This window comes from Bradyrhizobium sp. USDA 3315 (assembly GCF_054056795.1).
Genome location: NZ_JBSRYP010000001.1, coordinates 4,311,823 through 4,424,413, shown reverse-complemented (window position 1 = coordinate 4,424,413; position 112,591 = coordinate 4,311,823). Strand labels below are relative to the sequence as shown.

The window sequence follows — 112,591 nt, the reverse complement described above, 5'->3', positions numbered from 1 at the left end:
AACTGGCGCGCAGGGCGCAAACAACAGGGGTCGACAATGTTCAATTCCATCAAGCTGAACTCACGTCTCGCTGCCGCCGCCTTCGGTGCGCTGGCGATTGGCACCGTCGCTTTTTCGAATTCCGCCGCGGCCGCTCCGCTGCCGATGTTCCCCTTCATCCTGACGCCGCCGACCGAGGCCGTGCAGCCGCCGGTGCAGTCGATGCCGCAGGCGCAGGAGGAAGACCGTTCGGTTGAGTTGCCCGCCCGCCTGCGCCGCCAGGTCGTCGCCTATCCGACGCGCGAGGCGCCCGGCACCATCATCATCGACACCCCGCACACCTATCTCTATCTCGTGCTCGGCAACGGCCAGGCCATGCGCTACGGCATCGGCATCGGCCGCGACGGCTTCACCTGGTCGGGCACCCAGACCATCACCAAGAAGGCAGAGTGGCCGGATTGGACGCCCCCGCCGGAAATGATCGCCCGCCAGCCCTATCTGCCGCGCCACATGGCCGGCGGCCCCGGCAATCCGCTCGGCGCCCGCGCCATGTATCTCGGCGGCACCATCTACCGCATCCACGGCACCAACGCGCCGGAGACGATCGGCACCCGCGTGTCCTCCGGTTGCCTGCGCCTGACCAACGCAGATGTCTCCGACCTCTATTCGCGGGTCAGCGTCGGCACCAAGGTGATCGTGCTGCCGATGACCGACCGCCGCGCCGATCTCGGCTCGGCCGTCCGCTAAGCCCCTCCCCTCCAAGGCGTCCTTAATAAAGGCGTCCTCGACCACGGCTCCGGCATTCTCGTGCCGGGGCCGTTGTCGCGTTCATCAACCTTAACGCCTTCCGCCCCTGAAGCAGCTTGATCCTGCCACACTGGCGCCCTCGTCGGGGGGCCTGTACAAGCCGTCAAGTTGATTTTCATCCGGGGGAATGATGCGTCTACCGATGCATCCAAGGACGATAGCGCTCGGGATCGCGGTGGTGCTGGTCTCGTTCGTGATCAGCCTCAAGGCAATGGACTGGCTCGCGCCGAGCGTCACCGTGCAGCAGCCGAAGCTCGCAGAGCTGCCGCCGCTGCCGCAGGCGCCGCGTTCTTCGACGATCGTGGCGCAGGTCTCGGTCGCGCTGTCGGCGATCCGCGACGCCGCCGAACGCGGCGCGCCGAAGACGTTCGGCGGCAAGGCCGACAACCCGGTCCAGCAAATCCTGCAAAATGCCGACATCGGCTGGACCGCATCGCGCGGGCCGATCGCCGCCACCGGCGCGCAGGACGTGCTGACGCTGACCACCCCGATCAACGGCACGCTCAAGGTCACCGGCGCGTTGTCCGCCAAGGCAACCGGCGCGGTCAACGACGCGCTCGGCAGCCTGCTCGGCGGCAATGTCGCCAAGCAGATCGGCGCCGTGAACATCAAGAACATCAACGCCAACGCCGAGATCAAGGGCAACGTCACCCTCACCGCGCGCCCGAAGCTCGGTGCATCCTGGCGGATCGAGCCGAACCTGCAGGCACAGGTCAATCTCGGCGACACCAGCCTGTCGACGGCCGGCGTCCGCATCAGCGTGCCGGCCCAGGTCAAGCCTGTCATCGACAAGGCGGTCGCCGACCAGATTTCCGTGGTCGAGGCCCGATTGCACAACGACCCGGTGTTCCAGAACAACGCCCGCACGCAATGGGCCAAGGCCTGCCGCTCGATCCCGCTGCAAGGTACCGGCGGCACCACCTCGATGCCGCCGATGTGGCTCGAACTGCGACCGACCCGCGCGATCGCCGCGCAGCCGAAGGTCGATGCGTCCTCGCTGATCCTGACGATGGGGATCGAGGCCGAAACGCGGATCACGGAGGCGCAGACCACCCCGAACTGCCCGTTCCCCGAAAAACTCTCGATCGTGCCGCCGATGCCGAGCCAGGTCGCGATCGGCCTGCCGGTCGACCTGTCCTTCACCACGCTGAGCCAGCTGGTCGAGGCACAGCTCAAGGGCAAGACCTTCCCCGAGGACGGCTCCGGTCCGGTCGACGTAACCGTCAAAAGCGCGAGCATCGCCGCCTCCGGCGACCGGCTTCTGATCTCGCTCCTGGTGCACGCCAAGGAAAAGGCCAGCTGGTTCGGGCTGGGCGCCGAGGCAACCGTGCACATCTGGGGCCGGCCGCGGCTCGACCAGCCGTCGCAGACGCTGCGGCTGACCGACGTCGAGCTGGCGGTGGAATCCGAGGCCGCGTTCGGCCTGCTCGGCGCCGCCGCACGCGCGGCGATCCCGCACATGCAGCAGACCCTCAACGATCGGCTGGTGGTCGACCTGAAGCCATTCGCGACCAACGCGCAGCGCAAGGTCGCCGCCGCCATCGCCGACCTGCAGAAGAACGAGGAGGGCATCCGCGTCGACGCCGAGGTCAACAGCATCCGGCTGGCCGGGATCGACTTCGATTCCAAGACGTTGCGGGTGATCGTGGAAACCGACGGCAGCATCAAGGCCGCCGTCACCGCGTTACCGGCGCTGTAGGACACTGCCCGAGCGGATTGCTCTCTTACCTCGCCCCGCTTGCGGGGAGAGGTCGGATTGCGAAGCAATCCGGGTGAGGGGGTACAGGTCTCACGACAATCGCCACCCGTGGATAAGGCCCCTCATCCCAACCCTCTCCCCGCGAAGAGCGGGGAGAGGGGGAACACTTGCCGCGCGCATGCTCAAAAAGTCGTCTTTGCGACAGCTTGTCGCAGCGGCTAGAACGCCCCGGTGGAAGCAACCCTCAACGAAAAAGTCAGGGAGAAAAACACGATGAAAACACTCTTGGCCGCAGCGGCGGCCGGCCTCGCGCTCGCGGCCTCAGGGACCGCGGCGAACGCCCAGATCTCCGACGATGTCGTCAAGATCGGCGTGCTCACCGACATGTCGAGCCTCTATGCGGACGCCACCGGCAAGGGCTCGGTCGCCGCCGTCGAGATGGCGGTCGCCGATTACGGCGGCAAGGTGAAAGGCAAGCCGGTGCAGGTGATCGCAGCCGATCACCAGAACAAGCCCGACGTCGGCGTCAACATCGCACGCAACTGGTACGACAACGACAAGGTCGACGCGATCCTCGACGTGCCGACCTCGTCGGTCGCATTGCCGATCTCGGCGCTGACGCGCGAGAAGAACAAGATCCACATCAATTCCGGCGGCGGCTCCTCCGATATCACCGGCACCGCCTGCTCGCCCAACACGGTGCACTGGACCTACGACACCTATGCGCTATCGAACGTCGCCGGCAAGGCGATGGTCAAGCGCGGCGAGGACACCTGGTTCTTCGTCACCGCCGACTACGCCTTCGGCATGGCGCTGGAACGCGATGCCGCCAATGTCGTCAAGGAGAGTGGCGGCAAGGTGCTGGGCGACGTGCGTCATCCGCTCAACTCGTCGGACTTCTCGTCCTTCCTGCTGCAGGCGCAGGCCTCCAAGGCCAAGGTCGTGGCACTGGCGAACGCCGGCGGCGACACCACCAACGCGCTGAAGCAGGCTTCCGAGTTCGGCCTGACCCAAGGCGGCCAGAAGATGATCGCGCTGCTGCAGGAGATCACCGACACGCATTCGCTCGGCATCAAGGCGACCCAGGGCCTGATCGTCACCGACGCCTTCTACTGGGACATGAACGACGAGACCCGCGCCTTCTCGAAGCGCTTCAACGAGAAGGTCGGCCACATGCCGACCATGATCCAGGCCGGCCTCTATTCGGCGACCATGCATTACCTGAAGGCGATCGAGGCCATCGGCACCGACGAGGCGCCGAAGGTGATGGCCCAGATGCGCGCCACGCCGGTCAACGACTTCTTCGCCAAGAACGGCCATATCCGGATCGACGGCCGCATGGTGCACGACATGTATCTGTTCGAGGTCAAGAAGCCCGAGGAATCCAAGGGCGAGTGGGACCTCTACAAGCTGATCGCCACCGTGCCCGGCGACGAGGCGTTCCGCCCGCTCGACAAGGGCGGCTGTCCGCTGGTGAAGTCGAACTGACGGCTACGCCACACCGGATCGCATCTGGCGATGCGATCCGGTCTCTCCGCGCAAGCCGGGGCGAAAGTCACTGCAATCACTACGCCTGGCAGACCCGCAGCGTTGCGATCTGGAATGGACGCAGCGCCAGGCGGCATCCCCGATCCTCGGTCGGCAGGGTCTCGATGCGGTCTTCCAGGGTGTTGCTCATCCACACCGACGCGATGTCGACGCCGAAATCGAGAGTCACGGCGGTGCGGATGCCTGCGCTCTCGTACAGCCGCACCACCCAGCCGTCTCCATCCTCGGCGGGCTTGATCGTATCGACGATCACGTTGGCCGGGGACGCGGTCAGGAGCGAGTGTCGCAACGGCGCGTGCGGTTTTCCCTTCGTCCACAGCACCGGACGCTCGAACCGCAAGGCGCGCCCGACCGTGTCCGCGCTGCGCCAGTCGCCGTGGTGGGGATAGATCGCATAGCGCATCCGGTGCCGCCCGATATCGGCCTGCGGATCAGGCAATTCGGAGCCGCGCAGCAGCGTCAACGCGAGCTGATTGCCGAACGCCGAATAGCCGTGACGGCGGTCGCTGAACAGCGACACGCCGAAATCCGGCTCGGCGAGATCGGCCCAGCGATGCCCGGGCACCTCGTACTTGGCCGCGTCGGCATCCGTGTTGGCATGCGTCGGCCGCTCGGTTGCGCCGAACATGGTTTCATAGGTTGCGTTCGATGCACGGCAGGCGACGGGGAACATGACCTTCAGCGCCGTCTTGCGCTCCTGCCAATCGACCGTGGTTTCGAATTCGAGATGATCGGCGCCGGCATCGAGGCGGATCACCTGCGTGAGCCGGCTTGCGCGTCCGAGCCCGCGCTCGAAACGGACCTCGCCGCGCAGTCCGCCATCCGACAGCACGGCGCAGCTCACCTCCTCTGTCACCTCGCGCGCGGTCTCCAGCGCGAACGGATCGATATCCCATGCCTCGAAATCGAGCGGCCGGTCATCGAGCAGCAGCAGCCGGGCTGCCGGTGATGCGAAGGTCTCGCGGCCGGTCGCAACATGCAGCAGCGACCAAACGAGCCCGCTGCGATCAATGCGCGCTTCGAGCCGCGCGTTCGACAGCACGAAGCCGTCCAGATCGGCGGCGACCACAACGCGATCGTCGGTCGTCGTCGTTTCACCCGCCGCAAACGGCGCGGCGACGATGTGACGAAGCTCGCCGTCGGGGTCGGACGCGACCTCGGCACGCGCGCAGCCCAGCGTGTTGACGGGTGTCCAATTGCCGTCTTCGGGATCGCACAGCGTCGCCAGCACGGCTTGCGTGCGACGCCCGGCCTCCTCCGCCACGCCAGCGAGTTCGACCTCCGCACGTTCATAGACCTCGCGGATGCTGCTGCCGGGAATGATGTCGTGAAACTGGTTGACCAGCAGCGTGCGCCACAGCGCTTCGATCTCCTGTGCTGACGGTGCCGGTTGCCGGCAGGCAGCCGCGACAGTGGTCACGAATTCGAGTGCCTGAAGGCCGGCCTCGCAAGCGCGGTTGAGGCGCTTGGTCTCGGCCTGCGTGGTGTAGGTGCCGCGATGATATTCGAGATAGAGCTCGCCCTCGATCGTCGCCAGATCCGGCGCTGATATCGCCAGGCGGTCGAAGAACTCGTCGACGGAGCGAATCTGGATTCGCGGCAGCCCCTGCAAGTCCCTTGCGCGCTGCAACGTCTCCAGCATCGTCTCGTCGGCACCGCCGCCGCCGTCGCCATAGCCGAACAGATAGAGTGCGTCGGACGAACGGTCGGCGTCCTTGTAATTGGCGGCGTGATAGCGGAGCTCCGCGACCTGCGCCGATCCGTTGTAGGTGTCCGCCGGGGGGAAATGCGCCAGCACCGTGCTGCCGTCCAGTCCGCGCCAATGGAAGCTGTGATGCGGCGGTGAGGTGAACTTGTTCCACGACAGCTTCTGGGTCAGGAAGCGCGACATCCCCGCCGACTGCATCAGCTGCGGCAGCTGGGCGTCGTAGCCGAACACGTCGGGATTCCAGAACACGCTGGAGCGCGCGCCGAACGTTCGCTCGAAATAGCGCTGACCGTAGAGGAACTGACGGCAGATCGACTCGCCCCACGGCAGATTGCAGTCCGGCTCGATCCAGCTGCCGCCGACCGGAATCCATTGGCCGGCGGCGGCCTTGGCGCGAATTCGGGCGAACAGGTCAGGGTCATTCTGCTCGATGACGGCATACTGATAGGCCTGCGAGCAGGCGAACTTGAAATGGGGATAGCGCTCCATCAGCGCCACCGCCGTGGAAAAGCTGCGTTGCGCCTTGCGCCGGGTTTCCGCCAGCGGCCACAGCCATGCCGTGTCGAGATGGGCGTGGCCGATCGCCGACATCTCGTGGGTGATGCTGCCATTTCGTGCCGCGAGCAGGCCATCGAGGATCGCTCGCGCCGCCGGCCAGGTCGCGCGATCGTCGGGATCGGTGATGTTGCAGATGCGGTTGAGATCGTGCAGCAGGCGCCCCGCCCAGGTCCGATCCAGCGCCGGCTGCGCCGTCTCTCCGACAGCTCCGTATGACCTCGACTTTGTCGTGGGGTCGCGGTCAGCCTCGAGCTGGCGCAGCACCTCGTAGTCGAAATAGAATGCCGTAGCTTCGGGATCGAAGCGGCGCAGCTCGCAGGCGACCAGCGCGTAGGCCTGCGGATCGCTCCAGAACGCACCGAACAGGCCGTTGCAGGCCACCTCCACATGGATGCTGATCGTCTCCCCGCCGCTCGCCGACTGAACGAGCGGCGCTATGTGGCGGCCGGGATTGAGACCCTGCGAGGAACGTCCGTTGAGCCAAAGCAGCGCTTCCGAGCGGCTGTCCCAATACAGATCCACGCGCGAGCCGGCCCAGGCCTGCGGCACCTCGGCCACGACCTGCACCCAATAAGTCGCCCATAGCGGTCCCAGCGTCTCGCCCAATGGGACCGGCCGATAATCGAGCTTGAGCGCGTCCTCGAGGCTGATCCGCTCGGTGGGACCGGCAAGCGCGAGCGAGGTGACCGGCACGCGGCCGGCATGAACCTTCTGTTGCAGCCGCTCCGCAAAGCCTGCCAACCGGCGCCGCGTGTATTGCGGGTAGCGGCCGCGAATCCGGGCTACCGCGGGATCGCCGCCATCGCGCTCCTTGTCATTCATCAGGTTCTTCAGCCATTTGACGAATGATCACGTAAGGGTTGATGATGATTGCAACGCGCTGTCCGAATTGGATCGCCTGACCTACTCCCTACACTCTTCCCAAATTTTATCCATCCGGCCAGAAAAAAAGCGCGCCCGGCAGCAACCGGACGCGCTCTTCTCTTGCAGGTGACGCGATGCGTTAGTCGATCGAATACTTGAATTCCGGCATCGCCTTCAGCTCATCCTTGCTCGCATTGAACACGGCATGATCCGGATACCAGGGATTCGGCTTCGGCGTCGCCGCCGCAGGCGCCGCGCCCGTGGTGGTGGTCGTCGACTTGCTTGTGCTGCCGGTGTTCGAGGCGCCGGTATAGGCGATCGGCTCGTTCACGAACTTCACCTTGTCGATCGGGACCGCGACCAGGTGCTCGCCGACGCCAAGGAAGCCGCCGACGCCGATCACGACCGCCTTCATGGCGCCGCCCTTCTCCATCAGCAGATCATTGATCGAGCCGACGCTTTCATTGGCATCGTTGTACACGCTGAGGCCGACGACCTTCGACGCGCGCCAGTTGCCCTTGAACGAATCCGGCGACGTGGCTGACGTGGCTGACGTCGACGCCGCAGGAGACATCTTGTCGCCCTTATCGGTTGGCGTCTGCGCAACGGCGACGGTTGCAAGCAGCGCGGTGCCGGCGAGGCCGGCGATGATGGATTTGACCAACATTGATGGCTCTCCTCTCGCAAAATCGATGCTGGGAAAACCCGTCATCTTCGCAACCGTTCCTAACGGACCTGCGCTCAAAAGCCGCTTAAATGCCGAGGAACTGGGTGAGGACCTTTCAGCGCACGGAAACGCTGCGCCGCTTGACGAAAGGTATCGTGATCTCTCAACCAAGCTTGCGGTTGAGCCTCACGACTGCGCCGGACGCGCAGTCCATGATGTGACGATGTTTGGCTCACTAAGTCGTCCCGGCGAACCGCGCTGCACAAGCCGCGCGCTCGTCCCGGCGACCGCATCATCGATCGGCGAGCGTCGTCATGCGCACATGTTGCCGCGCGATCAGAAGCCGCCCCAATAGGGCGGCACGCCGTAGAAGCGATGCAGCTCGACTTCCTGCGAGCGATCGCCCCAATCGAAATCCTTGTCGGCACGGAACGACGGCGCGCGCTTCAGCTCCTCGTCCTCGATGTCGAGCTCATAGGCCTCGAACTTCGGGTTGTAGTGCAGCCGGCCCCAGGGCAGCGGGATCAAATTGGTTCCAATGCCCAGGAAGCCACCGAAGCTCAACACCGCGTACGATACCTTGCCGGAGATCTTGTCGATCATCAGCCGCTCGATATGGCCGATCATGTCGCCATTGGCCCGGCGCACCGCCGTCCCCTCGACCCGGTCGCTTGCAATGAGCTGATGCGGCCTGGTCTCGACCTCGACAGCCATCTCACCCTCCTTGACCCGAAAGGGAAATAACGCGTCGCCGGGGTAACGGGTTCCGCCCCCGGATATGACAGCCGCCCTTCCCTTTCTCCGGCCGCCATAACGACGACCAGGGGCCGATGCGCTGTCCCGAGAGGGTTCTGCCCGCATTTCAGGGCATAGGATTGATGACAGAACGATAACTTTTCTCCCTGCGGCCGACCTGTTAACCCGAATAGCCGGGCAAGATTTCAGACACATACTGAAACAAAATTCCTGAGCCGCTTTCCCCGAATCACGGACAAAAGATCGGTATGACCCAGGCTGCGCCCAATATCCTTGTCGTCGAGGACGACCGCGAGACGCGGTCCCTTATCGCAAAATATCTCCGTACCAATTCTTGTCATGTCACGACCGCCTCCGACGGCCGCGAGATGGCCAAGGCGATGACCGACCACCGCGTGGATCTCTTGGTGCTCGACGTCATGCTGCCCGGCGAGGACGGCCTCAGCCTGTGCCGCAAGGTGCGGGCGGAATCGCAGACGCCGATCATCATGCTGACCGCGCGCGGCGAGGACGTCGACCGCATCCTCGGCCTCGAGATGGGCGCCGACGATTACCTGGCAAAGCCGTTCAACCCGCGCGAGCTGCTGGCGCGGATCAACGCAGTGCTGCGCCGGCAGGCCGCCGCGCGCAACGCCAGCGCGATCGAGGGCGCGACCACGCTGACCTTCCTCGGCTGGCGTATCGACATCCGCCTGCGTGAGCTGCGCAACCCCGAAGGCGCACGCGTCGCCATGACCAGCGCCGAGTTCGACCTGCTGCGCACCTTCTGCGAGCGGCCCGGCCGCGTGCTGTCGCGCGACAGCCTGCTCGACCTGACCCAGGGCCGCAGCGCCGGCTCGTTCGAACGTTCGATCGACGTGCTGGTCAGCCGCATCCGCCGCAAGATCGAGCCCGATCCGCAGGAAGCCACCATGATCAAGACGGTGCGTTCCGGCGGCTATGTGTTCACGCCGAGGGTGGAGGCGGTTGCCGCCACGAACAATTGACCATGAAGCTGCTGCGCGTGCTGAGTCTGCGGGGGATCGGCGCCCAGATGGCGGCGCTGGTCGTCGTTTCGATCGTCGCGCTGCATTTGATCATCACCGCCACCTTCCTGATCCATCGCCCTGATCGGGTGGAGCCTTCGGACCGCTGGCACACCCAGCTCGCCGCCGCCGCGCAGCTGCTCGGGCATGCCCCGGCGTCGGAGCGGCCGCGGCTCGTGGCCGACGTCGCCCGTGCCTTCCCGCAACTTGCGATCGGCGACCTGCCGGCCGATGCCGGCGCGCTCACCGAAACCGACACGCCGAGCCTGCACGCGCTGCGCCGGCTCGGCGCCGGCTATCGCATCTTCCTGCTGCCGCGCGAGGCTGGCGGCACGCCGCATGACGGCGAAATTCGCCGCGTCGCGATCCGCCTGCCCGACGGCGCCATGTTCGCCGCCAACCTGACGCCGGATCAGCACATGCGGCCGTTCTGGGGTGGACCGTGGATGATGACGGTGCTGTTCGCCGTCATCAGCGTCACCCTGCTCGGCCTGTGGGCGGCATGGGCGCTGACCGCGCCGCTGTCGTCCTTCGTCAAGGCCGCCGAGACCTTCAGCCTGAACGGCGCCGCCGCGCCGCTGCCCGAGCGCGGTCCGGAGGAGATTCGTTCGCTGGCCCGGGCGCTGAACCGGATGCGCGAGCGCATCACCGCATTGATCGACGATCGCACCAAGATGCTGGCCGCGATCAGCCATGACCTGCGCACGCCGATCACGCGGATGCGGCTGCGCGCCGAATTCATCGAGGACGAGACCCACCGCCACCGCATGCTGCGCGACCTCGACCAGATGCGCTCGATGCTGGAATCGGTGCTGTCGTTCCTGCGCAACGACCGCAAGCTCGAGGAGATGACGCTGGTCGACATCGCGAGCACGCTGCACCTCGTCACCGATCAGTTCGCCGACATGGGACACAAGGTCAGTTACACGGGCCCGCAGCACGCGATGGCGACCGCGCGGCCGGCCGACCTGCATCGCTGCATCACCAATCTGGTGGAGAATGCCGTGCGGTTCGGCGGCGAAGTTGCCGTCCGCCTCGACGTCAAGCCCGACCGCCTCGTCGTCGATATCGAGGATGACGGGCCCGGCATCTCGGATGCGCACAAGGCGAGCGTGCTGGAGCCGTTCGTGCGCGGCGACCAGGCGCGCAACATGGATGAGGCCGAAGGCTTCGGCCTTGGTCTGTCGATCGCCAACGCCATCGTGCTCGCGCATGCCGGCACGCTGTCGCTGCACGATCGCAAGCCGCACGGACTCGTGGTCCGGATCGAATTGCCGGCGCGGCAACAGCAATTGCAGCGGCAGAAATCCGCGGCCTGATCAGGCGAAGCTGATGCGATGAGGAGACGTCAGGCGGCGAGCGGCGTAATGAGCTCCGCTTCCTCGTAGATCGCGATGGCCTCGAAGCGGTAATTGCAGGCGCGGCAATTCCACAGGAACGAGGAGCGGCCTTCGCTGTGCTCCACCCAATCAGGGCGGGCGATCGGCTTGCCGCATTGCGCGCAGGGATTTTCGCGAGGCATATAGCCGGTGTCCTGACGGACCATGGCGCATCTCCCGAATGTTGTTTCTTGCGTGCTTGGACAGAGCTGCTGACTGAACGATCGCGCACTCTGTCGTGGATGAAGTCTAGACCTTCATTGATTCGTTTGCACGACAAACTGCTGTGGAGCGTGCGGCAAAATTAGTCAGAAAAATTAGAAGGAAATTGCAGGCCAAGACAATTTTTGGCTGAGACGATTGAAGCAAACAATTTGAAGCATCCGTCTTGCAATCGCGTCGTCCCTTCACCCCATGACCGGACAATCACGGATGCATTAACGTTCGCTGATGCGAAGGTTTTGCCACATTCCTGCCCGCTCGCCGTACCAATGAGACCGCAGAACCGACGCGCATCTGAAAGCCCGAGCGATTGAGATGAAGACCGTACAAGCCCTTGGCTGCCTTGCCGCAATCGCGGTGCTGGCGTCCTGCGCGAGCGCGCAGGCGCAATCGCGCGCGCAATATGAGGCGATGGTGGCGGCCGAGGCCCAGGCCAACCTCGTACCGGAAGAGCTGGTGCATCGCGTCATCGTGCGCGAGAGCAAGTACCATCCGCAGCTGATCGGACGCGGCGGCGCGATCGGGCTGATGCAAATCAAGCTCGGCACTGCACGCGGCCTCGGCTACACCGGTACCGCCGAGGGTCTGCGCGATCCCCAGACCAACCTCAAATACGGCATCAAGTACCTCGCCGGCGCCTATCGCGCCGCCGATGGCAATCACGATCGAGCCGTGCGTTATTTCGCGGGCGGGTATTACTACGTCGCAAAGCGCCAGCGCGGGGATCACCTGAAGGAAGCGAAGCATGGCGGCGCGGGTGCACCGCCGAAGGAATTCGCCAAGTCGGAGCAAATGACGGCCGATACCGCCGAGCCGAAGCCGGAACAGGCCGAAAAATAGCACCGATCGCGTCCGCGCAGCCCCACGACGCGTGCCGGCCATCCTCGACACCGCCTGTCAAACGTGTCTGGCATACAAGTTGACACACGAGCCCATCCGCCTACATTAGGGGCGTTCCGAGGGGTGCTCCGAAGGAGGAGCTGAGATACCGCAAGCTTGGACTAGCCATTAGGCGAATAGTCCGGGACCGCGGTGACCCTTTGAACCTGATCCGGGTCATGCCGGCGAAGGGACAGGGATGTATCAGACGTCAAGACCGCGGGGGGATTCCCCCGTTTCCATCATCGGCGCAGGCATAGCTGGCGCCTGGCATGCGCTCTTGCTCGCAGAGGCCGGACGTGCCGTCACCCTGCATGAGCGCAGTGACGCCGCGATGACGGAATCCACAAGCCACTGGGCCGGCGGGATGCTGGCGCCCTGGTGCGAGGCGGAGGCCTCCGAGCCGGTGATCTCCCGGCTCGGCATCCGCTCGCTCGAGCTGTGGCGGCAGCATGTTCCGGAAACCCCGTTCAACGGCTCGCTGGTGGTGGCGCATCCGCGCGACCGCGCCGATTTCGAGCGCTTTGCCCGCCTCACCACCGGCCATCGCCGGATCGACGCCGAGGGCGTTCGCGCGCTCGAGCCGTCGCTCGAGGGCCGTTTCCGTGACGCCCTGTTCTATCCCGACGAGGGCCATGTCGAGCCGCGCCGCGTGCTGCCGCGGCTGCATGCCGCGATCGCCAAGGCCGGCGGCGCCATCAAGTTCGGCAGCGACGCCGAGGCAACCGATCTCGACGGCGTCGTGATCGACTGCCGCGGCCTTGCCGCGCGCGACCGCGAGGCGAGCTTGCGCGGCGTCAAGGGCGAGATGATCATCATCGAGACCTCCGAGATCGAGCTGGCGCGCCCGGTGCGGCTGATCCATCCGCGCTGGCCGCTTTACGTGATCCCGCGCGGCGACGGCCGCTTCATGCTGGGCGCGACCTCGATCGAGGCCGAGGACAACGGCGTCAGCGTGCGCTCGGCGCTGGAGGTGTTAGGGGCCGCCTATGTCGTGCATCCGGCATTCGCCGAGGCGCGCATCGTCGAATTCGGCGCCGGCCTGCGCCCTGCATTTCCCGACAATCTCCCGAAAATCAGGATCGAGCAGGAACGCATCACGGTGAACGGACTCTACCGTCATGGCTTTCTGCTGGCGCCGGCGCTGGCCGAGCTGACGCTCGCCTACCTCGCGCGCGGCGAAATCGACAATGAGGTGATGCAATGCGCGTGATCGTCAACGGCGAGCAGCGGGAGATCGCGGCCTCCAGCGTCGATGCGCTGCTGGCCGAGCTCGACTACGAGGGCACGCATTTCGCGATCGCGCTGAACTACGACGTGGTGCCGAAGAGCCGCTGGGCCGACACCGCGCTGAAAGCCGGCGACGAGATCGAGATCATCACGCCGCGGCAGGGAGGGTGATGTGAGCTTATCCGCAAGCTCCCTCCCCACGTCGTCCCGGCGAAAGCCGGGACCCATACTCAGCGGCCCTTCAGTGAAGCACGCGGGGAGACGTCCCATCCGACAATTTCCGGTCGTGGTTATGGGTCCCGGCTTTCGCCGGGACGACGGCATAGTTTGAGGAGACACATGGTCACCTTCTACGGCAAATCCTTCCCGTCACGCCTGCTGATCGGCACGGCGCTGTATCCCTCGCCTGCGATCATGCAGAACGCGATCCGCGCCTCCGGCGCCAGCATCGTTACGGTGTCGCTGCGGCGCGAAGCGGCGGGCGGCAAGACGGGCGATGCGTTCTGGTCGCTGATCCGCGAGCTCGGCGTCACCGTGCTGCCGAACACCGCGGGCTGCCGCAGCGTGAGGGAAGCGGTGACCACCGCCAAGCTCGCGCGCGAATTGTTCGGCACGCCGTGGATCAAGCTCGAGGTGATCGCCGACAACGACACGCTGCAGCCCGACGTGGTCGGCCTGGTCGAGGCGGCCGGCATCCTGATCAAGGACGGTTTTGAAGTCTTCCCATATTGCACCGAGGATTTCTCGGTCGCCTCGCGGCTGGTCGACGCCGGCTGCAAGGTGGTGATGCCGTGGGCAGCACCGATCGGCAGCGCCAAGGGCATCACCAACCGCGACGCGCTGAAGCTGTTGCGCGACCGCCTGCCCGACATCACGCTGGTGATCGACGCCGGGCTCGGCGCGCCGTCGCATGCCGCCGAGGCGCTCGAGCTCGGCTATGACGCCGTTCTGCTCAACACCGCCGTGGCCAAAGCCGCCGATCCCGTTGCGATGGCCAATGCCTTCCGCCTCGGCGTCGAGGCCGGCCGCACCGCTTACGAAGCCGGGCTGATGGAAGCCCGCGACTTCGCCTCCCCGTCCACCCCTGTCGTTGGGACCCCGTTCTGGCATGCCGTATCCTGATCCCTTCTATCCCGTCGTCGACAGCATCAAATGGGTCGAGCGACTGACAAAACTCGGCGTCGGCACCATCCAGCTGCGCGCCAAGGAGCTCGACGATGCCGGGGCGCTGCAGATCGTCAGCGATGCGCTCGCAGTGACCAAGGGCACGCCGACCAAGCTCGTGGTCAACGACTATTGGCGCGCGGCGATCGTCGCCGGCGCCGAGCATTTGCATCTCGGGCAGGAAGACCTCGCCGAGGCCGACCTCGGCGAGATCCGCAAAGCGAACTTGACGCTCGGCATCTCCACCCATGACGACGCCGAGCTCGCCACCGCGCTCGCCGCCAAGCCCGACTATGTCGCGCTCGGCCCGATCTTCTTCACCACGCTCAAATCGATGCGGTTCGAGCCGCAGGGCATTCCGAAGATCACCGAGTGGAAGAAGCGGATCGGCGGGATCCCCCTTGTCGCGATCGGCGGCATCAAGTTCGAGCATGCGGCCGAGATCTTCGCCGCCGGCGCCGATTCGATCGCCGTCGTCAGTGACGTCACCCAGAACCCCGACCCAGACGCGCGGGTCAGACAATGGCTCGGCCTCAGCGCGGAGGCCGCGTGATGCACGTAACTCTCACCAGCGTCATTCCGGGGCACGCGAAGCGTGAACCCGGAATCTCGCGCCACCACCTCGAGATTCCGGATCGGTCCTAACGGACCGTCCGGAATGACGACAAGATTAAGGAGGATCCCTCATGAACATCCGCTCCAATCCCGACACCACCCGTCCCGCCGTCACCACCGGCGCGCTGCCCGCCTCACGCAAGATCTTTGCGACGCCGGAGGCCGCGTCCGATCTGCGCGTGCCGCTGCGCGAGATCATGCTGTCGGAGGGCGCCGGCGAGCCGAATCTGCCGGTCTACGACACCTCGGGCCCTTACACCGACCCGAACGTGACGATCGACGTCAACGCCGGCCTGCCGCGCAATCGCCTCGCCTGGGTCAAGGAGCGCGGCGGCGTCGAGGAATATGAGGGCCGCACCATCAAGCCGGAGGACAACGGCAATGTCGGCGCCTCGCACGCCGCCAAGGCGTTCACCGCGCACCACAGGCCGCTGCGCGGCCTCGACGGCCACAAGATCACGCAGCTCGAGTTCGCCCGCGCCGGCATCATCACCAAGGAGATGATCTACGTCGCCGAGCGCGAGAATCTCGGCCGCAAGCGACAGCTCGAGCGCGCCGAGGCCGCGCTCGCCGACGGCGAGAGCTTCGGCGCTGCGGTACCCGCCTTCATCACGCCGGAATTCGTCCGCGACGAGATCGCACGCGGTCGCGCCATCATTCCCTCCAACATCAACCATGCCGAGCTCGAGCCGATGATCATCGGCCGCAACTTCCTGACCAAGATCAACGCCAATATCGGCAATTCGGCGGTGACCTCATCAGTGGAAGAAGAGGTCGACAAGATGGTGTGGGCGATCCGCTGGGGCGCCGACACCGTGATGGACCTCTCGACGGGGCGCAACATCCACACCACCCGCGAATGGATCCTGCGCAACTCGCCGGTGCCGATCGGCACCGTGCCGATCTACCAGGCGCTGGAGAAGTGCGACGGCGATCCCGTCAAGCTGACCTGGGAGCTCTACAAGGACACACTGATCGAGCAGTGCGAACAGGGCGTCGACTATTTCACGATCCACGCCGGCGTGCGCCTCCCTTACATCCACCTCACCGCCAACCGCGTCACCGGCATCGTGTCGCGCGGCGGCTCGATCATGGCGAAGTGGTGCCTCGCGCATCACAAGGAGAGTTTTCTGTACACGCATTTCGACGAGATCTGCGATCTGATGCGCAAGTATGACGTCTCGTTCTCGCTCGGCGACGGTCTGCGCCCGGGTTCGATCGCCGACGCCAACGACCGCGCGCAGTTCGCGGAGCTCGAGACGCTCGGCGAGTTGACGAAGATCGCGTGGGACAAGGGCTGCCAGGTCATGATCGAGGGCCCCGGCCACGTGCCGATGCACAAGATCAAGATCAACATGGACAAGCAGCTCAAGGAATGCGGCGAGGCGCCGTTCTACACCCTCGGGCCGCTGACGACCGACATCGCGCCGGGCTACGACCACATCACCTCGGGCATTGGCGCGGCGATGATCGGCTGGTTCGGCTGCGCGATGCTATGCTACGTCACGCCGAAGGAGCATCTCGGCCTGCCCGACCGCAACGACGTCAAGACCGGCGTCATCACCTACAAGATCGCGGCCCACGCCTCTGATCTGGCCAAGGGCCACCCCGCCGCGCAGCTGCGCGACGATGCGCTCAGCCGTGCCCGGTTCGATTTCCGCTGGGAGGACCAGTTCAACCTCGGCCTCGATCCCGACACCGCGAAGAACTTCCACGACGAGACCCTGCCGAAGGAAGCCCACAAGGTCGCGCATTTCTGCTCGATGTGCGGCCCGAAATTCTGCTCGATGAAGATCACCCAGGACGTCCGCGACTACGCCGCGACGCTCAACGACAAGGAGCAGGGCATGGCGCAGATGAGCGCCAAGTTCAAGGAGATGGGTGAGAACGTGTATCTCGACGCGGACAAGGTAAAGGAGAGCAACAGGGTCTTTTAACCCTCGCGCTCGTCATGCCCAGGCAAAACCTGGGCATCCATCGAAAACGAAAGGCCGGGTGAAAGCCCGGCCTTTTGCTTCTGGAGCACTCACTCAATCCATCGCGCGTGTCCAGATGGCCCGATCACGACAGCGACCGGCCCAAGAGCCCCGGAGAACCATTGACCTGGATCAACGAAAACCCTTCATCTCATCGTATGCTACGATGCTCAAAAAGCGATGAAAGCCGCGCCGGACATGTTATCATGGCTCTTCTCAAATAGACGATTGAGCGCCATTCCACGTTCGTTTCGCAGAGAGTCCAGTAGCCCAATGACAATTTGATTGGAGAGTTTCATGAGAACCTTCAACGCCGTGCTATTCGTGCTTCTCGTTGCGCAAGCGGCCTCGACACAGGCTGCGGATTTGAGCGGAGCCTGGACGATCGACGCCTCGGCCTGCAACCAGGTCTTCACCAAGGAGAACAACAAGCTCGCGTTCAAGAAAGATGCCGATCTCAACGCGGGAGGCTTGATCGTCCAGGGCAAGCAAATCACCGGCACGTTTCAAAAATGCACCGTCAAATCGCTGCATGATGACGGGCAGAATGTTCGCGTGATTGCGGCGTGCTCGGACGGCGTCGCGGTTTCGGACGTGTCATTCGACATAACACTCTCCGGAGAGAACAAGATCATACTCAGCTCCAAGGCACCGGTGCCCATCGAGACGCCGTATGTTCGCTGCTCGATGTGACATTCGGCGGCGACGGCTTGAGCAAGTAGCCCGGATGAGCGAAGCGATATCCGGGGTTTACCTGTCCCGCATATCGCTACGCTCATGCGGGCTACCGGACTATTCCTGAATCCTACGCCGTCGCCCCGACAGCTGCTTGCACACCGCCCCGCGCCCCCGCACCAAACGCAATCTCCTGATACCCTTTCTCCGCAACCCCGTTGATGATCCCCAAAAACTTCGGCGTGCCGCCGTTGTAGACGAAGTAGCGGACCGTCCCCTCCTCGTGGCCGGCGACGTTGGAGTTGTAGCCGGTGAACCACGACTTGGCTTTGCGCATCAGCATGATCTCGTACATCTTGACGACATGCGCGGTCCAGCGCTGCTGCGCTTCCAGGGTCGCGTCGGCGCGGGTCAGGCCGCGGTCCCACATGTATTGCAGCAGGTTGGTGCACCAGTTGACGCCGTTCTCGATGCCGCGCGGGAAGTTGGTCGACGCGGAGGCGCTTTGCGGGCCGGTCGGCATCAACAGGTTCGGGAAGCCGTGCACGAGCATGCCGAGGAAGGTCGACGGCGCGTGCTTCCACTTGTCGGCAAGGCTCTCGCCGCCGATGCCCCTGATATCGATCAGGTCGTAGGCGCCGGTGATGGCGTCGAAGCCGGTGGCGTAGACGATGATGTCGAAATCGTAGTCGCGCGCCGCGGTGCGGAGGCCTTTTTCGGTGACGCGCACCAGCGGCGTTTCGGAGAGATCGACGAGCTGCACATTGTCGCGATTGTACGCCTCGAAATATCGGGTCTCCAGCGGCAGGCGCTGCACGCCGAAGCCGTGATCCCGCGGGATCAGCTTCTCGGCGACATCAGGATCGTTCACGCGCTGGCGGATGCGGCCCGCGATATATTCCGAGAGCTCCGCATTGGCGGCTTCGTCCATGAAGATCTCGCGGAAGTTCGCGAGCCAGATGCCGAAGCCGGGCTCGTCGTAGAGCTTGTCCCACAGCTTGAGCCGCTCCTCGCGGCTCACCTCGTAGAAGCCGCGCTTGTCGGGGCCATGGACAAAACTGCCCGGCGTCAACGCGCAGGCAGCAAAAATCTCGTCATAGCGGCCGCGGATCTCGGCCATCTCGTCAACGGAGATCGCAGAGTTGTTGAGCGGCGCGCTCCAGTTCGGCCGGCGCTGGAACACCGTGAGCTCGCCGACCTTGTCGGCGATCTCGCCGATCAGCTGGATGCCGGTCGCGCCGGTGCCGATCACCGCGACCTTCTTGCCGGCGAGATCGACGGGCTCGTGCGGCCAGTAATAGGTGTGGAACGAGCGGCCCTTGAAGTCATCGATGCCAGGCACGCGCGGCATGGTCGGCGCCGACAACAGCCCGATCGCGAGCACCACGAAGCGGCAGGTCAGTTCGCGGCCGTCACTGATCCTCAATTGCCAGAGGTCGCGCGTCTCGTCGAACTGCATGATATCGACCTTGCAATTGAACTGCATGTACTTGCGCAGGTCGAACTTGTCGGCGACGTAGTTGAGGTAACGCAGATTCTCGGGCTGGCCGGAGAAGCGCTCCTTCCAGTGCCACTCGTCGAGCAGCTCGCGCGAGAATGAGAAGCCATAGGTGTAGCTCTCGGAATCGAAGCGGCAGCCCGGATAGCGGTTCCAGTACCAGGTGCCGCCGAGATCGGGCGCGGCTTCGAGCACGGTGGCGTCGATGCTGAGATCGGCCAGCCGCTTGATCTGGTAGATGCCCGCGACGCCGGCGCCGACCACGATCACCTCAAAGTGGGTTTTCGCCTCTCCTGTCATGTCCGCTCCCGAATTCTTCTTGATCTGTTTGAGCGGATTACAGACCCTTTTGCACCTGCAAGCAACCGCGCGATCGGGCACGACTTGCGTTGAGGCGCTGCATGCACCACATCGATCACTGCAATTTCACCGAGCGCAATCCGGGCAAGCGACATGACCGACAATCTCACCGGCGTCTGGGACGGCAGCTATGTTCAGCCGAGCGGCATGGTCACGTTCCTGGCGACGCTGATCGACGCCGGCGGCGCGCTCGGCGGCAGCGTGACCGAACCCTGCGTGATGCCGGGCTGTCCGATCAGCACGCACAATGCCTCGCTTGCGGGCCAGCGCTCCGGCAGCGCTGTTACGTTCGTCAAACGCTACGAGCCGCCGGGCTACGGCTACAACACCGTCCACTATGAAGGTGCGGTCAATGCCGATGCGACCGAAATCGACGGCCGCTGGAGCATTCGCGGCACAAGGTTCTCGGGGACGTTCCTGATGGTGCGCGCAACAGGGCCGTCGCAAGCGGTCACGACGGAAGAAGAGATCAAGGAGCCGGTACGCTAGTTGCGTGGGGCTCTCTCCACGATATCGCTCGCGGAGCGAACCCTCACGCCAGCCCTCTCCCGCGAGCGGGAGAGGGAGCGCAGTGCCGACGCCGCTGATACCCGCGCCGCTCACCTGCCCTGAAGCAGCAGGCCAAGCGGCTTGAGCGGGCCGACCGGAATCATCTCGAAGGCGAGAATGCCGCCGGCCGCGAGCGGCAGCGCGTTGATGGTCGACTTGGCCTGATCGACCGAGTCGACGTTCATCAGAAACACCACGCCGGGCTTGTCGTCGCGAAACCAGAATTGCTCGATCTTGCCGTCGAGGTAGAGCCGCAGCGTGTCGGGGACTTCCTTCGGCATGATCTCCTTCCGCTGCTCGTCGGTGATGGGCTTGGTGGCCGATCCGATCGCGAAGACGTTCATGACTGTTCTCCTGTTTGGTCGAGGGTTGGTGCGAACGAACCGACGCCGCAATCCGCGCCGAGCCAGGCGGAAACGACAATTTTGATGCCGTTTACGCCAAGCCAGATGGAAGCCGATCATTGACGGAAATCGCGTTCTGTCAGTAATTTAGGCCGGCTTCTCCGGTCACGTGCGGCGTCGTCCAGAGCGTTCGCGGAAAGAGGCTTAGCTCGGCAGCGGCCGGACGACGATTGTCGCAAGCGACAACTTTGAAGGCATTTACGCCAATGAATATCGCGATCCTCGCGCTCGAGGGACTTTGGGACACCGGGCTTACGGCCATGCTCGACGCCCTGTCCCTCGCCGACAAGTTTTCCAGGCAGCAGATGGGCGGCACGGTTCGCTTTGACGTTTCGGTCTATGGCATGCGCAAGAAGGTGCGGTCTGGCCAAGGCCTCGGGATTCCGGTCAAGGCCGTCACGGCGGACGTCAAACCGGATTGGGTGGTCGTCCCCGCACTCAACACGGGACTGCCGGAGCAATTGGTGCCCGCGCTCGAACGGCGCGACGTGAAGCAAGCCACGAAGCAACTCGTGCAGTGGCACGAACGCGGCGCACGGATCGCCGCCTCCTGCATCGGTTCATTCATCGTGGCGGAGACCGGGCTGCTCGATCATCAGGACGCGACGACGACATGGTGGCTCGCGCCGCTCTTCCGGCAGCGTTACCCGCATGTCCGGCTCGATGAAGCGCGCATGCTCGTTCCTTCCGGCATCGGCGTCACCGCAGGTGCCGCGATGGGCCATCTCGATCTCGCGCTCTGGCTGATCCGGCAGGTGAGCCCCGAATTGGCGTCCGTCGTCTCGCGCTATCTGCTGGCGGACCTGCGCTCGTCGCAATCGCTCTTCATCATCCCGAACCATCTGGCGCAGGCCGATCCGCTGATCCAGCGCTTCGAGCGCTGGGCCCGCGAGCATCTCAGACAGGGCTTCTCGCTGCAGGACGCGGCCGATGCGCTCGCGACCAGCCCGCGCACGTTGCAGCGCCGCTGCGAAGCGGTGCTCGGCAAATCACCACTGTCCTACTTCCAGGATCTTCGCGTCGAGCGCGCGCAATCGCTGCTGCATGGCAGCGGCCTCGACATCGAAGCGATCGCCGCCGAAGTTGGCTATGAAGACGGAGCCACGCTGCGAACGCTGCTGCGCGAGCGCTTGGGGAGAGGCGTCCGCGAACTTCGCGCCAATTTGCGATGAAGGTTTTGCGGGCGGCGTGATGCAATCGTCCAATGCAAGGGCGATGGCCTGTAGCCCGGATGAGCGAAGCGACATCCGGTTTGTTTCCGTCCCGCATATCGCTACGCTCATGCGGGCTACACCTCCCACTAACGCTCCATCCTGTTTTTTTGAATGCCCGCGAACAATTCCCACCGCCTCCCCGACCAGCTCCGCGCCAATCTGCGCCTGGTGTTCGTCGGCACCGCGGCCAGCACGCGGTCAGCCGCCGTCGGGCATTATTACGCGCATCCCGGCAACCGGTTCTGGCGTGCGCTGCATGAGGCCGGCATCACGCCGCGGCGCTATCGGCCGGACGAGTTCGCGGCGCTGCTCGCGCTCGGCATCGGCTTCACCGATCTCTCCAAGACCGGCGCCGGGATGGATCACGAAATCAACAGGCAGTCGTTCGACGTGGCGGGCTTCCGGACGAAGATCGAGACCTATCGGCCGAACACCGTCGCCTTCACTAGCAGGAAGGCGGCGAGCCTGTTCTACAACAGGCCGACCAACGCGCTCGTGCTCGGTCGGCAGCCATCGGTGAATGGCTTTCCCGAAGTGTTCGTGCTGCCGTCGCCATCCGGCGCGGCCTCGGGTCATTGGACCTTACAGCCGTGGCGCGAACTCGCCGAGTGGATCACGGAATCGTAGGATCGTAGGATCGGTAGAGCCAACGGGTCCGCGCAAAGCGCGGCCCGATGATAAACTCCGCGAAACCCATCATCTCTCCCGGCGCACCGAAGTCGATGGGTTTCGCTTGGCTCTACCCATCCTACGAGATCGCTACGAGACCGAACGCTTATTCCTTCAACGTGATCGCAAGCCCGCTGAGATCGACATTGGCCATCAGGCCGACCTGCTTGCCGCTCAATTCGAGCACCGCGCCGTTCTGGTTGGTCAAGAGGATGCCGCGCACGCCGGCGCCGAGCGCAACGCCCATGCCCGCCGCGGCATAGACGCCGTTGATATCCTGCGGACGGCGGATATTGCGCACCCGCCCCTGCAGCGTGGTCTGCGAGCCGCCGAACACGAGCCCATAGTCCAGCCCGCCGGCCGTGAGCCCATAGGTCTGGCCGTGGAAGGTCATGACGCCCTTGCCGGCGGAGCCGCCGAACACCCAGCCGCCCTTGAAGATCACGAGCGTCACCGCGCCCTCGTCAGCCAGGGCGGCGGACGTTCCGGTGAGCATCGCCAGCGCGAGCAGCGCGGCGCGGGCGACGGATGGCAATTTCATGGGGGATTCTCCGGACGAAGTGAGAGCGAATCGCGGCAATCCAGCCGACCGGCGGCATCGCTGAAATGCCGCGAAACATGCGGGATTGCGCTTGTTCCTGATGGTGCGGAGTCTATCATCGCCTCTGCAGCCGCGCGACCACTGGCGCATGCGCGCCCACCGCTTTGCCGGATCGCTGAGGAGTTTGCGCAACAGGATCTGCATCGATGCACGATTTCACCCCACTTTCCGGCCTTGCCGGCGGCGCGCTGATCGGGCTTGCCGCCGCGCTCTTGATGCTGTTGATCGGGCGAATCGCCGGGGTCACCGGCATCGTCGGCGGCGCGCTGCAGGCCGATACCGCCGACCGCAGCGCCGACCGCAGCGCCGATCGTTCCTGGCGCATCGCGTTCATCGCGGGACTGATCGGAGCGCCCCTGATTGCGGCGCTGTTCGGCGCGCCGCTGCCGCGGCCGGCGATGAATGAGAGCCTTGTGGTGGTCGCGATCGCGGGACTGCTGGTCGGATTCGGCACAAGGATGGGCAATGGCTGCACCTCGGGCCACGGCGTCTGCGGCTTCGCGCGGCTGTCCGGCCGTTCGATCGTGGCAACATGCATCTTCATGCTGACGGCGATCGCGACGGTCGCAATCGTCAGGCACGGGATCGGAGGCTAGCGATGGCACCTCTCGCAAGCTTTGTCTGCGGCCTGATCTTCGGCGCAGGGCTTCTGATCTCCGGCATGACCGATCCGCAGAAGGTGCTCGGCTTCCTCGATCTGTTCGGCGCGTGGGACGCGACGCTCGCCTTCGTGATGGCGGGCGCAGTTGCGGTCGCAGCAACCGGCTTTGCGATCGCGCGGCGGCGCGTCGCGCCCGCCTTCTCGGCGCGCTTCCTCTGGCCCGACCGCCGTGACATCGATGCGCCGCTGGTTGCCGGCGCGGTGCTGTTCGGCATCGGCTGGGGCCTCGTCGGCATCTGCCCCGGGCCGGCACTGGTCAATCTCGCCGGCCTCTCGCTGCCGATCGTGGTCTTCGTCGTCGCGATGCTCGCCGGCATGATCGGCCAGAATCTCTTCGGCAGGAATCTTTGGCGCCGGCGTGCCGCGGCGCCGCGCGCCATCGAAACTTCTCCCCTTCCATCTCGCGCAGACGGGTGACCCAATGACTGAAAAGACAACAATCAAGCACTTCCCCCCTCCGCCCGGCGTCCAGGCGCCGCCACTCTCGTTCGGCGCCCGCGTCGGCGATTTGTTGTTCATCTCCGGCATTCCCGGCTTTGACGCCAATCGCGAGCTGCCCGACGGCTTCGAGGCGCAGTTCGCCAATGTCGTGACCAATATCAAGCGCGTGCTGAGCGAGGCGGGCGCGACGATGCGCGATCTCGTCAAGGTCAACGTGCTGCTGACGCGCTCCAGCGACGTCGCGACGATGAACGCGCTGTATGCCGGCGCGTTCGGCCCCGCCCCCTACCCCGCACGCACCACCTGCGTGGTGGTGGCGCTGCCCAATCCGAAGATGCTGATCGAGATCGAGGGCGTGGCACACGTGAAGGGGTGATCTCTGGCTCTGTCATGCCGGAGCGTGCCACTTGGCGCGAGCCCTCAGGTGCACAATTGCGCACCGGTTGAATCGAGGTCCATCTTCATCGTCGTCCTGGCGAAGGCCAGGACCCATTACCCCAAATCTCAATTGTCGCGCGACGCTGGGGCCGCGTTCCCGTTCACAAGCAAATTCGGTGGTTATGGGTCCTGGCTTTCGCCAGGACGACGATGTGGAGAGAGCTGACGCAAATCCGCGCTGCATCACGCCGGTTCAGTGAGCCCTCAGAACAACGACCCCTGCCCGTCATCCTCCCGCACAGGCGCCTTTCTCGGCGCGGCCTTCTTCGGCTGCGGCGCGTCCTCCGCGGCGATTTCTTCCGCCGTCATCGGCAGCAGCAATTGCGCATCGTCATTGGCGACCGCGTTGACGCGCATCGTGACCTGGTACCAGGCGAACTCGCCGACCTCGGGGCCCTTCAGCATCGGCATCACGTCGTCGACATCGTTCGGCAGGCAGTCGAGCCAGCGCGCGAATTGCTCGGGCCTGATCGTGACCGGCACGCGGTGATGCAATTGCGCGAGGTCGGGACTGGCCGGCGCAGTGACGATCGCGACCGTATCCTGCTCCTCGCCGTTCGGCCCCATCCAGGTCTCGGCAAGCGCGGCGAAGGCGAGCGGATGGCCGTCGCGGCGATGGATGAAGAACGGCCGCTTGCGGCCGCCGGCATCCTGCCATTCGTAATAGCCGTCGGCGGGGATCAGCGCCCGGCGCCGCTTGATCGCGTTCTTGAAGGCCGGCTTCTCGCGCACCGTCTCGGAGCGCGCGTTGATCAGGAGCGAGAAGGTCCTGGGGTCCTTGACCCACGACGGGATCAGGCCCCAGCGCATCAATTGAAAATGCCGGCCGCCATTCTGCAGCAGCACCACCGGGATCGGCTGGGTCGGCGCAACATTATACCGTGGCGGAAAATTCGGCTGCTCGATATAGCCGAACATCTCGCGCAAGGCCGCCGGCGGCGAGGTTATGACAAAGCGTCCGCACATTTGCCGTCCAGAGTGGTATCCGTTTATTCTGCCTTAACTTGGACCGTTAAAGACTGCGATCAATGACCTCAACGGCCGCCATAGCGGACTCTTCCCCGCGACCGACGTACCCCGATGAGGCGCGGGCGGCGCTGTTGCGCGCCGCCAACATCAATCCCCGCACCGGGCTTGCCACCGACTACCTCAATCACTTCAACGAAGCCATCATGCTGCTGGAGATGGTCCCAGACCTGCCGGAATGCGCCAGCGATTTCCTCGAATGGCAGCCGCTGTCCTATGCCGAGCATTTCACCGCGTCGAATTTCCGGGCACGCGATCTCGCGATCGAGGCCTATGAGACCGCGGACGCCGCAATCCGGGCCGAATTCGACCAGCTCACCGACAGCATGACGAAGATCCTGACCGAGGTCGGGGCGGCGATGCCGCAATTGCAGCAGGACAAGAGCCGGGTCGCGCTCGCCGAGCAGGCGATCGTCTGGGTCAAGCCGCTGGTGATGCAGACCGCCGGCATCATCAACGGCGCCGCAGAGGCCGATGTCGACAGCATCATGGCGGGCGCCTGAGATATCGGGCATGATGGTCTTCACAACCGGCTGCCAATCACCTTGACCTCTCCCGAACCTCCGATCCGCCCGCAGCTCGCCGTGTCAGGCGTGATTTTCCGCGACGACAAGGTGCTGCTGGTGCGCCGCGCCCGCTCGCCCGGCAAGGGCTTCTATTCGCTGCCCGGCGGCCGGGTCGAGTTCGGCGAATCGCTGCATACCGCCCTGCACCGGGAGATCGACGAGGAGACCGGCCTCAAGGTCGAGATCGTCGGCCTCGCCGGCTGGCGCGAGGTGCTGCCGACCCGCCCCGGCACCGGACACTATCTGATCATGACCTTCGCGGCGCGCTGGGCGTCCCGCGAGCCTCACCTGAACGACGAGCACGACGATTTCAAATGGCTGGCGCCGGAGGAGATCGGCGACCTCAAGGTCACCGGCGGCCTGCATGAGGTGATTGCGGCCGCCCGGCGGCTGGTTTGAGGCCCGTTTTAGCGGCTTTGGGGGGCTCGGCCGCCTTGCCTCGGGCGCATTGAGGGGGCATACCACGGCCATTCCGGAACCCCGATGATCAAAGCCTTTCTCGCTTTTGTGATCCTGTTGTCGGCATGCCTTGCGACGCCCGCCCGGGCGCAGGACGCGGCTGCGCCGTTCGACGGCGATTTGCAGCGGCTGGCCGAGATCCTCGGCGCCCTGCACTATCTGCGCGGCATCTGCGGCTCCAACGAGGGCGCCAAATGGCGCAACGAAATGCAGGCGCTGATCGATGCCGAGACCCCCTCCGGCGACCGCCGCGCCCGCATGATCGCAGGCTTCAACCGCGGCTATAACGGCTTCCAGCAGACCTACCGGACCTGCACGCCCGCGGCCACCGTGGCGATCCGCCGCTACATCGAGGAGGGCTCGAAAATCTCGCGCGACCTGACGGCCCGCTATGCCAACTGAACGGGCGATCTTCTTCGACCTCGACGGCACCCTGACCGACCCGAAGCCCGGCATCACCGGCTCGATCCAGTACGCGCTGGAAAAGCTCGGCCGGCCGGTTCCCTCGCAGGATGAACTGACCTGGTGCATCGGGCCGCCGCTCAGGGCGAGCTTTGCGATGCTGCTCGGCGGCGAGGAGCTCGCCGACCGCGCGGTCGCGCTCTACCGCGAAAGATTCGGCGATGTCGGGCTGTTCGAGAACGCGGTCTATCCCGACATCGCGGAGGTTCTGGCCGAGCTGCGCCGGGCACCGGGCCGGATGTTCGTCGCGACCTCGAAGCCGCATGTGTTCGCGACGCGGATCATCGCGCATTTCGGCCTCGGCGGCTATTTCGACCACGTGTTCGGCTCGGAGTTCGACGGAACCCGGGTCAACAAGGTCGACCTGCTCACCTATGCGCTGGCGCAGACCGGGGCCGATCCGGCCAAATCCCTGATGATCGGCGATCGCAGCCACGACGTGATCGGGGCGAATCGAAACGGCATCCGGGCGGTCGGCGTCACCTATGGCTACGGCACGCCCGAGGAGCTGACCGAGGCCGGCGCCAGCCATCTGTGCGCCACGCCGCGCGCGGTGCTGGACCATATCCACAGCTCATTCGGCTGATCGCGGCCCGGATATCCGGAATTCCCCTTTAAATGCCGGGGCCGCCGTTAACCTTTTCGAAAGATGTGGGCTAGGCGGTACCTGCATGCGTGATACATCTCGCACGTCGCAGTGGTTCGCTCCTCGGACCGCGCGCAGTCAATTTGCAGAGTTTCATGCGCCATCCAGCGTCCTTCCCCCATCACCAAGACCCGCGACCCGACCACGAGCAGAAGCAGGCCGCGCTGGGCTACCTGAACGAGGCTTGGGCTGAAGCGCGTCACGACGGCGTCGATGGCGACTGCCTCGCGCAGGCGAGCCTGTTTGCGGCGCTCGCCGAGCTCGTCGGCACCTATGGCGAGGACGCGGTGGCGAAATTTGCCGAGGGCCTCGCCGCGCGCGTGCGCAACGGCGAGTTCTCGCTGGCATTGGCCAAGCAGTAAAACGATAGCGTTTTCGAGCGAAGTGGGTCGCCAGTTCGCGTCAAGAAAACGCGTCAAACGCGAACCTACTGCTTCAGCGTCTCGAGGAACCGAACCGGCTCGCCGGTCGATGGCGTCGTGACTTCGCCCTGCCACATCACCCGCCGGCCGCGCACGAAGGTGCCGACCGGCCAGCCCTGCACCCGCACGCCGTCATAAGGCGTCCAGGCGGCGCGCGAGGCGATCCATTTGTTGGTGATGGTCTCGCTGCGCTTCAGGTCGACGATTGTGAAGTCGGCATCGTAACCGGCCGCGATGCGGCCCTTGCGGGCGATGTTGAACAGGCGCGCAGGCCCCGCGCTGGTGAGATCGACGAAGCGAGCCAGCGACAGCCGCCCGGCATTGACGTGATCGAGCATCAGCGGCACCAGCGTCTGCACACCGGTCATGCCCGACGGCGAGGCCGGATAGGTCTTGGCCTTCTCCTCCAGCGTATGCGGCGCGTGATCCGAGCCGAGCACGTCGATGATGCCCTGCTCGATGCCGTACCAGATGCCGGCGCGGTGATCGGCCGAGCGCACCGGCGGGTTCATCTGGGCCAGTGTGCCGAGCCGCTCGTAGCACTCCGGCGCGGCCATGGTGAGGTGGTGCGGCGTCGCCTCGCAGGAGGCGACATCCTTGTGGTCACGCAGGTATAGAATCTCTTCCTTGGTCGAGATGTGCAGCACGTGGATGCGCTTGCCGGTCTCGCGCGCGAGATTGACCAGGCGCTCGGTCGCCATCAGCGCCGCGGTCTCGTCGCGCCACACCGGATGCGAGCGAGCATCGCCCTCGATCCGCAGCGGCTTGCGCTCGTTGAGACGGTATTCGTCCTCGGCGTGGAACGCAGCGCGGCGCCGGATCACCTGGAAGATCCGCCGCAGGCTCTCGTCGTCCTCGACCAGCAGCGCGCCTGTGGAGGAGCCGATGAACACCTTGACGCCGGCGCAGCCCGGGGCGCGCTCGAGCTCCGGCAGATCCTGCACGTTCTCGCGGGTGCCGCCGATGAAGAACGCGAAATCGCAATGCATGCGATGGCGGCCGCGCTTGATCTTGTCGGTGAAGGCCGCTTCGGTGACCGTCAGCGGATTGGTGTTCGGCATCTCGAACACGGCGGTGACCCCGCCCATCACCGCGCTGCGCGAGCCGGTCTCGAGGTCTTCCTTCTGGGTCAACCCGGGCTCGCGGAAATGCACCTGGGTGTCCATCACGCCGGGCAGGATGTGCAGGCCCTTGCAGTCGATCACCTCGCCGGCCGAGGCCTGACTGAGTGAGCCGATCGCGGCGATGCGGCCGCCCGCGATACCGATATCGCGCACGCCCTCGCCGTCCTGATTGACCACGGTGCCGGATTTTAGAATGGTGTCAAAATGCTGATTCATCGGTCCTCGACGCCCGCTTTCGGCTGTCGCGCGGGCCTTGTTCGGCACACTCTAGCGCCTTAGCTTGGCAGGGGATATCGCGGCCTGCGCGTTTCCCAAGGAACTTGGAAAAGAGCCAATTTGCGAATGAAAGCAGCGTTTCTTCCAGATCGGGGCGTGGTCAAGGTCTCTGGCGAGGACGCCCGCAACTTCCTCAACGGCCTCATCACCGCCGACATCGCCGAGTTGCGCGCGGGACAGGCCCGGTTTGGCGCGCTGCTGACGCCGCAAGGCAAGATCATCGTCGATTTCCTGATCACCGAGATACCCTCAGGTCATGGCGGCGGCTTCCTGATCGACGCGCCGCGCGCGCTCGCCAAGGGCCTTGCCGACAAGCTCGGCTTCTACAAGCTGCGCGCCAAGGTCGTGGTCGAGAACCTGTCCGACAGCCTCGGTGTGCTGGCAGCTTGGGATGGCGAGCCGGCGGCGACGCCGGATCTCGCGTTCGCCGATCCGCGCAACCCAGCGCTCGGCTGGCGCATCCTGATCCCGGAAGATTTGAAGCAGAAGCTCGCTGAGCTGATCGGTGCCGATCTCGTCGACTCCAGCGCCTACGAGGCGCATCGGATCACCACCGGCGTGCCGCGCGGCGGGCTCGACTTCATGTATGGCGACGCCTTCCCGCACGAGACCAATATGGATCGCCTCAACGGCGTCGATTTCGACAAGGGCTGTTATGTCGGCCAGGAGGTGGTGTCGCGCATGCAGCACCGCGGCACGGCGCGCACCCGCACGGTGAAGATCGTCCTCGACGGCCCCGCGCCCGAAGCCGGCGCTACCATCCTGGCTGGCGACAAGCAGGTCGGCACCATCGGCTCAACCGCCGGCGAGAAAGGTCTCGCGCTGGTCCGCATCGACCGCGTCGCCGATGCGCTCGACGCCGGCCTGCCGCTGACCGCGGGCGGGCTGTCGATTCACCTCGCCGAACCTGACGCCGTCCGCATCACACCCAAGCAGACCGTCGCATGAGCCGTACCGCGCAACTGCACCCCGACGGCAAGACACGCTGCCCTTGGCCGGGCGAGGATGCGTTCTACGTCGCCTATCACGACAATGAATGGGGCGTGCCGGAATATGACGACCGCGCGCTCTATGAAAAGCTGATCCTCGACGGCTTCCAGGCCGGTCTGTCCTGGATCACGATCCTGCGCAAGCGCGAGAACTTCCGCAAAGCCTTCGACGATTTCCAGCCCGAGAAGATCGCGCGCTACAACGCCAAGAAGGTGCACGCGCTGATGAACGACGCCGGCATCGTCCGTAACCGCGCCAAGATCGAAGGCGCGGTCGCGAGTGCGAAGGGCTATCTGGAGATCATGGAGAAAGGCCCCGGCTTCTCGAATTTCATGTGGGACTTCGTCGACGGCAAGCCGAAGGTCAATCAATTCAAGACCACCGCGAGCGTGCCGGCCTCGACGCCGGTCTCGATCAAGGTCTCCAAGGAGCTCGGCGCGCGCGGCTTCAAGTTCGTCGGTCCCACCATCGTCTACGCCTTCATGCAGGCGACCGGCATGGTCAACGATCACCTCGTGACCTGCTTCTGCCACGAGAGCTGCAGCGGCAAGCTCCGCACACCGCGACTCAAGAAGAAATGACGGCGCGCAAATCGACGGAGACAACCCGCGCCTGGCAGCGGATGTTGTCGGGACGCCGGCTGGACCTGCTCGACCCGTCGCCGCTCGATATCGAAATCGTCGACATCGCGCATGGACTGGCGCGGGTTGCGCGCTGGAACGGCCAGACCAGCGGGGCGCACATCTTCTCGGTGGCCCAGCACACGCTGCTGGTCGAAGCCGTGATGCGCCAGCAGATGCCGCGCGTCGACATCCGCCATCGTCTCGCGGCACTGCTGCACGACGCACCGGAATATGTCATCGGCGACATGATCTCGCCGTTCAAGGCGGTGCTGTCAGGCGAATACAAAGCGGTGGAGAAACGGCTGCTCGGCGCGATCCATATCCGCTTCGGCCTGCCCGCCGTGCTGGCGGACGAGATCACCCAGCAGATCAAGGCCGCCGATCGCGGCGCCGCCTATCTCGAGGCGACGCATCTGGCGGGATTTTCGCAAGCCGAGGCCAAGCGGCTGTTCGGCCGCGATCCGGAACTGCCCGAAGCAACCGAGCGCGACTATCTGACGCCATGGACCGCAGCGCGGGCCGAAAAGCAGTTTCTCGAGCGATTCAAGGCGTTGCACGCCTCGTAGGGCGGCACCGCAAAACGTGCCGTTGGTTGCGCCGCAAAACGACGAATCGGCATGGCACCCCCGCCTTTGCCCGTTCGGGTGCAGCCGTTATAGTCCGGCACCCCCGATAGAAGGATCATCATGCTTCACGTCTGCTCGCTTGCCGCACTCTCCGACACGGTTCGCGCCACCGGCGCCAGCCATGTGCTGACCGTGATGGCCAATGTCGACCAGGTGCAGCGGCCGCCTTCCGTGCTGCCGGCCAACCACCTGAAAGTGTCGATGGACGACATCATCGAACAGATGGACGGCTTCGTTGCGCCCAACGAGTCGCATATCGAGAAGGTGCTGAGCTTCGTGCGCGGCTGGGATCGCCAAGCACCGATGGTGGTGCATTGCTACGCCGGCATCAGCCGCTCGACCGCGAGCGCATTCGCGACGGTCTGCGCCCTCAACCCGCACCGCGACGAAATGTCCATCGCCCGGATGATCCGCGAGGCCTCGCCGATCGCGGCTCCCAACCGGCTGATCGTCAGCCTCGCCGACAAGGCGCTGGGACGCGAGGGCCGGATGCTGCGTGCACTCGACGCGATGGGTCCCGGCAGCATGAGCGTCGAAGGCCGGCCCTTCCGCATCGATCTGGACTAAGCGCGGCCGGTCACGCCCGATCGCTTGAACTTCCGGTCCTCCTCACTGCACTACTAGGTTGCGACGGGCCGCCGGCTGGCCAAGTCCGGCGCGTCCTGCCGGAGGCCCAATGTTCGATTCGCCGTTCGACTTCCTGACGCTCGTCCTCGCCATCGTCGCGATCATTTTCGCGCGCAAGGCGCTGGGCCGGATCGACCTGCTGCAGCGCCGCCTGGATGCGATCGAGGCCGCGGGCGGCGCCGCCGCGCGGACGGCCATGCCGCCGCCGCTGACTCCGCTGCAGGAGTTCGAGCAGACGCCGCCGACGGCGCCTTCCGTCGCGCCGCCACCGCTCCCGGAGGCGGCTCCCGGCGAACCGGCCGCGCAGAGCGAGCCAGCCGCGGACGCTGCAGGCGCCGCACCGCCGCCCCTGCCGGAGCCGCCAGCTCCGCCGCAGCCGGCGCCCGGCTTCGAGGAGACGCTCGGCACGCGCTGGGTGGTGTGGATCGGCGGCCTGACGCTCGCTCTCGGCGGCTTCTTCATGGTGCGCTATTCGATCGAGGCCGGTTTGCTCGGCCCCGGCGTTCGCACGATGCTCGGCGGATTGTTTGCGCTGGCGCTGCTCGGCGCCGGTGAATGGACCAGGCGCCAGGAAAGCATCTCCAACATCGCGGCGCTGCCGATCGCCAACATCCCGGCGATCCTCACCGCCGCCGGCACCGCGGTGGCATTCGCCACCGTCTACGCCGCCTACGCGCTGTATGACTTCCTCGCCCCGGCAACCGCCTTCATCCTGCTCGGCATGGTCGCGCTCGGCACGCTGGCGGCCGCGCTGCTGCACGGACCCGCGCTGGCCGGGCTCGGCATCGTCGGCGCCTTCGTCACGCCGCTCCTGGTGTCGTCAGACAAGCCCGACTTCTGGTCGCTCTATGTCTACCTCGCCATCGTCACGGCGGCGGCGTTCGGCCTCGCCCGGATCCGGCTGTGGCGCTGGCTCGCGGTCACGACGATCGCCTTCGCGCTGCTGTGGACTTTCCCTTGCCTGCAATGCGGGCCCGAGATGATCGCGCCGCACGTCTTCCATGTCATCGCGGGCTTCGTGCTGGCGGCGCTGCTCGTGGTCTGCGGCTTCATGTTCGGTCCCGACGGCGACGGCGAGGAGATCGAGCCGATTTCATCTAGCTCGCTCGCCGCCTATCTGCTCGGCGCGATGCTGATTGTGCTCAACAGCGCGCACGCCGACGTCGCGATGATCGGCTTTGCCTTGCTGACGGCGGGCAGCCTTTTTGTCGCCTGGCGCGCGCCTGCTGCTACCCGTGCGATCGGCGCCGCGTCGATCTTCGTGTTCATTGTGTTCGGCGAATGGGCCGTCCGCCGCAACGTCGACATGCTGGTGCTGCCTGGCGGTGCGATTCCCGGCATCGGCCCGTCCGCGACCGACGGCTCGGTCTCGCTGCATCTCGTCACCGCCGCGCTGTTCGCGGCCGCCTTCGGCATCGCCGGCTTCCTCGCGCAATTCCGTTTTACCACCACGAAGGTCACGGTGACCTGGGCCGCGGCGGCGGTGTTCACGCCGGTCGCGCTGCTGGTCGCGCTCTATGCACGCATCGCGCATCTCGACCGCTCGATCCCGTTCGCGGTCCTCGCCGTGCTGCTGGCGGCGGCCTACGCAGCCGCGACCGAGGTGCTGACCCGGCGCGACGAGCGGCGGGAGCTGTCGCCTTCGATTGCGTTGTCCGCCACCGGCGCCCTCGCCTCGCTGGCGCTGGCGCTGACCTTCGCGCTCGACAAGGGCTGGCTCACCATCGCGCTCGCGCTGGTGTCGATGGGCACGGCGTGGCTGTCGGTGCAGCGGCCGATTCCGTTCCTGCGCTGGCTTGCCGCGATCCTGGCCGGCATCGTCGTGCTGCGCATCGGCTATGAGCCGCGGATCGCGGGCGACGCCGTCGGCACCACGCCGATCTTCAACTGGCTGCTGTGGGGCTATGGCGTGCCGGCGCTGTCATTCTGGGCGGCAAGCCATTTCCTGCGCCGCAGCGGCGACGACGTCCCGCTGCGCATCGTCGAATCCGCCGCGATCCTGTTCACGGTGCTGCTTGCCTTCATGGAGATCCGCCACGCGGTCAACAGCGGCGATGTCTATTATGCCAGCGCCGGGCTGACCGAGGTCGCGCTGCAGGTCGGCGCGACGCTTGCGATGGCGATCGGACTGGAGCGGCTACGCCTGCGCAGCGGCAGCATCGTGCACAATATCGGCGCGATCCTGCTGACCGCGTTCGCCGGGCTTGCCAGCCTGTTCGGGCTGCTGGCGCTGGAGAACCCGATATTGTGGCCGCAAAGCGTCGGCGGCAGCTTCATCAACCTGCTGCTGCTCGGTTACGCGCTGCCGGCGGTGCTGGCGCTGCTGCTGTCCTATGCGGTGGCGGGCCATCGTCCTGCCGGCTATGCCAACACGATCGCCGCCGGCGCGCTGGTCCTCGCGCTCGCTTACGTCACGTTCGAGATCCGCAGGCTTTACCATGGACCGGTGCTGACGCGCGGCGAGACCACGGGCGCGGAGCAATACACCTATTCGATCGCCTGGCTGATGTTCGGCGTCGCGCTGCTCGGCATCGGCATCGTCGTCGACTCGCAGCGGGCGCGGCTCGCGTCGGCTGCGGTGATCGGGCTGACGATCCTGAAGGCGTTCCTGATCGACATGTCGACGCTCACGGGTGTCTACCGGGCGCTGTCGTTCATGTGCCTTGGCATCGTGCTGGTCGCGATCGGCTGGCTGTATCAGCGGATCCTGTTTCGCAGGCGAACCGCTCCGCCGCTCGCGCAAGCTGAGGGTTAGGACTTGCCGTCCTGAAAGGCAGCTTCAGTCGACGGACTCGGCGACCAGTCGAATCCTGAACACGGGTTTTCTGCCCTCGTCGAGCAGCTCCATGTGCCATTCGCTGTTCTGCTTCAGATTGCGCGAAATGCTGCCGAGGAAATTTCCGCAGACCTTGGTCATCTCGGCCCAGGCCATGTCGCGGCTTTCAAACTCCGTCGCGTGGTCGGATGCACCAGCGTAATCGCCATCACTAATTCGAAAAAAATATTGCGCCATATGACTACTCAAAATCAGAGTCCCCAATGTCCCGCCTCACGGCGAACGCCAGGTATTGAGTAGCGAGCAAGGCGTGGCGACCGCCATCCGTATGACTACGGCTTGGCGGCGCTATTCCCGCTAGCGCGCAGATGAAAGGTTAGTCGGTGGAGCGGCGCAATTCCGGCGCGCTCTCGACCTTGGCGGGCTCGGCCTTGACCGGCTCGAGCTTCGCGCTTCCGACCTGCGGCGTCTCAACGCGCGACACTTCGGTCTGCGAGGCATCCGCGGATCGGGTGCGTGGATGCAGCGAGCGCGGACGCGCCGCCGCGCGCGCCATCAGCATCTGCTGGCCGCCCTGATGATGGAAATCGCAATAGGCAAAGCCCATGCCGGAAACCGAGCCGCGGAACGAGCGGTCGTCCTGCTTGTCGAGATTAAAGCACGGTTCGAACGGAATGCCCTTCAGCGACGCGCAAACGCTCTGACCGCGGATCTGCAGCGTGTTGCCGGGCAGGCGCAGGTGACGGATCGGCCCCGAGCCGGAGAACTGGACCGAGCCTGCCGCGCCCAGATCGTCGAGGATGCGGCCGGCACCGCGGGTGCCATCGAAACAGGTGAACGCGAACACCTTGCCGGCGACGAATCTGCGGGCCTCATCGGCGTTCATCATGCCCGCGAATGCCGGCACGACCATTGCTCCGGCCGTGACGGCCCCCAACACCAAACGCGCAAGCATGAGCTACTCCACTGACGAGCGCGGGCACTCGCTCCTTGTTGCGCATGACCCCCGCACCAACGCTTTTCGACGTCTGCGCGAGGAAACCCGGCCCCCCGGGATCATGCCGCAAGTCTCTTTACCCGCTGCTTACCATACCAACAGTGGCAACATTGGAGCAGCTTGGTTGGTAAAGTCTGAACGTCCTCAGACTATTTTTACCACGATGCGGCCCCGGACCTGGCCACCGAGGATTTTCGCGCCAAAGCCCATGACTTCGTCCAGGGCGATTTCGTGAGTGATATCAGCCAGTTTTGCCTTATCCAGATCGCTGGCAAGGCGGCGCCAGGCGGTCCTCCGCAGTTCGATCGGACACATCACCGAATCGATGCCGAGAAGGCACACGCCCCGCAAAATGAAGGGCGCGACCGAAGACGGCAGATCCATACCGGCCGCCAGACCGCAGGCCGCGATGGCTCCGCCATACTTCGTCATCGACAGCAGGTTGGCGAGCGTGGTCGACCCGACGCTGTCGACGCCGCCGGCCCAGCGCTCCTTCGCCAGCGCCTTCGGCGCACCTGACAGTTCGGCGCGGTCGATCACCTCGGTGGCGCCGAGACCCTTGAGATAGTCGGTCTCCGACATCCGCCCGGTCGACGCGATGACGTGGTAACCGAGCTTCGACAGCACGGCGATCGCCACCGAGCCGACGCCGCCGGCGGCACCCGTGACCACCACGGGGCCGCTCTTCGGGGTGAGACCATGCTTCTCCAGCGCCAGCACCGAGAGCATCGCGGTATAGCCGGCGGTACCGACCGCCATCGCATCGCGGGCCGAGATGCCGTCGGGCAGCCGCACCAGCCAGTCGCCCTTGACGCGGGCCTTTTCAGCGTAGGCGCCGAGATGGGTCTCGCCCATGCCCCAGCCGTTGCAGACGACCTTGTCGCCCGCCTTCCAGTCCGGATGGCTGGATTGCTCGACCGTGCCGGCGAAATCGATGCCGGCGATCATCGGGAACCGGCGCACCACCGGTGCCTTGCCAGTCAGTGCGAGGCCGTCCTTGTAGTTCAGTGTCGACCACTCGACGCGGACGGTGACGTCGCCGTCCATCAGCTCGGCTTCGTCGAATTGGGTGAGTGCGGCGGTGGTACCCTTGTCCGCCTTGTCGATCCTGATTGCCTTGAACGTTGCCACGATGTGCACTCCCCGTAATCTTGGTTTCGGGGAAATGGTTTACCCCATCAGGCAGGCTGCGCAACCGGGCGGACGACGGGCTTTTCGACGATCGGCAGGTTGATCAGCGCGGACAGCACGCCAAACAGCACCGACAGCCACCAGATCGGGGTGTAGGAACCGTACTGCTCGAACACGATGCCGCCGAGCCAGACTCCGAGGAAGCCGCCGACCTGATGGCTGACGAAGGCGAAGCCGTACAGCGTCGCAAACCAGCGCGTGCCGAACATCAGCGCCACCAGCGCCGAAGTCGGCGGCACCGTGGAGAGCCAGGTCAGGCCGGAGATCGCGCCGAACGCGATCGCCGAGAAGGTCGTGATCGGGAACGAGATGAAGGCGACGATCGACAGCGCGCGGGTGAAGTAGATCACCGACAGGATGTAGCGCTTCGGGAAGACGTTCTGCAGCCAGCCGACGCTGAGCGAGCCCACGATGTTGAACAGGCCGATCGCCGCGATCACCCAGCCGCCGGTCGATGCCGGAATGCCGCGGTCGGCGAGATAGGCCGGCAGATGCACTGTGATGAAGGCGAGCTGGAAGCCGCAGGTGAAGAAGCCGAGCACCAGCAGCACATAGGAGCGATGGCCGAATGCCTCCGCCAGCGCGGTCTTGAACGACTGCTGATCGGCCGGCGCGGCGTCATTCGTCTCCGCCGGCGGCGTCGAGAGCGCCAGCGACAACGGCAGGATCAGCAGCATCAGTGCGCCGAATACGAGGAGCGCGGTCTGCCAGCCGAAATTGTCGATCATCGCGACGCCGAACGGCGCGAACAGGAATTGGCCGAACGAGCCCGCGGCGGTGCCGGCGCCGAGCGCGATGCCGCGCTGCGCGGGCGGCAGCAGCTTGCTGAACGCCGACAGCACCAGGTTGAACGATGAGCCCGACAGGCCGAAGCCGATCAAGACGCCGGCGCCAAGGTTGAGCGAGAGCGGCGTCGCCGAGTAACGCATCAGGAGCAGGCCCGCGGCGTAAAGCAGTGCGCCGACGACCATCACACGCAGCAGCCCGAAGCGGTCGGCAATCGCGCCGGCGATCGGCTGGCCGAGCCCCCACAACAGGTTCTGCAGCGCCAGCGCGAGGCCGAACACGTCGCGGCCCCAGGTGAATTCATGGCTCATCGGCTGCACGAAGAAGCCGAGGCTGGAGCGCGGCCCGAAGCTCAGCAGCGCAATCGCGCAGCCACAGACGATGATGACAAGCGGCGTGCGCCACGTGCCCGACGTCGGTCGAAGATCCCCGGTGGTAACGGCCATCTTGTCTTCCCCCGCAACTGCTGCGCGGGGAGCCGCCCCGCCGAACGTTACGGGGAGTTAATGCAGGTGCATGAAAACCCCAAGAGGGGCCGGAGAAAAATATTCGCCTGCAGGGCTGCTCTGCAGAATCGGAGAGGATGATGACCGTCATTCCGGGGCACGCCGGCCGCGGAACGGGAGGCAGAAGGCCCTATCGCCGGGCGCTGGCCTGCTCGGCCGAGCTCTGGGCGGCCTCGGCGAGCTCCGCCGAGATCTTGGCGGTCTCGGCCGGGTTGCCCCAGCTCGGCGCGTCGCTGCCGTCGCCCCAGGCGCGCGGGCGATAGAAGGTGTGGACGCCGAACTTGTACATCTTCTTCATCTCGCTGACCCAAGACGGTCGCACCCAATAGGCGTGGTAGTGGGTCGAGCGGTCGACTTCCGGCAGCCACAATTCGCCGTCGAGCATCGCCCTCGCGATCTTCCTGGCGCGGTCCCACATGTCGGGCTCGCGGACGACGTCAGCGACGTTGTCGCAGGCGAAGGTGAACTGACAGGCGTAATGGCGATTCTTGTTCTGGTAGACCACGCCGCACACCGTCTCCGGATATTTGCCGGAGAAGGCGCGATTCAGCACCACCTGGGCGACCGCGATCTGGCCACGCACCGCTTCACCGCGGGCTTCGAAATAGACCGCCTCGGCGAGGCACTTCTCCGACTTGGCGCGCGACTTCTCGTCGAACAGGCCGAGCCGCTCCGCCGGCGTCTTGGTGTGCTGGTCGTCCGCATTGACCTCGCCCTTCGGCGCGATGCTCTCGCCCATCTCGCCGGCCTTGACCGGACCGTCGGCATCGACCGGCAGTGACGCCATCACCTTCATGTCGGGATCGGGCGTTGCTGCCGGCGGTACGACAACCGGCGCCTCGCCGGGCTGCCAGCGCTCGAGGTTCTCCGGCGTGCCGAGCGACGAGCCGAAGAACAGGCTGGCGGTCTGGAATGCGAACGGGTCGCGCTCGCGCGCCGCATCGGCGGGCGCAGCAGCGGGCTTTGCGGGCGCGGGCTTCAGATCGTCGAGCGGGCTGGCCTCGAGCGAGAGCGACACGTCGTTCTGCTGCGGCGACGGCTTGGCATATTGCGGCAAGGGCGGCGCGCGCAGCGCCTCCTGCAATTCAGGATCGAGCGGCGCGCTGTCGGCCGGTGCGGTCGCGGTCTTCATGCCCTTGACCGACGAATTCGATGTCGCCGGATCCTCGTTCGCCGGCGCCGTATTTGCAGGCTCCGCCGGTTCGACCTGATCGGGCCGCCGGACGACGAGGCGATCGCCCTTCATGGTGCGATCGACCTTGGGAAAATCGGATGCCTGGTAGCGCGGCGGCGGGGCTGTGATCGGATTGCGCGTCACCGTTCCGGTGATGTCGAGGTTCGAACTGTCCAGTCTTGCGAGCAGGATTTGCGGCGCTTGCGGCGCGGACGTGCCGATCGGACGGCCGAAGCTGTAGGTCGCGACCTGGATTGAGCCGACGGCGGAGGCGAAGACGCGCTTCTGCCAGCGCTCGGCGACGCCGGGCTGCCGGGCCAGGAGCGAGGCAATATCCTGATATCCGATCTCGGTCGGCATCAGTGCGAAGATGCCAAGACCGAGACCGAAGAGCGCAAGACGTGCGCCCTTCGGCTGGTTACGCGACACAAACATCGTACGCTCACGCAACGCTTACTGAGTGCAATCGAACGCGGTACATCCGCGCAATTCGACCTTTCTCGTTGCTAAACCGTTTAGGTTGCCGCGGAGTTAATCGGCGTTGCTCGCGCGCTACACTCAAGCAATCGCGCATGTTTCGCGCGTTGCATTGCGCGCCTTGGTAAACGCGCGGCGCATGAAAGTCGTAAACAACAGGTCAACGGAGATGGTGAACAAAGTGTTGCAGGCACGGTAGCCACCCGCCGTCATTGCGAGGAGCGACAGCGACGAAGCAATCCATGGCTCGGCAAGTGGAAACATGGATTGCTTCGCGGAGCCTGTCATCGGGCGCGCGTTCGCGCGACCCGTTGGCTCGCAATGACGCTATATTTTCAGGCTGCCTCAACAAACAAAAATGGCCGGGACTTGGTCCCGGCCATCGCACTCTCTGAACTGTAAGATCGCTCACGCCTGGCTGGCGATCTCCTTGCCGAGCGCGGCCTGCGCCGCGGCGAGACGCGCGATCGGCACGCGATAGGGCGAGCACGAGACGTAATCGAGCCCGACCTCGTGGCAGAACGCGACCGACGCGGGATCGCCGCCGTGCTCGCCGCAGATGCCGACCTTGAGGTTCGGACGCGTCTTGCGGCCGCGGGTGACGCCGATCCTGACGAGCTCGCCGACGCCGTCGCGATCGACCGAGATGAACGGATCGATCTCGAGGATGCCCTTGGCGACATAGGTGCCGAGGAAGCTCGCGGCGTCGTCGCGGCTGATGCCGTAGGTGGTCTGCGTCAGGTCGTTGGTGCCGAAGGAGAAGAACTCCGCGGTCTCGGCCACCTCGCCCGCCATCAGGCAGGCGCGCGGCAGCTCGATCATGGTGCCGACCTGGTAGCTCAGCTTGACGCCGGTTTCCTTCATCACCGCGTTGGCTGTCGCATCGATCCGCGCCTTGACCAGATCGAACTCGGCCTTGGTCGCGATCAGCGGCACCATCACCTCGAGACCGACCGGCTTGCCGGTGCGCTTGCCGGCTTCGACGGCAGCCTCGAAGATCGCACGCGCCTGCATCTCGGCGATCTCCGGGTAGGCGATCGCAAGACGGCAGCCGCGGAAACCGAGCATCGGGTTGAACTCGGAGAGTTCGCGGGCGCGGTCGGCGAGCTTGCGCGGATCGGTGTTCATGGCACGCGCCACTTCCTCGATCTCGGCCTGGGTGTGCGGCAGGAACTCGTGCAGCGGCGGATCGAGCAAGCGGATCGTGACGGGCAGGCCCTGCATGATCTCGAACAGCTCGACGAAGTCGGCGCGCTGCATCGGCAGCAGCTTCGACAGCGCGGCGCGGCGCGACTGCTCGTCCTCGGAGAGGATCATCTCGCGCACGGTGCGGATGCGGGTCTCCTCGAAGAACATGTGCTCGGTGCGGCAGAGGCCGATGCCTTCGGCGCCGAACTTCACCGCGGTGCGCGCGTCGTCTGGCGTATCGCCGTTGACGCGAACGCCGAGCTTGCGGACCTCGTCGGCCCAGCCCATCAGCGTGCCGAACTCGCCGGACAGCTCCGGCTCGATCATCGGCATGCGGCCGGCCAGCACCTGGCCGACCGAGCCATCGATGGTGATGACGTCGCCGGTCTTGAAGGTGCGCGAGCCCACGCTCATGGTGCCGCGGCCGTAATCGACGCGGATGGTGCCGCAGCCGGAGACGCAGGGCTTGCCCATGCCGCGCGCGACCACCGCCGCGTGCGAGGTCATGCCGCCGCGGGTGGTGAGGATGCCTTCCGCGGCGTGCATGCCGTGGATGTCTTCCGGGCTGGTCTCGATGCGGACCAGGATGACCTTGCGCCCGTCGGCCTGCAGCTTGGCCGCTTCGTCCGACGAGAACACGATCTCGCCCGAGGCAGCACCAGGCGACGCCGGCAGGCCGGTCGCGATCACGTCGCGCTTGGCGGCCGGATCGATGGTCGGGTGCAGCAGCTGGTCGAGCGAGGCCGGATCGATCCGCGTCACCGCGTCCTTGCGCGAGATCAGGCCTTCATTGGCGAGTTCGACCGCGATGCGCAGCGCCGCCTTCGCGGTGCGCTTGCCGCCGCGGGTCTGCAGCATCCACAGCTTGCCCTGCTCGACCGTGAACTCCATGTCCTGCATGTCGCGGTAGTGCTTCTCGAGCAGCGTGTAGATCCGCGTCAGCTCCTTGAACGCGACCGGCATCGCGGCTTCCATCGACAGCTTGTCGGAGCCGGATTCCTGGCGCGCCTCCTCGGTGATGTCCTGCGGCGTGCGGATACCGGCGACAACGTCCTCGCCCTGCGCGTTGATGAGGAACTCGCCGTAAAGCTTGCTCTCGCCGGTCGAGGGATTGCGGGTGAACGCGACGCCGGTGGCCGAGGTCTCGCCCATGTTGCCGAACACCATCGCCTGCACATTGACGGCGGTGCCCCAGGATTCCGGAATGTCGTGCAGCTTGCGATAAGTCACCGCGCGGGCGTTCATCCAGGATGAGAACACCGCGCCGATCGCGCCCCACAGCTGATCGTGCGGATCCTGCGGGAAGTCGTGACCGGTCTCCTTGGCAACCGCTTCCTTGTACTTGCCGACCAGTTCGACCCAGTCGTCGCCGGTCAGGTCGGTATCGAGCGAATAGCCCTGGCCGTCCTTGAAGGTGTCGAGGATGTCCTCGAAGTGATGATGCTCGAAGCCGAGCACCACGTCCGAATACATCGTGATGAAGCGGCGATAGCTGTCATAGGCGAAGCGGCGGTCGCCGGAGAGTTCGGCCAGCGCCTCGACGGTGCGGTCGTTGAGGCCGAGATTGAGCACGGTGTCCATCATGCCCGGCATCGAGGCGCGCGCCCCCGAGCGGACCGAGACCAGCAGCGGGTTCTTGGCGTCGCCGAAAGTCTTGCCGGTCAGCTTGCCGACATAGTCGAGCGCCTTCTCAACCTGTGCTTTCAATTCCTTCGGATACGTCTTGTCGTGCTCGTAGAAATAGGTGCAGACCGAGGTCGGAATGGTGAAGCCGGGAGGCACCGGCAGGCCGAGATTGGCCATTTCCGCGAGGTTGGCGCCCTTGCCGCCGAGCAGATTGCGCAAGGTCGCCTGGCCCTCGGCCTTGCCGTCGCCGAACGTATAGACCCACTTGCCGGCCTTGATCGCAGCCGGGGCCGCCTTCTTCGCAATGGCCTTCGCCGGCGCCTTGCCAGCGGGCTTTGCGGCGGGCTTTGCAGCCGATTTGGGGGCGGCTTTCGGCGCCGCCTTCGGGGCGCTCTTCTTCAGTGCTTTGCGCGCCGGAGCGGCCTTGCGGGCTGCGGCGGAGGGCTTTGATTTCGCTGCTGTTTTCTCGGCAGTTTTCGCAGCAGTTTTCTTGGACTTCGCGACGGCTTTGGCCATGTCAGACAACAATCCGGAAGGAGGGGTCGAAGATGCGCGCCTTACACCATTTTGAGGGGTTCCGCGCAAGCCGCGAAACCCCTCTTTCCCGCTAGAGGTGCAGCCAGCGCAGCAGACCCATCCCCACGAGCCCGACGAAGATCAGATAGATCGCGACGATGTAATTGAGGAGCCGCGGCATGATCAGGATCAGGACGCCCGCGATCAGAGCCACGATAGCAGGTAGATGCCCAGCGGTGATGGTCATTGAAGTTTTCTCCGGGGGTTGCTTGGAGGAGCGAATCGAGCGGCAGTTTATCCGCTGAGGGAAGTTCCCACATCAAGACGCAGGTCCCGCCGACGAGTTCCCGCAACTCACGAAAATTGCTCCAAATTGCCGCGTATATGGCGGCGGTTTTCCGGAACATCACCGCAGCCGATGCATTGGCTCGCCGTGCGCATCGGCGATGGCTGGCGCGCACCGAAAAAGAATGGAGCGAGCCATGCGAAACAGATTACTTGCCGTTGCAGCGGTTGCTGCCGCGATCACGGTGCCGGCTGTTGCCGCACAGGCCCAGACCGTTGGCGTCGTCCGCGGTGGCCCGCCGGTTGCAGTCGATGATGACGAGGGCATTACTGTCGAGCAGCGTCCGGCCTTCCGCGAGTACATCGTGCGCGAGCGCGTGCCGAACTACACGGTTCCGGATCGCATCGTGGTCGGCACAGTGCTACCGGACGCCGGCGTGACCACTTACGACGTGCCGCAACGGTTCGGCGCGACGCCCTATCGTTACACCGTCGTGAACGGTGAGACCGTTCTGGTCGAGCCGCGTTCGCGACGGATCGTTCAGGTGGTCGACTAGATCAACGTCAGCACGATCGCCTGAACGACAGTCCGGGCGCCGCGCAAGCGGATGTGCGCGAGGATCGACCGGACCAGAAAGCCCCGCCCGGTTTCCCCTCCGGGCGGGGCTCTTCCGTTCTGATGCCGTGCCGGGTTACGACTTGAGGATCGAGAGCAACGTCGAGGTCGACTTGTAGCTCTTGATCGCGGCGTCCTGGAAATCCTGCGTCCAGTTGGCCGCCTGGCGCTCCTCCGCGCTCATCGAGGAATATTGCTTGAGGATGCCGAGGCTGAACTGGCGCGGATCGCCGGCGGTCTGGCTCTGCTTCAGCGCGTCGAGCACGGCGAGACGTGTCCGCGTATTGAGTTCCTGCTTGGCCGCGAAGATCTCCTCGGTGGAGAACTTCTTGTCCTGGTTCAGCGAGATCGCCGAGAGCGAGCGGTTGTCAAGCGAGGACAGGTCGGCGAGCTGTCCGGTCTTGCGGCGGGAATCGTAGACCAGCTCCTTGCCGCTCTTCGCCGCCTCGCTCTTCTGCCGATCGAGGAAGGCGCGCACGTCGCTGGCGATGCTGCTGAAGTCGCGCGTCGTGCTCTTTGTGGGAGGCGCCGTCCCCGCCAGCGCGGCCGCGATCGGATCGCCGGAAATTCCCGATGGCGCCGTGCTCGGATCCTGCTGCGTCGCCTGATAGCCCTTCAGCACCGCGGCGCGCTGGCTGGCCCAGGTTGCGGTGGCCTTCTCCTCATCGCTCGCACCATCGAGATAATCGAGCGCGGCCTTGTAGCTGATGCTGTAGTCGCCGGTCAGGCGCGTGGTCGCCAGCGACGGCTCCATCGCCTTGTCGAAGCGCTGCTTCAGCTCGGTGGCCGCAACCACCTGCTCGTCCGGGGTGAACTTGCCGCCATTGTTGGTTGAGATCGCAAACAGCGAGCGACGGTCCAGCGTCGAGAGATCGATGGTGGTCTTGCCGTCGACGATCGGTGCCTTGACGCCGGCGACCGTGTAGAGCCGGTCGAGCGTGATACGTGCATCGCTGGTGACGCTTGCGAAATCCGGCAGCGGCGCCTTGGCGAGCTGCGCGCGGGCGGCGTCCGACAGCGTGAGGTTGGTTGCGGCGTTGGATGTCGAGGACGCCGACAGATCGCCGGCGGTGCCGTCGCCCGACAAGGTCGCCGCCAGCGAGGGCGTCGCTGCTGCCCGCGCATAGGCCGAACCATATTGGGCGTAGGGATTGGGCGTGGTGCCGATCGAGGTCATCGGGCGGTCCCTGCATTGGCGCGAGGGGCGATGTCTTAAGAAATCGTTGCTTCGTCAGGACCTTCGCAGGGCATGGTTAACAAATTGCAAATTGTGTCGAAATATTTCCAGCGCGACGCAGATCGCTGCGGCGGTGGTCTATTTGTCGACGACCCAGGCGTGGCGGCGCTGCGTGAAGACCGATTGCGACGGTGCGGGAAAATCGGGGTCCGCGAAGGCGCCGACCGCAACGCCGATCAGGTCCGGCGCGCGACCGGGCTCCCAATAGACCGACGATCCGCAATTCGGGCAGAAATGAAACACCACGGCAGATCCACTGCCGCCGATGCGGCTGTATTCGCGCGCCTCGCCCTGCGGCTCGACGTCAGCGCGCGGAAAGAACGCCGCGACGCCATAGGTGCTGCCGGTTCGCTTCTGACACTCCAGGCAATGACACAGCGCTACTGTGGTGGGCTCGCCCTGACAGGTGACGCGGAGCCGTCCGCAGGCGCATGTCGCGACCCGCGCCATCATCGCCTGCCCTTGCTGGCGACCAGCCGGTGAATGACCTTGCCGGACGAGGCACTGACGACCTCAGCGTCGAGCAGCAATTCGGCCGCTGCAAGTTCGGTCCGCACCAGCGCGGTATCGAACGCCGCGTAAAGCCGGCCATGCGCATCGCGCGCATCATCACCCGCGGTGACGCGCCAGCTCAGATAGAAGATGCCGCCGGGCTTCACGATATCGAACATGCGGCGCACCGACGGCGCGATCAGCGCGTGGTCGAGATGCATGATCACGGTCTCGCACAGCACATTGTCGAAGCTGCCGGCCGCGATGCCCGACAGATCGGGCAGTTCGGCGCGGGCAAAGCGCAGCGCCGGATAGCGGGCGCGGGCCTCCGCGAGCAGACCCTCGGAGGCGTCATAGCCTTTGGCCGGAAAGCCGTGGGCATTGAGCCAGGCCACCTCGCGGCCGCTGCCGCAGCCGATATCGGCGGTTGCGCCGCCCTTGATGAAGAAGCGCGCGACGATTTCTCGCAGATCGACCGGCGCCGGCTGGTCGTGCCAGTCCTGCGCAAACGCCGCCGCATCCTTGTCGTAAGCGGCGAGCGTTGCGCGGTCCATCGATCAGCCCTCGATCCGGGAGAAATCCGCTACCGCGCGCGTCGCGGCCCGGATCTCGTTGAGCAGCTTCAGACGGTTTTCGCGCACCTTCGGATCGTCGTCGTTGACCTTGACCTTGTCGAAGAACGCATCGACCGCCGGACGCAGCTTGGCCATCGCGCTCATCGCGGCGGCGAAGTCTTCCTTGGCGACGGCGGCGGACGCTTCGGCCTTCACCTGGTCGATCGCCTTGGCCAGCGTCTTCTCTTCGTCGAGCTTGTAGAGCGCGGCGTCAGGCGCGCCGTCGAAGGTCCGCTTGTCCCTCTTCTCCTCGATCGCGAGAATGTTGCTGGCGCGTTTCGTGCCAGCGAGCAGGTTTTTGCCGTCGTCGCTGTCGAGGAATTTGCCGAGCGCCTCGACGCGCCGGACGACGAGCAGCAGATCGTCCTGGCCACCAAGCGAGAACACGGCATCGACGAGATCGTGGCGCGCGCCCTGATCGCGCAGCTGGACCTTCAGGCGGTCGGCAAAGAAGGCTAGCAGATCGTTCGGCAGCGTTTCGGCATCGGCCTTGAGCGACAATCCGAGCAACGCGGATTTGGCCGTCTTCAGGATCGGCAGGCGCAGCGTATTCTCGACGATCAGCCTGATCGCGCCGAGCGCTGCCCGGCGCAGCGCGAACGGGTCCTTCGAACCCGTCGGCTTCTCATCGATCGCCCAGAATCCGGCGAGCGTGTCCAGCTTGTCCGCCAGCGCGACCGCGACGCTGACCGGATCGGTCGGCACGCGATCGGTCGGCCCCTGCGGCTTCCAGTGGTCCTCGCTCGCGGCGGCGACGGACGCATCCTCGCCCTGCGCCAGCGCGTAGTACTTGCCCATCAGGCCCTGCAACTCCGGGAATTCGCCGACCACTTCGGTCAGCAAATCGGCTTTCGCGAGGCGCGCGGCGCGCCTGGTCTTCGCGACGTCGGCGCCGACCAGCGGCGCGATCTCGGCGGCGAGCCGCTCGATCCGCTTGATGCGCTCCGCCTGGGTGCCGAGCTTCTCGTGGAACACGATCTGCTCGAACTTCGGCAGCCGGTCTTCCAGCTTGGTCTTCAGATCGGTCTCGAAGAAGAATTTTGCGTCGGACAGCCGCGGACGGATCACGCGCTCATTGCCGGCGACGATGGTCTTGCCGCCGTCGGGCGCCTCGATATTGGCGGTCAGCACGAACTTGTTGGTCAGCTTGCCCGTCTTGGGATCCCTGACCACGAAGCACTTCTGGTTGTTGCGGATGGTGGCGCGGATCACTTCATCCGGGATCGACAGGAATTCCTTCTCGAACGATCCCATCATCACCACCGGCCATTCGACGAGGCCCGAGACCTCATCGACCAGCACCTGGTCCTCGACCAGTTCGAGGCCCTGCGCGAACGCCAGTTCCTTGGCGTCCTCGAGGATGATGTCCTTGCGCGCCTGCGGATCGAGGATCACCTTCGCGGCCTTCAGCTTGGCCTCGTAATCCTCGAAGCGGCGCACGGAGATCGCACCCGGCGCCATGAAGCGATGGCCATAGGTGCTCTGCCCGGCCTCGATGCCGTCGACGGAGAACTTGACGATGTCGGGCTCCTCGGTCTCCAGACCGAAGGTCGCGGTGATGGCGTGCAGCGGGCGCACCCAGGTGAGCGAGCCTGATTTCGCCGAGCGCGCGCCCCAGCGCATCGATTTCGGCCAGGGGAAGGTCCGGATGATCACCGGCAGCATCTCCGCGATCACGTCGATCGCAGCGCGGCCGGGCTTTTCGATCAGCGCGATGTAGAAGTCGCCCTTCGCGTCTTTCTGGATCTTTGCCTCTTCCAGCGACGTGAGACCGGTCGCTTTCAGAAAGCCCTGCACCGCCGCATCGGGGGCGCCGATCTTCGGGCCGCGACGTTCGGTCTTCAGGTCGGGCTGGCGCGCGGGGATGCCGTGCACGGTGAGCGCAAGACGGCGCGGGGTTGCGAACGCCTTGGCGCCCTCGTACACCAGGCCTTCAGCGACCAGCTTGTCGGTCACCATGCGGCGCAGATCGTCGGCCGCTTTCGCCTGCATGCGCGCGGGAATTTCTTCGGAGAACAGTTCGAGGAGAAGATCGGGCATCAGACCGCCCTGCCCGTTTCAGTGTGGATCCATGCCTCGCCGCAGGCCTTCGCCAGGTCGCGCACGCGGGCGATGTAGCTCTGCCGCTCCGTCACCGAGATAACGCCGCGGGCGTCGAGCAGGTTGAACACGTGGCTCGCCTTGATGCACTGGTCGTAGGCCGGCAAGGCCATCAGATGTTCCTTTTGATTCCCACCCTCACGCCAGCCGGCGGCGAGATATTTGCGGCAGGCGTCCTCGGCCATCCTGAACTGCTCGAACAGCATCGCGGTGTCGGCGTGCTCGAAATTGTGTCGCGAATATTCCTGCTCGGCCTGCAGGAAAACATCGCCATAGGTGACCTTCTCGGCGCCCTCGCGGCCGTTGAAGTTGAGGTCGTAGACGCGGTCGACGCCCTGCACATACATCGCGAGCCGCTCGAGTCCGTAAGTAAGCTCGCCCGCGACCGGCGCGCATTCGACGCCGGCGACCTGCTGGAAGTAGGTGAACTGCGACACTTCCATGCCGTCGCACCAGCATTCCCAGCCGAGGCCCCAGGCGCCGAGCGTCGGGCTTTCCCAGTCGTCCTCGACGAAGCGGATGTCATGGACGGCGGCGTCGATCCCGATCGCGGCCAGCGACTTCAGGTACAGGTCCTGAAGGTTCGGCGGCGACGGCTTCATGATCACCTGGAACTGGTAGTAGTGCTGGAGGCGGTTGGGGTTTTCGCCGTAGCGACCGTCCTTGGGCCGCCGCGAGGGCTGCACATAGGCCGCGTTCCAGGGCTTGGGCCCCAGCGCGCGCAGCGTGGTCGCGGGATGGAAGGTGCCGGCGCCCATTTCCATGTCGTAGGGCTGCAGGATGACGCACCCCTGCTCCGCCCAGAACCGCTGGAGGGCCAGGATGAAGCCCTGGAACGAACGTTCCGGGCGCATGTGGTCAGGCAGGGCATCCATCGTTGGAATCGATCTCGCGAGGGGGTGTGAGGCGCGCGGGACCGTATCGGCGGCAGCCAATGGAATCAAGGCGATGGAGGATGTTTCTGCACCTCGCCCCGCTTGCGGGGAGAGGTCGAAATTCGCGCGCAGCGCGCATTTCGGGTGAGGGGGACTCTCCGCGAACTTAGGTCTTTCGAATCTGCGGAAACAGCCCCTCTCCCCGCAAGAGCGGGGCGAGGGAGATCCAAGCCCTAGCCCGGGCGATAGGCCCCGGTCACGGGGTCGCGGCGCAGGGTCTTGATTTCGCCCGCGCGGGTGGCCTCGGCCACGCGGGACAATCGCGCCTCTTCGAGTTCCTGGTTGATCCGGACGGCCGTCTTGTACGCCCAGCGGACCACGGCCAGGCTTCCCAAGACGCCTGCGAATGCAATCAGCGGCGGCATCGGTCGATCCTTGTCGTTCACGTCTGTCAGGCCCCCAACGACAGGCATTCTCGCGCAAGGCGGCCTGCGCCGCAATCGCGGTTTTGGGGCTAAATGGCGCGCTCACATCCCTGTGTTCACAGCCCGAATCTGGCCCAAATCGCCCGGGTTTCCAGCGCCGAGATCACCTCGTCCGGCAGCGCGGCCAGCCCGTCCAGCGCCGCCAGCGACCCTGCCCCCGGCGCCCGCCGGCCGAGCAGGCCGGACAGCAAGCCGCTGGCCGGCGCAATCACCGGGGTCAGCACCTTGTCGCCATAGCGGGCCCGTAGCGTGGAGCGGATGTCGCCGATGCCGTCGGCGAGCCCGAGACCGATCGCGGTATCGCCGGCCCAGTATTCACCGGTAAACAGCATGTCGTCGGCGCCCTTGAGGCGGCTGCCGCGGCTCTGCTTCACCAGCGCGATGAAGATCGCATGGATCTCGCGCTGGATCGCCTTCAGCCGGGCAACGTCGTCCGGGTTCTCGGGAAGGAACGGATCGAGCATCGCCTTGTGGCTCCCCGCCGTATACAGCCGGCGCTCGACCCCGATCTTCTTGATCAGCCCCTCCAGGCCAAAGCTGCCGCCGACCACGCCGATCGAGCCCAGGATCGAGGACGGGTCGCAATAGATCTCGTCGCCCGCGCAGGCGATCATGTAGCCGCCGGACGCCGCGACGTCCTCGACGAACACCAGCACCGGCAGCTTCTTCTCGGCGGCGAGTTGCCGGATGCGCAGATAGATCTGCCGCGACTGCACCGGCGAGCCGCCCGGCGAATTGATCACCAGCGCTACCGCCTTGGCATTCCGCGTGCCAAAGGCGCGCTCCAGCATCTTGGCGACGCCGGAGAGTGTCATGCCGGGCCGCAACGGCGTCACCGCGCCGATCACGCCTGCCAGCCGCACCACCGGCACGACGGCCGCGCCGCGCCTGAAGCGCGCCGGCAACACTGCCTGCACGCGTTCGAGCAGTCCCGAACGTCCAGCGTGATCACTTATTTGTTCACTCATGCCGTTACCTCGAATTAACCACTTTTTATCACGCCACTGTCATTGGAATCCGTGGAACGCGTTTTGCATTTTGTCATTGGGGCTGCAATGCGCGGGCGGAGAGGGACTCATGAAAATCTATCTGCTGATTTTGCTGATCGGTACACTCCTGGCGGCGATCCACTTCACGTCCACGCCGGACCGCCAGTCGGAAACGGCTTCGCAGTGATTTAGTGCCTCTGACGACGTGGGCAGCATGCCTGCCCGCTAAAGCGCAATGCCATCGCGCCTTGGCTTCTTGTTCGAGCATGATCTTTTTAGCGCCGCGCCAGCGGCAAATCCCCCTTCCCGGCCAGAATCTCCTGCACCCATTTATTGGGCACGCCTGACTCTTCATTGAGCAGCAGTGCGGCATGCAGCCGCGTCGGCGCCCGGCCGCCCTTGGTCGCCCGCACCAGGATTCGGATCGCCGGCGACGCCCCGTCGCCGTGAACGGGCAGGATCTCGACACTGCCAAAACCACGGTCCAGCGCAGCCAGCACCTCGGCAATGCCGTCGGTCCGCCAGATCAGCGCAAGCTGCCCGTTCGACTTGAGAATCCGCCGCGCCGCGTGAACCCAGCCGGCCAGCGTGGTCGCGCTCGCGACATGGGCGCGCTCGCGCACACCGTCCGGCGAGGCGCGGTGCCGCGACGGATCGTTGAACGGCGGGTTCATCAGCACGACGTCGGCGCTATCCGGCCCGAGGCCGGCATCATCGAAGGCTGCGGCGCCGGCTTCGACATCAAGCACGATCACCTTCGCCATGATCGCGTTGGTGGCGGCATTATTCCGCGCAAGCTCGGCCAGGGCCGGGTCGATTTCGACCAGGACGAGATCGATCCCCCTCACCCGCCGCGCCACCGCCAGCCCGGCCGCGCCGACGCCGGAGCCGAGATCGACGACGCGGTCGCCTGATCGAGCCGGCGTCGCCGCGGCGAGCAGGATCGCGTCATGGCCGGCGCGGTGGCCGCTGCGGGGTTGCCGCAGGCGCAATTGGCCACCGAGAAATCCGTCTTCGGTGATCCCGGCGGCCGGAGACTCGCTTTTTGACGCGTTTTCTTCACGCGAACCGGGGCCCATTTCGCTCGAAAACGCTCTAGTCATCGGCCCGCAATTCGTGGCCGAGGCCGGCATCGGTCAGGAGCTGGCGGGCCTCGTGGTTGTCGTCCTCATGCACCAGGATCCGCCGCGGCAGCACGCCGAGCGAGCCCTCGATGATGCTCATGTTCTGGTCCAGCACCAGATGATGGATGTTAGCGCTGTCGAGCAGCGCGCCGATGGCGGAGACCAGCACCATGTCATTGGTCCGTACCAATTCCCGCAAAATACGCTCTCCTGTCGCCCCGGCAGTGCGGCACTTGCGCCACATGTCAATAACTTGATGGCCTTGCCGCTGCACCGCTCAGTTTCTATTGTTATAGCTGAGCATAGTGCGTATTCGGCAAAATTGGAGACCAGCGTGGCGGTTATTGTACCCTTCGAAAGCCCGTCCAATGCTTCGATCGACGGGCTGGTGGGACTTCTCGCCGCCGACATGGAGCGCGTCAACGCGACGATCCTTTCGCGGACCGGCTCCGAGGTCACCATGATCCCCGAGGTCGCCAATCACCTGATCTCCTCCGGGGGCAAGCGGTTGCGCCCGATGCTGACGCTGGCAATGGCCCAGCTCGCGGACTATTCCGGCGACGGCCATATCAAGCTCGCCGCCGCGGTTGAGTTCATGCACACCGCGACCCTGCTGCATGACGACGTGGTCGACGAGAGCGAGCTGCGCCGCGGCAAATTGTCCGCGCGGATGCTGTGGGGCAACGAGGCCAGCGTGCTGGTCGGCGACTTCCTGCTCGGCCAGGCGTTCCGGATGATGGTCGAGGTCGGCTCGCTCCGCGCACTCGACATCCTCTCCGCCGCCGCCGCCACCATCGCCGAGGGCGAGGTGATGCAGCTTGCCGCCGCCAAGAACACCGCGACCACCGAGGACGAATATCTCGCGGTGATCCGCGGCAAGACCGCGGAGCTGTTCGCCGCCGCCTGCGAGGTCGGCCCCGTGATCGCCAACCGTCCGAAGGCCGAGCAGACCGCGTGCCGCTCGGTCGGCATGAATCTCGGCATCGCCTTCCAGCTCGTCGACGACGTGCTCGACTATGGCGGCAAATCCGCAAAACTCGGCAAGAATGTCGGCGACGATTTCCGCGAGGGCAAGATCACGCTCCCGGTGGTGCTCGCCTTCCGCCGCGGCAATGATACCGAACGCAAGTTCTGGATCCGCGCGCTGGAGCGCGGCGAGATCGGGTCGGCCGACCTCGATCACGCGATCGGGCTGATGACCAAGCACCGCGCCCTGGAAGACACCATCAGCCGCGCCCAGCACTACGGCGCGATGGCGGTCGACGCGCTGGCGCTGTTCCCACCCTCGCCGATGAAGACCGCGCTGGAAGAGGTCGTCGCGTTCTGCCTGGCGCGCTCTCATTGATCTAGGCACTCGCGAACAACAAGACGGTGTCGTCCCTGCGAAGTAGGGATCCATGCTCTGCGGCCGAAGTTGTGACGGGGACTCGTCGTTCCAACATCGCACAATAAGCAGCATCGGCGGTTATGGGTCCCTGCTTTCGCACTAGGGGATGCACACATCTGGTGCGACGGATTGACTCGGATCAGAGATTGGGGATTCCAGAATCGGGGGTCTCGGTGACTTCTATTACGGCACTTCGGCTTGGGCGGAGGTGCCAGCATGTTGTCGCGGATTGACTGGACGTTGGGCCGGTTCGAGGATGGTCGTCTCGATAAAGGGGGGCGGCGCTCATCGGACGCATGGTCGCGGGCAAGGATGTATGCCTTCGGCGGCTTTCCAAGGGAGACCGCGCGCTGGAGGTGCGGTTCAACCGCTTTCTCGGTAACTCCAAGGTGACGAAGGAGCGCATCATCGAAAGCTGGAGCGAAAGCACGGCTGCGGCGGTTACAGGCCGCCATGTTTTGGCGATCCAGGACACCAGCGAGATCCACTTCAACACCACGCCGCAACGCCGGCGCGGGCTCGGGGAGATCGGCAAGGGCAATCACCACGGCGTGCTGCTGCACCCGATGCTGGCGGTGGATGCGGACAATGGCACCTGCCTGGGACTTTTGAGCGGCGAGGTGTGGACGCGTGAAGGCCCTCGGAGCGTCTCGCATGACAGCCGCGACCTGTCGGACAAGGAATCGCAGCGCTGGATTGCCACCGCCCTTGCGGCCAAGCCGCTGCTTACCGGTGCTGCAATGGTGACCCTGCTTGGTGACCGCGAGAGCGACATCTTTGCTCTTTATGCCAGCGCAGCCGAGCAAGACTACCGCGTGATCGCCCGCAGCATGCATGATCGCAAGCTGGCCGACACGACGGGTTTGTATGCGGCGATCGACGCCATGACGGCGGTAGAGCGTCGCATCATCGAGTTGCCTGCGCGTGCGGGGCGGCCTGCACGTCCGATGGACCTCGAACTTCGCTTCGGCGCAATCGAGCTGGCCCGGCCGCAAAGCAAGTTCCTGCGCCATTTGCCGAAAAGCCTGCATCTGGCCATCGTTGACGTCCGCGAGATCAATGCCGATCCCAACGTCGAGCCGTTGCACTGGCGTCTTCTCACCTCTCACGAGGTCACCAGTTCAGACGATGCCTGGCGCATTGTCGCCTGGTACAAGCAGCGCTGGATCATCGAGCAGTTCTTCCGCGTCCTCAAGACGCAGGGCTTCAAGCTCGAGGATAGCCAGATCGGCACCGCCGGCCGGCTTCTCAAATTGGTTGCCATCGCTGCCAAGGCCGCGATCATCACCATCCAGCTCCTGCAAGCGCGCAACGGGAGCCAGCAGTCGCTTCACGTTGCCTTCAATCCCAGCGAGATCGATGCGTTGACCGCCCTCAATCAGCAGCTTGAAGCCAGGAACAGACGACTGAAGAACCCGCATCCGTCCGATCGTCTTGCCTGGGCGGCCTGGATTATCGGCCGCATTGGAGGATGGGACGGCTATCCGTCCTCCAAGCCACCAGGCCCCATCACCTTCAAAAACGGTCTCGATTACTTCCGCGCCGTCGCTCTCGGATGGAGCCTCAGAAATGTGTGCATCCCCTAGGCGGTGTGGACTCTAAGGATTCCCTTTTAGGAGCAAATCAGATTCAAGGCTGCTTTTGGGAGGCAGTCTTGGGTGTGATGGATCGTCTGGTGTTGAGCGATGCGGCTTGGGAGCGGATGGCGCCGCTGATCATAGGCCGGCCTGACCAGAAGGGCTCGACCGGGCGCGACAATCGGATGTTCGTGGAAGGTGTGCTGTGGATCGTTCGCACGGGCTCTCCCTGGCGTGATCTTCCGGAAGCGTTCGGGGATTGGAACAGCGCGTTCCGGCGCTTCAGCCGATGGAGTGCCAAAGGCGTCTGGTGGCGGATCTTCGAGGCAATGTCCGACGATCCGGACTTCGAATATCTGATTGTCGATTCCACCATTGTTCGAGCCCATCAGCATGCTGCCGGGGCCAAAAAAGGGGGTCTGAAGATCAGGCGCTTGGCCGTTCGCGCGGCGGCCTGAGCACCAAGATACATATGGCCGTTCGCGGCTTGGGATGTCCGGTACGGTTCACGATCACCGCAGGCCAGAAGGGCGATGCACCGCAAGCCGCCACATTGATCGAGGGATTGCCTGCCGAGGTTTTCATGGCCGATACGGCTTATGACGCCGATCACCTGCGCCAGGACATTGCAGCCAAGGGCGCGCTCGCCGTCATCCCCAACAACCCGTCACGCGCGCTCAAGTATCCGCTCGACAAGCATCTCTATGCCCAGCGCCATCTCGTCGAATGCTGCTTCTCAAAGCTCAAGCAATTCCGCCGCGTCGCAACCCGCTTCGAAAAGACCGCCCGAAATTACCTTGCCGTCATCACTCTCGCAGCCATCGTCCTATGGCTGCGATAACTGTCCACACCGCCTAGTGCTTTCGCAGGGACGACACCCAGTTTGTTGCACCGCCCGTCGCAAAATATTTGTCGTCCTGGCGCAAGCCAAGACCCATGGCCACCGAATTTGATGGTGAAAGAGATCGCGGCCCCGGCGTCGCGCAACAATTGCCATTTGGGGTAATGGGTCCTGGCATTCGCCAGGACGACATCGAGTTTGTTGGCCCGGGCAACTCAGGTGTATGGCTCACCCAACAACGTCGGCACGATCGACGGTGTCGTCCCTGCGAAAGCACTAGCGTATATACATATCCTCCGCAGTCTTTCCGGAGTCTTCTCAAAGAGTTGGCCGAAAACCGCAGAGAACTTACTCATCTGCACTAGGGTTGCGCCCGCCGATTTCGGCTCTCGCCTAGTAGCTAACCCCTTGATGATGAGTCGGTTTTCTAGCCTCGAAGAGATGTGTAAATGCCCTAGTGCGAAAGCAGGGACCCATACTCCGCGGCGAGAGTTGTAGGTGGGTCTCGTCATTCTAGCGTCACGCAAATAACAAGCATCGGTGGTCATGGGTCCCTGCTTTCGCGGGGGCGACACCAGGGTTTGCTGCACCGGCGCCCGCTACTCCTTCACCGGCACCCAGATCTCCAGCCCGCCATTGCCGGTACTCGCATCGAACTTCTCGTCGTAGCGCTCGAAGTTCGGCGCGTCCGCGACCTTCATGCCGGATTGCGGCAGCCAGCGATTCCAGATCGTGTTGACGGTGCGGCGGATGGTCGAGATGTGGTCGGCGTGGGTGAACACGACGTATTTCTGCTCGGGAATCCGGACGCGCGCGAACTCGCGCGGCAGGTCGGAGAAATCGGCGACCTCGACGCCGGCGATGTAATCGAAATTGCCGGCATCATCGCCGTTGCAGCAGACGCCATAGGCGACATTGCCGATCTGACGGGGAATATGCACACATTGCTGGTGGAAACTCTGCCACTGGTTCGGAATGCCGGCATCGCTGCCATTGCCGTGGTTGTAACGCTCGCCGATGCCGGCGACGAGGAACGCCTTCCCGGTGGCGATGCGCGGCGGATCGATGTGGTCGAGAGCTGTCGAGATCATGGTGATCGGCTCCTGGAGATTGAGTGTCGTCAGACACGTTGTCGCGCGCACCGTCTCGGGCGTGACGCCGAAATGGTCGCGAAACGCGCGGGTGAATGCTTCGTGGGAGCCGTAATCCGCATCCAGCGCGAGGCTGAGAATATCGGGCGCACCGGCCGCGAGTTGGCGCGCGGCTTCGCTGAGCCGCCGGGCCCGCACATAACGCATCACCGAGAACCCGGTCGCCTCCGCGAACGCCCGTACCAGATGGAAGCGCGAGACGCCGGCTACGGCGGCAATCTCGTCGAGCGTCAGCGGCGCGCCGAGATGGCTTTCGATATACCAGAGCGCCTTCTGGGCTGGATTCATGGATGACGGCTTTCCTGCAAAGCTCGGGCATCATGCACGGCTGCCGCGCGCGGCATTTGACAGTCCTTGCTGCCCGACGGCGAAACCGCGGTTCCGCTCCACGGAAATTTACCCGCAAAGCCGTCGCTGGCAACAATGTTGCAATCGTGCATACTCGCCAACGCATCGATCCGACGGCTCATCAAGCTGCCCGATAATCAAGACTGCAAGAGCCGCGGCCAGCATGTCAGGGAGGACAATGATGCACCACCAACGCTTGAGCTATGCCAACTGCGTCAAATCAGCGGCGCTTGCGGGGCTTTTGACCATCGCCGTCGCCAGCGCCGCCAACGCGCAGAAGAAATACGATCCGGGCGCAACCGACACCGAGATCAAGGTCGGCAACATCATGCCCTATTCCGGTCCGGCGTCGGCCTACGCCACGATCGGCAAGACCGAAGCCGCCTATTTCAACAAGCTCAACAGCGAAGGCGGCATCAACGGCCGCAAGGTCAACTTCATCTCCTACGATGACGCCTACTCGCCGCCGAAGATGGTCGAGCAGGCCCGCAAGCTGGTCGAAAGCGACGAGGTGCTCCTGATCTTCAATCCGCTGGGCACGCCGGGCAATACCGCGATCCAGAAATACATGAACGCCAAGAAGGTGCCGCAGCTGTTCGTCTCCACCGGCGCGGCCAAGTGGAATGATCCGAAGAACTTCCCGTGGACCATGGGCTGGCAGCCGAGCTACCAGGTCGAAGCGCGCATCTATGCCAAGTACATTCTGCAGAACTATCCGGGCAAGACCATCGGCGTGCTCTATCAGAACGACGATTTCGGCAAGGACTATCTGATCGGCCTGCATGACGGGCTCGGCGACCAGGCCAAGAAGCTGATCGTCGTCGAATCCTCCTACGAGACTTCGTCACCGACGGTGGATTCGCAGATCGTGCAGATCAAGGGCGCCAACCCCGACATCTTCGTCAACATTGCAACGCCGAAATTCGCGGCGCAGGCGATCAAGAAAGCCGCCGAGCTCGACTGGCATCCGGTACAGTTCCTGACCAACGTCTCCGGCTCGATCGGTGGCGTGATGAAGCCGGCCGGCTATGAAGCGAGCCAGGGCGTGCTGTCCACGGCGTATCTCAAGGACCCCAAGGATGCCGAGTGGAAGAACGATCCGGCGATGACCGAGTGGCGCGCCTTCATGACCAAGTGGTATCCCGAAGGCGACCTCGACGACGCCGCCACCGTATTCGGCTATGGTGTCGCCAAGGGGCTCGAGCAGGTGCTGCGGCAATGCGGCGACAATCTCACCCGCGAGAACCTGATGAAGCAGGCGGCTAGCCTCAACCTCGAGATCGGCATCTATCTGCCCGGCACCAAGATCAAGACCGGGCCGGACGACTATGCGCCGATCGAGCAGTTGCAGATGATGCGCTTCAAGGGCGAGAGCTGGGAGCGGTTCGGCCCCATCATGAGCGGCGAGAAGAGCAGTTGAGGGCTTTCCTCCACAACTTTGCGGTTCGTGATGCCCGGCCGTGCGCCGGGCATCCACGTCTTCGACATGATTCACGAGCAAGACTTGTCGCAAGCAAGACTCGTTACGAGCAAGATTTGCGATGACCGGAACCCAGACCAGCCGAAGCGCCGCCGTTCTTCAAGCTCAAGTGTCCGGCCACCACGAATTCCAGGCACATCCTGCGATCGGAAGGACAACAACAATGAAAATCACCGACGTCCGCGCCTACCATATCCGCATTCCCTACGACGCCGGGCCCGCGAGCTTCCGCCAGGGAGCTTCCGCGATCTCGGCGCTCGACATGGTGCTGGTCGAGGTTTCGACCGATGCCGGCCTCACCGGCTGGGGCGATGCGTTCGCCTATGTCTGCCCGAAGACGAGTTGCACGGCGGTGGCCGAGATGATCGCACCGCAGGCGCGCGGCCTCGAGGTGCCCGACGCCGCCAGCATCCCCGCCGCGATGGAGCAGATCCAGCGCAACCTGCATCTGTTCGGCCGCTACGGCATCACGATGTTTGCGATCTCGGCGCTCGACATCGCGCTATGGGATCTCGCCGGCAAGGTGAAGGGCGTGCCGCTGCATCAACTGATCGGCGGCGCGAAGCGCAGCACGATCCCGGCCTATGCGAGCCTGATGCGGATCGGCAATCCGGCGCATATCGCCGCCGAATGCAAGAAGGCGATCAAGCTGGGCTATTCGGCGATCAAGCTGCACGAGACCACCGTGCCTGCGGTCACCGCCGCGCGCGAGGCGATCGGCCCCGACGTGCCACTGATGGTCGACATGAACTGCCCGCTGGACGGACCCGCGGCGATCCAGTTCGCGCGCGACTGCAAGCAGGCCGCGCCGCTGTTCCTGGAGGAGCCGGTCTGGCCGCCGGAGGATTTTGCGACGCTCGCCGAGGTGCGCAGAGAAGGCCGGCTCGATATCGCGGCCGGCGAGAACGCCTGCACCGTGCATCAATTCCGCCAGATGATGACCGCGGGCGCGGTCAGTCACGCGCAGCCCTCCGTGATCAAGGTCGGCGGCATCACCGAATTTCTGAGGGTGGCCGTCCTCGCCGACGAGTTCGGCGTCCAGGTGATTCCGCACTCGCCCTATTTCGGGCCGGGCTTCCTCGCCACGCTGCATCTGATGGCGATCCGCGACGCCGGGCTGATCGAGGTGTTCTTCATGAAGCGTCCCGCCTGCCTGTGGGGCGACCGCATCGACGTCGACGCCAACGGCCATGTCGCCGTGCCGCAGGGACCCGGCCTCGGCTACGAGCCGGATCGCGACGTGATGGAGCAGTATCGGGTGGCGTAGCTGAGACCCTGTCATTGCGAGGAGCGAAGCGACGAATCAATCCATCGTTCCGCACGCGCGGTGGGATGGATTGCCTCGCTTCGCTCGCAATGACGATTTCCTACTTCGTCCCGTCCTTCGCAGCCGGCGCGGCATCCTTCGCCGGCGGCGCGTCGGCTTTCTTCTTCAGATCCTCGGTCAGCTTGACCTGCGCTGTTTGCAGATCGGTGACGAGCTTCTGCAAGCTCGCGACCGAACTCTGCAAGCTCGCGATCTGTCGGTTGGCGGCGTCGAGCTTCTGCTGATGATCCGACGTGAGCTTGTTGATCGTCTTCTGCAGGAAGTCGACATTGCTCTGCAGACAGCTGGTGCGCCGCTCCATGGTTTTCTCGACGGTGCAGATCTCGATGCCGGGAACGTCCTGCGCATGCGCGGTTCCGGCGACGCCGAGTGCGAGCGGTGCCAGCAAGGCGAGAACAAAACGAGCGGTCATCGGCGTCTCCAGGCAAATGCGTCATTCACAGTTTTGTGCTCGCGACGCTGAAAGCGAGGCAGACATACCACACTGAAACCGCATTCAAGCGGTGTGCTTCACCCATTACGGGACTACTCGTGGGGACGGGGGCCTTCGGAACTTGTTTGGTTCGATCCCTTTTGGCTCGACCTTGGGCAGTGGAGACAGATCGCATGGCAACGCGCGAAAAACGGTTGGCGCAATTCGACGGCAATGGCGAACCTGCGCCGGAACAGCGCGTGGAAGTACTTTGTGAGGATCATAGCGGAACGTATCAGCTGCCGTTCGCCTGCCGCTTCGTCAACGGCCAGTGGCGCAATGACACCACCGGCGGCGCGCTGGAAGCCAATGTCATCGCCTGGCGGAAGCCGCGCGAGAAGCAGGCGGGCATGGCCTGAGGCCGGCATCGGCGCGCGCTGTTTCAAAACGCGACGCGCGCACACCGTGCCTTAAGATTTGGAACGCGGGTGGAACGAACCGCGTCCGAATCACTGATCGAGCAGCGTACTGCGTTGTTCACGGCTAGATGTGGTCATCAGCCCCAGGCTGCGCACCACATACAGAAGCATGACGATCGGCCGCAGCCAGCGGCCGATAACAAAAGTTAACTCCTCCGCAGACGACATTGCGATCCCTCCTCTCTGTCCTGCCTGGCGATCATTTCCACGGCGTGATCGGCGGCACCGCTTCGGTCGCCGGCGGCACGTCCACGGTCTTGAAATCGGCCGGGCTGACGATCTCGAGGTATTCCATGTCCTTCGAGTAATCGAACAGGTAGTGGGTGATGCCGGGACGCTGATGGATGACGTCGCCGGCCTCGACAAGCGTCTCCTTGTCCTCGTACATGAAGCGCGCCCAGCCCTTGGTCATGATGACGATCTGAAAATCGCACAGATGCTTGTGCCAGCCGGTGCCCTGCTCCGGCGGCATGTCGGGATTGGCCTTGACCAGGTGGCAGATCACCTGCCCGCTGGTGGCATCGGCGATGCCGAGATCGCGATACAGGAAGAAGTCGCGCAGACCTCCGCCCTTGAACTCGGTGTCACCGGGTTTGACGTGGGAGAATTTGCTGACGACGGCGTGCTGGTTCATTTCAAGCCTCCACGGTTCTCGTGTTCGCGAGATCGCGGCGCGGCTCGGCGTCCAAATTTTCGGCAGCGTCGCATCGTCGCGGTCACAGCTCGGTCATGCCATGCGAAATCCTTGCCAGCCGGATTGGGCTGCGGCGAACCGTCTCGCCATGCGCTGATATCGCCGCGGAAGCATTTGGAGCGAGGCGCGAATTTGCGCCTCAGTGGCTGTCGCGCGCGTCCGTCGCGCATGGCAGGTACCCGACGCCGGTGGCACGTCCATTGAGCAAGGCTTGCCTCGTGCTTGAGCCGCCGATGCAGGCAGGCCGGCACGGGCGCTGCCTAATATTCGACCTCGAGCTCCTCGACGTCGGCCGGCTCCGCCTTTGCGGCCTCGATCCATTCCTGCATCTCGGGCATCGTCATGATGGTGCTGGCATACACCGCAAGTGCAGGCTCGAGCTTGACGTCATAGGTCATGAAGCGGGTCACGACCGGCGCATACATCGCGTCCGCCATGGTGCGGCGCTCGCCGAACAGGAACGGCCCGCCCGACGCGCCTAGGCAATCGCGCCAGATGGTGCAGACGCGATCGATGTCGGCCTGCGCTCGCGACCAGATCTTGAAGCCGGGGAAATGGCCCTTGAGATTGACCGGCAGCGAAGAGCGCAGCGTGGTGAAGCCGGAATGGATTTCGCCCGAGATCGAGCGGCAATGCGCGCGCTGAATCCGGTCTTCCGGCAACAGCCCGGCATGCGGCATGATCTCGTTGAGATACTCGCCGATCGCCAGCGTATCCCACACCGTCGCACCGTCGTGGCGCAGGCAGGGCACCAGGATCGAGGACGACAGCAGCAGCAGCTCGGCGCGGGCCGACGGGTCGTCGGGCGCGGTGACCACCTCCTCGAAGTCGAGCCCGGCGAATTTCGCCAGCAGCCAGCCGCGCAGCGACCAGGAGGAGTAATTCTTGCTGCTGATGGTGAGTGTCGCTTTCGCCATATCGGTCCCTCACGCCTGAACGCGTCTTCAGCTCCCGGATATCGCGCGCCGGTTCAGCCGCCGCGCACCCGGAGCCATCAGCTTTTGCAGCAAGCCACGTGCCAATTTGCCGGGCGGCCGGCCCGCCTCTGGCGTCGATATTGCATGGCAAGCCAGGCCACGGGTGGATGCGTATGATGTCAATGATGTACCAAGCCTATCAGAACCACATGGACCTCACGGCGCCATGGCGGACCGGGGCTGCAGCGGCGCTGAAATACCTCAATCTGGTGCCGCAGGGCGCCGCTGACCGGATGTATGGCCGGCTCGCGGCCGCGCTCGAGCTGATCTCGCGCTCCAGCCTGACCTACGCGCGGCCCCCTTATGGCATCGGCAGCGTGACGGTCGGCAACAGGGAGTTAGAGGTGACCGAGGAGGTCGCCTATGCCACGCCGTTCGGCTCGCTGCTGCATTTCAGGAAGGTGGACGGACCGGAGCAACCGCGGCTGCTCTTGGTGGCGCCGATGTCCGGGCATTTTGCCACCCTGCTGCGCGGTACCGTGAAGACGCTGCTGCAGGACCACGACGTCTACATCACCGACTGGCACAACCCGCGCGACATCCCACGCAGCAAGGGCCGCTTCGGGCTCGAGGATTACACCGACCATCTGATCGACTTCCTCGGCCAGCTCGGCCCGCGCGCGCATATGGTGGCGATCTGCCAGCCTTCGGTGTCGGCGCTGGCGGCCGCCACGATCATGTCGGAGGACAATCACCCGGCGCGGCCGGCCTCGCTCACCCTGATGGCCGGGCCGATCGACACAAGGATCCAGCCGACCAAGGTGAACGAATTCGCCAAGAGCAAGCCGATCAAATGGTTCGAGGACAATCTGATCAATTACGTGCCGATGCAGTGCAAGGGCGCGTTGCGTCAGGTCTATCCCGGCTTCGTGCAGCTCACGGCGTTCGTGTCGATGAACCTGGAGCGGCACATCAAGCAGCACATCGATCTCGCCGATCATCTCGCCAAGGGCGAGACCGCCAAGGCCGCTGTGATCAAGACCTTCTACGACGAGTATTTCGCGGTCATGGATCTGCCGGCGGAGTTTTACATCGAGACGGTGCGCGACGTGTTCCAGGAGCATCTGTTGCCGCAGGGCATGCTGATGCATCGCGGCCGCCCGGTGAATCCGGCGGCGATCCGGCGCATGGGGTTGATGACGGTGGAAGGCGAGAAGGACGACATCTGCTCGATCGGCCAGACGCTCGCCGCGCAAGACCTCTGCACCGGAGTCCGCACCTATCGCAAGGTGCATCACATGCAGGCCGGCGTCGGCCATTACGGCGTGTTTTCCGGCAAGCGCTGGAACAACGAGATCTACCCGCTGCTGCGCGACTTCGTGCATGTGAATTCGTGACAGATTCCCCGTAGCCCGGATGAAGCGAAGCGCAATCCGGGAAGGTGTTTCCGCGGAGAAGCCGCCCCCGGATTTCGCTCCGCTTCATCCGGGCTACGAAATCTCGCCTCCCGACAATGCTCCATCTGTATCGTTGCGCTCCTCGCAATGACGGTGTGGCGCTAGCCATGCCTGCCCTCGCGCAGTAGTCTCCCCGGCCACGACGACCCGCTTCCGAAGAATCGTCCAGGGAGAAACTCCATGCGCGCGCCCACTGCCTTCCGTGCCCTCACGCTTGCCGTGATCGGCGCCCTCGCCTTCACCTCAGCCGTAACTGCCGCCGAAGTCCATGTCATGATCTCGGGCGGGCTGACGGCGGCCTACAAGGCGCTGGTGCCGGAGTTCGAACGCAAGACCGGGCACAAGGTGGTGACCGCCTTCGGGCCGTCGATGGGTACCACGACGAACGCCATTCCGGTGCGGCTGGAGCGCGGCGAGCCGGCCGACGTGCTGATCATGGTCGGCTATGCGCTCGGCGATCTCATCAAGCAGGGCAAAGTGCTGGCCGACAGCCGCGTCGACCTCGTGAAGTCGCCGATCGGCATCGCGGTGAAGGCCGGCGCGCCAAAACCGGACATCGGCTCGGCCGACACCGTCAAGCAGGCGCTGCTGGCGGCGAAGTCTGTCGCCTATTCCGACAGCGCCAGCGGCGTCTATGTCTCGACCGAGATGTTCGCAAAGCTCGGCATCGCCGATCAGATGAAGGACAAGGCGCGGATGATCCCGGCGACCCCGGTCGGCGAGATCGTCGCCAAGGGCGAGGCCGAGATCGGCCTGCAGCAGATCTCCGAGCTGAAGCCGGTCGCCGGCATCGAGATCGTCGGCCCACTGCCGGAGCCGTTGCAGAAGATCACGGTGTTTTCTGCCGGGATCGCGACGGTTGCAAAGGAGCGTGAGGCCGGCAAGGCGCTGATCAGCTTCCTCGCCTCGCCGGATGCGCACGACGCGCTGGTGAAGAGCGGCCTCGATCCGATTGCGGCGGGTGGGACGCATTAGCGGCGTCCGACTCTCTCCCCGTTCTACTCCCTCCCCGTCATCCTGAGAGTCTGACTCATAAATCACCCAACCTTAGCTGCAGCCGCGAGTCTGCGGGTCAGGAGCCTGATGTGTGCAATCAGCAGCCAGGCAGCTTCGGTTGCCACCGTCGCCTCGAAGTCCTTGGCGAGGCGGCGGCATCTGCCGAACCAAGCGAATGTGCGTTCAACCACCCACCGCCTCGGCAGAAGCTGGAAGCCTTTGACGCCTTGAGGCCGCTCGACGATCTCGACAGTCCATGGACCGCAGTCTGAGAGCGCGTCGAGGAGTTGATTTCCGCGGTAGATCCGGTCGGCAAAGACGTGGCGCAGCCGGGGGAAGTTCATCCGCACGTTCTTCAGCAGCGGTACGGCGCCATGGCAGTCCTGAACGTTGGCCGGATGAACATGAACCCCGAGGAGGAGGCCATTGGTATCCGTCACGATATGCCGCTTGCGGCCGTAGATGCGCTTGCCTGCATCGTAGCCGCGCGGTCCGCCAGCTTGGGTGGTCGGCGCACTTTGACTGTCGATCACGGCTGCCGTCGGCTTCGGTGTCCGTCCAAGCTTTTTTCGCGCCCGTCGGACAAGCACGCTGACAATCCTCTGCCACCGGCCTGTATCCCGCCATCTATAAAAATAGCCCTGCACCGTCGAATAGGGCGGGAACTCCTGCGGCAACGCCCGCCACTGGCAGCCGGTCGAAACGATATAGAGGATCGCTTCGATCACACGACGCAGCTCCGTCTTACGCGGCCGGCCGCGCCGGTTCGCTCGCGGCAACAGGCGTCTGATCAGCGCCCACTCCGCATCGGTCATATCGCTTGCATAACGCAGATCGTCCCGCCGATATTGCTCCCGAGTGATCTTGGTCCAGGGCATCGTGCTCTCCCTCGAATCTTTGCAAATCCGATGGAATCACACCCCACTGAGATCACTCACCCATTTTTCAGTCAGGCTCTGAGGAGCCTGCACTTGCGGGCGTCTCGAAGGATGCACGGCCCGGCTGGTGGCCGTCGACCCTTCGAGACGCCCGCAAGTGCGGGCTCCTCAGGGTGACGGGACTAGATGGCGACTAGATACACTACCGCCAATGATGCGCGCCGTAGGCGAGCAGCAGCACCACGACCAGCGCCAGCAGGAGGGTGGTCGACTTCCAGAACAGCACCGGGTTGCGCTCGATCAGCGGGGTCGATGACGTCGTCAGATATTTTGCGTTGGGATTGCGCAGGTCGAACAAGAATTCCGAAAAGCTCTCGTAGCGCTTGAGCGGATTGGCATGCACGGCGCGCTCCAGCGCGCCGTCGACCCAGGTCGGGACATCACGGCCGCCATGCGCGGCCGGTCGGTAGACCAGCCGGTTGAAGTCGGATCGCGTCCGTGCCCGCGCGATCTGCGCGCCGTAGGGCAAGCGTCCCGTCAGCATCTGGTAAGTGACGACGCCGAGCGAGAACAGGTCGGAGCGCGCGGTGCCGCCCTCGCCGAGGAAATATTCCGGCGCGGTGTATTGCTGGGTGCCCAGGATGTCCTCGACGCCCGCCGGCACTGCCTCGGCGACACCAGCGATCCGCGTCGAGCCGAAATCGATGATCTTCACCGTGCCGGTCCTGTCGATCATGATGTTGTCGGGCCTGACGTCCTGGTGCAGCATCTCCTTGCGGTGGAAGGCGCGCAGCCCTTTTGCAATTTGCTCGGTGATGCCGCGTACCGTCTCCAGCGCCGGCGCTGGATTGTCCGTGATCCACTGCGTCAGGGTCTGGCCGTCGATATATTCCATCGTGACGTAAAGGAAATTGCGCTTGCGCTGCGGCAGAAACGGCTTCAGCACATGCGGGCTGTCGATCCGCCGGGCGACCCATTCTTCCATCATGAAACGCTTCAGATAGGCCGGATCGTCGCGCAGGTCGATCGAAGGGATTTTGATCGTGACCGTGGTGGCGCTGTCCTCGTCGACCGCGAGATAGATGTGGCTACGGTGCGATGCGTGCAGCTCGCGCACGATGCGATAGCCGTCGAACAGCATCCGTGCGTCGAGCAGCGGCGCCAGCGGCAGTTCGGTCGGCTGGCCGAACACCTCGCCGGCATCGCCGTCGGGCAATTCGTCGATCCGGACGATCTGCACGGTGAGATTGTCCGGGCTGCCGTTCTCATAGGCCTGCTCGACGATCGATTTCGCGGCAACATCGAGATCGGCGGCGCCGTCCTTGATCGTCTTCGCCAGCTGCCGCGCCGGGACATGCTCGTAGATCCCGTCGGTCACCAGCAGGAAGATGTCGCCGCGCTCCAGCGGGAGAGCCTGGTAGTCGATCTCGAGCTGCGGGTTCACGCCGAGCGCGCGGCCGAGATAGCTCTGCTGCGAGGAGATCACGACGCGGTGGTCGTTGGTCAGTTGCTCGAGGCTGTTACCGGCGACGCGGTAGATCCTGGAGTCGCCGACATGGAACAGATGCGCCGTGGTCGACCGGACGACCAGGGCGCTCAGCGTGCAGACGTAACCCTTGTCCTTGTCGTAGGGATTCTGGCTCCGCCTTGTCTGCGCGTGCAGCCACGAATTGGTCGCCTCCAGCACCCGCTGCACCGAGGTCTTCACCGACCAGGATTCCGAGGTGCAGTAGTAGTCGGTCAGGAAGCTCTTGACCGCGGACTCGGCGGCGATGCGGCCGACGCTGCTCGAGGAGATGCCGTCGGCAAGCACCACCGTGATGCCCTTCAGGCCGAGCAGCGGCTCGTCGGGGATCAAGGCGCCGTGGAAGTCCTGATTGGCGTCCTTGCGGCCCTGATCAGAGAATTGCCCGACCGATATTTTCAGCGCGCGCGGCATCGACCGTCCCAAAGCGAATGGGGCCCTCCGCGACAGGAGAGCCCCATAAGTCGTCGAGGATCAAGCCGCGAGGCGCTGGCGCTTCGGCGCCGTCTTCACATGCGTGGTGTAGAGCGTGAGCCCGGTGAAGGCGAGGCCGCCGGCGAGGTTGCCGAGCACGGTCGGGATCTCATTCCAGATCAGGTAGTCCATGATCGAGAACTTCGCATGCAGCATCAGTCCCGACGGGAACAGGAACATGTTCACCACCGAATGCTCGAATACCATGTAGAAGAACACCAGGATCGGCATCCACATCGCGATCACCTTGCCGGGCACCGTCGTGGAAATCATCGCGCCGACGACGCCGGTCGAGACCATCCAGTTGCAGAGCATGCCGCGAATGAACAGCGTGGCCATACCCGCCGCGCCATGCGCCGCGTAGCCCAGCGTCCGGCCCTCGCCGATGTTGCCGATGGTCATGCCGACCTTGTCGGGCTCCTGCGTGAAGCCGAATGTCGTGACAAAGGCCATCATGAACGCCACCGTGAGCGCGCCTCCGAAATTGCCGATGAACACGAGAGCCCAGTTGCGCAGCACGCCGCCGAGCGTAACGCCGGGGCGCTTGTCGAGCAGCGCCAGCGGCGAGAGCACGAACACGCCGGTCAATAGATCGAAGCCCAGCAGATAGAGCATGACGAAGCCGACCGGAAACAGCAATGCTCCGACAAGCGGCTGACCCGTATTGACGTTGATCGTCACGGCGAACCAGGCTGCCAGCGCGAGGATCGCGCCGGCCATATAGGCGCGGATCACGGTGTCGCGGGTCGACATGAAGATCTTGGATTCGCCGGCATCCACCATCTTGGTGACGAATTCGGACGGAGCGAGATAGGCCATTCGTAAAATCCCCTTGCGCAATTCGGCCGCGCCGGTTGCCTGCCGGAAGCGACGCGGGTTGGTTGAAATGCTCGTCCGTCCGGGGAGATTGGGCTGCAACGATTGCTCGAGACGCCCGGGCCGGGCACCTTGATCCCCTCGCCTCGGCCAGCACTGGCCTCGGCAATCCGGAGAACGGCAGTCGTCATTGACTGGTGCAATCAAAAGCAATGGACGTGCCAAGCGGCGACGCTGGCGCTTGGCTTTAAATCCCTGTTAATACAATGAGTTAGGCTGGTGGCGCAGGAACCGCATGGCGCGATGGCGCGGAATTATGCAGCATGCCCAGATGTCGCCCAGAGGATGCGCGCCCCTCCATCACCGTCATCCCCGCGCAAAGGCGTCGCCTTTGTCGCTGGGGTGACGGGGAAAGGGTCGATACGCACCGCTACTTCACTTCACCTCGGTGCGGACCGGCGCGCCCTTCAGCCCGTTGTTGTCGTAGGCCTTGCGGAGCGTGCCGTTGGCGATCGCCTCCGTCATGAACCTGGTGGCGAAGGCCGCGGCGAGCGGATGGTTGAGCGGCACCGCGACCGCGGTGACGGTCTGCTTGAAGGTCTCGTCCAGCACGCGCGTGCCCGGGATCTTCTTCGCCATCGCATTGAGCTGATCGCGCGACAATGCGAAGGCGTCGATCTCGCCGCTCTTCAGCAGATTGAAGATCTCGTCATAGGTCTGATAGCCCGTGACCGTGGCGTGTTTGAGATGGGCGATCGCGCCGCGCATCGTGGTGGTGGCATTGACGGCAGCCACCTTGACGCCGTCCTGGTCGAGCGTGGCGAAATTCGTGATCGTCGAGCCGGGCTTGACGATATAGGTGGCGTCGGCAACCTCGTAGATCGGCCCGAACGTCATCTTGGTCTCGCGCTCGGGATCCCTGGGCAGGAAGGTGATGTCCCAGGTGCTCTTGGCCGCCGCCTCGGTGATCTGGCCGGAATTCTGGTGCACGACATATTCGACGGGGATGCCGAGTTGCGCCGCCATCTCGCGGCCGAGATCGACGGGAACGCCCGCATAGCCGTTCTCGCTCTTGGTCGACCAGAACGCGCCGCCGGCCGGGCTGATCGCGATCGCGACCCGGAGCTTCCCGGTCGGCGCGATCTGATCCTTCAAGGCGTCGGCATCCGCTGATGTGGCCATGACAATCACTCCCAGAACGAGGCCGGCCAGACGCAGCAGTCGAGACGACATCAGACTTCCTCCATGCCGAATCTTGCTGTCCGGCAGGCGCGCAACAAACCGCACGGCGCGGCCTTGTGCAAGCGCCGGTTCCCGCAAGGGAGCTATCCGTATCGGCCTATCTGACCCGGATGGTGATTTTTTCGGAGACGACCGGCGGGCTGAATGGATAGTGCTTGGCGTCGCCCAGCACCAACTGCAAGGTGTGCTTGCCGGGCGCCAGATCGAGCTGCGTCTCGGTCTGGCCGGCACCGAAATGCAGGTGAGACTTGTCCGACGGGATCGGCTCATTCGGATTCAACGGCTCATTCACGTCGATCAGAAGATGGTGATGGCCGCTGTTCGGGTAGTCGTCGCCGGCATGGGTGACGCCCATGTTGCGCAGCCCAAAGCGGCACCAGAACGGGCTTTTCAGCTTAGCGCCGTCGCGTGGCCAGATGAAATACAGCTTGGTGTCCTTGCCGGCCGGCTTGTTCTGCGCGTCGGCCGGGGCCGCGAACAGCGTCAGTGCCGCAGCGAGCATGATCAAGCCCAAACTTTTCATAGCCCCTCCATGAAGCCTGGCGATCAGGGATGATCGCTCAGGGAGACAGCGCAACCCGGAGACCGTGGGTCGGATAACGGACATTGGTGTCGTAATTATCGCGATTGGCCGGACGCACATAGCGTGCGTCATTCTTCCACGAGCCGGAGCGGATGACATGGGAGGCGCAGTCGCCGCCGGACCAGACCGCACCGTCGGTCGGCGCGCCCTGGTAATTCCTGTGCCAGCAATCCTCGACCCATTGATCGACCCCGCCGCCCATGTCGTAGAGGCCGAACGGATTCGGCTTGTAGCTGCCGACCTTGACCGGCTGCTCGGCCGAACTGTCGCCGCCGCAATCCTTGCATCCGGCGTGGCCCGATTGCACCTGGTCGCCCCACCAGTACTTCGATTGCGTTCCGCCGCGCGCCGCGTATTCCCACTCGGCTTCGCTCGGAAGCCGGTAGGGCTTCTTGGTGCGCTCGGCGAGCCAGGTCACATATTGCTTCGCGTCGCTCCAGCTCACATTGGTGACCGGAACGTCGTCCTTGCCGCTGGCCGTGAAGCCACAGGCCTTGGCCGTTGCGCAGACGTTCCATTCGCGGACCGTGACCGGATATTTGCCCATGGCAAAGGGCTTGACCGTCACCCGGCGGATCGGCCGCTCCGAAGGATCGTCATTGCTTCCCATCGAGAAGCTGCCGGCCTGAAGTGAGACCAGTTCGGGCTCCGGCAGCTCCGGGGTAGGGCTCGCCGAGGGCGCGGGTTGAGGCGACGCTTGCTGTGTCGGTGCCGCCGGGGTCGGACTTGCGGTTTGGGTCGGAGCCGGGCTTGGTGCCGGCGGCTGGACGGCAGGCGATGCCGCCGGTGCCGGAGGCGCCTGTGCCACATCGGCCGGCTTGCCGCGCGGTTGCGCCAGCAGATACCACAGCACGCCTCCGGCGATGATCGCGACCGCCAGTCCGAGCAGCGTGAGCAGGACGGACTCGCGGCGCCTGCGCGTCCGTTGGTACGCAGCGGCGTCCGGCAGCACACGATAAACCCGGACCGGATCGGTGATGTTCTTGACCTTGCGGTCGCCGAGCGATTCGTATCCGCAGACCATCTTGTGCTTGATCTGCTCGTAGATGCCGCCGGAAATAAAGACATCACCCGGCGCTGCGATCCCTTCCAGGCGCGAGGCCACGTTGACGCCGTCGCCATAGATATCGTCGGGCTCGATGATGACGTCGCCGAGGTTGACGCCGATCCGGTACTCGATCCAGTGATCTCTCGCGATCGCCGCGTTGCGGCCGATCATGTTCTGCTGGATGACGATGCTGCAGCGGACGGCCTCGACCGGACTGTCGAACATCGCGATAAAGCCGTCGCCGGTGGTCTTGACCAGCTTGCCGTGGTGCTCGGCAATGGTGGGCTCGATCAGATCGCGCAGGGTCCGCTTGACGCGCGTATGCGTGCCTTCCTCATCGAGCTGCATCAACCGGCTGTAGCCGGCGATATCGCCCGCTACGATCGCCGCGAGGCGCCGCGGCATTGAATCGCCGGGAGGCTGGGTATTGTCGGCCTGTGACCGGCCTGACTTGAAGTCGCGAATTTCTCCCATAGCGCTCCGGCTGCTCCGCAAAGACGTGTTCAAGGCGCAACCGGCGCCTTCGTCCCCGAGGCCCGTTTCAACCTACCACACCTGCGGGTCGGGACAAAGTTCGCGAAGCGTGACCATGTCACGGTTGTCCGCCGTCGGCCGAGGCCCGCCGGTCGGGCGGGCACGCCTCGTCGCAACGGCAAACGGGCGGCAAAACGCCTGCGTCAGCCCGCCTGCGCGGCCGGGGTGCGGATCTCGCGCGGCAGGATGATCGCGGCGGCGATCGCCAGCAGGCAGAGCGCCGCGAACGCGCGCAGCATCATCGAGAAGCCACCCTGGTCGTACAGCCAGGCCACCAGGCCGACGGACGCGCCGGCCGCGGTGAAGCCGACGAAATAGCGCACCGCATAGGCGCGCGAGCGCCATTCCTCGGTGGTGTACTTGCCGACCATGGCATCGTTCACCGTGACCTGGCCGAACGCGCCCATCACGATGCCGATCGAGACCACGATCAGCGGCAGGTTGTTTAGGCTCGCCGCCAGATAAAGGAACGGCGCCAGCAGGAACGACAGCGGCAGCGCCACCGTCTTCAGCGAATATCTGTCGAGCAGCTTGCCGATGGTGTACTGCGTCATCGCGCCGAACACATAGACCCCGGCCGCGATCACGCCGAGCAGCGCCGGGCTCTTGGTCAGGTCGGCGAGCCGTTCGGCGAACAGCTTCGGCAGCGCCACGGTCACCGCGTTGAAGGTGGTGGAGATCGCGATCACCACGATCAGCAGCGACAGCACCACCCGCCACATGTCCTCCTTGGCGACCCGCACCTGCGCTGCGGCCTGCCTGGAGCCCTTGCGGTCCTCATGCACCACCGTCATCGCAAAGGCGATGCCGATCAGCACGGTGACCGTGCCGGGCACGATGAAGGCCCAGCGCCAGCCGAGATACTGGCCGATCACGCCGGTCACCAGCGCCGACGAGGCGACGCCGAGATTGCCCCAGACGCCGTTGATCCCCATCTGGGCGCCGAGCTTCTCGGCATAGGACACGATCATCGCGGTGCCGACCGGATGGTAGATCGAGGCGAAGACGCCGATCGCCAGCAGCGCGGCGCCGAGCTGCAGCGGCGTCTGCACGAAGCCGACCGAGATCATCGACAGGCCGATGCCGACAAAGAAGATCACCATCATGTGGCGGCGGCTCCAGCGGTCGCCGAGCCAGCCGGTGATCAGCGAGCCGGCGCCGAAGGCGATGAAGCCCGGGGTCGCATAGGGCAGCAGTTCCGAATAGGCCATGCCGAGCGCCGGGCCCATGATAATGACGGCGGCGGCGAAGATCAGCATCGCGTAGTGATCGATGAAATGGGCGGCGTTGACGAAGGTGATCACCCGGCTTGGACTGTTGCTAGGACTGTTCATCGGCACGTCTCTCACGCGATTCTTCAATTGCTCGAAAATAGGTTATAGGTGCTTGTCCTGACGGGATGTCGCCAATGACTATCGCTGAGCCGCCAATAAGAGCCCTCCACCAGGACCGGCGCGTCACCGGGGACGGCGTGCATCTGGTGGCGCGCACCTACCGCAAGGGCGTCCGGCTCGACCCGCACATGCACCGCGAGGCACAGCTGGTCTATGCCGCCAGCGGCACCATGCAGGTGACGACGCCGAAGGGGCGCTGGCTGGTGCCGCCGGACCGCGCGGTGTGGGTCCCTGCCCTGCTCCCGCACGCGATCGACGTGCTTGCCGACATCGAGATGCGCACGCTGTATTTCGACCAGGCCTGGCTCGCGCGCGAAAAGCGCAGTGACAGCCTCGACCACGAATTCGTGGTGCGGGTGTCGCCGCTGGTGCACCAGGCGATCCTCGCGCTGTTCGACGCCTCATGCGGACGCGAGCGCACCGATCTGTTGATCCGCCTCGTGATGCTGGAGCTGCACCAGGCCGAGGACTCCGCGACCTTCATCCCGTTGCCGCAGGAGCCGCGCTGCCGCCGCGCCGCCGACCTCGTGCTGGCCGATCCGACGCAGGACCACGACATCGATGCGCTGGCGCGCACCGTCGGCACCTCGGCGCGGACGCTGTCGCGGCTGTTCTCGGCGGAAACGCAGCTCTCGTTCAAGAGCTGGTGCCAGCGCGCCCGCATCGCGGCCGCGATCGAGCGCCTGTCGAGCAGCGCGAATGTTTCGGTCAAGCAGGTCGCCTCCGACCTCGGCTATGCCAGCGTACCGGCATTTTCCCACGCGTTCCGCCAGGTTACCGGCAAGACACCGACCGCGTTCGCGGAGAAAACGTGCGAGAAAACGTGAACCGGGTTTGTCACCGGGCGCAGCGACGACGAATTATACCGCTGTCGCGCTGCGACATATTTCCGTACGATCCATGCGCTTGATTGCTGTGCTCCCGACCTTAAATCCCGTGTAAGGTCCGGCTTCATTGGATACGACCTGCTGGATACGACCTGCTCATGGCCAATGCCTTCTTCTCCGATCTGCTCTCGACGATTTCCGAACGCGGCCGCGTCCTGCTCGGCCGCGCCAGCCCGGCCAACGACAAGCAGGATGCGTCCGAACTGCTGGAATTGTGCGAAGCACTGCTGTCCGGCCGCGGCGAAGCCTCCGGCACCGCGATGGCGCGCGAAGTACTCGACCGCTACCACCACCTCGATGCCGCCGGACGGCTGTCGTTCTTCCAGACGCTGGCCCGCGATTTCGGCCCCGATCACGCCAAGCTGGCGCAGGCGATCGAAAGCTGGCGCGCCAAAGCCAATGGCGACGACGCCAGCGACCTGCATTTCGCCTCCGAGCCGCGCCGCCAGGAATTGATCCGCCGGCTCAATCGCGCGCCGGGCGGCACTGGCGAGCTGGTGTCGATCCGCTCGGATCTGCTTTCATTGATGAAGGGCAACAAGGACCTTGCCGCGCTCGATCGCGACGTGGTGCATCTGCTCTCGTCCTGGTTCAACAGGGGATTCCTCGTGCTGCGCAGGATAGACTGGTCGTCTCCGGCCAATATTCTGGAGAAGATCATCCGTTATGAGGCGGTGCACGAGATCCGCGATTGGGACGATCTGCGCCGCCGCATCGATCCGATCGATCGCCGCTGTTACGCCTTCTTCCATCCGGCGCTGGCCGACGAGCCGCTGATCTTCGTCGAGGTCGCGCTCACGGAAGCCATCCCGGGCGCAATCGCGCCGCTGCTGGCCGAAGAGCGCGAGCCGGTGCCGGTCGAGCGCGCCCGCACCGCAGTGTTCTATTCAATCTCCAACACCCAGCGCGGCCTTGGCGGCATCTCCTTCGGCAGCTTCCTGATCAAGCAGGTGGTCGAGGAGCTGCGCCGCGAATTGCCGAAGCTCGACAACTTCGTGACTCTGTCGCCGGTGCCGGGCTTCATGCAGTGGGTCAAGCAGGCCGACGACGTGCCGCTCACAGAGGAGGACCGCCAGCTGCTGGAAAGCCTCGGCAAGCCCGACTGGTTCGAGAACGCCGAGCTCGCCACCCAGCTGCGCGCCGTGCTGGAGCCGCTTGCCGCCTACTATTTCCTGAAGGCGCGCACGCCGAAGGGACGACTGATCGATTCGGTCGCGCGCTTCCATCTCGGCAACGGCGCACGCTTGGAGCGGATCAACTGGCTCGGCGACCTCTCACCCAAGGGCCTGCGCGAATCCGCCGGCATCATGGTCAACTACCTCTACCGCCTCGACGACATCGAGAAGAACCACGAAGCCTACGCCAACAATGGCGAGGTGATCGCCTCGAGCGCGGTGAAGAAGCTGTTGAAGGGCGAAGGCCGGCGGCTGCTGGACATGCGGTTGGGGTAGGACGCCGCTCTATCCACGTCATTGCAACGACGACTGGGAGCGCTCGCATTCCAACACCGTCATCCCCGCGCAATGGCTTCGCCATTGTCGCTGGAGGTGCGAGCGGAGCGAGCCTCGAAGGATGCACGGCCCGGCCGGTGGCCGTCGATCCTTCGAGACGCCGCTTTGCGGCTCCTCAGGATGACGGGGCGACAGCAATGACGTCCCAGCATTCATCATGGCCGCCGCCTAGAACCTCGCCCGCGCCATCAGCCGCACCGTCCGCCCCTGTCCCGGCGAGATATTGTTGTTGCCGTCGGCCGACGCCCAATAGCCCTTGTCAAAAATGTTCTCGACGTTGAGCTGGGCGCTCCAGGTCTCGTCGATCTTGGCATAGATCGCCGCATCGAAGCGCACGAAGCCCGGCAGGCGCACCGTGTCGTCGGACGAGGCGAAGGAATCGCCGAAATAGATCACGCCGAGCGCGGCCGCCCACATCGGCGTGAACTGATACTTGTTCCACCAGGCAAACTGATTGTACGGCACCAGCTGGACGCGGTTGCCGGGTACGACGGTCGCCGAGGTCGCGCCGGTGATCTTCGCGTCGGTGTAGGCATAGGCCAGCGACGACTGCCACTGCTCGGTGACATAGCCGGTCAGGCTCGCCTCGACGCCTCGCGTGAGCGTGCTGCCGGAGGGAAAGAAGAAGCCGGGATTGTTGCCGTCGGCGATCGGCTGGTTGGTGCGGTTCAGATTGTAGACCGCGGTCGAGAACAGCAGCTTCGGATTGATGTTCCACTTCATGCCGAGCTCGACATTCTCGAAGCGCTGCGGCTGCAGGATCAGGGTGCCGTCGTTCAGCGCGCTGAACTGGTCGCCCGAGGCCGGCAGGAACGAGACGCTGTAGGCGGTATAGACCGACATCGAATCGATCGGCTTGATGATCAGGGCGCCCTGCGGCGACACCAGATTGTCGACGCGATTGCGATTGATGTTGGTGTTCATGTCGGTGGCCGACATGTCGTAGCGATCGAACCGCGCGCCGGCGATGATCTGCACGGCGCGCGAAATCTCGATGGTGTCCCTGAGATAGCCGGACTGGATGTTCAGCGCGTAGCGGCTGTTCGAATCGGGCGTGGTGACGCCGTCGCTATTGGTGCCGGTGAGGTGGTGAAGAAACGTCACCGGGCCGAAATAGGTCGGCGCGAACGGGTTCTGCACGATGGTGTTGGTTCCGTTCGGGAACACGCCGGTGTTACGGATATCGACGCCGGTCTGCCGGCCGAACTCGGTGCCGAAGCCGACCGTGTGGAACAGCGGCCCGGTCCAGGTCTTGTAGGTGAAATCGGTCTGGTTGAAGACATTGTCGCGGTTCGTCGTGTGCTGATAGGCGCCGAGGTTGACCGCGGTGTCGGCGGGATTGACCGCGCCGGCGAGCGGGCCGCCGGTCGGATAGACGTTCTGATAGAATTTCTGGTAGTCGGCGGCGATGGTGCCGTTGCGCACCGTCAGCCCGTTCTCGAAATCGTGCTCGATGATGGCCATGCCGGTCTGCACCGTCGCCTGCGCAGTGTTCAGGCTTGGGCTGCCGAAGAAGGTCGAGAAGTCGCCGTTCGGCGCGAACGGCGTGGTCGGGTTGAAGCGGGTCGCGCCGCCCGGCAGACCCTGCGAGGGATTGCCGCGATCGGCGGTGCGCTCGTCGTGAAAGTACTCGTAGCTCAGTTTGATTTTGGTGTTGTCGTCGGGCTTCAGCGTCACCGTCGGATTGATGCCGTAGCGCTCCAGATGATTGAAATCGCGGAAGGCGTCGGCCCCCTCGTAGAACACGTTGAGCCTTGCTGCGACGTTGTCGTTGATCGCCTGTCCGGCATCGAGGCTGACGCGGCGATCGCCCCACGAGCCGGTTTGCGCCGTCGCCTCGTAGACGCGGTTGCCGTCGGCTTCCTTCAGCGTGCGGTTGAGCAGGCCGCCACCAGCGCCGCGGCCGAAGGTCAGCGCGCTCGGCCCCTTCAGCACCTCGATGCTCTGGGCGTTGTACATGTCGCGGAAATACTGCACGTCGTCACGAAAGCCGTTGACGAAGAAGTTGGCGCTGGAATCGACGCCGCGGATCACGAGCTCGTCGCGATTGCCCTCGCCCTGATGCACGGCAACGCCGGGGACATAGCGGGTGACGTCAGTGAGGCCCTGATAGTTCTGGTCGCGGATCTGCTCCCGCGTGATCACGTTGAGCGATTGCGGGATGTTGACGATCGCGGTGTTAGTCCTGGTCGCAACCGACGTACTGTTGGCGAAATAGCCCGACGTGCCGGTGCGGGCGTCCTGCGATTCCGCGAAGGGTTTTGCCGCCGTCGCGGGCGCGATCCGCCGTGCCGTCTGGGTGCGGCGGCCTCGTGCTGCGGTGGTGCTACGCGACGTCGACGGCGCGCTGCGGCGGCGTTGCGTGGCCGGCGGGGTGACCGTCACCGGCGGCAGCGGCGAGGCGTCGGCCGGCGCCGGCGCCGATTGCGCCTGTGCGGCAGATGTAGCGAGCGGAACGCTCAGCGCGAGATAGCTCGCCGAGAGCAGCGCAAGCAAGACAGTGCGACGATGGGCTTGTGTTCTTGATGTCATGACGTCGTCCCCAAGCAACTCTCGCCTTCGCTGAAGGCGATACGCCGTCCTCTAGGGAGGTGAGGCGCTGTGCGTCCAGACGACGGGCGCGGGAAAATTTTTGCGTGACGACGGAATAAATTCGCGACGAATGGACGCGGATACACCTCGCGGCGAGCGCAGGGTCGGAAAAGTCAAGGATGCGAATGGTTTCTGTTGGCTTCCGGATTTGCGCCTGGAAACGAAGAGCGGCGCTTGCGCGCCGCACTTCTTGTAGCGATTCCAGATTGTAGCGGTTCTAAAACGATCAGGACGTCGCGGTCACGCGGTTGCGGACCGCGGCCGCAACCCCGCCGGCAGATGCGCATCGATCCAGCCGGTGATCGCACGCTCGTTGCGATGGTAGAGCAGGCCTGCGGCGATCACGGCAATGCCGATCAGCGACAGCGAGAACGGAAACCACAGCGAGTCCTTGAAGACGACGTCGGCGAGATGGCCGAGATAGAGGCAGATTCCGAACGCGCCGAACACCGCATAGGCGCGCCGCATCAAAATCACGGCGATCACGATCAGGCCGACATTGAGCAGGCAGTACACCGCCTTGCTCAATTCGGTTGAGCCTTCGGACGCGCTAATTCCGCCCCAGAACGCCATCAGGCCGAACAGATGCAGCCAGAACGCAAAGTCGCCGTTGCGGCTGCGATAGTCCACGATCCACGCGACCGCGAGCACGGCAAGCCCGAACCAGATCGACACCCTGCGGCGCATCTCGAAATCGGCGTGAGCCACGCCGCTCAACCACGGCGCCAGGTCCATCGACATGAACCACAGCGCGACCGAGATGATCGCGACGATGAAGGCGAAGCGGTAGTAGCGCAGCGCCACGACGCCGGCGGCGACGGTCGCGATCTCCATGAAGATCCAGCTGCCCTTCACCCAGACGTAGAAGTCCTGCACGGTTCCCGGCTTGCCGAACTTGCCCCACCAGCCAAGCTCGTCCTGGATGCCGTAGACCGCGAGCGGCGCCATCGAGACCGCGATCGCGATCAGCAGGCCGCCGGGAACCCGCAGATTCTTGTCGTGCCAGAGGTGGTGACCCGCCACGCTGAACCCGACCGCATAGGCGATCGCGCATGCCGTGAGCGCGCGGCCGCCCATCTGGGTGAAGGCCAGGGTCGAGAACAGGCCCATGGCACCGATCACGATGAGCGCGCCGGCGTACCAGAGCACATGCGCGGCATCGAATTTGGCGGCGGGACTTGCATCGCCCGCCGGCCCCTGCCCGGCGCTGCTCGCCAGGAAAGCGAGCAACCGTTCCAGATCGGCGGGGCTGATCACTCCGGCATTGGCGGCGTCCCGGAGATCCTTGGCTGAATATGGCATACGGCTATCCTCACGGCCGGTTTTTGCGCCTGCTCCCGATCATCCGGGACAAAGACGCCCTGTTCTCATGAGTATATCCGGAAATGAGCAACGTTCAATAATTTCTTGAGCATTGCTCACATTATTTTGCGAGCAAGCTCATGCCCACCCCGCGCCCAGCGGATCGGCACTCGCGGGCCGGACTTAGTCCGCCAGCGCCTTCATCTCCTTGTAGAGATCGGATTTGCCCTCGAAGCCGATGCCCGGAAGGTCGGGCATCACGATGTGGCCACCCTCGACGCGCACGCCATCCGGGAACCCGCCATAGGGCTGGAACAGGTCGGGGTAGCTCTCATTGCCGCCGAGGCCGAGGCCGGCCGCGATGTTGAGCGACATCTGGTGGCCGCCATGCGGAATGCAGCGGCTCGGCGACCAGCCGTGGGTCTTCAGCACCTCGAGCGTGCGCTGATACTCGCAGAGCCCGTAGGACAGCGCGCAATCGAATTGCAGCCAGTCGCGGTCCGGCCGCATGCCGCCGTAGCGGATCAGGTTCCGCGCATCCTGGTGGCTGAACAGGTTCTCGCCGGTCGCCATCGAGCCGGGATAGAACTCGGCCAGCGCGGCTTGCAGCGCGTAGTCGAGCGGGTCGCCGGCCTCCTCGTACCAGAACAGCGGATACTCACGCAACATCTTGGCGTAGGCGATCGCGGTTTCCAGATCGAAGCGGCCGTTGGCGTCGACCGCAAGCTGCGCCGCGCTGCCAATCTCCTTCAGCACCGCCTCGATGCGCTCGCGGTCCTCGCCAAGCGACGCGCCGCCGATCTTCATCTTCACGACGTTGTAGCCGCGGTCGAGATAGCCACGCATCTCCTTGCGCAGCGCGCCGAGGTCCTTGCCAGGATAGTAGTAGCCGCCGGCTGCGTAGACGAAGACGCGCGGATTGGCTGATAGCCCGTGGCGCTCGGCGAGCAGCCGGAACAGCGGCTTGCCCGCGATCTTCGCCACCGCGTCCCACACCGCCATGTCGATGGTGCCGACCGCGACCGAGCGCTCGCCATGGCCGCCCGGCTTCTCGTTCGACATCAGCGTCGACCAGACCTTGTCCGGATCGAGATTGCCGCCATCGGCATCGAGCAGCGATTTCGGATCGGCTTCCTTGAGGCGCGGCGCAAAGCGCTCGCGGATCAGACCGCCCTGCCCGTAACGGCCGTTGGAATTGAAGCCGTAACCGACCACCCGCTTGCCGTCGCGCACCACGTCGGTGACCACGGCCACCAGGCTCGAGGTCATCTTCGTGAAGTCGATATAGGCGTTGCGGATCGGCGAGGAGATCGGTTTTGTGATTTCGCGGACGTCGACGATGCGGACGGACATGGCGCTGCTTTCGCAATTTGTTAGGCACGTCATTCCGGGGCGATGCGAAGCATCGAACCCGGAATCTCGAGATTCCGGGTCTGGTCCTTCGGACCATCCCGGAATGACGGTTGCTACGTCTTGTCCCGGAAATACGGCTCGACCGGCCCGTGCACCTTGATGGTCAGCGGATTGCCGTAACGGTCCTTGGCGTTACCCGCGGTGACGCGGACCCAGCCTTCGCTGATGCAGTACTCCTCGACATTGGTCTTCTCGACACCCTTGAATCGGATGCCGACATCGCGGGCGAGAATATCCGCATTGTAGTACGGGCTGTTCGGATCGACCGAGAGGCGGTCGGGGAATTGGTCGTTGGTGTCGTTGTCGTCGCTCATAGCAGCGCCTCGATATCCTTCCTCAATCCTTCGGGCCGGGCGGTCGGCGCATGCCGCGCCACGACCTTGCCGGCGCGATCGACCAGGAACTTGGTGAAGTTCCATTTGATCGCGGGCCCGAGCAGGCCCGACTTCTCACGTTTCAGGTGTTCGTACAATGGATGCGCACCTGAGCCATTGACGTCGATCTTGGCGAACATCGGAAACGTCACGGCGTAGTTGGTCTCGCAGAACGCGGCGATCTGCTTCGCATCGCCCGGCTCCTGCGCGCCGAACTGGTTGCAGGGGAAGCCGAGCACGGCAAAGCCGCGCGCCGAGAGGCCGGCGTGCAGCTCCTGCAGGCCCTTGTATTGCGGCGTGAACCCGCAGGCGCTCGCCGTGTTCACGATCAGCAGCACCTGGCCCTCGAACCGCTGCAGCGGCACGTCGTCGCCGGCGAGCGACTTGGCGGTGAAATCGTAAACGGTCGCCATCTCAACTGACCGGATCGATCGGAGACGACGGCGTGCCACCGGCCTCGACCGCTTCACCAGCGGCAAGGCAGAGATCCTCGCGGTAGCGTCCGGCCACCAGTTGCACGCCGACCGGAATCCGTCCGACGAGACCGGTGGAGACGACGAGCCCGGGAAGCCCCATGAACGGGATCGCGATCTGCGGCAGCTGCGCGTGCCACACCCGCGCGAACGACGCCTCGTCCTTGCGGTCGAGATGGTCGGGGAACGGTAGCTCGCCGGACACCGGCATCAGCAGCACCGGATATTTCTCGAAGAAGGCGAACCATTCGCGCGTCAGGGTCGCGCGGCGGGTCAGTGCCTGCGACAGGTCGAACGGATGCACCCGGGCGCGGACGCCGCGCAGGCAGGCCAGTGCGCCGGGATCGCCCTCGCGCTCGGCGAAGGCGAGCTGGGCCTCATAGCCGTCGCCGAGCCAGAGCCGGGTCTGGATTTCGGCCGCCTCGCGCAAGGACGGCGTGTTTGCAACTTCCTCGACGATCCAGCCGGCCTTCTGCAAGCGCTTGCCGGCGTCGGCCACCGCGGCGATCACTTCCGGCACCGGATCGAGACCATCCGGATTGAGGCACATCGCAACGCGCTTCTCGCGCGGCGGACCCTCAAGCGGCACCGGCGCATACCAGGGATCGCGATAGTCCGGCGCCGACATCGCCGCGAGCGAAATGCGCAGATCGTTGACGGTGCGCGCCAGCGGGCCCGACACCGCGCTGATCTGCGGGCCGATCGGCCGCTCCGGCAAAGCCGAATTGAAGGCCGGGATGCGGCCCATGCTTGGCCGCAGGCCGTGCACGCCGCAGGCATAGGCCGGATAGCGCACCGAGCCGGCGATATCGGTGCCGTGCGCGATGTGGCCGATGCCGGCCGCGACCGCGGAGCCCGCGCCGCCGGACGAGCCGCCCGGGGTGATGCCGGGATCGCGCGGGTTCTTGGTGTCGCCGTGAATGAGGTTTGTGGTGAACCAGCGGTAGGAGACCGCCGGACAATTGGTGCGGCCGAGCAGCACCGCGCCGGCCTTGCGCAGATTGGCGACCACCGGGTTGTCGACCTTGGCGATGACATCGCGCTGCGCCTTCAGCCCGTTGGTGGTGGCGTAGCCCTCCTGGTCGACATTGACCTTGATGGTAACGGGTACGCCGGCGAGCGGCCCGACCGCCTCGCCGCGCGCGATGGCCGCATCGATCTTGGCCGCCTGCGCCAGCACGTCGTCCGGCCGGTGATCGACCACCGCGTTGAGCTTCGGGTTGACCGCGTCGAGCCGGGCGAGCCCGGCCTCCGCTGCCTCCTTCGCCGACACCTTCTTCGATCTGATGAGGCTGGCGAGCTCGGCCGCCGACAGACGCCAAATATCCTGCATGTGCAACTCCGTGTGACGCTGCGTTTTAGCGCCGCGCGGAGAACATGGCCAGCGGTCCGCCGCCTGATGTTTCAGCGGACATGCGCGATGTAATAGGCAAGGTCGCCGATCTGCTCCTTGGTGACCGTTTGCATCACGTCGGCCATGGTGGCGTCATAGCCATGGCGGCTGTTGTCCTTGTATTCGGCCAGCGTCTTGGCGAGGTAGTCCTCGCGCTGGTTGGCGATGCGCGGGACATTCTCCTTGCCGGAGAAATCGGTGTTGTGGCAGCTGTTGCAGCGGTTCTGCTGCGCCAGCGCCTGGCCCCGCGCCATCCGCGCCGGATCGCCGGCGTCAGCGGGCGGCGTGGGCTTCGGCAGGGTCGCGATGAAATCCGAGAAGCTGCGCAAATCGTCGTCGGTCAGCGGCTTCGCCATCTCGTTCATCGGGTCGAACACCCGCAGCTTCTCGCGGAACATGAAGAGCTGGATCAGCGCATAGGGCGCCGTCTGGCCGCCAAGCGACGGCGTGTTCTCGGTCTCCGACGTGCCATGCTCGCCATGGCAGGCAAAGCACGCCGCGGCGCGCTCCTGGATGGTCTCGGCATTTGCGGAAAGAGCGGATGCAAACAGGAGCACAGGGATCATGAACTTACGCATCGGCTGCTCCTGACTTTCAGTGTCATTCCGGGGCGCCCGAAGGGCGAACCCGGAATCTCGAGATTCCGGGTCTGGTGCTGTCGCACCAGCCCGGAATGACGTTGGTGGTTGTTACTGATTGGCGACCTTCGGCTTGCCGTAGCTGACGCGATAGACCGCGCCGTTCCAGTCGTCGGAGACCAGCAGCGAGCCGTCCTTCAGCAGCATCACGTCGACCGGGCGGCCGACATACTTGTTGTCTTCGAGGAAGCCGGTCAGGAACGGCTCCATCGACTTCACGGTGCCGTCCTTGTTCAGCCTGACGGCGACCACGTCACCACCCTGCTTCTGCGACTTGTTCCAGGAGCCGTGACGCGCGACGAAGATCACGTTCTTGTAGGTCTTCGGGAACATGCTGCCGGTGTAGAAGCGCATGCCGAGCGACGCGGTATGCGGGCCCATCAGGCCGACCGGCGCGGTGTAGTCCTTGCAGGTCTTGCCCCAGCCGAGCTCCTGGTCGATGATGTTGCCCTGGTAGCAGTACGGCGCGCCGAAATCCTCGCCCGCCTTGGTGATGCGGTTGAGCTCGTCTTCCGGCACCGTCTCCGACAGCCAATCGCGGCCGTTGTCGGTGAAGTACATCTGCTTGTTCTCGGGATTCCAGTCGAAGCCGACCGTGTTGCGCACGCCGAGCGCGTAGACCTCGGCGCCGGAGCCATCGAGATTCATGCGGCGGATCTGGCCGTGGTCGGCATCATGCAGCACGTTGTTGCCGGGCTGTCCGACCGGAACATAAAGCTTGTTGTCGGGACCGACGGCGATGAACTTCCAGCCATGCGCCTCGTCCTTCGGCAGCTTGTCGTAGATGACGGTGGGCTTCGGCGGGTTATCCAGATTGTCCTCGATCTTGTCGATCTTGGAGACCTTCGAGAGTTCGGCGATGTAGAGCGTGCCGTCCTTGAAGGCGACGCCGTTCGGACGATAGAGGCCGGAGGCGATCACCTTGACCGAGCGCTTGCCGTCCTTGTTGACGATCGCATAGACCTTGTCGACGAGGCGGCTGCCGACGAACACCGTGCCCTTGTCGCCGAGCGCCAGCGAGCGCGCATTGGCCATGCCGGCCGCATAGACCTCGACATTGAAGCCGGCCGGCGCCTTGAGCTTGGCGAGCGGCAGCTTGTCGGGCGCGGACGGCAGCGGCGGCGGCGCCACCGGCGCGAGCTTGGCGGCGGCTTCATTGTCCGGACGCCCGATCAAGGGCGAGCCAGGCGGCAGCGGCTGGGCGGCGGGGGCGGCACCTGCCGCCGGCGCGGCCGGCTGTTGCGCCGCAGCAGAGAGCGTGAACGCCCCGAGCATGGCCCCCGCGAGCAGCAAGCTGCGCGGTGCGAACGAGTGTTTTTTCATGAAGATCTCCCCTGGGTGGAAGCCGTTGTTGATTGCGCCATTGACGTCACGCGGCGCGGTTCGGCTTTCCGTTCATAGTCTTGCGAATTTGTCCGGACAATTGCAATCGGAAACATGCTGGCATCGGCCAACGCATGGTTGTGGCCGCGCGGCGGGCCAGCGCGCGTCAGTGCCTTGTCATCGAATGGTCCGGGCGATCGAGAATCGCCTCGGTGAATGGAAACTCCAGCACGACCTCGCCCTCGTCGTCGGTCACCTCGATCACGGCGCTGAGCAGCGCGCCATCGGCGCCCTCGGTCTTGAGCAGTTCGCGAATCATCGCCCGCGCCATTTCCCACGCACGATCGGGGTCCCGCAGGATTTCGCCGTCGGGATCGGAGATCAGCTCGTCACCGATACGGGTGTTGAAGAAATAGCGTGGCATCGGCTGAACTCGGCTCGGTTAGTCGCCTCCCGTCACAGGGAAGCATGGATCGCCACCGGGACCTTCGGAGGACCGCGGGCTGCTGTTTACTTATTCCAACATCACCATTCACCGTGTGGCGAACAACAGGAAAAAGGTCTGATGCCACGGGCTTTTGACGGGAAACGCGCGCACAAATTTGTGAGTGGGTAAGATTTGCTTGCCGCAGTGCAGCATGCCCTTCGAGGCGGCACCTTACAGAAAATTTAACTGGCGAACTTTTCCAACCACAGTAGTTTACTCTGCAGGGCGGAAAGTTCGTCCGGTTGCAACAAGGAGAGCCAAATGGCCTGGAAAGCACCGAAGATCGTCGAAGTGTCGGTCGGCATGGAAATCAACATGTATATGTGCGCAACCCGCAAGTAAGCGGCAGCGCCCTCTACACGTTTAGCGTTTTAGCGCAGGTGGACATCCGGGCGTAACGCGCTCCCGAGCAAGGGAGTGTGTTTCAAATCCGGGGTCCACCTCGTAACGTTTCTGGGTCCAACAAACTTCTCCAGGGCCAAGCTTCTCCAGGGGACGGATCATGCTTCGTGTCGTCGTCCTGGGTGCCGCGGCGGGTGGCGGCGTTCCGCAGTGGAACTGCGGCTGTGCCGTCTGCAGGACGGCGCGAAGCGACCATCCCGAGCTGCAGAGCACGCAAGCCTCGATCGCCGTCAGCGGCGATGGCGTGCACTGGTTCCTGGTCAATGCATCCCCGGATCTGCGCCAGCAGTTGATTGCCACGCCACAGCTGCATCCGAAGCACGGCGCACTGCGCCATAGCCCGATCGCGGGCGTCATCCTCACCAATGGCGAGATCGACGCGGTCGCCGGGCTATTGTCGATGCGCGAGGGTTCGCCGTTCACGATCTACGCGCATGAGCGGGTGCTTGCGATCCTGCGTTCGAACAGCATCTTCAACGTGCTCAGCGACAAGAACGTCGAGCGCCGGCCGATCGCGGTCGACCAGGCCTTCGAACCGGCCCTGCCCGACGGATCGCCGTCCGGGCTCGAGGTGCTGCCGTTTGAGGTTCCCGGCAAGGGCGCGTGGTATCTTGAGGGCAAGGCGCATCCGGCGGGCGCCGACGGCGTCGGCGATACGCTCGGCCTGCGTATTGCGGACCGGCGCAGCGGCAAATATTTCTATTTCCTGGCCGCCTGCGCACGGGTGACTGACGACCTGAAATCGCGGCTCAAGGGCGCCCCGCTGGTGTTTTTCGACGGCACGGTGTGGCGCGACGACGAACTGATCGCGGCGGGCCTTGGCAACAAGACCGGCCAGGGCATGGGCCATATCGCGATGTCGGGCGATCAGGGTGCGATCGAAAGCCTCGCCGGGCTCGACATCGGACGAAAAGTGTTTTTGCATATCAACAACTCCAACCCGGCGCTGCTTGGGACCTCGGCCGAACGCAAGGCGGCCGAACAGGCGGGCTGGCAGATTCCCTCCGACGGAACGGAGATCGTGCTGTGAATGTCGTGCTGACCTCAGGAATGACCGCGCTCTCGATCGGCAAGGGCATCACGCTCGACACTGCCGAGGAGATGGAGGCGACGCTGCGCACGATCGGTGCCACGCGCTATCACAGCCTGCACCCGTTCCACCGCCTGCTGCACGGCGGCAAGCTCAACAAGGGCCAGGTCCAGGCCTGGGCGCTGAACCGCTATTACTACCAGAGCACGATCCCGCTGAAGGACGCGATGGTGATCTCGCGCTTCCGCGACCGCAATACAAGGATCGAATGGCGCCACCGCATCGAGGATCATGACGGAGATCTCGGCAATGAGGGCGGCATCGAGCGCTGGCTGAAGCTGACCGAGGGCCTCGGCCTCGACACGGCCTATGTGGAGTCCACCGAAGGCATTCTGCCGGCGACGCGCTTTGCCGTCGAAGCCTATGTGCATTTCTGCCGCGATCGCACGCCGCTGGAAGCGATCGCCTCCTCGCTCACCGAATTGTTCGCGCCGAACCTGCACGAGGAGCGCATCTCGGGGATGCTGAAGCACTACGACTTCGTCAACCCCGACATCATGAGCTATTTCAGCCGCCGCCTGACCCAGGCGCCGCGCGACGCCGGTTTCGCGCTCGACTATGTCAAGCAGCACGCCAAGACGCCGGCGGAGCGCGAAGCGGTCTGCAACGCGCTGATCTTCAAGACCAACGTGCTGTGGGTGCAGCTCGACGCGCTGTATCATGCGTATGTCGACGGCCAGATTCCGCCCGGCGCCTTCGTGCCGAAGACAGGTTAGAGACAACATCATGGCCAGCCGCAACATCAGCGTCAGCGAGACCAGCCGGCCGAAACTGCCGCGCCATACCAAGCTGAAATTCGACGAGACGCGGCAGGTCTGGGTGATCCTGGCGCCGGAGCGCGTGCTGGCGCCGGACGACATCGCGGTCGAGGTGCTGCAGCTGTGTGACGGCATGCACAGCGTCGCCGAGATGGTGGACCAGCTCGCGGAAAAATACGCCGCTCCACGCGAGGCGATCGCGACCGACGTGGTCGCGATGCTGCAGGATCTGGCCGACAAGGGTTTTCTCACCGAAGCGCGCGAGAGCACAGCATGAGTGACACGCTCGCCGACAACAAGACGACAGCGCCGGGCCCGAGCGCAGCCCCAAGCGATGGGCTCGCCGTGCTGGAGAGCCGCCGCTCGGCGGCCGAGACCTACGGCATCCCGCTCGCGGTGCTGCTCGAGATCACCCACCGCTGCCCGCTGCAATGCCCCTACTGCTCGAACCCGGTCGAGCTCGACCGCGGCTCGACCGAGCTCACCACGGACGAATGGAAGAAGGTGCTGAGCGAGCTTGCCGAGCTCGGCGTGCTGCAGATCCATTTCTCCGGCGGCGAGCCGACCGCGCGCAAGGACATCGTCGAGCTGGTGCAGCACGCGACCGATGTCGGGCTCTATTCCAACCTGATCACCTCGGCCGTGCTGCTGACCAGGGACAAGCTTTCGGCGCTGGCCGACGCCGGCCTCAGCCATGTGCAGATCAGTTTTCAGGGCAACGAGCCCAACGTCGCCGACCGCGTGGCAGGGCTGAAGGACGCGCACAAGAAGAAGCTCGAGGTCGCGAAATGGACGCGCGAGCTCGAATTGCCGCTCACGGTGAATGCGGTGATGCACCGGCAGAACCTGCATCAGCTGACCGACATCATCCAGATGGCGGTCGACCTCGACGCCGACCGGCTCGAGGTCGCCAACGTGCAGTATTACGGCTGGGCGCTGAAGAACCGTGCCGCGCTGATGCCGACGATCGAGCAGATCGAGGAGACCAGCCGCATCGTCGAGGAAGCCCAAATGCGCCTGAAGGGCACGCTTGCGATCGACTATGTGGTGCCGGATTACTACGCGCTGCGGCCGAAGAAATGCATGGGCGGCTGGGGCCGCCAGTTCTTCAACATCTCGCCGGCCGGCAAGGTGCTGCCGTGCCACGCCGCCGAAAGCATCACCGGGCTCGAATTCGAATCGGTGCGCTCGAATCATTCGATCGCTTGGATCTGGCAGAACTCGGAGGCCTTCAACCGCTATCGCGGCACCGGCTGGATGCCGGAGCCGTGCAAGAGTTGCGAATTCCGCGAGATCGATTACGGCGGCTGCCGCTGCCAGGCCTTTGCGCTGACCGGCGATGCCGGCAACACCGACCCGGCCTGCGCGCTGTCGCCGCGACACGAGGAGATCTTCAAGCAGGCCGAGCGGGAATCCGCCGGCACGCAGAACCGTTTCCTGTATCGCAACTTCGCCGGCGGCACGTTGGAGACGGACCACCCCCGGAACGAATCCCAGGACAAGCGCAATGGCGCCTGACGCCGACGTCGGCAAGGCCGCGAGGCGTGCCGATCCCTTTGCGCCGCTGACGTCGGAATGGCTCGACGTCGGCGATGGCCACGATCTCCATGTCGAGAGCGTCGGGCGCGAGGGCGGCATTCCCGCGGTCTATCTGCATGGCGGCCCCGGCAGCGGCTGTCAGCCCGATCATCGCCGGCTGTTCGATCCCGAGCGCTTTCACGCCGTGCTGTTCGACCAGCGCGGCTGCGGCCGCAGCCGGCCGAAGGGCAGCCGCGACAACAACACGACGCAGCACCTGATCGCGGATATGGAGAAGATCCGCGAGCGCTTCGGCTTCGCGCGTTGGATGGTGGTCGGCGGCTCCTGGGGCGCGACGCTGGCGCTGGCTTATGCGCAGGCCCACCCTGAGCGGGTCAGCGGGCTGGTGCTCCGCGCGACGTTTCTCGGCACAGCCGAGGAGCTGGACGACGTTTTCCTGCGCGCCTTGCCGCGCTTCTATCCCGCCCTCCATGAGGACTTCCTCAACTTCCTGCCCGAGAGCGAGCGCGCAGCACCGCTTGCGGCCTATTATCGCCGCATCCTCGATCCCGACGCCGCCTTGCATGCGCCGGCCGCGCGCGCCTGGCACGACACCGAACGCGCGTTGTCGGAGCACACACCGAAGCAGACGCGGCTCGACCTCAAGGCCTCGGGCGCCCTGCCCTCGACGCCGTTCATGGAGGCGCACTACTTCGCCAACAATTGCTTCATGCGGCCGCATCAATTGATGAGTGAGGCCGGCAGGCTCGCCGGCATTCCCGGCATCCTGGTGCAGGGCCGTTACGATCTGTTGTGCCCGCCCGCAACATCGCACGCGCTCGCCGCGCGCTGGCCGGGCAGCGAGGTCCGCATCATCGATGGCGCCGGCCACATCCTCTACGATCCCGGCATCCGCAACGCCGTGATGAAGGCGATCGCCGACCTTGCGGCCAAGCGCTAGACCGCCGCCGGAACACCCTCGACATCAGGAGCCGGTGAAGAACTCGACCGACTCCCTGCTTCCCTCAATGTTTGCACTTGCCGGGAGGACATGCCGGCGCTGCCCGTGGCGCGGCCGCGGGCCTTGGTGGCGCCGCCATCCGCGGTGACGGCGCTGCGTGTTGCACCTGCATCGCCGGCCGTGGTGGCGGCGCGGCGCGCGGAGCCGGTGCCGGAGCCGGACGCGGCGGCAAAGCCGCAGCACGAGGTGGCGGGGCAACCGGCCGCGCCGGCGGAGCCGCAGCCCGCACGGGCGGAGCTGCGGCATGGACCGGCGGAGCTGCCGCATGCGCCGGCGCGGGCCGGGAGACCGGCGCCGGCGACACCGCCGCGCGCGCGGGTGCCGGGCGCGCGGCCGGGGTCGGCCGTGTCGACATCGCGCGGTTCGCCGGTGACGGTGCCGCCGAGGGCTTCACGTTTGCGGTCGGCGCGGTCGCCGCATGCGGGAGCGGTTGCGCACCTGGCTTGCCGGCGGCCGCGGGTGAGGCGGGCGCGCTGGTCGCCGGCGCGACACCGGGCTTGGCCGGAGGAGCAGGCTGCGCATTGGCAGGCGCCATGGCAGTCGCCGGCTTGCCCGGCACCACCGCATTCGGCTTTGCGCCAGGTTGCGCGGCGCCGGGTTGTGCGGCTCCCGGCGGCACAGCGCCATGCTGCATGGCATTGGCCGGTGCGGTCGCCGACTGCGGCAGCGGCGGTCCATTTTTCGCGCCCGGCAGTGTATGCGCACCCGGCGTGCCCGGCGCGCCCATCGCATTCGGAGCGGCGGCAGCATTCGGAGTGGCAGCAGCGTTCGGCGCCGCGGCAGCGTTCGGTGCGGCGCGCGGAGCTCCCATCGCCGCGCCCTGCGCGGGCGTCGCGCCTTGCGGAGCGCCCGGCAGATTGGCGCGCTGCATCGCCGCGGCCGGCAGTCGCGGTGCCGCCGTCACCGGCGCGCCGCCCATCGCCGCCGTCACCCCGGCCGCATGGAGCTGCGCCGGCGTCGGGTTGGGATTGTTGATGACCGTGTTGATGACCGTGGTGTTGTGGATGTTGTTGAACACGATGTTGTTCTGCGGCGGCACGACATAGGCCGGTGCGGCGACATAGGCCGGCATCGCCACGAACATCGGCGTCGGCAGCACGTACAGGCCGATCGGCGGCGGCGGTGGCGGCAGCACGACGAAGTCCGGCGGCGGCGGCGGCAGGAAGAACACCGGCGGCGGCGGTGGCGGCGCGAAGGCGAACACCGGATCGCTGTAATACAGCACCGGGCGGTCGACATAGTCGATCTCGTCGGGCGGCGGCGGCGGCACGTCGTAGTCGAGCACCGTGAACTGCGCCGGCGGCTCCAGCGCGGCCGACAGATAGGCGAGCCGGCGCCGGCAGTCGTAGGCATGCGGCCCGCGCGGATAGCGCCGCAGATACGACCAATACGCATCAGTCGAGTCGGCGTTGTAGGTGCGCCGCCAGGTGATCGCCTCGCGCCGCGCCGCCACGATCGCGCGCACGCGCTTGGCCAGCGGATCGTTCGGATAGGCCTGCAGGTAATCCTCGTAGCCCTGCAGCGTGTCGCGCTCCAGCGCCGCGGCGTAGGCATCCTGCGCCGAGAAATCGCGGATCGGCTTGGTACGCAGCCCGGCATCGACCTGCTGCGGCGGCGCGTCCGGCTTGCGCTCGAAGAACATGAAGGGCGCGTCGACCTTGTGCGCATCCCACGGGATCTCGGCGCCCTTGGTCATCTCGTTGACGCGCAGGCGAACGCGGTCGAACACCTCGGGCAAGGTCAGGCCGCCGGTGCGGATCATTTCCGCCAACGCTTGCGCATAAGGCCCGTACGGCGGCGCACCGTCAGGGGCGACGGTGCCGGGCGCCGAGTTGAAGCCGATCAGCATCTTCGGATCGGGATCGACCAGCGCAAGACCACCGGCCAGCGGCTGGCCCTCCTTGGCGAAGGGATTGCTGCGCGCCGCATCGAGCACGATCACGCCGGCCTTGATCGGCAGCGCCGAGAGCTGATGGCTGTAGTCGGAGATGCGGATCGCCTCGACCGGCACGTCGGTGTCGCGGGCAATCTTGGCGTCGACCGGCACGAAATAGTTCTCGCCGGTGAGCTGCACGCCGTAGCCGGCGAGATACACGAAGGCCACGGCATTGGGCCCCGCCTCCTGCACCTTCTGCATGAAATCGCGGAACGATTTGCGCAGCGTCTCGCCATCGAGATCGCGTGCGCCGATCACGTCGAAGCCGGCGGCCTGCAAGGTCTGCGCGATCAGGCCGGCGTCGTTCGCGGCGGTTTGCAACGCGCCGGCCTCATAGGCGCCGTTGCCGACGACAAGTGCGAGACGCTTTTCCTGATCCTGCGCATGCACGGGAAGCGAGGCGAGCGACACCAGACCGACGATCAATGCCCACAGAATGCGTGCCATGGTGGTCGTCCCTTTTCTTCTCGAGAGTTGGCGTAACGAATGAAATGCTACCTCTGTGAACCGGTGCTGAACAGCATTGCAGCAATTGTGGCAATCCTTGGTCTGTGGTGACGGGAACCGGCTTCCCTGGTTTGCGCGATCAGGCGATATTGCGTGGATAAAACAGGCAAAAAAGGAGCACTCGATGCCAATCGCCGGACAAGGCATGCTGCTGACTTCGATGGATATCGACAGCTTGCACGAAGCTGAATTCAATCGCTGGTACGACCGCGAACATCTCGAGGAACGGGTCGCCATCGACGGCTTCCTGGAAGCCCGCCGCTACGTCGCCCATGATGGCAAGCCGAAATATCTCAGCCTCTACTCGACCGCGACCTTCGATGTGCTCGAGAGCCCGGCCTATCGCAAGGCGCTCGCCAACCAGACCGACTGGTCGAAGGCCAATATCGCGCGCTTTCAGAACATGATCCGGGGCGTTGCCCGCATCACGATCAGCCGCGGCGTCGGCAGGGGCGCAGCCCTCGGCATCATCCGCCTGCGCCCGCCTGCCGAAGGCGCGGACAAACTTCGCGTTGCATTGCGGGAGCAACTCGATCCAGCTTCGCGCGACGGCATCATCTCGATGCACCTCCTGGAGAACGACCCTGACCTGTCGAAACCGCTCACGCCGGATGCGGCGAAACCCGATCCCGGCGCCGGCGACTGGTTCGTGCTGATCGACGCCACCGACGTCGGCGCGGTCCCCGCAGCGGCCGCAGGCATCACCGGCAATGCAGCCTTGAAGCCGCTCGTGGTCACCAGCGGAGTCTACAAGCTGTTGTGGGATATCGCGAAGAGCGACCTTCCGCGCGAGTAAGCCTGATCCGGAAGCGTGCGAAGCGCTGTCCCGAAAAACATTTTCTCAAGCAAGCGTGGCGATGCAGATCATGCTGCACCGCCACATAACGCAATCGAGATTAACGCTACACGCGCATCAGCCGCGCGAAAGCTGATGATCGGACAATTTAGCCTTTGCCTTCTCTGGAACGGCTCTAATAAGATAAGCCTATGATCCAATTCAAAAACCAGAACAACGCCACGTGAGCGTTCGTCGTCAACGATAAGGCCGCGCGGGTCTGGCATTTTCGCGCGGGTCAAAGGTAGGAATGAAACCGACTGATATCTCGGCGCCTGATTACTTCCACAAAGTAGTCGATTGCCAATGGGCCTGTCCCGCACACACCCCTGTTCCCGAGTACATCCGGTTGATTGCTGAGGGGCGTTACAGCGACGCCTACATGATCAATTGGAAGTCCAACGTGTTCCCCGGCATTCTCGGGCGCACCTGCGACCGTCCATGCGAGCCGGCATGCCGCCGCGGCCGGGTCGAGGACAACCCGGTCGCGATCTGCCGCCTGAAGCGCGTCGCCGCGGACTTCAAGGACGACATCAAGCACCGGCTGCCGAAGCCCGGGCCGAAGAACGGCAAGCGCATCGCGCTGGTCGGCGGCGGCCCTGCCTCGCTCACCGTGGCGCGCGATCTCGCGCCGCTCGGCTATCACTGCACCGTGTTCGACGGCGATCCCAAGGCCGGCGGCATGATGCGCAGCCAGATTCCGAAATTCCGCCTGCCCGACAGCGTGATCGACGAGGAGACCGACTACATCCTGAACCTCGGTGTCGAGTTCAAGGGTGGTCAGCGCGTCGACAGCCTGAAGCAGCTGCTCGCCGAGAACTATGACGCGATCTTTGTCGGCTCTGGCGCACCGCGCGGCCGCGAGCTCGACATCCCCGGCCGCAAGGAGGGCGCCGCCAACATCCATATCGGCATCGAGTGGCTGGCCAACGTGTCGTTCGGCCACGTCGACAAGATCGGCCGCCGCGTCATCGTGCTCGGCGGCGGCAACACGGCGATGGATTGCTGCCGCACCGCGCGCCGCCTCGGCGGCGAAAGCGTCAAGGTGATTGTCCGCTCCGGCTTCGAGGAAATGAAGGCTTCGCCGTGGGAGAAGGAAGACGCGCTTCACGAGGACATCCCGATCCTGAACTACATGGTGCCGGTGGCGTTCAAGCATGTGGCCGGCAAGCTGATCGGCGTTACCTTCCAGAAGGTGAAGGCGGAGTACAACGCCACGGGCCGCCGCAGTCTGGTGCCCTCGGGCGAGCCTGACGAGACCGTGCCCTGCGACGATGTGCTCGTTGCGGTCGGCCAGGAGAACGCGTTCCCCTGGATCGAAGCCGATTGCGGCATCGAATTCGACAAGTGGCACATGCCGAAGGTCGATCCCAAGACGTTCGTCTCGACCAATCCGAAGGTGTTCTTCGGCGGCGATGCGGCGTTCGGGCCGAAGAACATCATCTGGGCGGTGGCGCATGGCCACGACGCCGCGCTCTCCATCCACCGCATGCTGTCCGGCGAGGACATCAACGAGCGCCCGCTGCCCGAGGTGCACGTCTCCTCGCAGAAGATGGGCATCCACGAGTGGAGCTACGACAACGACATCTCCGCCGACAAGCGCTTCAAGGTGCCGCATCGCGACAAGGTGGTCGCGCTGAAGGACATCCGCGCCGAGGTCGAGCTCGGTTACGACCTCAAGCTCGCGCTCGGCGAGGCGCAGCGCTGCCTGAATTGCGACGTGCAGACGGTGTTTTCCGCGCCGCTCTGCATCGAGTGCGACGCCTGCGTCGACATCTGTCCGATGGACTGCATCACCTTCACCCCGAACGGCGAAGAGGATGAGGTGCGGCAGCGGCTGAAAGCGCCCTCGCCGCATCACGACCAGGCGCTGTACGTTTCCGGCGACCTCAAGACCGGCCGCGTCATGGTGAAGGACGAAGACGTCTGCCTGCATTGCGGGCTGTGTGCCGAGCGCTGCCCGACCGGCGCCTGGGACATGCAGAAGTACCTCATCGATATGGTTCAAGCGGGATCAACATGTCAGTCCAAAGCCCGATCAGCAGCGTAAACGACTTCGTCGTCCGCTTCGCCAACGTCAACGGTTCGGGCTCGGCTTCCGCCAACGAGCTGTTCGCGCGCTCGATCCTGCGCCACGGCGTACCGGTCTCGCCACGCAACATCTTCCCGTCCAACATCCAGGGCCTGCCGACCTGGTATGAGGTGCGCGTCACCGAGGACGGCCATCTCGGCGCCCGCGGCGGCGTCGACCTGATGGTGGCGATGAACCCGCAGACCTGGGACAAGGACGTCGCCTCGATCGAGCCCGGCGGCTATCTGTTCTACGATTCGACCAAGCCGATGCCGTCGTCGAAATTCCGCGAGGACATCACCGTCATCGGCGTGCCGCTGACCGCGATCACCAACTCGACCTACACCGATCCCAGGCAGCGCCAGCTGTTCAAGAACATCATCTATCTCGGCGCGCTCTGTGCCCTGCTCGACCTCGATCCCAAGCTGGTCGAGCAGCTCATCGGCGAGCAGTACAAGGGCAAGGAGAAGCTGCTGTCCTCCAACGTCCATGCGCTGCATCTCGGCCGCGACTGGGCGCTGCAAAACCTGAAATGCCCGGTCGGGCTGCGGGTGAAGAAGTCCGACAAGGTCGGCGACCGCATCTTCGTCGAAGGCAACAGCGCGGCCGCGCTCGGCGCCGTCTATGGCGGCGCCACCGTGTGCGCGTGGTATCCGATCACGCCGTCATCGTCGGTGGCGGAAGCCTTCACCAGCCACTGCAAGAAGTACCGCCACGATCCCGAGACCGGCAAGGCGAAATACGCGATCGTGCAGGGCGAGGACGAGCTCGCCTCGATCGGCATCGTGATCGGCGCCTCCTGGAACGGCGCACGGGCCTTCACCGCGACGTCGGGTCCGGGCATCTCGCTGATGACTGAGTTCATCGGCCTGTCCTATTTCGCCGAGATCCCGGCCGTGATCATGAACATCCAGCGCGCCGGCCCCTCGACGGGCATGCCGACCCGCACCCAGCAATGCGACGTGATCGCCTGCGCCTATGCCTCGCACGGCGATACCAAGCATGTGCTGCTGTTCCCGGAAGATCCGGCGGAGGCGTTCGAGTTCGCCGCGGCCGCCTTCGACCTCGCCGAGCGGCTGCAGACCACGATCTTCCTGATGCTCGATCTCGACATCGGCATGAACCACCGGCTGTGCCGCCCGCTGAAGTGGGACGACGCCAAGCAATACGACCGCGGCAAGGTGATGACGGCGGAGATGCTCGAGGAAGGCCGCGACTTCGGCCGCTATCTCGACGTCGACGGCGACGGCATCCCCTATCGCACCTATCCCGGCACGCATCCGACCAAGGGTTCCTACTTCACCCGCGGCACCTCGCGCGACCGCTACGCGCGCTATTCCGAGGAAGGCGCGGTCTACGCCGACAACATGCAACGCCTGGTGCGCAAGTTCGAGACCGCGCAGGACATGGTGCCGCGGCCGCTGCAGGCCAATGCGGCAAAGCCCACCAAATACGGCGTGATCTATTTCGGCTCGACCTCGCCCGCGATGGACGAGGCGATCGGGATCCTGGAGGCGCGCGGCCACCAGCTCGACCGCATGCGCATCCGCGCCTTCCCGTTCCACTCCAGCGTCGCGAGCTTCATCGCCGACCACGACTTCGTCTACGTGGTCGAGCAGAACCGCGACGCGCAGCTTCGCCAGCTGATCGTCAACGAGAACGGCATCGACCCCGTCAGGCTGGTGCCGATCCTGCACTATGACGGCACGCCGATCACCGCGCGCTTCATCGCGGGCGCGATCGGCGACCACCAGGATCATCTCAAGGTGACCCCTCTCCGCAAGGCCGTGACATGACCTACATTGCAAAGCCGAAGTTTCATCATCCCGGCCTGAAGAAGAACGAGCTGGGCTATACCCACCGCGACTACGAGGGGAAGATCTCGACGCTGTGCGCCGGCTGCGGCCACGATTCGATCACCGCCTCGATCATCGAGGCCTGCTACGAGCTCTCGATCGAGCCGCACCGGGTGGCGAAGATTTCCGGCATCGGCTGCTCGTCGAAGACGCCGGACTATTTCCTCGGCAATTCGCACGGCTTCAACTCGGTGCACGGCCGCATGCCGTCGGTGCTGACCGGCGCCAACCTGGCCAACCGCGACCTGATCTATCTCGGCGTCTCCGGCGACGGCGATTCCGCCTCGATCGGCTTCGGCCAGTTCGCGCATTCGATCCGGCGCGCCGTCAACATGACCTACATCGTCGAGAACAACGGCGTGTACGGTCTGACCAAGGGCCAGTTCTCGGCCACCGCCGACCGCGGCTCGAAATCGAAAAAGGGCGTCACCAATACCGACAATGCGATCGACCTGGTCGCGATCGCGCTGCAACTCGGCGCCACCTTCGTGGCGCGCAGCTTCTCCGGCGACAAGACCCAATTGGTTCCCTTGATTGCCGCTGCGATCCGCCACAAGGGGGCGTCCTTCATCGACGTGATCAGCCCCTGCATCGCCTTCAACAACCACGCCGGCTCGACCAAGAGCTTTGACTATGTCCGCGAGCACAATGACGCGGTGAACCGCCTCGACGTGCTGGTCGGCCGCGATCCGATCAGCGTCGACTATGCGCCGGGCACCGTGCAGGTGGTCGAGCAGCATGACGGCTCGCGGCTCGCGCTGCGCAAGCTCGACGCCGATTACGATCCGCATGATCGTCTGGGCGCGATGACCTTCCTGCAGAAGCACGCGGCCAAGGGCCAAATCGTCACTGGCCTGCTCTATGTCGATCCGGATGCCGAGGATCTGCACACCCATCTCGACACCGTCGAGACGCCGCTCAACACGCTCGACGAACAAGCGCTGTGCCCGGGTTCAGCCGTGCTGGACAAGATCAACGCCAGCCTGCGCTGAGCAGCGGCAGCACACTCCGTGTCGTCCTCCCGTGTGCAATTGCGCACTAGGCAGGGACGACAGCGGAGTTGGTGACGGCTACTTGTCGCTCAAGACGTCGCCGAACAGCGCCCAGGACTTGCCGTCGAACCGCGCCATCTGGATTTGCCGGATCGGCGTCACATTGTCGGGCTCGGTCTGCACCTTGATGCCGGGCAACAGCATCGGCAGCTCGAGCGCCTTCAGATTGGTCGCCTGCTTGATGATGTTGGCACGGCTGTAGTCGCCGTTGCAGTTCTTCAGCACCGCCGTCATGACCTGCGCCACCGTGTAGCCCTGCACGTTGAAGAGGTCGCCCGGGCTCGCATTCGGCTGGTACTTCTTCATCCAGTCCGCAAACTCCTTCTGCGCGGGATCGTCGGCCCAGCGCGGATCGGTCGGATCCTTCAGATAGAGCCCGGTCACGACGCCGATGACGTTCTCGAGACCGGCCGGTTCAAGCACCGCGGAGACCGAGTTCGAGACGGTCGGCAGGATGGTCAGCGGCTTCCAGCCCATGCTCGCCGCCTTGCGCAGCGCCTGGGCCGCGAATTTCGGCGTCGCCTCCGCGAAGAAGACGTCCGCGCCGGACTCGCGCATCGTCACCATCTGGGAATCGATGGTGGGATCGGTCGTGAGATACGTGGTCTCGGCGACGATCTGGCCGACATGCTCGCCGAGCCCGTCCTTGAAACCCCTCAGATAGTCCTTGCCGGCGTCCTCGTTCGGCGTGATGACGGCGATCTTCGCATCCGGCTTGGTCTTCAGGATGTATTTTGCGTAGAGCCGGCCTTCGAGCTCGTAGGTCGGATTGAAACCGACCGTCCACGGGAACTGCTTTGGATCGTTCCAGCGCGTCGCGCCGGAGGACACGAACAGCTGCGGCACGCGCTTGATGTTGAGGTACTTCTGCACCGAGATGTTCGGCGCGGTGCCGACCGCGCTGAAGATCGCGAGCACCTCGTCCTGCTCGACGAGCTTGCGGGTCTGCTCGACGGTCTTCGACGGCGAATAGGCGTCGTCGAGGCTCTCGAAGTCGATCTTGCGGCCGTTGATGCCGCCTTGATCGTTGAGCATCTGGAAATACGCGGCTTCGGCACGCGCGATCGTGCCGTAGGCCGACGCCGGGCCGCTATAGGGCGCGGTGTTTCCTATTTTGATCGCGGTATCGGCCGCCACGGACGGCGAGGTCAACGAGGCCGTGAGCGCGGTGAAGGCGAGAAAGCCCGCCAGGCGGGAGCGAGTTGACAAGAGCATATCCTTTTCTTGGTTTTCTTGACGCGGCGCACATTATCCATCGCGTCCGCGCAGGCAATCACCAAGAACGTCTCGCGAGATTTCCGCATGCCGGCAATCGCGTTCGCGCATAGAACGCCATGCGCTTTCAAGTCGGAATGTTGCCGGCATGTTCATGATGTGAGCCTTCGATAGACATGAAGGTTCACCGAGCAAGACTCGCATTCCGCGCGGCGGTGTGCGCCGCGCTCATGTCAGCGAGAGCGTGATCCTCAGGCCGCGACCGCAGCCGCGCGCGGGCTGACGACGTATTCCTTCAGCACCTTGTCGGTGCCGTCGATTTCGGTCAGCGCGACGTCGTAGGACCACAGATCGGCGAGGTGTTGCAGCACGCGCCGCGCGTCGGTCTCGTTGAGTTGCGCGCCCTTCACGGTGGTGTGGCGCAGCATCAGGCGGCGATCGCCGTCGAGATCGACATCCACGACCTCGATATTGGCGTCGACGAAGCCGACGTCGTATTGCCGTGCCAGTTCGCGGCGGACCCGGCGGTAGCCGCGCTCGTCGTGGATCGCGTCGACCTTGATCCCCTGGCTTTCCGCGGGGTCGTCGTGCAAATGGAACATGCGGAAGCGCCGGATCAGCGCCGGGCTGAGGAACTGGTTGATGAAGCTCTCGTCGCGGTAGTTGCTCCAGATCTCGCGCAGCACGCCCTCGACGTCGCCCTTGCCGGCGATATCGGGGAACCACTCGCGGTCCTCGTCCTCCGGATTTTTCACGATCCGCTCGATGTCCTGCATCATGGCGAAGCCGAGCGCGTAGGGATTGAAGCCGGAATAGCGGCGGTCGTCGAATTCGGGCTGGAACACCACATTGGTGTGCGACTGCAGGAATTCGAGGAAATTGCCGTCGGTGAGCCGGCCCTGCTGATGCAGCCGGCTCATGATGCGGTAATGGACGTAGGTCGCGGTGCCCTCGTTCATCACCTTGGTCTGGCCCTGCGGGTAGAAATACTGCGCGATGTGGCGGACGATGCGGATCAGCTCGCGCTGCCAGGGTGCAAGGCGCGGCGCGGTCTTCTCGAGGAAATAGAGGATGTTCTCCTGCGGCAAGCCGAGCAGCGCGCGGCGGCGCTCGGCCGTGAGCGTAGCCTTGCTCTTGGCCTTGGTGTTCGGCACCGTCCGCCACAAATCGTTGAACACGCTTTCCTCGTGCTGCCGGCGCTCGCCGGCACGCTTCTCCTCGGCACGCAAATCGAGCGTCTTCTTTCCGGGATAGCGGTCGACGCCATGCGACATCAGCGCATGCGCGGCATCGAGCGTCCGCTCCACCGTCTCGCGGCCGTGGCGGTCCTCGCAGACCGCGATGTAGCCCTTGGCGAATTCCAGATAGTCGAGAATGCCGTCGGCATCGGTCCACTGCTTGAACAGATAGTTGTTCTTGAAGAAGTGATTGTGCCCGAACGCCGCGTGCGCGATCACCAGCGTCTGCATCGTCGCCGTGTTCTCCTCCATCAGATAGGAGATGCACGGCGAGGAATTGATCACGATCTCATAGGCGAGGCCCATCAGACCCTTGCGATAGGACGCTTCCTGGAACGCGAATTGCTTGCCGAATGACCAGTGCTTGTAGAACAGCGGCATGCCGACCGAGGAATAGGCGTCGAGCATCTGCTCGGCGGTGATCACCTCGATCTGGTTGGGATAGACGTCGAGCCCGAGCTCGGTGCGCGCGATTTTCTCGCAGGCGTCGTGGACCCGCTGCAAGGTCTGGAAATCCCAATCGGCGCCCTCGAACAGCCGTTCCCCGGAAGAACCCATCACGCTACACCCTTTCCTGCTTGCTGCGGCGCTTGAACAGGTCCTGGAACACCGGGAAGATCTCGCCGCGCTCGCTCACCTTGCGCATCGACAGCGGCGCGCCCTCGTTGCGCAGACGCTCATAGAGCGTCCAGAGCGAGGAGTCCGGCATGTCGAAAGTGTAGTTGGCGGCTTCGCCGACCTCGAGATAGGCGAAGAACTGGCAGACCGGCAGGATCTTGTCGGTCAGGAGGTGACCGGTCAGCGCGCTGTCCGAGGTCATGTTGTCGCCGTCCGAGGCCTGGGCGGCGTAGATGTTCCAGTCGGCCGGACGGAAGCGGGTGCGGACGATGTCGTTCATCGCGACCAAGGCGCTCGACACTAGCGTGCCGCCGGAAGCCGGTCCGTGGAAGAAGGTGTCCTCGTCGACCTCCTCGGCGCGGTCGGTATGGCGGATGAACACGATCTCGACGTGCTTGTAGCGCCGCTTCAGGAACACGTAGAGCAGCATATAGAACCGCTTCGCCAGATCCTTCATGTGCTCGGACATCGAGCCCGATACGTCCATCAGGCAGAACATCACGGCCTGCGCCACCGGCTTCGGCACCGTCTCGAAGCGGCGATAGCGGATGTCGATCGGATCGATGAACGGGATCCGCTTGGCCTTGGCCTTCAGCGCTTCGAGCAGCGCCAGCAGCTCGCGGCGCCGCGCATCGTCATCGCATTCGGCAAGCTCCGCCTCGAGCGCCTCGATGTCGTCCTTGCGCGGCCGGCGCAGTGCCACGCGTCGCGCCAGCGCCCGGCTCACCGTGCGGCTGATCGAGATGTTGGCGGGCGAGCCGGAGGTCGCATAGCCGGCGCGCTGAATGCCTTCGCTTTCGGTTTCCGCGAGCTTGCGCTTGGCAAGATCGGGCAGTTCGAGGTCGTCGAGGAAGAGATCGACGAATTCGTCGCGGCTGAGCACGAAGCGGAAGGCGTCCTCGCTGTCGCCCTCGCCTGCGCCGGAGCCCTTGGCGCCGCTTTGGTTCGGGCGCTGCAGCCAGTCGCCCTCGACGAACTTCTTGTTGCCGGGCAGCACCATGTCACGCGTGCCGCCCTCGCGCCGGAACCGCGGCTCGTCCATGCCGTCCAGCGGGATTGTCACTTCGCCGCCTTCCAGGACATCCTTGATGTCCCGGTCCTGTGACGACTTCTTGACGGCCCCCTGCACCAGCGCCTTGGCGCGCCGCAGGAAGCGCTGGCGGTTCTCCAGGCTCTTGCTACCCGGATTCAACCGCCGATCGACGATATGCATGACCACGTTGCATCTGCCTCACCGGATGCGATCATGACAGTCGCATCGCATTTTATTGGACGGGACGAGACGAAACGGAAAGCCGGTGCCGGCTTTCCGGATCGCGCATTAGCCGGCCTGCTTCACCCGCATGTACCACTCGACGAGCCGGCGGACCTGGCGCTCGGTATAGCCGCGCTCCACCATCCGCTCGACGAACTCGCCGTGCTTCTTCTCGGTCTCGCCGTCCTTCTTGGAGCCGAACGAGATGACCGGAAGCAGATCCTCGACCTGCGAGAATATCCGCTTCTCGATCACGTCGCGAACCTTTTCGTAGGAGGTCCAGCTCGGGTTCTTGCCGCCGTTATGGGCCCGCGAGCGCAGCGAGAACTTGACGACCTCGTTGCGGAAGTCCTTCGGGTTGGCGATGCCGGCCGGCTTCTCGATCTTGGTCAGCTCCTGGTTCAGGAGCTCGCGGTTCATCAGCTGACCGGTGTCGGGATCCTTGAAGTCCTGATCCTCGATCCAGGCGTCGGCGTAGTCGACATAGCGGTCGAACAGGTTCTGGCCGTAGTCGGCGTAGGATTCCAGATAGGCCTTCTGGATCTCGTTGCCGATGAACTCGGCATAGCGCGGCGCGAGGTCGGCCTTGATGAATTCGAGATAGCGCTTCTCGGTCTCGTCAGGCAGCTGCTCGCGGCGGATCGCCTGCTCCAGCACATACATCAGGTGCACCGCATCGGCGCCGACTTCGGTGGTGTCATGGTTGAAGGTCGAGGCGAGCACCTTGAAAGCAAAGCGGGTGGAGACGCCGTCCATGCCCTCGTCGACGCCGGCCGCGTCCTTGTACTCCTGAACGCTGCGCGCCTTCGGATCGGATTCCTTGAGGCTCTCGCCGTCATAGACCCGCATCTTGCCAAACAGCGTCGAGTTCTCGTGCTTGCGCAGCCGCGACATCACCGAGAAGCGCGCCATCGTCTCCAGCGTCGCCGGAGCGCAAGGTGCTGCGGCAAGCTCGGAGCCCTGGATCAGCTTCTCGTAGATCTTCTGCTCCTCGGTGACCCGCAGGACGTACGGGACCTTGATGACGCAGATGCGGTCGATGAAGGCCTCGTTGTTCTTGTTGGTCTTGAAGCTCTGCCACTCGGCTTCGTTCGAGTGCGCGAGGATGATGCCGGTGAACGGAATCGCGCCGATATTCTCGGTGCCGATGTAGTTACCCTCCTGCGTCGCGGTCAGCAGCGGGTGCAGCATCTTGATCGGTGCCTTGAACATTTCGACGAACTCGAGCACGCCCTGGTTGGCGCGGTTGAGGCCGCCGGAATAGCTGTAGGCGTCGGGATCGTTCTGGGCGTAGGTCTCGAGCTTGCGGATGTCGACCTTGCCGACCAGCGAGGAGATGTCCTGGTTGTTCTCGTCACCGGGCTCGGTCTTGGCAACCGCGATCTGGCGCAGCCTTGAAGGCTGGATGCGCGCGACGCGGAATTGCGAGATGTCGCCACCGAAGGCTTCGAGCCGCTTGTAGGCCCAGGGCGACATCAGCCCGCTCAGCCGGCGGCGCGGAATGCCGTACTTCTCCTCGATCATCGGGCCAAGCGTCTCGGGATCAAACAGCCCAAGCGGGCTCTCGAACACCGGCGACAGCTCGTCGCCCGCCTTCAGCACGTAGATCGGATGAATCTCCATCAGCGCCTTGATGCGCTCGGCGAGCGATGACTTGCCGCCGCCGACCGGCCCGAGCAGATAGAGGATCTGCTTGCGCTCTTCGAGGCCCTGCGCGGCGTGACGGAAGAAGCCGACGAGGCGTTCGATCGTGTCCTCCATGCCGTAGAACCCGGCGAAGGCCGGATACGACCTGATCGTACGGTTCAAAAAGATACGGCCAAGGCGTGGGTCCTTGGCCGTGTCGATCATCTGGGGCTCACCGATTGCCGCCAATAACCGCTCGGCCGCATTTGCATATCGCATCGGATCACTTCGACACGACTCCAAATACTCGGCCATCGACATGTCGGTCTGGCTTCGCGCTTCAAACGACCTTGCGAAGGCGTTGAACAAAGAATCGTTGTACATGATCCCTCTCTCCACGATATGTATCGCCGCACGACTGACACGAGTCGTAACAAGAGCGTCCTAGGATCGAATCAGCGTCGGCACGCTGAGTCCATTGGACACTCGACCGACTCAGTTCGGCAATGCACGGCGCGTGCAGCCTCTGCCTTATCAACAGGCAGGAAGCTTAATGGTTCATCAATATCCCCTTGTTTTTGGTGGCTGTAACCCCCTCGCCACATCCGTGGTTTACCGGGGCCCAGGCCTCCGAAGCGGACATCCGAGCGGGCAACTTCCCGTCCGGCGATGGACGTTGGGCTTCCCTGAAAAAGTGTGACCGTTCAGCCGTGGCGTCAAGATGCACGCGCCATAGACTCTCATGAACAAACGTTCAGCCGCGGTTGAACGTGCCTCCTTGTCGCCGCGACTAAGGCAACGAGCCCGCGCAGTTCCGCGCGGCACCATTGCCGCGCTTTAAAGATGACACCTTGGAGGCGCTGGCTATTCCCGAGCCGGTCATGAAGCAGGCGCTCCTTGTTGTCGCACTCGCAGCCGCCGCCTGGACCGGCGCGCCGTTAGCCGTTCAGGCGCAGGAAGGCGTCGACAAGGCCGCGGCGGCCGCCTTCGACAACAGGATGTTCGCGGGCCCGCCCGGCGCGAAAGCCTATGCCTGCTTCGTGCGGCGCTACGATGCAAATCATCTGGCGCAGCATCCGAAGCAGAAGGTCAGCGCGATGAAGCTGCTGGTGTCAGCGGAAGACGCTCCGGAGGACAAGGCCACCAACTATTCATTCCGGCTCGGCGTCGCGTACCGCCACCGCCCTGGCAATTTCGACTCCAGCGGCTACTGCAATCATGCCATCGCGGCCGAATCCGGCCACGAAATACGCTTCGAATGCGGCGTGGATTGCGAGGGCGGCGGTATCACCGTGGCGTTGTCCAAGGACAATAAATCCGTGATTGCGCGCCTTGGCCGCATCATGGTGTGGAATCGCAACAAGCCCGACGACGATGCGGGCGAAGCGCTGTTCGCCGGCGCCGACGACAAGATCTTTCGCGTCGATCGCGCGGACTTGGGCGAATGCGCCGAACTTGTGACCGACCGCAAGGAACTCGCTGCGCTCCGCCACAAATGATAGGTTTGCCCAAAGGGACAACACTGGATCAACAATAATTGCGCGAGAGACGCCATGCGCCGACGCAGCATCCTCTGGGGCACGCTTTCAGCGATCGGCGCCGTCTTGGCAGCGTCCCAGGCCGGCGCCGCCACCGAAGCACCGCCGCAAAAGCTGAAGGTGGTCTATCACCTCGATGACCTCGACAAGGTCAATTTCGTGATCGGCAACATCCAGAACCATCTCGACGGCGTCGGCGGCCCCGGCAATGTGACGATTGCGCTGGTGGTGCACGGCCGGGCGCTGAAGGCGTTTCATTCAGCAGCCGCCAATCCCGAGCTGTCAAAACATGTCGCGCGGTTCACCAAGGATGGGATCGAGTTCGCCGCCTGCGGCAACACCATGAAATCGCAGAACATCGGCCTCGCCGACTTGCTCCCCGGCTTCGTTGCCGCCGAGCGCGGCGGGGTGGTCCGCCTCGCCGAGCTGCAATCCCAAGGTTACCTCTACCTGCGCCCCTGACGCGCGGTCCTGCGCCGCAACGCGTCATAAAAATGTGCTGAGATGGGGGTCTGCTCGCACCTGCGTCCGAGCGGATCGAACTGTTGTGAATGGCGTTATCCCTTGGAAATGCTGATATTCCGCCCGGGGCTCCCGCCATGTTGACAATCCCCCTCCGCCCCCGAAAGCTGCCCGGGAACCCAAAAATCGACCCTCGATCGAACGAGAACAGGCACCCATGAACCCCGTCAAAGCACTCGAAAATCACCGTCAGGCCGTCTGGCTGGACTTCCTCGCGCGCGGCTTCGTCGCCGATGGCGACCTGAAGCGGCTGATCGAGACCGACGGCGTCAAAGGCGTGACGTCCAACCCCTCGATCTTCGAGAAGGCGATCGGCAGCTCGGATGAATATGACGGGGCGATCAGCAAGGCCCTCAAGAACGGCGACCGCTCGGTCGCCGACCTGTTCGAGCACCTCGCGGTCGAGGACATCCAGCACGCCGCCGACGTGCTGCGCCCGGTCTACGACCAGAGCCACGGCGGCGACGGCTTCGTCAGCCTCGAGGTGTCGCCCTATCTCGCGATGGACACCAAGGGCACGATCGCGGAAGCCGAACGGCTCTGGAAGGACGTCCACCGCAAGAACCTGATGGTCAAGGTGCCGGCGACGCCCGAGGGCCTGCCGGCGATCGAGTACCTGATCGGCGAAGGCATCAGCATCAACATCACGCTGCTGTTCTCGCAGAAGGTCTATCGCCAGGTCGCCGAGGCCTATCTCAAGGGCCTGGAGAAATACGTCGGCAAGGGCGGCGATCCCTCCCATGTCGCGAGCGTCGCGAGCTTCTTCGTCAGCCGCATCGACACCGCCGTCGACAAGCAGCTCGACGAGAAGATCGCCAAGGCCAACGATCCGCACGAAAAGGAGCGGCTCGCGGCCTTGAAGGGCAAGGTCGCCATCGCCAATGCCAAGCTCGCCTATCAGGACTACAAGCACCTGTTCGCTGGCAACCGCTGGGACAAGCTGACGGCCAAGGGCGCCAAGCCGCAGCGGCTGTTGTGGGCTTCGACCGGCACCAAGAACAAGGACTATAGCGACGTGCTCTATGTCGAGGAGCTGATCGGCCCCGACACCGTCAACACCGTGCCGCCGGCAACGCTCGATGCCTTCCGCGACCACGGCAAGGTCCGCGACAGCCTCGAGGAGAATGTCGAGGACGCCCGCCACGTGCTGGAAGAGCTGGAGAAGTCCGGCATCTCGCTCGATGCGATTACCGAGGAGCTGGTCAGGGACGGCGTCAAGCTGTTCGCCGACGCGGCCGACAAGCTCTACGGCGCGGTCGCCCACAAGCGCGCCACCTCGCTCGGCGGCGGCATCGACCGCCAGAAGCTCGCGCTCGGCGCCACCATCGAGAAGGCGGTCGAGAAGAGCACCGAGGAATGGCGCGCCTCCGCCCGGATCCGAAGGCTCTGGCACAAGGACAAATCGGTCTGGACCGGCGACGACGAGGACAAATGGCTGGGCTGGCTCACCAGCGCGGCCACCGCTGATGTCGCCGACTACGAGGACTTCGCCCGGCGCGTGAAGGGGCAGAACTTCACCGATGCCGTCGTGCTCGGCATGGGCGGGTCGAGCCTTGGGCCGGAGGTCCTGGCCCAGACCTTCCCGCACCGATCCGGTTTCCCGCGGCTGCACGTGCTCGATTCCACCGATCCGGCGCAGGTGCGCGCGATGGAGGAGTATGTCGACATCGCAAGGACGCTGTTCATCGTCTCCTCCAAATCCGGCGGCACCACCGAGCCGAACGTGATGAAGGACTATTTCTTCGATCGGGTGGCGAAGGCGATCGGCAAGGACAAGGCCGGCCACCGCTTCATCGCGGTGACCGATCCGGGCTCATCGCTGCAGAAGGTCGCGATCAAGCAGGGCTTTGCCCGCATCTTCTACGGCGACCCCGCGATCGGCGGCCGCTATTCCGTGCTGTCGCCGTTCGGTCTGGTGCCGGCGGCCGCTGCCGGCATCGACGTCCGCAGCCTGCTCGGCCATACGCTCGCGATGGTGCGCTCCTGCGGTGCCGACGTGCCGCCGCAGGAGAACCCGGGCGTGCAGCTCGGGCTCGCGATGGGCATCGCCGGGCTCGAAGGCCGCGACAAGGTGACGATCTTCGCCTCGCCGGACATTGCCGATTTCGGCGCCTGGGCCGAGCAGCTGATCGCGGAATCGACCGGCAAGGACGGCAAGGGCCTGATCCCGATCGAGGGCGAGACGATTGGCGACGCCGCGGTCTACGGCAACGACCGGTTCTTCATCGATCTGCGCACCGATGGCGAGAACGATGCAGCGCATGAGGCCAAGCTCGCGGCGCTCGAGGCCGCCGGCCATCCCGTGGTTCGGATCGTGATGAAGTCGATCGACCATATCGGTCAGGAGTTCTTCCGCTTCGAGATCGCGACCGCGGTCGCTGGGTCGATCCTCGGCATCAACCCGTTCAACCAGCCCGACGTCGAAGCCGCCAAGATCAAGACCCGCGAACTGACGGCAGCGTTCGAGAAGACCGGGTCGCTGCCGGCCGAACAGCCGGTGGTGTCGGCGGACGGGGTCGATCTCTACACCGACGCGCAGAACGCCGAGGAGCTGCGCAAGGCCGGTGCGAACGGCGATCTCGACTCCTGGATCAAGGCGCACCTCTCGCGCTCCGGCCGCGGCGACTATGTCGCCCTGCTCGCCTATATCGAGCGCGATGGCGACACCATCGACGCCATGCAGGCGATGCGGCTGAAGGTACGCGACGCAAGACACCTTGCGACCTGCGCCGAGTTCGGTCCGCGCTTCCTGCATTCGACCGGGCAGGCCTACAAAGGCGGCCCCGACAGCGGCGTGTTCCTGCAGGTCACGACCGACGATACGGCGGACCTGCCGGTGCCCGGCCAGAAGGCGAGCTTCGGCGTGATCAAGGCGGCACAGGCGCGCGGCGATTTCGACGTGCTCACCGAGCGCGGCCGGCGCGCGCTGCGCGTGCATCTCAAGGGCGATCTCAGCTCCGGGCTCGCGGCGCTCGATGCCGCGATCTCGGCTGCACTGAACTGACGGAGGCGAGGGATGCAACTCGGCATGATCGGCCTCGGGCGGATGGGCGGCAATATCGTCCGGCGCCTGATGACCCAGGGCCACACCACCGTGGTCTACGACAAGGATCCGAAGGCCGTCGCGGCGCTCGTCGCCGACAATGCGACCGGGTCCTCGTCGCTGGAGGATTTCGTCCTCAAGCTGGAGGCGCCGCGCACCGCCTGGGTGATGCTGCCGGCCGGCAAGATCACCGAAGCCACCATCGAGGCGCTGTCGAAGCTGATGCAGCCAGGCGACGTCATCATCGATGGCGGCAACACCTTCTGGCAGGATGACGTCCGCCGCGGCAAGGCGCTCAGGGAGCGCGGGCTGCATTACGTCGATGTCGGCACCAGCGGCGGCATCTGGGGCATCGAGCGCGGCTACTGCATGATGATCGGCGGCGACAAGAAAGTGGTCGACCGGCTCGACCCGATCTTCAAGACGCTGGCGCCCGGGATCGGCGACATTCCCCGCACCTCCGGCCGCGAGGGCCGCGATCCGCGCATCGAACAGGGCTACATTCACGCCGGCCCGATCGGCGCCGGGCATTTCGTCAAGATGATCCACAACGGTATCGAATACGGCCTGATGCAGGCCTATGCTGAAGGCTTCGACATCCTGAAGAACGCCAATATCGAGGCGCTGCCGGCCGAGCATCGCTTCGACCTCGACATCGCCGACATCGCCGAAGTCTGGCGGCGCGGCAGCGTGATCCCGTCCTGGCTGCTCGACCTCACGGCATCGGCGCTGGCGCAGAACCACACGCTCGACGATTATTCCGGCTTTGTCGAGGATTCCGGCGAAGGCCGCTGGACCGTCAACGCCGCGGTCGACGAGGCCGTGCCGGCCGAGGTGCTGACGGCCGCGCTCTACACGCGCTTCCGCTCGCGCAAGGATCACACCTTCGCGGAGAAGATCCTCTCGGCGATGCGCGCAGGTTTCGGCGGCCACAAGGAGCCGCCGAAAAAGGCATAAAAAGCTTGAAGAGAACCGCGGAAGGTCACGTGCAGAAGAAACCCGATCCTTGCTCCTTCATCATCTTCGGCGCCACCGGTGATCTGACGCACCGGCTGGTCATCCCGGCGCTCTACAATCTCGCCGCCGGCAATCTGCTGCCGGACAAATTCTGCGTCGTCGGCATTGTCCGCAAGGGCATGTCGAGCGAGCAGCTGACCGACAGCCTGATGCAGGGGCTGCGCAAGTTCGCCACCCGCCCGGTGGACGAGGCGATCGCAAAGCGGCTGTTCGAATGCGTCACCTCGATCGAGGCCGATCCGCGCGATCCGGCTTCCTTCGATGCCATGAACGAACGGCTCGACAAGCTCGAGACGGCGCGCGGCACCGGTGGCAACCGGCTGTTCTATCTCGCGACCCCGCCGAGCGCCTTCCTGCCGATCAGTGAGCAGCTCGGGCGCACCGGCATGCTGGAAGAGAACGGCGCCTGGCGGCGGCTGATCATCGAAAAGCCGTTCGGCACCGATCTGGCGTCGGCCAGGGCGTTGAATGCCGCGCTGCTGAAGCTGATGGACGAGCACCAGATCTACCGGATCGATCACTATCTCGGCAAGGAAACCGTCCAGAACATCCTGGTGCTGCGCTTCGCCAACGGCATGTTCGAGCCGATCTGGAATCGCAACCACATCGACCATATCCAGATCACCGTCGACGAGAAGCTCGGCGTCGGTCATCGCGGCAGCTTCTACGACGCCACCGGCGCGCTGCGCGACATGGTGCCGAACCATCTGTTCCAGCTGCTGTCGCTGGTGACGATGGAGCCGCCGGCGCGGTTCGACGCCCACGCGGTGCGCTCCGAAAAGGCCGAGGTGCTGAGCGCGATCCAGACCCAGAGCGAACAGGAGGCGCTGCACAATTCGGTGCGCGGCCAGTATCGCGCCGGCCGGATCGGCGACACCGAGATCGAGGACTTTCTCAAGACGCCCGACGTCAGGCCCGACAGCTCGACCGAGACCTATGCCGCGCTGAAGCTGACCATCGACAATTGGCGCTGGGCCGGCGTGCCGTTCTACCTGCGCACCGGCAAGGCGCTGACCACCAAGCGCACCGAGAT

107 protein-coding genes and 1 riboswitch (1 of these 108 cut by a window edge) are annotated in these 112,591 nt (G+C 64.7%); of the genes, 55 read left to right on the top strand and 52 right to left on the bottom strand.

Translation table 11 applies throughout. The annotated features are described in order from the left end of the window. Positions 1-36 precede the first annotated feature (36 nt). The 3 genes from ACVIYL_RS20385 (at position 37) to ACVIYL_RS20375 (ending at position 3,973) form a co-directional block, all read left to right on the top strand. The gene (locus ACVIYL_RS20385; RefSeq protein WP_168857511.1) at positions 37-726 is read left to right on the top strand and encodes a L,D-transpeptidase; all 690 of its coding nucleotides are present in this window, start codon (positions 37-39) and stop codon (positions 724-726) included. A 190-nt stretch (positions 727-916) separates the two neighbouring features. Further along, a complete protein-coding gene (locus ACVIYL_RS20380) occupies positions 917-2,485 on the top strand; it encodes a DUF4403 family protein (RefSeq protein ID WP_310880712.1) in 1,569 nt (522 codons plus the stop codon). 273 nt (positions 2,486-2,758) lie between these two features. Next, a complete protein-coding gene (locus tag ACVIYL_RS20375; protein WP_310883028.1) occupies positions 2,759-3,973 on the top strand; it encodes an ABC transporter substrate-binding protein in 1,215 nt (404 codons plus the stop codon). A gap of 79 nt (positions 3,974-4,052) precedes the next feature. Here ACVIYL_RS20375 and ACVIYL_RS20370 read toward each other — a convergent pair whose 3' ends face one another. Both ACVIYL_RS20370 and ACVIYL_RS20365 read right to left on the bottom strand, forming a co-directional pair. Continuing rightward, positions 4,053-7,121 (bottom strand): alpha-mannosidase, encoded by a 3,069-nt coding sequence (locus tag ACVIYL_RS20370; RefSeq protein ID WP_310883027.1) that lies wholly within the window; start codon positions 7,119-7,121, stop codon positions 4,053-4,055. Between the two features lie 181 nt (positions 7,122-7,302). Beyond that, complete coding sequence (locus ACVIYL_RS20365; protein ID WP_456779562.1) at positions 7,303-7,830, bottom strand: PRC-barrel domain-containing protein; 528 nt, start codon at positions 7,828-7,830, stop codon at positions 7,303-7,305. On the opposite strand from ACVIYL_RS20365, the gene ACVIYL_RS20360 reads away from it, so the two are divergent. Next, entirely contained in the window at positions 7,811-8,185 is a 375-nt protein-coding gene (locus ACVIYL_RS20360) for a hypothetical protein (protein ID WP_456779561.1), read from the top strand. The two genes, ACVIYL_RS20365 and ACVIYL_RS20360, sit on opposite strands and share 20 nt — an antisense overlap. Here ACVIYL_RS20360 and ACVIYL_RS20355 read toward each other — a convergent pair. Next, positions 8,167-8,544: a PRC-barrel domain-containing protein gene (locus tag ACVIYL_RS20355; protein ID WP_028344225.1), complete on the bottom strand. Its 378-nt coding sequence runs from the start codon at positions 8,542-8,544 to the stop codon at positions 8,167-8,169. The genes ACVIYL_RS20360 and ACVIYL_RS20355 overlap by 19 nt on opposite strands. Positions 8,545-8,834: 290 nt before the next feature. On the opposite strand from ACVIYL_RS20355, the gene ACVIYL_RS20350 reads away from it, so the two are divergent. Both ACVIYL_RS20350 and ACVIYL_RS20345 read left to right on the top strand, forming a co-directional pair. Continuing rightward, on the top strand, positions 8,835-9,572 hold the full coding sequence (locus ACVIYL_RS20350) for a response regulator (protein WP_018273044.1): 738 nt from the start codon (positions 8,835-8,837) through the stop codon (positions 9,570-9,572). 2 nt (positions 9,573-9,574) lie between these two features. Continuing rightward, positions 9,575-10,930 (top strand): ATP-binding protein, encoded by a 1,356-nt coding sequence (locus ACVIYL_RS20345; RefSeq protein WP_310883025.1) that lies wholly within the window; start codon positions 9,575-9,577, stop codon positions 10,928-10,930. Between the two features lie 29 nt (positions 10,931-10,959). Here ACVIYL_RS20345 and ACVIYL_RS20340 read toward each other — a convergent pair whose 3' ends face one another. Beyond that, positions 10,960-11,157, bottom strand: coding sequence for a hypothetical protein (locus tag ACVIYL_RS20340; protein WP_028332600.1), 198 nt, complete (start codon positions 11,155-11,157; stop codon positions 10,960-10,962). 370 nt (positions 11,158-11,527) lie between these two features. On the opposite strand from ACVIYL_RS20340, the gene ACVIYL_RS20335 reads away from it, so the two are divergent. The 7 genes from ACVIYL_RS20335 to ACVIYL_RS20305 all read left to right on the top strand — a co-directional run bounded on the left by ACVIYL_RS20335 (position 11,528) and on the right by ACVIYL_RS20305 (position 17,769). Further along, positions 11,528-12,052 carry a lytic transglycosylase domain-containing protein gene (locus ACVIYL_RS20335; RefSeq protein ID WP_310883024.1) on the top strand — a complete coding sequence of 175 codons (525 nt, stop codon included), beginning with the start codon at positions 11,528-11,530 and terminating at the stop codon, positions 12,050-12,052. A 109-nt stretch (positions 12,053-12,161) separates the two neighbouring features. Beyond that, a riboswitch (TPP riboswitch) is annotated at positions 12,162-12,303 on the top strand. Then, on the top strand, positions 12,291-13,304 hold the full coding sequence (locus ACVIYL_RS20330; RefSeq protein WP_456779560.1) for an FAD-dependent oxidoreductase: 1,014 nt from the start codon (positions 12,291-12,293) through the stop codon (positions 13,302-13,304). (Overlaps the previous riboswitch by 13 nt.) Beyond that, entirely contained in the window at positions 13,295-13,492 is a 198-nt protein-coding gene (gene thiS / locus ACVIYL_RS20325; RefSeq protein WP_057014951.1) for a sulfur carrier protein ThiS, read from the top strand. The genes ACVIYL_RS20330 and thiS overlap by 10 nt, the downstream gene beginning before the upstream one ends. 168 nt (positions 13,493-13,660) lie before the next feature. Continuing rightward, entirely contained in the window at positions 13,661-14,443 is a 783-nt protein-coding gene (locus tag ACVIYL_RS20320) for a thiazole synthase (RefSeq protein WP_310883022.1), read from the top strand. Beyond that, entirely contained in the window at positions 14,430-15,038 is a 609-nt protein-coding gene (thiE, locus tag ACVIYL_RS20315) for a thiamine phosphate synthase (protein WP_057014950.1), read from the top strand. Before ACVIYL_RS20320 ends, thiE begins: the two co-directional genes overlap by 14 nt. 133 nt (positions 15,039-15,171) lie before the next feature. Next, the gene (gene thiC, locus ACVIYL_RS20310; RefSeq protein ID WP_456779559.1) at positions 15,172-17,037 is read left to right on the top strand and encodes a phosphomethylpyrimidine synthase ThiC; all 1,866 of its coding nucleotides are present in this window, start codon (positions 15,172-15,174) and stop codon (positions 17,035-17,037) included. Between the two features lie 336 nt (positions 17,038-17,373). Then, on the top strand, positions 17,374-17,769 hold the full coding sequence (locus tag ACVIYL_RS20305; protein WP_057014948.1) for a hypothetical protein: 396 nt from the start codon (positions 17,374-17,376) through the stop codon (positions 17,767-17,769). A 112-nt stretch (positions 17,770-17,881) separates the two neighbouring features. Here the strand turns inward: ACVIYL_RS20305 and ACVIYL_RS20300 are convergent, their stop codons facing one another. Beyond that, a complete protein-coding gene (locus ACVIYL_RS20300) occupies positions 17,882-19,549 on the bottom strand; it encodes a flavin-containing monooxygenase (protein ID WP_310883020.1) in 1,668 nt (555 codons plus the stop codon). A 153-nt stretch (positions 19,550-19,702) separates the two neighbouring features. Between ACVIYL_RS20300 and ACVIYL_RS20295 the strand changes: the two genes are divergently transcribed. Then, entirely contained in the window at positions 19,703-20,098 is a 396-nt protein-coding gene (locus ACVIYL_RS20295; RefSeq protein ID WP_310883019.1) for a hypothetical protein, read from the top strand. Between the two features lie 110 nt (positions 20,099-20,208). Here the strand turns inward: ACVIYL_RS20295 and ACVIYL_RS20290 are convergent, their stop codons facing one another. Beyond that, complete coding sequence (locus tag ACVIYL_RS20290) at positions 20,209-20,502, bottom strand: hypothetical protein (protein WP_456779558.1); 294 nt, start codon at positions 20,500-20,502, stop codon at positions 20,209-20,211. 266 nt (positions 20,503-20,768) lie between these two features. Here ACVIYL_RS20290 and ACVIYL_RS20285 point away from each other — a divergent pair, with 266 nt between their 5' ends. Continuing rightward, positions 20,769-21,734, top strand: a complete 966-nt coding sequence (locus ACVIYL_RS20285) for a GlxA family transcriptional regulator (protein ID WP_310883017.1) — start codon at positions 20,769-20,771, stop codon at positions 21,732-21,734. Positions 21,735-21,887: 153 nt separating this feature from the next. Then, positions 21,888-22,403, top strand: a complete 516-nt coding sequence (locus tag ACVIYL_RS20280) for a mismatch-specific DNA-glycosylase (protein WP_310883016.1) — start codon at positions 21,888-21,890, stop codon at positions 22,401-22,403. A 148-nt stretch (positions 22,404-22,551) separates the two neighbouring features. On the opposite strand, the gene ACVIYL_RS20275 is transcribed toward ACVIYL_RS20280, so the two are convergent. Then, positions 22,552-22,986, bottom strand: coding sequence for a hypothetical protein (locus tag ACVIYL_RS20275; RefSeq protein ID WP_028332611.1), 435 nt, complete (start codon positions 22,984-22,986; stop codon positions 22,552-22,554). Positions 22,987-23,192: 206 nt separating this feature from the next. Here ACVIYL_RS20275 and ACVIYL_RS20270 point away from each other — a divergent pair, with 206 nt between their 5' ends. The 3 genes from ACVIYL_RS20270 to ACVIYL_RS20260 are packed head-to-tail and all read left to right on the top strand — an operon-like array spanning position 23,193 to position 24,524. Continuing rightward, a complete protein-coding gene (locus ACVIYL_RS20270; protein ID WP_310883015.1) occupies positions 23,193-23,642 on the top strand; it encodes a YeeE/YedE family protein in 450 nt (149 codons plus the stop codon). A 2-nt stretch (positions 23,643-23,644) separates the two neighbouring features. Then, a complete protein-coding gene (locus ACVIYL_RS20265) occupies positions 23,645-24,124 on the top strand; it encodes a DUF6691 family protein (RefSeq protein ID WP_310883014.1) in 480 nt (159 codons plus the stop codon). 4 nt (positions 24,125-24,128) lie between these two features. Beyond that, complete coding sequence (locus tag ACVIYL_RS20260) at positions 24,129-24,524, top strand: RidA family protein (RefSeq protein WP_310883013.1); 396 nt, start codon at positions 24,129-24,131, stop codon at positions 24,522-24,524. Between the two features lie 266 nt (positions 24,525-24,790). On the opposite strand, the gene ACVIYL_RS20255 is transcribed toward ACVIYL_RS20260, so the two are convergent. Further along, positions 24,791-25,552: an SOS response-associated peptidase gene (locus tag ACVIYL_RS20255; RefSeq protein ID WP_456779557.1), complete on the bottom strand. Its 762-nt coding sequence runs from the start codon at positions 25,550-25,552 to the stop codon at positions 24,791-24,793. A 62-nt stretch (positions 25,553-25,614) separates the two neighbouring features. Between ACVIYL_RS20255 and ACVIYL_RS20250 the strand changes: the two genes are divergently transcribed. From ACVIYL_RS20250 to ACVIYL_RS20230, 5 genes are all read left to right on the top strand, one after another. Further along, positions 25,615-26,115 (top strand): hypothetical protein, encoded by a 501-nt coding sequence (locus ACVIYL_RS20250; protein ID WP_456779556.1) that lies wholly within the window; start codon positions 25,615-25,617, stop codon positions 26,113-26,115. 42 nt (positions 26,116-26,157) lie between these two features. Next, positions 26,158-26,577, top strand: a complete 420-nt coding sequence (locus tag ACVIYL_RS20245; RefSeq protein ID WP_310883011.1) for an NUDIX hydrolase — start codon at positions 26,158-26,160, stop codon at positions 26,575-26,577. A gap of 84 nt (positions 26,578-26,661) precedes the next feature. After that, positions 26,662-27,039 carry a TIGR02301 family protein gene (locus ACVIYL_RS20240; protein ID WP_310883010.1) on the top strand — a complete coding sequence of 126 codons (378 nt, stop codon included), beginning with the start codon at positions 26,662-26,664 and terminating at the stop codon, positions 27,037-27,039. Further along, on the top strand, positions 27,029-27,685 hold the full coding sequence (locus tag ACVIYL_RS20235; RefSeq protein ID WP_057014937.1) for an HAD family hydrolase: 657 nt from the start codon (positions 27,029-27,031) through the stop codon (positions 27,683-27,685). Before ACVIYL_RS20240 ends, ACVIYL_RS20235 begins: the two co-directional genes overlap by 11 nt. A gap of 155 nt (positions 27,686-27,840) precedes the next feature. Further along, positions 27,841-28,107, top strand: a complete 267-nt coding sequence (locus ACVIYL_RS20230) for a hypothetical protein (protein WP_253607501.1) — start codon at positions 27,841-27,843, stop codon at positions 28,105-28,107. 65 nt (positions 28,108-28,172) lie between these two features. On the opposite strand, the gene ACVIYL_RS20225 is transcribed toward ACVIYL_RS20230, so the two are convergent. Then, the gene (locus ACVIYL_RS20225; protein ID WP_310883009.1) at positions 28,173-29,507 is read right to left on the bottom strand and encodes a dihydroorotase; all 1,335 of its coding nucleotides are present in this window, start codon (positions 29,505-29,507) and stop codon (positions 28,173-28,175) included. Between the two features lie 126 nt (positions 29,508-29,633). Here ACVIYL_RS20225 and ygfZ point away from each other — a divergent pair, with 126 nt between their 5' ends. The 5 genes from ygfZ (at position 29,634) to ACVIYL_RS20200 (ending at position 35,188) form a co-directional block, all read left to right on the top strand. Further along, positions 29,634-30,515, top strand: a complete 882-nt coding sequence (gene ygfZ, locus ACVIYL_RS20220; protein ID WP_310883008.1) for a CAF17-like 4Fe-4S cluster assembly/insertion protein YgfZ — start codon at positions 29,634-29,636, stop codon at positions 30,513-30,515. Further along, complete coding sequence (locus tag ACVIYL_RS20215) at positions 30,512-31,138, top strand: DNA-3-methyladenine glycosylase I (RefSeq protein WP_310883007.1); 627 nt, start codon at positions 30,512-30,514, stop codon at positions 31,136-31,138. The genes ygfZ and ACVIYL_RS20215 overlap by 4 nt, the downstream gene beginning before the upstream one ends. Beyond that, positions 31,135-31,746, top strand: a complete 612-nt coding sequence (locus tag ACVIYL_RS20210) for a YfbR-like 5'-deoxynucleotidase (RefSeq protein ID WP_057014933.1) — start codon at positions 31,135-31,137, stop codon at positions 31,744-31,746. Before ACVIYL_RS20215 ends, ACVIYL_RS20210 begins: the two co-directional genes overlap by 4 nt. Before the next feature lie 120 nt (positions 31,747-31,866). Beyond that, entirely contained in the window at positions 31,867-32,373 is a 507-nt protein-coding gene (locus tag ACVIYL_RS20205; RefSeq protein WP_028332625.1) for a tyrosine phosphatase family protein, read from the top strand. Positions 32,374-32,482: 109 nt separating this feature from the next. Beyond that, complete coding sequence (locus tag ACVIYL_RS20200) at positions 32,483-35,188, top strand: DUF2339 domain-containing protein (protein WP_310883006.1); 2,706 nt, start codon at positions 32,483-32,485, stop codon at positions 35,186-35,188. A 24-nt stretch (positions 35,189-35,212) separates the two neighbouring features. On the opposite strand, the gene ACVIYL_RS20195 is transcribed toward ACVIYL_RS20200, so the two are convergent. From ACVIYL_RS20195 to ACVIYL_RS20160, 8 genes are all read right to left on the bottom strand, one after another. Beyond that, a complete protein-coding gene (locus ACVIYL_RS20195) occupies positions 35,213-35,446 on the bottom strand; it encodes a DUF6894 family protein (RefSeq protein ID WP_456779555.1) in 234 nt (77 codons plus the stop codon). A gap of 139 nt (positions 35,447-35,585) precedes the next feature. Then, complete coding sequence (locus ACVIYL_RS20190; protein WP_028332627.1) at positions 35,586-36,164, bottom strand: hypothetical protein; 579 nt, start codon at positions 36,162-36,164, stop codon at positions 35,586-35,588. A gap of 186 nt (positions 36,165-36,350) precedes the next feature. Continuing rightward, positions 36,351-37,337 (bottom strand): acrylyl-CoA reductase (NADPH), encoded by a 987-nt coding sequence (acuI, locus tag ACVIYL_RS20185; RefSeq protein ID WP_026193152.1) that lies wholly within the window; start codon positions 37,335-37,337, stop codon positions 36,351-36,353. Positions 37,338-37,384: 47 nt separating this feature from the next. Next, a complete protein-coding gene (locus ACVIYL_RS20180; RefSeq protein WP_076824017.1) occupies positions 37,385-38,629 on the bottom strand; it encodes an MFS transporter in 1,245 nt (414 codons plus the stop codon). A gap of 190 nt (positions 38,630-38,819) precedes the next feature. Further along, positions 38,820-40,298 carry a cell wall hydrolase gene (locus ACVIYL_RS20175; RefSeq protein ID WP_456779554.1) on the bottom strand — a complete coding sequence of 493 codons (1,479 nt, stop codon included), beginning with the start codon at positions 40,296-40,298 and terminating at the stop codon, positions 38,820-38,822. Between the two features lie 123 nt (positions 40,299-40,421). Continuing rightward, the gene (locus ACVIYL_RS20170; RefSeq protein WP_310883004.1) at positions 40,422-40,604 is read right to left on the bottom strand and encodes a hypothetical protein; all 183 of its coding nucleotides are present in this window, start codon (positions 40,602-40,604) and stop codon (positions 40,422-40,424) included. A 144-nt stretch (positions 40,605-40,748) separates the two neighbouring features. Continuing rightward, on the bottom strand, positions 40,749-43,670 hold the full coding sequence (gene ppdK, locus ACVIYL_RS20165) for a pyruvate, phosphate dikinase (protein WP_310883003.1): 2,922 nt from the start codon (positions 43,668-43,670) through the stop codon (positions 40,749-40,751). Positions 43,671-43,761: 91 nt separating this feature from the next. Further along, positions 43,762-43,917 carry a DUF3096 domain-containing protein gene (locus ACVIYL_RS20160; protein WP_016844375.1) on the bottom strand — a complete coding sequence of 52 codons (156 nt, stop codon included), beginning with the start codon at positions 43,915-43,917 and terminating at the stop codon, positions 43,762-43,764. 235 nt (positions 43,918-44,152) lie between these two features. Between ACVIYL_RS20160 and ACVIYL_RS20155 the strand changes: the two genes are divergently transcribed. Next, the gene (locus tag ACVIYL_RS20155; protein WP_310883002.1) at positions 44,153-44,512 is read left to right on the top strand and encodes a DUF1236 domain-containing protein; all 360 of its coding nucleotides are present in this window, start codon (positions 44,153-44,155) and stop codon (positions 44,510-44,512) included. A gap of 135 nt (positions 44,513-44,647) precedes the next feature. On the opposite strand, the gene ACVIYL_RS20150 is transcribed toward ACVIYL_RS20155, so the two are convergent. The 9 genes from ACVIYL_RS20150 to ACVIYL_RS20110 all read right to left on the bottom strand — a co-directional run bounded on the left by ACVIYL_RS20150 (position 44,648) and on the right by ACVIYL_RS20110 (position 52,686). Continuing rightward, a complete protein-coding gene (locus ACVIYL_RS20150) occupies positions 44,648-45,748 on the bottom strand; it encodes a hypothetical protein (RefSeq protein ID WP_310883001.1) in 1,101 nt (366 codons plus the stop codon). Positions 45,749-45,886: 138 nt separating this feature from the next. After that, positions 45,887-46,258 (bottom strand): GFA family protein, encoded by a 372-nt coding sequence (locus tag ACVIYL_RS20145; protein WP_310883000.1) that lies wholly within the window; start codon positions 46,256-46,258, stop codon positions 45,887-45,889. Next, positions 46,258-46,854, bottom strand: coding sequence for a class I SAM-dependent methyltransferase (locus tag ACVIYL_RS20140; RefSeq protein WP_456779553.1), 597 nt, complete (start codon positions 46,852-46,854; stop codon positions 46,258-46,260). The genes ACVIYL_RS20145 and ACVIYL_RS20140 overlap by 1 nt, the downstream gene beginning before the upstream one ends. Positions 46,855-46,857: 3 nt before the next feature. Then, positions 46,858-48,954 (bottom strand): glycine--tRNA ligase subunit beta, encoded by a 2,097-nt coding sequence (gene glyS / locus ACVIYL_RS20135; RefSeq protein WP_456779552.1) that lies wholly within the window; start codon positions 48,952-48,954, stop codon positions 46,858-46,860. Continuing rightward, positions 48,954-49,889 carry a glycine--tRNA ligase subunit alpha gene (locus ACVIYL_RS20130; RefSeq protein ID WP_092085757.1) on the bottom strand — a complete coding sequence of 312 codons (936 nt, stop codon included), beginning with the start codon at positions 49,887-49,889 and terminating at the stop codon, positions 48,954-48,956. The genes glyS and ACVIYL_RS20130 overlap by 1 nt, the downstream gene beginning before the upstream one ends. A gap of 233 nt (positions 49,890-50,122) precedes the next feature. After that, entirely contained in the window at positions 50,123-50,314 is a 192-nt protein-coding gene (locus ACVIYL_RS20125) for a hypothetical protein (protein WP_026193154.1), read from the bottom strand. A 116-nt stretch (positions 50,315-50,430) separates the two neighbouring features. After that, a complete protein-coding gene (locus tag ACVIYL_RS20120) occupies positions 50,431-51,342 on the bottom strand; it encodes a S49 family peptidase (protein WP_057014921.1) in 912 nt (303 codons plus the stop codon). A gap of 296 nt (positions 51,343-51,638) precedes the next feature. Further along, positions 51,639-52,442, bottom strand: coding sequence for a tRNA1(Val) (adenine(37)-N6)-methyltransferase (locus ACVIYL_RS20115; protein ID WP_456781858.1), 804 nt, complete (start codon positions 52,440-52,442; stop codon positions 51,639-51,641). Between the two features lie 16 nt (positions 52,443-52,458). Further along, positions 52,459-52,686 (bottom strand): putative signal transducing protein, encoded by a 228-nt coding sequence (locus ACVIYL_RS20110; protein ID WP_026193157.1) that lies wholly within the window; start codon positions 52,684-52,686, stop codon positions 52,459-52,461. Positions 52,687-52,821: 135 nt separating this feature from the next. Between ACVIYL_RS20110 and ACVIYL_RS20105 the strand changes: the two genes are divergently transcribed. From ACVIYL_RS20105 to ACVIYL_RS20095, 3 genes are all read left to right on the top strand, one after another. Further along, positions 52,822-53,832, top strand: a complete 1,011-nt coding sequence (locus ACVIYL_RS20105; RefSeq protein WP_057015096.1) for a polyprenyl synthetase family protein — start codon at positions 52,822-52,824, stop codon at positions 53,830-53,832. A 338-nt stretch (positions 53,833-54,170) separates the two neighbouring features. Further along, the gene (locus tag ACVIYL_RS20100) at positions 54,171-55,460 is read left to right on the top strand and encodes an IS4 family transposase (RefSeq protein ID WP_253607404.1); all 1,290 of its coding nucleotides are present in this window, start codon (positions 54,171-54,173) and stop codon (positions 55,458-55,460) included. 68 nt (positions 55,461-55,528) lie between these two features. Then, a protein-coding gene (locus ACVIYL_RS20095) for an IS5 family transposase (protein WP_092083899.1) occupies positions 55,529-56,292 on the top strand; the annotation gives its coding sequence in 2 pieces (ribosomal slippage) (positions 55,529-55,864 and positions 55,867-56,292; 762 coding nt in all). Positions 56,293-56,891: 599 nt separating this feature from the next. On the opposite strand, the gene ACVIYL_RS20090 is transcribed toward ACVIYL_RS20095, so the two are convergent. Beyond that, a complete protein-coding gene (locus ACVIYL_RS20090) occupies positions 56,892-57,731 on the bottom strand; it encodes an AraC family transcriptional regulator (protein ID WP_310883485.1) in 840 nt (279 codons plus the stop codon). 238 nt (positions 57,732-57,969) lie between these two features. Between ACVIYL_RS20090 and ACVIYL_RS20085 the strand changes: the two genes are divergently transcribed. Both ACVIYL_RS20085 and ACVIYL_RS20080 read left to right on the top strand, forming a co-directional pair. After that, positions 57,970-59,211 carry an ABC transporter substrate-binding protein gene (locus ACVIYL_RS20085; protein WP_310883486.1) on the top strand — a complete coding sequence of 414 codons (1,242 nt, stop codon included), beginning with the start codon at positions 57,970-57,972 and terminating at the stop codon, positions 59,209-59,211. A gap of 223 nt (positions 59,212-59,434) precedes the next feature. After that, on the top strand, positions 59,435-60,538 hold the full coding sequence (locus ACVIYL_RS20080) for a mandelate racemase/muconate lactonizing enzyme family protein (RefSeq protein WP_310883487.1): 1,104 nt from the start codon (positions 59,435-59,437) through the stop codon (positions 60,536-60,538). A 100-nt stretch (positions 60,539-60,638) separates the two neighbouring features. Here the strand turns inward: ACVIYL_RS20080 and ACVIYL_RS20075 are convergent, their stop codons facing one another. Then, positions 60,639-61,010, bottom strand: a complete 372-nt coding sequence (locus ACVIYL_RS20075; protein WP_253607475.1) for a hypothetical protein — start codon at positions 61,008-61,010, stop codon at positions 60,639-60,641. Positions 61,011-61,204: 194 nt separating this feature from the next. Here ACVIYL_RS20075 and ACVIYL_RS20070 point away from each other — a divergent pair, with 194 nt between their 5' ends. Next, positions 61,205-61,429 (top strand): hypothetical protein, encoded by a 225-nt coding sequence (locus ACVIYL_RS20070; RefSeq protein ID WP_225161055.1) that lies wholly within the window; start codon positions 61,205-61,207, stop codon positions 61,427-61,429. A 90-nt stretch (positions 61,430-61,519) separates the two neighbouring features. Here the strand turns inward: ACVIYL_RS20070 and ACVIYL_RS20065 are convergent, their stop codons facing one another. The 3 genes from ACVIYL_RS20065 to ACVIYL_RS20055 all read right to left on the bottom strand — a co-directional run bounded on the left by ACVIYL_RS20065 (position 61,520) and on the right by ACVIYL_RS20055 (position 63,100). Continuing rightward, positions 61,520-61,657, bottom strand: a complete 138-nt coding sequence (locus ACVIYL_RS20065) for a hypothetical protein (RefSeq protein WP_016848367.1) — start codon at positions 61,655-61,657, stop codon at positions 61,520-61,522. A 31-nt stretch (positions 61,658-61,688) separates the two neighbouring features. After that, positions 61,689-62,123, bottom strand: coding sequence for a cupin domain-containing protein (locus tag ACVIYL_RS20060; RefSeq protein WP_057014914.1), 435 nt, complete (start codon positions 62,121-62,123; stop codon positions 61,689-61,691). Positions 62,124-62,443: 320 nt separating this feature from the next. After that, a complete protein-coding gene (locus tag ACVIYL_RS20055) occupies positions 62,444-63,100 on the bottom strand; it encodes a glutathione S-transferase family protein (RefSeq protein ID WP_168857485.1) in 657 nt (218 codons plus the stop codon). Positions 63,101-63,273: 173 nt separating this feature from the next. Here ACVIYL_RS20055 and ACVIYL_RS20050 point away from each other — a divergent pair, with 173 nt between their 5' ends. Both ACVIYL_RS20050 and ACVIYL_RS20045 read left to right on the top strand, forming a co-directional pair. Continuing rightward, on the top strand, positions 63,274-64,497 hold the full coding sequence (locus tag ACVIYL_RS20050) for a polyhydroxyalkanoate depolymerase (protein ID WP_310883489.1): 1,224 nt from the start codon (positions 63,274-63,276) through the stop codon (positions 64,495-64,497). A 240-nt stretch (positions 64,498-64,737) separates the two neighbouring features. Beyond that, positions 64,738-65,532, top strand: coding sequence for a substrate-binding domain-containing protein (locus tag ACVIYL_RS20045; RefSeq protein WP_310883488.1), 795 nt, complete (start codon positions 64,738-64,740; stop codon positions 65,530-65,532). Positions 65,533-65,594: 62 nt separating this feature from the next. Here ACVIYL_RS20045 and ACVIYL_RS20040 read toward each other — a convergent pair whose 3' ends face one another. The 7 genes from ACVIYL_RS20040 to ACVIYL_RS20010 all read right to left on the bottom strand — a co-directional run bounded on the left by ACVIYL_RS20040 (position 65,595) and on the right by ACVIYL_RS20010 (position 73,987). Next, positions 65,595-66,431: an IS5 family transposase gene (locus ACVIYL_RS20040; RefSeq protein WP_225164260.1), complete on the bottom strand. Its 837-nt coding sequence runs from the start codon at positions 66,429-66,431 to the stop codon at positions 65,595-65,597. Positions 66,432-66,633: 202 nt separating this feature from the next. Further along, on the bottom strand, positions 66,634-68,370 hold the full coding sequence (locus ACVIYL_RS20035) for a protein kinase domain-containing protein (RefSeq protein ID WP_456779551.1): 1,737 nt from the start codon (positions 68,368-68,370) through the stop codon (positions 66,634-66,636). A 60-nt stretch (positions 68,371-68,430) separates the two neighbouring features. Then, positions 68,431-69,249: a formate/nitrite transporter family protein gene (locus tag ACVIYL_RS20030; protein ID WP_137480433.1), complete on the bottom strand. Its 819-nt coding sequence runs from the start codon at positions 69,247-69,249 to the stop codon at positions 68,431-68,433. A gap of 432 nt (positions 69,250-69,681) precedes the next feature. Continuing rightward, positions 69,682-70,428, bottom strand: coding sequence for a transporter substrate-binding domain-containing protein (locus ACVIYL_RS20025; protein WP_456779550.1), 747 nt, complete (start codon positions 70,426-70,428; stop codon positions 69,682-69,684). 157 nt (positions 70,429-70,585) lie between these two features. Then, positions 70,586-71,011, bottom strand: coding sequence for a DUF4399 domain-containing protein (locus ACVIYL_RS20020; protein ID WP_456779549.1), 426 nt, complete (start codon positions 71,009-71,011; stop codon positions 70,586-70,588). A gap of 37 nt (positions 71,012-71,048) precedes the next feature. After that, entirely contained in the window at positions 71,049-72,593 is a 1,545-nt protein-coding gene (locus tag ACVIYL_RS20015) for an SUMF1/EgtB/PvdO family nonheme iron enzyme (protein WP_456779548.1), read from the bottom strand. 203 nt (positions 72,594-72,796) lie between these two features. Then, positions 72,797-73,987, bottom strand: coding sequence for an MFS transporter (locus ACVIYL_RS20010; RefSeq protein ID WP_253607465.1), 1,191 nt, complete (start codon positions 73,985-73,987; stop codon positions 72,797-72,799). 74 nt (positions 73,988-74,061) lie between these two features. Here ACVIYL_RS20010 and ACVIYL_RS20005 point away from each other — a divergent pair, with 74 nt between their 5' ends. Together ACVIYL_RS20005 and ACVIYL_RS20000 are read left to right on the top strand one after the other, a co-directional pair. Next, on the top strand, positions 74,062-74,874 hold the full coding sequence (locus tag ACVIYL_RS20005) for an AraC family transcriptional regulator (protein ID WP_310883474.1): 813 nt from the start codon (positions 74,062-74,064) through the stop codon (positions 74,872-74,874). A 158-nt stretch (positions 74,875-75,032) separates the two neighbouring features. Further along, positions 75,033-76,385, top strand: coding sequence for a malonyl-CoA decarboxylase (locus ACVIYL_RS20000; protein WP_057014905.1), 1,353 nt, complete (start codon positions 75,033-75,035; stop codon positions 76,383-76,385). A 228-nt stretch (positions 76,386-76,613) separates the two neighbouring features. Here the strand turns inward: ACVIYL_RS20000 and ACVIYL_RS19995 are convergent, their stop codons facing one another. The 9 genes from ACVIYL_RS19995 to ACVIYL_RS19955 form a co-directional block, all read right to left on the bottom strand. After that, the gene (locus ACVIYL_RS19995; RefSeq protein WP_456779547.1) at positions 76,614-78,977 is read right to left on the bottom strand and encodes a TonB-dependent receptor; all 2,364 of its coding nucleotides are present in this window, start codon (positions 78,975-78,977) and stop codon (positions 76,614-76,616) included. Between the two features lie 300 nt (positions 78,978-79,277). Continuing rightward, a complete protein-coding gene (locus ACVIYL_RS19990) occupies positions 79,278-80,339 on the bottom strand; it encodes a hypothetical protein (RefSeq protein WP_310882996.1) in 1,062 nt (353 codons plus the stop codon). A 183-nt stretch (positions 80,340-80,522) separates the two neighbouring features. Continuing rightward, positions 80,523-81,692, bottom strand: coding sequence for a mandelate racemase/muconate lactonizing enzyme family protein (locus ACVIYL_RS19985; RefSeq protein WP_456779546.1), 1,170 nt, complete (start codon positions 81,690-81,692; stop codon positions 80,523-80,525). A gap of 113 nt (positions 81,693-81,805) precedes the next feature. Further along, positions 81,806-82,066, bottom strand: a complete 261-nt coding sequence (locus tag ACVIYL_RS19980) for a DUF3297 family protein (RefSeq protein WP_253625786.1) — start codon at positions 82,064-82,066, stop codon at positions 81,806-81,808. Further along, positions 82,063-82,539 carry a glutathione peroxidase gene (locus ACVIYL_RS19975; RefSeq protein WP_168856944.1) on the bottom strand — a complete coding sequence of 159 codons (477 nt, stop codon included), beginning with the start codon at positions 82,537-82,539 and terminating at the stop codon, positions 82,063-82,065. Before ACVIYL_RS19975 ends, ACVIYL_RS19980 begins: the two co-directional genes overlap by 4 nt. 1 nt (position 82,540) lies before the next feature. After that, complete coding sequence (locus ACVIYL_RS19970; RefSeq protein WP_456779545.1) at positions 82,541-83,932, bottom strand: amidase family protein; 1,392 nt, start codon at positions 83,930-83,932, stop codon at positions 82,541-82,543. Positions 83,933-84,003: 71 nt separating this feature from the next. After that, on the bottom strand, positions 84,004-84,570 hold the full coding sequence (locus ACVIYL_RS19965) for a c-type cytochrome (protein ID WP_253625784.1): 567 nt from the start codon (positions 84,568-84,570) through the stop codon (positions 84,004-84,006). Positions 84,571-84,681: 111 nt separating this feature from the next. Continuing rightward, positions 84,682-85,953, bottom strand: a complete 1,272-nt coding sequence (locus ACVIYL_RS19960; RefSeq protein ID WP_156436013.1) for a PQQ-dependent sugar dehydrogenase — start codon at positions 85,951-85,953, stop codon at positions 84,682-84,684. 166 nt (positions 85,954-86,119) lie between these two features. Further along, positions 86,120-86,377 (bottom strand): DUF6894 family protein, encoded by a 258-nt coding sequence (locus ACVIYL_RS19955; RefSeq protein WP_310882993.1) that lies wholly within the window; start codon positions 86,375-86,377, stop codon positions 86,120-86,122. A 324-nt stretch (positions 86,378-86,701) separates the two neighbouring features. On the opposite strand from ACVIYL_RS19955, the gene pqqA reads away from it, so the two are divergent. The 6 genes from pqqA to pip all read left to right on the top strand — a co-directional run bounded on the left by pqqA (position 86,702) and on the right by pip (position 91,169). Continuing rightward, positions 86,702-86,782, top strand: a complete 81-nt coding sequence (pqqA, locus tag ACVIYL_RS19950) for a pyrroloquinoline quinone precursor peptide PqqA (RefSeq protein WP_035635412.1) — start codon at positions 86,702-86,704, stop codon at positions 86,780-86,782. Positions 86,783-86,942: 160 nt separating this feature from the next. Next, positions 86,943-87,872, top strand: coding sequence for a pyrroloquinoline quinone biosynthesis protein PqqB (gene pqqB, locus ACVIYL_RS19945; protein WP_310882992.1), 930 nt, complete (start codon positions 86,943-86,945; stop codon positions 87,870-87,872). A 20-nt stretch (positions 87,873-87,892) separates the two neighbouring features. Next, positions 87,893-88,648, top strand: a complete 756-nt coding sequence (gene pqqC / locus ACVIYL_RS19940) for a pyrroloquinoline-quinone synthase PqqC (protein WP_057015091.1) — start codon at positions 87,893-87,895, stop codon at positions 88,646-88,648. 10 nt (positions 88,649-88,658) lie between these two features. Beyond that, positions 88,659-88,967: a pyrroloquinoline quinone biosynthesis peptide chaperone PqqD gene (pqqD, locus tag ACVIYL_RS19935; protein WP_253607456.1), complete on the top strand. Its 309-nt coding sequence runs from the start codon at positions 88,659-88,661 to the stop codon at positions 88,965-88,967. Further along, a complete protein-coding gene (pqqE, locus tag ACVIYL_RS19930; RefSeq protein WP_253607455.1) occupies positions 88,964-90,208 on the top strand; it encodes a pyrroloquinoline quinone biosynthesis protein PqqE in 1,245 nt (414 codons plus the stop codon). The genes pqqD and pqqE overlap by 4 nt, the downstream gene beginning before the upstream one ends. Then, positions 90,198-91,169 carry a prolyl aminopeptidase gene (gene pip / locus ACVIYL_RS19925; protein ID WP_092085712.1) on the top strand — a complete coding sequence of 324 codons (972 nt, stop codon included), beginning with the start codon at positions 90,198-90,200 and terminating at the stop codon, positions 91,167-91,169. Before pqqE ends, pip begins: the two co-directional genes overlap by 11 nt. 64 nt (positions 91,170-91,233) lie before the next feature. On the opposite strand, the gene ACVIYL_RS19920 is transcribed toward pip, so the two are convergent. Beyond that, positions 91,234-93,612 (bottom strand): caspase family protein, encoded by a 2,379-nt coding sequence (locus tag ACVIYL_RS19920; RefSeq protein ID WP_310882991.1) that lies wholly within the window; start codon positions 93,610-93,612, stop codon positions 91,234-91,236. Between the two features lie 184 nt (positions 93,613-93,796). On the opposite strand from ACVIYL_RS19920, the gene ACVIYL_RS19915 reads away from it, so the two are divergent. The 4 genes from ACVIYL_RS19915 (at position 93,797) to ACVIYL_RS19900 (ending at position 99,426) form a co-directional block, all read left to right on the top strand. After that, positions 93,797-94,468 (top strand): DUF4286 family protein, encoded by a 672-nt coding sequence (locus tag ACVIYL_RS19915; RefSeq protein ID WP_253607452.1) that lies wholly within the window; start codon positions 93,797-93,799, stop codon positions 94,466-94,468. A 289-nt stretch (positions 94,469-94,757) separates the two neighbouring features. Continuing rightward, entirely contained in the window at positions 94,758-96,557 is a 1,800-nt protein-coding gene (locus ACVIYL_RS19910) for an FAD-dependent oxidoreductase (protein WP_310882990.1), read from the top strand. Further along, positions 96,527-98,374, top strand: coding sequence for a 2-oxoacid:acceptor oxidoreductase subunit alpha (locus ACVIYL_RS19905; protein ID WP_176937027.1), 1,848 nt, complete (start codon positions 96,527-96,529; stop codon positions 98,372-98,374). The genes ACVIYL_RS19910 and ACVIYL_RS19905 overlap by 31 nt, the downstream gene beginning before the upstream one ends. Continuing rightward, the gene (locus ACVIYL_RS19900) at positions 98,371-99,426 is read left to right on the top strand and encodes a 2-oxoacid:ferredoxin oxidoreductase subunit beta (protein ID WP_028332672.1); all 1,056 of its coding nucleotides are present in this window, start codon (positions 98,371-98,373) and stop codon (positions 99,424-99,426) included. The genes ACVIYL_RS19905 and ACVIYL_RS19900 overlap by 4 nt, the downstream gene beginning before the upstream one ends. 78 nt (positions 99,427-99,504) lie before the next feature. Here the strand turns inward: ACVIYL_RS19900 and ACVIYL_RS19895 are convergent, their stop codons facing one another. The 4 genes from ACVIYL_RS19895 to ACVIYL_RS19880 all read right to left on the bottom strand — a co-directional run bounded on the left by ACVIYL_RS19895 (position 99,505) and on the right by ACVIYL_RS19880 (position 105,822). Further along, positions 99,505-100,701 (bottom strand): ABC transporter substrate-binding protein, encoded by a 1,197-nt coding sequence (locus tag ACVIYL_RS19895; protein WP_310882989.1) that lies wholly within the window; start codon positions 100,699-100,701, stop codon positions 99,505-99,507. A gap of 251 nt (positions 100,702-100,952) precedes the next feature. Next, positions 100,953-102,497 (bottom strand): SpoVR family protein, encoded by a 1,545-nt coding sequence (locus ACVIYL_RS19890; protein WP_057014891.1) that lies wholly within the window; start codon positions 102,495-102,497, stop codon positions 100,953-100,955. Between the two features lie 4 nt (positions 102,498-102,501). After that, positions 102,502-103,770 carry a YeaH/YhbH family protein gene (locus ACVIYL_RS19885; RefSeq protein WP_076823957.1) on the bottom strand — a complete coding sequence of 423 codons (1,269 nt, stop codon included), beginning with the start codon at positions 103,768-103,770 and terminating at the stop codon, positions 102,502-102,504. A 108-nt stretch (positions 103,771-103,878) separates the two neighbouring features. Next, positions 103,879-105,822, bottom strand: coding sequence for a PrkA family serine protein kinase (locus ACVIYL_RS19880; RefSeq protein WP_038382967.1), 1,944 nt, complete (start codon positions 105,820-105,822; stop codon positions 103,879-103,881). 497 nt (positions 105,823-106,319) lie between these two features. On the opposite strand from ACVIYL_RS19880, the gene ACVIYL_RS19875 reads away from it, so the two are divergent. The 5 genes from ACVIYL_RS19875 to zwf form a co-directional block, all read left to right on the top strand. Beyond that, the gene (locus ACVIYL_RS19875) at positions 106,320-106,937 is read left to right on the top strand and encodes a hypothetical protein (protein WP_456779544.1); all 618 of its coding nucleotides are present in this window, start codon (positions 106,320-106,322) and stop codon (positions 106,935-106,937) included. A 54-nt stretch (positions 106,938-106,991) separates the two neighbouring features. Beyond that, positions 106,992-107,438, top strand: a complete 447-nt coding sequence (locus ACVIYL_RS19870) for a DsrE family protein (protein ID WP_283069417.1) — start codon at positions 106,992-106,994, stop codon at positions 107,436-107,438. Between the two features lie 217 nt (positions 107,439-107,655). Beyond that, the gene (locus ACVIYL_RS19865; RefSeq protein ID WP_456779543.1) at positions 107,656-110,502 is read left to right on the top strand and encodes a bifunctional transaldolase/phosoglucose isomerase; all 2,847 of its coding nucleotides are present in this window, start codon (positions 107,656-107,658) and stop codon (positions 110,500-110,502) included. 12 nt (positions 110,503-110,514) lie between these two features. Further along, a complete protein-coding gene (gene gnd / locus ACVIYL_RS19860) occupies positions 110,515-111,498 on the top strand; it encodes a phosphogluconate dehydrogenase (NAD(+)-dependent, decarboxylating) (protein WP_456779542.1) in 984 nt (327 codons plus the stop codon). A 29-nt stretch (positions 111,499-111,527) separates the two neighbouring features. Further along, positions 111,528-112,591, top strand: the 5' portion of a protein-coding gene (zwf, locus tag ACVIYL_RS19855) for a glucose-6-phosphate dehydrogenase (protein ID WP_253607437.1). The gene runs 430 nt beyond the window's last position; the window shows 1,064 of its 1,494 coding nt (coding positions 1-1,064); the start codon lies at positions 111,528-111,530; the stop codon falls past the right edge of the window.

Bases quoted from the DNA above. Each gene is read 5' to 3' on its own strand.
- ACVIYL_RS20240 (WP_310883010.1), top strand. From the start codon at position 26,662: ATGATCAAAGCCTTTCTCGCTTTTGTGATCCTGTTGTCGGCATGCCTT.
- ACVIYL_RS20200 (WP_310883006.1), top strand. From the start codon at position 32,483: ATGTTCGATTCGCCGTTCGACTTCCTGACGCTCGTCCTCGCCATCGTC.
- ACVIYL_RS20205 (WP_028332625.1), top strand. From the start codon at position 31,867: ATGCTTCACGTCTGCTCGCTTGCCGCACTCTCCGACACGGTTCGCGCC.
- ACVIYL_RS19885 (WP_076823957.1), bottom strand. From the start codon at position 103,770: ATGCATATCGTCGATCGGCGGTTGAATCCGGGTAGCAAGAGCCTGGAG.
- pqqE (WP_253607455.1), top strand. From the start codon at position 88,964: ATGAGTGACACGCTCGCCGACAACAAGACGACAGCGCCGGGCCCGAGC.
- ACVIYL_RS19920 (WP_310882991.1), bottom strand. From the start codon at position 93,612: ATGGCACGCATTCTGTGGGCATTGATCGTCGGTCTGGTGTCGCTCGCC.
- gnd (WP_456779542.1), top strand. From the start codon at position 110,515: ATGCAACTCGGCATGATCGGCCTCGGGCGGATGGGCGGCAATATCGTC.
- ACVIYL_RS20350 (WP_018273044.1), top strand. From the start codon at position 8,835: ATGACCCAGGCTGCGCCCAATATCCTTGTCGTCGAGGACGACCGCGAG.
- ACVIYL_RS19965 (WP_253625784.1), bottom strand. From the start codon at position 84,570: ATGCGTAAGTTCATGATCCCTGTGCTCCTGTTTGCATCCGCTCTTTCC.
- ACVIYL_RS20010 (WP_253607465.1), bottom strand. From the start codon at position 73,987: ATGAACAGTCCTAGCAACAGTCCAAGCCGGGTGATCACCTTCGTCAAC.
- ACVIYL_RS20035 (WP_456779551.1), bottom strand. From the start codon at position 68,370: ATGCCGCGCGCGCTGAAAATATCGGTCGGGCAATTCTCTGATCAGGGC.
- ACVIYL_RS20070 (WP_225161055.1), top strand. From the start codon at position 61,205: ATGGCAACGCGCGAAAAACGGTTGGCGCAATTCGACGGCAATGGCGAA.
- pqqD (WP_253607456.1), top strand. From the start codon at position 88,659: ATGGCCAGCCGCAACATCAGCGTCAGCGAGACCAGCCGGCCGAAACTG.
- ACVIYL_RS20255 (WP_456779557.1), bottom strand. From the start codon at position 25,552: ATGTGCGGACGCTTTGTCATAACCTCGCCGCCGGCGGCCTTGCGCGAG.
- ACVIYL_RS20305 (WP_057014948.1), top strand. From the start codon at position 17,374: ATGAGAACCTTCAACGCCGTGCTATTCGTGCTTCTCGTTGCGCAAGCG.
- ACVIYL_RS20125 (WP_026193154.1), bottom strand. From the start codon at position 50,314: ATGCCGCCGCTGATTGCATTCGCAGGCGTCTTGGGAAGCCTGGCCGTG.
- ACVIYL_RS20370 (WP_310883027.1), bottom strand. From the start codon at position 7,121: ATGAATGACAAGGAGCGCGATGGCGGCGATCCCGCGGTAGCCCGGATT.
- ACVIYL_RS20090 (WP_310883485.1), bottom strand. From the start codon at position 57,731: ATGAATCCAGCCCAGAAGGCGCTCTGGTATATCGAAAGCCATCTCGGC.
- ACVIYL_RS20295 (WP_310883019.1), top strand. From the start codon at position 19,703: ATGACCGACAATCTCACCGGCGTCTGGGACGGCAGCTATGTTCAGCCG.
- ACVIYL_RS19980 (WP_253625786.1), bottom strand. From the start codon at position 82,066: ATGAGCGACGACAACGACACCAACGACCAATTCCCCGACCGCCTCTCG.
- ACVIYL_RS20195 (WP_456779555.1), bottom strand. From the start codon at position 35,446: ATGGCGCAATATTTTTTTCGAATTAGTGATGGCGATTACGCTGGTGCA.
- ACVIYL_RS20040 (WP_225164260.1), bottom strand. From the start codon at position 66,431: ATGCCCTGGACCAAGATCACTCGGGAGCAATATCGGCGGGACGATCTG.
- ACVIYL_RS20065 (WP_016848367.1), bottom strand. From the start codon at position 61,657: ATGTCGTCTGCGGAGGAGTTAACTTTTGTTATCGGCCGCTGGCTGCGG.
- ACVIYL_RS20180 (WP_076824017.1), bottom strand. From the start codon at position 38,629: ATGGCCGTTACCACCGGGGATCTTCGACCGACGTCGGGCACGTGGCGC.
- ACVIYL_RS19870 (WP_283069417.1), top strand. From the start codon at position 106,992: ATGCGCCGACGCAGCATCCTCTGGGGCACGCTTTCAGCGATCGGCGCC.
- ACVIYL_RS20015 (WP_456779548.1), bottom strand. From the start codon at position 72,593: ATGGGAGAAATTCGCGACTTCAAGTCAGGCCGGTCACAGGCCGACAAT.
- ACVIYL_RS20000 (WP_057014905.1), top strand. From the start codon at position 75,033: ATGGCCAATGCCTTCTTCTCCGATCTGCTCTCGACGATTTCCGAACGC.
- ACVIYL_RS20210 (WP_057014933.1), top strand. From the start codon at position 31,135: ATGACGGCGCGCAAATCGACGGAGACAACCCGCGCCTGGCAGCGGATG.
- ygfZ (WP_310883008.1), top strand. From the start codon at position 29,634: ATGAAAGCAGCGTTTCTTCCAGATCGGGGCGTGGTCAAGGTCTCTGGC.
- ACVIYL_RS19910 (WP_310882990.1), top strand. From the start codon at position 94,758: ATGAAACCGACTGATATCTCGGCGCCTGATTACTTCCACAAAGTAGTC.
- ACVIYL_RS20355 (WP_028344225.1), bottom strand. From the start codon at position 8,544: ATGGCTGTCGAGGTCGAGACCAGGCCGCATCAGCTCATTGCAAGCGAC.
- ACVIYL_RS20190 (WP_028332627.1), bottom strand. From the start codon at position 36,164: ATGCTTGCGCGTTTGGTGTTGGGGGCCGTCACGGCCGGAGCAATGGTC.
- ACVIYL_RS20145 (WP_310883000.1), bottom strand. From the start codon at position 46,258: ATGGCGCGGGTCGCGACATGCGCCTGCGGACGGCTCCGCGTCACCTGT.
- ACVIYL_RS20030 (WP_137480433.1), bottom strand. From the start codon at position 69,249: ATGGCCTATCTCGCTCCGTCCGAATTCGTCACCAAGATGGTGGATGCC.
- pqqB (WP_310882992.1), top strand. From the start codon at position 86,943: ATGCTTCGTGTCGTCGTCCTGGGTGCCGCGGCGGGTGGCGGCGTTCCG.
- ACVIYL_RS20340 (WP_028332600.1), bottom strand. From the start codon at position 11,157: ATGGTCCGTCAGGACACCGGCTATATGCCTCGCGAAAATCCCTGCGCG.
- ppdK (WP_310883003.1), bottom strand. From the start codon at position 43,670: ATGGCCAAAGCCGTCGCGAAGTCCAAGAAAACTGCTGCGAAAACTGCC.
- ACVIYL_RS20150 (WP_310883001.1), bottom strand. From the start codon at position 45,748: ATGACCTCGATCGGCACCACGCCCAATCCCTACGCCCAATATGGTTCG.
- pqqA (WP_035635412.1), top strand. From the start codon at position 86,702: ATGGCCTGGAAAGCACCGAAGATCGTCGAAGTGTCGGTCGGCATGGAA.
- ACVIYL_RS20115 (WP_456781858.1), bottom strand. From the start codon at position 52,442: ATGGGCCCCGGTTCGCGTGAAGAAAACGCGTCAAAAAGCGAGTCTCCG.
- ACVIYL_RS20360 (WP_456779561.1), top strand. From the start codon at position 7,811: ATGATGGATTTGACCAACATTGATGGCTCTCCTCTCGCAAAATCGATG.
- ACVIYL_RS19905 (WP_176937027.1), top strand. From the start codon at position 96,527: ATGTCAGTCCAAAGCCCGATCAGCAGCGTAAACGACTTCGTCGTCCGC.
- ACVIYL_RS19915 (WP_253607452.1), top strand. From the start codon at position 93,797: ATGCCAATCGCCGGACAAGGCATGCTGCTGACTTCGATGGATATCGAC.
- thiE (WP_057014950.1), top strand. From the start codon at position 14,430: ATGCCGTATCCTGATCCCTTCTATCCCGTCGTCGACAGCATCAAATGG.
- ACVIYL_RS19900 (WP_028332672.1), top strand. From the start codon at position 98,371: ATGACCTACATTGCAAAGCCGAAGTTTCATCATCCCGGCCTGAAGAAG.
- ACVIYL_RS20005 (WP_310883474.1), top strand. From the start codon at position 74,062: ATGACTATCGCTGAGCCGCCAATAAGAGCCCTCCACCAGGACCGGCGC.
- ACVIYL_RS20215 (WP_310883007.1), top strand. From the start codon at position 30,512: ATGAGCCGTACCGCGCAACTGCACCCCGACGGCAAGACACGCTGCCCT.
- ACVIYL_RS20300 (WP_310883020.1), bottom strand. From the start codon at position 19,549: ATGACAGGAGAGGCGAAAACCCACTTTGAGGTGATCGTGGTCGGCGCC.
- ACVIYL_RS20055 (WP_168857485.1), bottom strand. From the start codon at position 63,100: ATGGCGAAAGCGACACTCACCATCAGCAGCAAGAATTACTCCTCCTGG.
- ACVIYL_RS20345 (WP_310883025.1), top strand. From the start codon at position 9,575: ATGAAGCTGCTGCGCGTGCTGAGTCTGCGGGGGATCGGCGCCCAGATG.
- ACVIYL_RS19990 (WP_310882996.1), bottom strand. From the start codon at position 80,339: ATGCCATATTCAGCCAAGGATCTCCGGGACGCCGCCAATGCCGGAGTG.
- ACVIYL_RS20025 (WP_456779550.1), bottom strand. From the start codon at position 70,428: ATGGCCACATCAGCGGATGCCGACGCCTTGAAGGATCAGATCGCGCCG.
- ACVIYL_RS19865 (WP_456779543.1), top strand. From the start codon at position 107,656: ATGAACCCCGTCAAAGCACTCGAAAATCACCGTCAGGCCGTCTGGCTG.
- ACVIYL_RS20170 (WP_310883004.1), bottom strand. From the start codon at position 40,604: ATGTTTCCACTTGCCGAGCCATGGATTGCTTCGTCGCTGTCGCTCCTC.
- ACVIYL_RS20230 (WP_253607501.1), top strand. From the start codon at position 27,841: ATGCGCCATCCAGCGTCCTTCCCCCATCACCAAGACCCGCGACCCGAC.
- ACVIYL_RS20020 (WP_456779549.1), bottom strand. From the start codon at position 71,011: ATGAAAAGTTTGGGCTTGATCATGCTCGCTGCGGCACTGACGCTGTTC.
- ACVIYL_RS20275 (WP_028332611.1), bottom strand. From the start codon at position 22,986: ATGAAATTGCCATCCGTCGCCCGCGCCGCGCTGCTCGCGCTGGCGATG.
- ACVIYL_RS20385 (WP_168857511.1), top strand. From the start codon at position 37: ATGTTCAATTCCATCAAGCTGAACTCACGTCTCGCTGCCGCCGCCTTC.
- ACVIYL_RS20080 (WP_310883487.1), top strand. From the start codon at position 59,435: ATGAAAATCACCGACGTCCGCGCCTACCATATCCGCATTCCCTACGAC.
- thiC (WP_456779559.1), top strand. From the start codon at position 15,172: ATGAACATCCGCTCCAATCCCGACACCACCCGTCCCGCCGTCACCACC.
- ACVIYL_RS20175 (WP_456779554.1), bottom strand. From the start codon at position 40,298: ATGTTTGTGTCGCGTAACCAGCCGAAGGGCGCACGTCTTGCGCTCTTC.
- thiS (WP_057014951.1), top strand. From the start codon at position 13,295: ATGCGCGTGATCGTCAACGGCGAGCAGCGGGAGATCGCGGCCTCCAGC.
- ACVIYL_RS19985 (WP_456779546.1), bottom strand. From the start codon at position 81,692: ATGTCCGTCCGCATCGTCGACGTCCGCGAAATCACAAAACCGATCTCC.
- ACVIYL_RS20265 (WP_310883014.1), top strand. From the start codon at position 23,645: ATGGCACCTCTCGCAAGCTTTGTCTGCGGCCTGATCTTCGGCGCAGGG.
- ACVIYL_RS19975 (WP_168856944.1), bottom strand. From the start codon at position 82,539: ATGGCGACCGTTTACGATTTCACCGCCAAGTCGCTCGCCGGCGACGAC.
- ACVIYL_RS20375 (WP_310883028.1), top strand. From the start codon at position 2,759: ATGAAAACACTCTTGGCCGCAGCGGCGGCCGGCCTCGCGCTCGCGGCC.
- ACVIYL_RS20140 (WP_456779553.1), bottom strand. From the start codon at position 46,854: ATGGACCGCGCAACGCTCGCCGCTTACGACAAGGATGCGGCGGCGTTT.
- pqqC (WP_057015091.1), top strand. From the start codon at position 87,893: ATGACCGCGCTCTCGATCGGCAAGGGCATCACGCTCGACACTGCCGAG.
- ACVIYL_RS20155 (WP_310883002.1), top strand. From the start codon at position 44,153: ATGCGAAACAGATTACTTGCCGTTGCAGCGGTTGCTGCCGCGATCACG.
- ACVIYL_RS19880 (WP_038382967.1), bottom strand. From the start codon at position 105,822: ATGTACAACGATTCTTTGTTCAACGCCTTCGCAAGGTCGTTTGAAGCG.
- ACVIYL_RS20320 (WP_310883022.1), top strand. From the start codon at position 13,661: ATGGTCACCTTCTACGGCAAATCCTTCCCGTCACGCCTGCTGATCGGC.
- ACVIYL_RS19955 (WP_310882993.1), bottom strand. From the start codon at position 86,377: ATGCCACGCTATTTCTTCAACACCCGTATCGGTGACGAGCTGATCTCC.
- ACVIYL_RS20250 (WP_456779556.1), top strand. From the start codon at position 25,615: ATGACCTCAACGGCCGCCATAGCGGACTCTTCCCCGCGACCGACGTAC.
- ACVIYL_RS20365 (WP_456779562.1), bottom strand. From the start codon at position 7,830: ATGTTGGTCAAATCCATCATCGCCGGCCTCGCCGGCACCGCGCTGCTT.
- ACVIYL_RS19970 (WP_456779545.1), bottom strand. From the start codon at position 83,932: ATGCAGGATATTTGGCGTCTGTCGGCGGCCGAGCTCGCCAGCCTCATC.
- ACVIYL_RS20235 (WP_057014937.1), top strand. From the start codon at position 27,029: ATGCCAACTGAACGGGCGATCTTCTTCGACCTCGACGGCACCCTGACC.
- ACVIYL_RS20100 (WP_253607404.1), top strand. From the start codon at position 54,171: ATGGTCGCGGGCAAGGATGTATGCCTTCGGCGGCTTTCCAAGGGAGAC.
- ACVIYL_RS20270 (WP_310883015.1), top strand. From the start codon at position 23,193: ATGCACGATTTCACCCCACTTTCCGGCCTTGCCGGCGGCGCGCTGATC.
- ACVIYL_RS19890 (WP_057014891.1), bottom strand. From the start codon at position 102,497: ATGGGTTCTTCCGGGGAACGGCTGTTCGAGGGCGCCGATTGGGATTTC.
- pip (WP_092085712.1), top strand. From the start codon at position 90,198: ATGGCGCCTGACGCCGACGTCGGCAAGGCCGCGAGGCGTGCCGATCCC.
- ACVIYL_RS20290 (WP_456779558.1), bottom strand. From the start codon at position 20,502: ATGAACGTCTTCGCGATCGGATCGGCCACCAAGCCCATCACCGACGAG.
- ACVIYL_RS20225 (WP_310883009.1), bottom strand. From the start codon at position 29,507: ATGAATCAGCATTTTGACACCATTCTAAAATCCGGCACCGTGGTCAAT.
- ACVIYL_RS19895 (WP_310882989.1), bottom strand. From the start codon at position 100,701: ATGCTCTTGTCAACTCGCTCCCGCCTGGCGGGCTTTCTCGCCTTCACC.
- ACVIYL_RS19875 (WP_456779544.1), top strand. From the start codon at position 106,320: ATGAAGCAGGCGCTCCTTGTTGTCGCACTCGCAGCCGCCGCCTGGACC.
- ACVIYL_RS20280 (WP_310883016.1), top strand. From the start codon at position 21,888: ATGCCCGCGAACAATTCCCACCGCCTCCCCGACCAGCTCCGCGCCAAT.
- ACVIYL_RS20085 (WP_310883486.1), top strand. From the start codon at position 57,970: ATGATGCACCACCAACGCTTGAGCTATGCCAACTGCGTCAAATCAGCG.
- ACVIYL_RS19995 (WP_456779547.1), bottom strand. From the start codon at position 78,977: ATGACATCAAGAACACAAGCCCATCGTCGCACTGTCTTGCTTGCGCTG.
- ACVIYL_RS20050 (WP_310883489.1), top strand. From the start codon at position 63,274: ATGATGTCAATGATGTACCAAGCCTATCAGAACCACATGGACCTCACG.
- ACVIYL_RS20335 (WP_310883024.1), top strand. From the start codon at position 11,528: ATGAAGACCGTACAAGCCCTTGGCTGCCTTGCCGCAATCGCGGTGCTG.
- ACVIYL_RS20160 (WP_016844375.1), bottom strand. From the start codon at position 43,917: ATGACCATCACCGCTGGGCATCTACCTGCTATCGTGGCTCTGATCGCG.
- ACVIYL_RS20285 (WP_310883017.1), top strand. From the start codon at position 20,769: ATGAATATCGCGATCCTCGCGCTCGAGGGACTTTGGGACACCGGGCTT.
- ACVIYL_RS20060 (WP_057014914.1), bottom strand. From the start codon at position 62,123: ATGAACCAGCACGCCGTCGTCAGCAAATTCTCCCACGTCAAACCCGGT.
- ACVIYL_RS20045 (WP_310883488.1), top strand. From the start codon at position 64,738: ATGCGCGCGCCCACTGCCTTCCGTGCCCTCACGCTTGCCGTGATCGGC.
- glyS (WP_456779552.1), bottom strand. From the start codon at position 48,954: ATGCCCGATCTTCTCCTCGAACTGTTCTCCGAAGAAATTCCCGCGCGC.
- ACVIYL_RS20380 (WP_310880712.1), top strand. From the start codon at position 917: ATGCGTCTACCGATGCATCCAAGGACGATAGCGCTCGGGATCGCGGTG.
- ACVIYL_RS20260 (WP_310883013.1), top strand. From the start codon at position 24,129: ATGACTGAAAAGACAACAATCAAGCACTTCCCCCCTCCGCCCGGCGTC.
- ACVIYL_RS20330 (WP_456779560.1), top strand. From the start codon at position 12,291: ATGTATCAGACGTCAAGACCGCGGGGGGATTCCCCCGTTTCCATCATC.
- ACVIYL_RS19960 (WP_156436013.1), bottom strand. From the start codon at position 85,953: ATGAAAAAACACTCGTTCGCACCGCGCAGCTTGCTGCTCGCGGGGGCC.
- ACVIYL_RS20075 (WP_253607475.1), bottom strand. From the start codon at position 61,010: ATGACCGCTCGTTTTGTTCTCGCCTTGCTGGCACCGCTCGCACTCGGC.
- ACVIYL_RS20130 (WP_092085757.1), bottom strand. From the start codon at position 49,889: ATGGATGCCCTGCCTGACCACATGCGCCCGGAACGTTCGTTCCAGGGC.
- ACVIYL_RS20120 (WP_057014921.1), bottom strand. From the start codon at position 51,342: ATGAGTGAACAAATAAGTGATCACGCTGGACGTTCGGGACTGCTCGAA.